Raw genomic sequence first — 95,497 nt, 5'->3', positions numbered from 1 at the left:
CGCCCGCAGCTCCGCCGCCGTCAATTCCTTCCGCGTGACCTCGATTGCCATTCGATCCTCCCTGCCGTCGGAACAAGAGAATCAGAATCTGAACGCTTTGGGAATCCCCTCAGAGTCAGAAACAATGGCCGTTGGTATCAGCGCATCAGTGGTCTTCCTCGAGACCTCGAAAGCAGTGGGAATGGCGGCCAGCACAAAGGCCTCACCGTCAGCCGTCAGAGACACATCCAGCCGCCGCAGATCGCTGGTGGAGGCTTGGGTTTGCACAAAGCCCTTCTTGCGCGGCCGGGTGACGACGCCTTTGGTGGTGGCGGCATCCATCGCCACCAAGCGGCCCAAGTGGTTTTGCGACATCACGCCTAGCTGGTGTAGTTTCACCAAAGTGGCGAACTGGGTGGGGGTTACGTCTGACAGGGCGGCTGCTAAAATTTCCAAGTGACGCTGCTTGGCAAGCCGCAGCAGGTAGCCGATTTGATCTTCCAGCACATAGGCGTTTTGGTCAGCTTCAGCCATCTGGTGTTCTGTTCAGCTCAACGCTGCGTCTCTACTGTGCTGGGTCATTTTCAGACACCGCTTCTGATGCATAACCGGAGTGCGGCGGGCGGTTTAGGGTCTGGACGCGGCTGTTGCAGGGCAGCTTCAGGCAGGTTGTCGGCAATGTCCAACTGAACGTGTCGGAGGGGCCAAGGAAAAAGGTTCGGCGGTTGTCGATTTGGCTCTGTGCCTGCGGTTTTGTACGCGACGGGTTCGTGCCGCGCACAGCCAGTAAAGCGGCTTTGGCGCGGGGATCGGCGAGGAGTCTGTTGGCGACGGTTGTGGTCAGTAGAGCGATGGGGGAGCAGGCTGGTGGTAGCCTTGCACCGGGGCGATAAGGCGAATGTCGCGGCCGCAGGCGGCGGCCTTGATCATGAAGGCGTCACCGCGCAGCACGAAACGGCCTTCGGTTAGGACGAAGTGGCTGAAGTGGCGGGAAGTGGGGGTGAGGGTGCCGGATTCGCCGGGGTTCAGGACGATTTTTCCGAAGGCTTTGAGTTCTCGCAAGGCGGGGTTTAGCGGGCGGGTGTAGACTTGGGCGATCTCTTTTCCCGTTCTGGCACCGATGTTGGTGCGGCTGATTTCGGCAGAGATAGAACCTGTTTTGTTGATTTTTCCTCGGTGGTAAGATCAGCGGAGGTTATGTCGGCCATGCGGCGATGATTTCTGCGGTGGTGGCCAGTTCGACTTGGTTTGGCAGGCGGCGGGCGATGATGTTGAGTGTGGCATCGTGGGCGGCTTGGTCGGAGCTGGTGACGGCATCGCTGGCGAGGATGACGCGCAAGCCGAGGTCTACGGCGGTGAGCAGGCTGGCGTAGACGCAGGCATCGGTTTCCGCACCGGAGAGGATCAGGGTGTCTGTCTGATTTAGGCGGGGTTGGACGGCTGGGAAGATCGAATAGGTGGTTTTGTCGAAGATTTGGGAGGGGTGGGCGATTTGCTTGAGCGGTTGGATGAGGTCGAGGATTGCGGGGTCTAGGCCTGTGATCTGCGGGTAGGATTGGTAGAGATTTTGCCAGCGGCCCGTTGATGCTTCGGGGTGCTGTGGGGTGATGAAGCGGGAGTAAAAGGTATTCGCGGCGGTGGTTTGGCAGAGGGTTAGCACGTTGGGCAGAATGTCGGCGATGCTGGCCACATGCCAACCGCGCGGCTCGGCGAACAGGCGTTGCAGATCGATGACGATGTGTTTGGTGTGGGGCGAAATGGGTGCAAGCATCAGTCTTGCACGGGGATCGAATGGGCGGGGGACCAGTGCAGGGTGATGGTTTCACCTTCGCGCATCAGGGTGCCGTCTCGGTTGGCTTGAAACAGTTTCAGGCGCGTGCCGTCGGGGGTTTGCAGCAGGTAGGATAGGGCGGGGCCAGCGTAGATGACGGTGAGGATCTTTGCGGCGATTTGGTTGGTGGCACCGTCGTGCGGGGCAGGGGACATTTTTTCGGGACGGATGGCGAGGGTGGGTTTTTGACGGTTTGCTGGGAGGGGGGCGGTGGTTTGGATGGCGGTGCCATCGGGCAGGCGGACGGCACCAGATTCAACGACTCCGGTCAGGAAGTTGCTGTCACCGAGGAATTCGGCGGCGAAGCGGGTTTGCGGGTTCTCATAAATTTCCTCGGGCGCGCCGGATTGCACGATGCGGCCTTTGTCTAGGATGGCGATACGGTCGGATAGGGTGAGGGCTTCTTCTTGATCGTGCGTCACGAAGATGGTGGTGAGGCCGGTTTGGCTTTGGATGCGCAGCAACTCAACCTGCATTTTTTGGCGCAGGCGGCGGTCTAGGGCGGAGAGGGGTTCATCGAGCAACAGGACCGAGGGTTTGATCACCATAGCGCGGGCGAGGGCGACGCGTTGTTGTTGGCCGCCGGATAGGTTTTTCGGCATCCGGTCGCCGAAATCGGCGAGGTGGACCATGTCTAGGGCTTCGGCGACGGCTTTCGGGGCCTCTGCACCCCTTATACCACGGAGTTCCAGACCGAAAGCGACGTTGCTGGCGACGGTCATGTGGGGAAACAAAGCGTAGGATTGGAACATGATGCCGATGTTGCGGCCCCAGACCGGGATGCCGGTAACGTCTTTTTCGCCGATTGTCACCCCGCCTTGGTCGGGGGTCACAAAACCCGCGATGATGCGCAGCAGGGTGGTTTTGCCGGAACCTGACGGGCCGAGAAGGCTGGTGAAAGTGCCTTGCGGGAACACCGCGTCGATGTCGCGCAACACGGGGACGGTGCCGAAGCTTTTGGCGACGTTCTGGACGGATACGGTTGTCACTTGGTAGCTCCGGGTTTGGCGAAACGGGCGAAGATCAGGATCACGGTCATCGAACCGAGCAAAAGCAGGGTCGGATGGCGTTGATCTCGGGCGTGAAGCCCTTGCGGATCGCGGAATAGATCTGCACCGGCAGGGTGGTATAACCGGGCGAGGACAGGAAATACGAGATCACGAACTGATCCAGCGAGACGGCGAAGGCGAACAAAGCCGCGCCGAGGATCGAGGGGAACAGCAGCGGCAATGTGATCGCGAAAAATGCGTGGATCGGGGTGGAGCCGAGCGACATGGCCGCCTCCTCTAAGTCAGCGCGAACGGATTTCATGCCAGTGCCGACGACGAGGACAACATAGGGCACGGCGAGGGCGACGTGGCCGATGATCAGCGCGTGCATGCCGCGCCCGATGCCGGTTCAGAAGAAAAAGATCAGCATGCGGTGCCGGTGATCAGCCACGGAATCGCGATGGGGGGTAGCAGGAGGAGTTGCAGCAGACTGCGGCCCCGGAATGTGCGGCGGGATAGCGCCAATGCGGCGAGGGTGCCGATGGCGGTGATCACGGCGAGGACGATGGAGTTGAAGCCGGACGTCAGCAGCTCGGTGTTGGTCGACAGCGCCGAATACCAGCGGGTCGAGAATTTGAACGGGAGTTCGTACAACTCGGATTCATTGAAGCCCATCGCCATAAGCACGAAGATTGGGGTATAGAGGAAGATCAGGATCATCCCCAGGAAGACTTGGCCTAAGCGGGTCATGCGGTGCCTCCGGTGCCACGACGCAATATGCCGGAGAAGGTGGCGAAGATCGCCAGTGTGACGGCGAGAAGGGTGAAGGACAAGGATGCGCCAAGCGGCCAGTTGAAAGCTTGCGTGAATTGGTCCTCGATCACTGTGCCCATGGTGACGCCGACTTTGCCGCCCAAGATGCGGGGTTCCATGAAGGAACCGATCACGGGGACGAAGGTAAGGACAGCGCCGGAGATCAAGCCGGGGGCGGCGAGCGGGATCAGGATTTTGGTCAGGATCACCCACCAGCGCGCGCCAAGGCTTTGTGCGGCCCCGATAATCGCGTCGTCAATGGTGACGAGGGCGATGTAACAGGTGATGATCCTATAGGGCAGGTAGCCGTGGACAAGGCCGATCACGATGGCCTCGCGGCTATACAGAATGGCGATGGAGCCTGCGGTGGGGGCGATCCAGTGCCAGAGGTTGTCGAGAAAACCGTTCTCGCGCAGCACCATCGTCCATGAGAACACGCGGACAAGTCCGTTGGTCCAGAACGGCAGCAGGATCAGGATCAGCAGGGTTTCACGGCGCGCGCCCGTGGTGCAGCGCACGAGGGCGAGGGCGGCGAGGAAGCCAAGCACGGCGCAGGTGAGGGTAGTCCACAGGCCCATCAGCAGCGTGTTGGCGGCAATTTTGACCAGGTAGGGCTGGTCGATGAAGGCGCGGTAGTGGCGCAGGGTGAACTCGATTGGGGCCTTGCCCATTGGGGTTTTGTTCATGAAACTGAACAGGAACATCGTCAGCAGGGGCAGGAAATCAGCTAAGCTCAGCCAGCCGTATGCGGGCAGCAACAGGGCGGTGGTGGACACCCATTGCGGCAAGATGCGCGCCCCTTTCAGGGCGCGCTGTGGGGTTGCCTTACTCGGCATAGAAGGCTTTCACCTCTTGCCACAGGTTGTTGAAAGCCTCGCGGCGTTCGTCCGGCATTGCCGACATGACGTTTTTGCTGACCATATATTCGGGTTTATGGACCTGCGCGGAAAGGTCGTCGGCAGGCAGAGTGGCAAGGGCCTTTGAGTTGGCGGAAGCGGGTGCGCCGACTTTGGTGGCCCATTCGATGTAGAATTTCGGATCAATCATCCAGTTGATGAAGGCGGCGGCACCTTCGGGGTTCGGTGCGCCGGTTGCTACGGCAAGGCCGTCAACCCAGACGATTGCGCCCTCGGTTGGGACGATGAAATTGACCGGCAGTTTGGAATTGCGTTTGGAGCGGACAGCGCTGCCGGACCAGAACACCGAGACGTCAAATTCGTTGGCGGCGAAGGATTTGTTCCATTAGTCTTCGGAGGACCACAGCATCTTTACGTTGGATTTCAGCGATTTGAGGGCTTCGGTGATGGCGGGCAGATCGGTGGGATCGTTGATGTCTTGCCCGGTCATCAAAGCGCCCATCGCGACGGCGATCATCGCATCGTCGTCCATCGCAAAGCGGCCAGCATAGGCGGGAGCAGCGAGGTCTTTGTAGCTGGCGAGGGTTATGCCTTCGCGCGCGGCGATCGAGGTCATGCCCCAGACCCACGGCACCGCATAGCCTTTGCCGTCGATGGTGAAGTTCGGGTTGGCCAGGGGGTCGGGGCTGACATCGGCGGCGTTGGGGGCCGTAGAGAGATCCGCAGGCGCGATCAGGCCTTCGGTGGCGGCAGTTGACACACGGGCCGAGTTCAGCAGGACCACATCATAAGCGCCCGGATTCGTGCGCATTTTGGTCAGGCTTTCGGCCTCGGACGAGAAATAGTCGTGGACAACTTCGATGCCGGTGGCTTTCTGGAACGCTTCCAGCGACCAAGCCTCATCGGTGCCGTAGCCTTTCCAGTTCAGCACGGTGATTTTGCTACCCGCCGCGCGGGCGGGCAAGGCGGTGGATGCGCCTACGGCAGTAAGGGCCACCGACAGCAGCCGCAGCGTGTCGCGTCTTGAGAAATGCGACATGTCAGACCTCCGTTAAGCCCGATTTCTGGGCCGTTGTTATGGTGAACCGTCGGTGGGCTGACGGCAAGCTGGCTTGGGGCGCGGAGGGCGTTGCTGTGCCTCCGGCGAATGCTGGTTTTCGATGGTTTGGTTGGTTTTTCGCCTGGTTCACCCCACCACCGTATCGCTCTTGGGATGGCGATTATTAGGTTGTGCGCATGTCATTATTTGGTCACGAACTGCTGTCAATTTTTTTTATGGGATTTGGAAGCGCTGATTTAGTTCGGAAATATCACGTCGAGTTTTGCGCCTAGATCTGCGGGGGTGATGTCAAAGGCGAAACCGCCTGCGATTGGGATTACGCGAATCATCTTGCCGTTGAGGTGGGCGAGCAGCGGGGCTTCAGGTGTTTGGCGGAAGAGGGTCAGTCGGCCTGCGTTTGTGATGCGGTGCAGGGTGGCCGAGATGCGGCTGGGGTGCAGGTGTAGGTTTGTCAGGGTGCCGGGGAAGGTGAAGGAGAGGGCAGGCTTGTTGTTTACTGTGACGGTGAGGGTGGCGTCGTCTACCGCGACCGATAGCGGGCCGAAGCGGGAGGCCATTGGGCCGCATTGGGTGGTTTCGCCGCTGTTGGTCAGGGTCAGGCCCGCCCATGGGTCGAGGTCGATCAGTTCCGAGATAGCCATCAGAGGCAGCAATCCGGCCCAAATGTAGAACGGGTCGGTGTCGCCTTGATCCATCGCCTCGCCTGTGGTGGCGTTGTAGTTTTCGGCGGCGATGCGGTGTGTGCGCCAGTTTTGTAGAAAAAGATTTAGGCTCTGTTCGGCCAAGAGGCTGGCTTCCGGATAATGACCGGTACGGCGCAGGGCGCGCCAGACGAGGTAGTTGACGTTCGGCCAGATCCGGCCGCGCCAGTAGACGTTATCGAGATACGCAGGGTCGTCTCGGGTGGCATTGGGCAGGGAGTATTTGCCAGCAAAGGTTTTGGGGTCTGCGAGTTGGCGGAGCAGGTGGGCGGTTTGTTCGGGCGTGGCTGCGTTGCACAGCAGGGGGTAGAAGCTGGTCGGCGACAGCGAGCGGACGAAAGTGCCGTGGCGTTGGCGGTTGGCGAAGATTTGGCGGGATTCGTCCCAGAGATGGGTTTGGATCTGGGCGCGGTGGGTCGTGGCTTGGGTTTCGAATTCGACGGCTTCATCGACGCGGCCTAGGACGTTGGCGATCAGGCTGAGCATTTCGGCATCCAGGGCTATCACGCAGTTCAGGCCAAGATCCCAGGTTGAGAGGCTGCGGGTTTCGGGGTTGTAGTTCGCCTCGTCATGGGTTGCGGAGTTGTCCATACCGGTTTCATTGCGCGCGCCAAACGCGGTGCCTTTATACAGGGCCTCGCCCACGTCGGAGGTGCCGCAGGAAATCAGGCTGGTGCCATCGGGGTCGCGCATCTGCCGCCACCAGCGTTGGTTGCGGGCCATGGCGGGGAAGCATTGCTCTAGAATCGAACGCTCGCCGGAGCGTTGGTAGAGTTGCCATGCGATCAGACTCCCCAAGGGCGGTTGGCTGCGGTCTACCCATGTGTCGCGTGAGGTGGAGATACAGGCGAAATTGCCTTGCGGGGTGGTGGCGGAGAGGGCTGTGGCGAGGTTTTCGCGGGCGAGTTCAGTGTCGAACAGGCCCGCCAGCAGGGCGGCGTAGGTTTGGTCGTTGTGCCAAACCGCAAAGGTGCCAAGGTTCCAGATGCGGGTGGCGGCGGTGTAGGGGCGGTTGTTGGTTGCATCCCAGATGGTGTTCCAGCCGACGATATCGCGGATGGCGGACAGGGATTCGGTGTGAGGGGTGGTGGCGTCGGGGGCGTGCTGGTGAGCGTTGAGTGCGGCTTTGGCGGCGGCGATGGCAAGGGGGGCGCTGTCAGCTGCTGCGGCGGCATAGGTGCCAGAGCGCATCATTTCCAGGTTGAAGCGGAGGACTAAGACGGAGGCGGATGTAGCGCGGCTGTCGCGGCTGAAATAGCCGTTTTGTGCGTAATCGGCACAGAGCGCCTCTAGGGATTCGTGGCCTGTGACTTGCACGGGCGGGTGTTCGGTGGCGATGGCGGTGAAGCGGTCGCCGGATTGCAGTAGGGTGATGTTTTGGGCGGGGTCGAAGCTGGCTATGGTACCGTCTTCGGCGGAAATCGCGATATTCACCCAGAAGCGCAGGCCCCATTCGGCACTGGTTTGGGCGGACCATGTGGTGCGGAAGGCGAAGGGATGCGGTTTGGTGGTGGCGAAGGCGAGGGTGGTGCCTGCAAGGTCGGCTTCGAACTCGATCAGGCTGCCGTCGATGCTGTGGCGGCCAAGGCGCAGGGTGTCTGTGCGGGGTTCCAGCTTGATGCATTGGCGCAGGCGTGAGGAATACAGCAGTGGAGTGACGCGGATGCCGAGGGGGAGGAACACCATCTCGCCGGGGCGGTCGGACCATGAGTTCTAGGCGCGGGCCGTGGAGACTGTGGTGTGTTTCAGCATGGCGTTCCCCTTGATTCGCGGCAGTTCCAGGGGCGTTTCATCTTACCTTATGCATAAGTTTTTGACCCTGAATGGCTTTCCCATCTGGGAGACGCTTGTGCTATTTGATTGAGATCACACAATATGTTGTGGTTGGTGCCGCGTTTATGGGGCTTTCGTCAGGTGCCAGATCAAATTCACCCGGCTTCAGTGGCCAGAACCAGCGCTGGGCTCGGGTTGATGCTCTACCGTGGGGATGCGCCAAGCGGGGGGGTGTTGCGGTGCGATGGCTGGTGATCGCGCCGATGCCGGGCAGGATGCCGAATTGGATGGATACAAGGATGGTTTTGCCGGGGGTGTGCTGGGCTTTATCCTCAAAACGAAGTCAGCGCAGAAGCCTTTTTCGATCATGCCGGTGTCAAGGTTGCGCTGACGGGTGGTGTTGCCGGTGCCAAAGCAGAACGCCAGTTCGGCGGGCATGTTGCCGAGGCTGGAGAGCATGGCGATCATGCGCAGGATGCCCAAGGGTTGCACGCCAGAGCCTGCGGGGGCATCGGTGCCAAGGATGATGCGGTCGATACTTGAGTTCGCGGGCGGTGTTCAGGGTCAGCAGGGTGGCGCGCTCGTTGCCGTTGTGGACGATCTCTAGCCGCTTTGGGCAGCTTTCGCAGATGCAGATGATTTGATCGTCGGGCAAAGCGGAATGGCCGCCGTTGATATGGCCGATTACGTCGGTGCCGGTTTCTAAGACCATATCGGCGTCGATCAAGCCCGATCCTGGGATAGACGGCCCACCGGTTTGGATGGTGCTTTGGATGCCATATTTGCGCGCGCAATCGACCATTTGCTTGGCGGTTTTGCCGTCTTTGACGGTGCCGCGGCCAACCTCGCCCAGCAATTTGACGCCTACATCGGCGAGGTCTTTGAAGTCTTGCTCGACCATGCCATGCTCGATCACCGGCGCGCTTGCCATGACTTTGACGCCAGAGCGACGGAAGTTTTCATGCCAACGCTGGGCGGCGATCGCCATTGCCTTAAGGCCTATGATGTCGCGCGGGCGGCCGGGCATGTGGACCTCTCCTGCAGAGATTAAAGTCGTGACGCCGCCGTGCAGGGTCGAGTCGATTCAGTGCAATTGTTGCTGGCGGGGGGTGTAGTCGCCGATCACCGGATGCACATGGCTGTCGATCAGGCCGGGCGTCAGGGTGGCACCGTTGGCGTGGACCAGGGTGGTGGCGTGTTCGGTGTCAAGATCAGCCTCATTGCCCCAAGCGGTGATCTTGCCATTTTCGGAGATCAGGCAATCGGCGTCGAGAATGGGTTGCTGCATCCGGCCAGACAGCATCAGGCCGATGTTGCGGATCACCAGTTTTGTGGGTTGGTTGGACATTTTGGCCCCCTAGTTTATTCGTCAGCTAACATGCTTATTGCCTGGAGCAAGGGGGCTGATTTGTTGATGGATGTGACTGATTTGGCAGGGTTAGAGTCGATTGCCGATGTGCGTGGGCCGAGGGAATATCGGCTGGAGGCGGTGGTTGAGATGGTGACTCGGCTGCTTTGCGATCTGGTGCAGCAGGGGGTTCGGGCGGTGTTGGGGTGGCGATGCGCAGGCTGGATGGGCTGGCGAAGGTCGAGGGGCGCGATGGATATTGGGCAGGGGTCCAATAGCGTGATCGCGCAGATTCTTGCCACGGCTTTGGGTGCGGATGTGCGGGATTTGGCGCTGGTGGGGCCGGATACCGATGTGACGCCGGATGCGGGGAAGACCTCGGCCCCGCGGCAGACGTTTGTCAGCGGCAATGCGGCGTGGCTGGCGGGGGTTTCGCTGCGGGCGATGATCCTTGAGCGGTGCAATGCGGCGGTGGATGCGGTGTTGCGGTTTGGTCGGGGCGTGGTGGAGGTGGCGGACGGCGCGGGGGTGCATCGGCTGGAACTGGCCGATTTGGCCCCGGACGGTGAGGGCTATGTGCTGCGGGCCGAAGAACGCTATGATCCGCCGACGCTGCCGCTGGATGCCAATGGGCAGGGCGCGCCCTATGCGCAGTTTGGCTATGCGGCGCATTTGGTGGTGGTGGAGGTGGATCTGAAGCTGGGTTTGGTCAAGCCGCTGCGGTTTGTGGCGGCGCATGATGTCGGTCGCGCGATCAATCCGCTGCTGGTGGAAGGGCAAGTGCAGGGCGGAATTGCGCAGGGTTTGGGGATGGCGCTGCCCGAGGAATATCTGCCGGGACGCACGGAAAACCTGCATGGTTATCTGATCCCGACCATCGGGGATGTGCCGCCGATTGAGACGTTGATCATCGAGGAGGCCAACGCACACGGGCCTTATGGGGCAACGGGGTTGGGCGAGCATGTGCTGATCCCGACAGCGCCCGCGATACTGAATGCGATCCGCCATGCGACGGGGGTGGCTGTGACCCGAGTTCCTGCGACACCTTCACGGGTGCGGGCGGCGTTGAGGGAGGCTGGTTATGAAGGACGCTGTGAGCCCGGAAAAGATCCGCTGCGATGCCTGCCCGGTGATGTGCTACATCGCCGATGGCCGCGCGGGGGCGTGTGATCGGTATGCCAATCATGCCGGGGTTTTGGTGCGGTGGGACCCATTGGCCGTGCTGAAAGTGGGGGCTGTTGCGGTGCCGTTTCTGGAGGGGCAGCCGGACGATTGGGATGGCGATGTGATCAAGGGCAATCGGCCCTTTATCACGGCGGTCGGGGTGGGGACGACTTATCCCGACTATAGACCTGCGCCGCTTATTGTCAGCCAAGAGGTTGAGGGCGTGGATATGGTCACTGTCGTGACCGAGGGGATTTTCAGCTATTGCGGCGTCAAGGTGAAGATCGACACCGACTGGCACATCGGGGCTGAGCGGGCTTATGTGCGGGTGGACGGCGAGGCGATTGGGCATGTGATGACGGGGGAATATGGCATCGTCGATGCTGTCGCTGGGCGGGGTTTTGCATCTGACGGGGGGCGAAGAAGGAAGGCCGGGTGACCTGTGACGCGCTGATGCGGCTGTGCAATCGCGAGGCGGTTGAGGTTTCGATTGACGACGGGGCGACGGTGTTTTTGCAGGCGGGGCAGGCGCGGATGATCAATGGGGTGCCGGAGAAGTTGATGCGGGTCGGCTGTGGATCGGCCACGATTGGGATGTTTGCGAAACAGTGGGTTGGGCATGTTGATGAGCTGGTGGTGGTGGATGACCATATCACCGGGGTTTTGTCAGAGCATCAAGCCGGGAAGCTGCTGGATGTGCCGCCTACGGGAATCAAGATGAAGGGGCGCTGATCAACCCCGGGGCGGTATTTTCAGGTGGCGCATCCGGGGACGGGCTGGGGTGGCACGGATGTCGATGATCCGCTGACGATTTTGAATGCGTTTGATGCGAAGGTGGCTTGGCCGGGGTTGCGGATGCTGATGGTGTCTACGACGGGCGAGCAGTGGGCGTATTATGAGTTGGATGAGGGGCTGGTGCCTAGGGCGCTGGAGGCTCCGCGGTGATGCGGGCCTCGGCCGAGCGGATTGCCGAGAATTGCGAACCTTCGATGTGTTCGGTGCTGTTTATGGGTGGCGCGGGCGGGTCTTTGCGGGCGGGGGTGACGACCAATCCGGTGCGGCTGACGCAATCGGTCAAGGCTGCTTTGACGCGGGTGTCTTGTGGTGGGGCGTCTGTCTCTGTTTGGTCGGGGGCGGGATTACGGTGATGGCGGATGTGATGGCGATGCCTGCCAATTCGTTTGGCTATGTGCCGACTTCGGCATTGGTTGCGCCGTTTGAGTTCACGTTGCGGCTGTCGGATTACGCGGCTTTGGGCGGGCATTTGGACCATGTGCAGCCTGTCGAGGCGGTGATGGGATCGGCGGTGCGGCGGTGCGGCGGTGCGGCGGGTAGAGCCGGGGGAAGGGCGCGATCCGCAGGATGCGCGGCTGTTGCCAGATGGGCGGCGGCTGCATTTGCAGCATGGGCCGATTGATCTGATCATCGGGGCAGAGGGCGCGCGTGAGGTGGCGTTTGCGGCGGCGCGGGTGCGGTTTGAGACTTTGTTGAAGGAGTAGGTGGCGGAATTGCCGCTGTTGAGGCGTGCGGTTGGAGATGTACCTACGGGCGCCGTGGCGCGGCGGATGGTATCTGCTGTGCGGCCTCATGGCGCGCGGTTTCGGATCTCGGTGGCCGGGCTGGATGGTGCCGATTTGGGGCGGATTGATGTAGGCTTTGCCGACACCGCGCGGGGTGTGGCGACAAGTGGTTGGGGTGGGCGGAGTTTCTCATTGAGGATTGCGGATGCAGTGACAGTGTTGGCGCGGTCAGCGGCGGAAGCGGATGTGGCGGCGACGATGATTTGCAATGCGGTGGATTTGCCGGGGCATGTGGCCTTTGGGCGTGCGCCTGCTGACAGCTTGCAGCCGGAGAGTGATCTGGGCGTGCGGCTGGTCACAGTTTCAGTGGGAGCGTTGAGTTTGGGTGAAGTGGCCGAGGCATTGGCGCGCGGTGCGGCCGTGGCCGAGGATCTATGTGGGCGCGGGCTGGCTGTGTGGCTGCGCTGTTTTTGAAGGGGCAGGCCCGGATGGTCGGGCTGCCTGCGCTGACCTTAATTTCTGACGGGAGCCTGTGTGGTGCCTGACGTTATTATGCGATTGTGCGCAAAATCGCAACTGTGGTGGAGGAAATCTTCCATGAGGGTGGGCCAGTGTCGGCCACCCCGCCAAAGCGGGGGGCGATTATGGCGGTGATTTCGAACCCGTTTGCGGGGCGGTATGTCGAGGATCTGTAGCCCTTTATGCAGGATCTGAAGCCTTTGGGTCTGATGATGGCGCAGTGCTTGCTGGCGGCCTTGGGCGGCGATGCATCGGCGATTGAGGGTTACGGAAAGATTACTCTGGTGGGCAGCGCGGACGAGTTGGAACATGGCGCTTTGTGGCATGCGCCGGGCGGCTACGCGATGCGCGAGGTGTTGGGTGGCGCGAAGGCGATTGTGCCCTCGGCCAAGAAGGTGGGCGGTGTGGGCGCGCGGTGGGATGTGCCGATTACCCATGTAAACGCGGCCTATGTGCGCAGCCATTTTGACGCGATCGAGGTGGGGTTGAACGATGCGCCGCGGGCGGGCGAGATTATGGTGGCGGTGACGGATGGCGGGCGGTCCTTGGCGCGGGTGGGCGGGCTGACGCATGAGCCGTCGGAGGGGAAAGACGGGCTGCGGTAACGGGCTTGACTGGCGCAGCCGGGGGTTTCTCACCCCCGGACCCCCGTGGAGTATTTATGCCAATTTGAAAGTAACACTTAGCTGAATTTGATCGATTCGATTTTGCGGCGCGCGCTTGTGCTGCACAAAACGGCAGCTTGGCCATAGCGGCATTTGGCGTTAGGCAAGGGGATTGCTTGCGGAGGGTGCGGATGCTGACGGCTTATCATTTTGCGAACAAGCGGTTGGAGGTGCTGCCTGCGGGCACAGCGCTGGACCATGCCGAATGGATTGATCTGTTTGCTGCGACTTCGGAAGAAGAAGCGGCGGTGCGCGCGCTGGGTTTCGATGTGCCGACACTGACGGATATGGAAGAAATCGAAATCTCAAACCGTCTCTACCACGAGGATGAGATTGACTACCTGACCGTGGTTTTGCCGGGTGTGGATGCAGGTGGCGAGCAGGTGATGAGCCCGGTGTGCTTCGCGGTATCCAACGCGCGCTTGGTGACGGTGCGCCATCACACGCCGCGCCCGTTTGAGACCTATCCGGCGCGGGCTGGCAAGAGTTCTTTAGGCTGCTCGACGCCAGACCGGATTTTTCTGGGACTGATTGAGGAAGTGATCGGGCGGCTGGCGGATCATCTGGAAATCGCGGGCACGGGTTTGGATAAGGTGTCGCGTCAGACGTATCATCCGGGGGCAAAGGGGCATCAGCAAAAGGATCTGGAAAGCGCTTTGAGCAATCTGGGGGCCGAGGGCGAGCGGCTGGGTCGGGTGCGTCTTGGGCTTTTGACGCTGGGGCGGGCGCTGAATTATGTCGATCAGATGCTGGGGCATCGGTTGAACACGGAAGGGCTGGGCTTGGTGCTGAAGGGGCAGTTGCGCGATATTGAGGCGCTGGAGGTTCACGCGGACTTTCTGTCATCCCGGCTGGGCCTGATGTCGGATGCGACGATGGGGCGGATTAACCTTGCGCAGAACACCACGGTGCGGATCGTGTCGGTGGTTGCCGTGCTGTTCAGCCCGCCGACGCTGATCGCCAGCCTGTATGGGATGAACTTTGATTTCATGCCGGAACTGGCGTGGAAACTAGGCTATCCGATGGCTTTGGTGGTGATGGTGGGGTCGGCGGTGCTGACCTATGCGTTTTTCCGCTGGAAGGGTTGGCTTTAGCAGATATTGCCCGGTTGCTAAAGCGAAGCGCGGTCTAGCGGTCTGAGAACTTGGCGGCGCGCTTTTCGAGGAAGGCGGCCATGCCTTCTTTCTGATCGTCGGTGGCGAACATGGCGTGGAACAGGCGGCGTTCGTGCAGCAGGCCTTCGTGCAGGGTGGATTCGTGGGCGCGGTTGACGGATTCCTTGGCAGCGCGAACCGAGATGGCGGATTTTGCGGCGATTTTGGCGGCGGTTTTCAGGGCTTCGTCGATCAGATCAGCGGCGGGGATGATACGGCTGACAAGGCCCGCGCGCTCTGCCTCGGCGGCGTCCATCATGCGGCCTGTCAGGTGCATTTCCATCGCTTTGGCTTTGCCCACGGCGCGGGTCAGGCGTTGGGTGCCGCCCATGCCTGCGATGATGCCGAGGTTGATCTCGGGCTGGCCGAATTTGGCGGTGTCGGCGGCGAGGATGAAATCGCACATCATCGCTAATTCACAGCCGCCCCCCAAAGCGAAGCCTGCGACGGCGGCGATGATCGGTTTGCGGATACGCTGGATGGCCTCGGTTTCAGGGCCGAAAATGTCGCTGACGAAGGCTTGGGCAAAGGTTTTGCCTGCCATTTCGCGGATGTCAGCGCCTGCAGCGAAGGCTTTGTCCGATCCGGTTATGACGATGCAGCGGACGTTGTCGTCAGTGTCCATCGCTTGTAGCGCGGTGGCGAGTTCGGACATAAGCTGTTGATTAAGCGCGTTTAAGGCTTCGGGGCGGTTCAGGCGGATCAGGGCGACATGGCTTTGGATTTCGATGAGCAGGGTTTGGGGCATGTCGGTTCCTTAGATTTGGCAGCTGGGACAGTAAAAGGATGAGCGGCCCGATTGCACCATGCGGGCGATTGTGGCGGTGCAGCCGGGGGTTTGGCAAGGCTTGCCTTCACGGCCGTAGACGGCAAAGGCTTTTTGGAAATAGCCAAGCTCGCCATCGGTGCGGCGGTAGTCTTTCAGGCTGGAGCCGCCAGCTTCGATGGCCTCAGCCAAGACTTCACGGATGATCGGCACCAGCGCGGCTGCGTTTGCGATGCTGCCCGCGCGGGTGTTGGGTGCGATACGGGCGCGGTACAGCACTTCGCAAACGTAGATATTGCCGAGGCCTGCGACGAGGTGTTGGTCCAAGAGGGCGGATTTTATGGGCGTGTTACGGTTTTTCAGTTTGGCGGAAAGGTAGGATTCGTTGAAGGCGTTGCCCAAAGGTTCGGGGCCGATTTCGGATAGGAGGGGGTGCTGTTCGGCGGTGGCGGTGGGCAGCAAATCCATCGCGCCAAAGCGGCGGGCGTCGTTGAAGGTGACGCGGGCGCCACCTTCAAGGTGCAGCACAACGTGGTCGTGTTTCTCGGGGGCGGCATGATCGTAAAAGAAATCGCCCAAGGTGATGCCAGACACGAGCATTCGGCCTGACATGCCAAGGTGGATCAACAGAGTTTCGCCGGAGGACAGATCGGCAAGGATGTATTTGGAGCGGCGGCGCAGGGCGAGGACTCGTTTTCCGGTCAGGCGTTCGGCCATATTGGCGGGCAAAGGCCAGCGCAGATCGGGGCGGTTGACCTCGGCACGTTCAATCAGGCGGCCTTCCATTGCGGGCAGCAGGCCACGGCGGACGGTTTCGACTTCGGGTAACTCTGGCATGGAACCTCGGGTGACAGATCGGCGCATTGAGGCTTGCGCCGCGCGTGCCTATAAGGGGGGTGCAATCACAGGACGGCAAGAGATGAACGACAGCACCACGCATTTCGGCTATCAGACGGTGCCCGAGGCCGACAAGGCCGGGATGGTGCATGGCGTGTTCACGCGGGTTGCCAGCAAGTATGACATCATGAACGATTTGATGTCGGGCGGGATGCATCGGTTGTGGAAAGACGCCATGATGGATTGGCTGGCACCGCGGCCTGGTCAGCGGTTGCTGGATGTGGCGGGCGGCACTGGCGACGTGGCGTTTCGGTTCATGAAGCGGGCTGAGGGATCGACGGCGGTGGTCTGTGATCTGACGGAATCGATGCTGATCTCGGGGCGACAACGGGCCGAGGCCGATCAGATGGCGGCCCGGTTGGATTGGGTGGTGGGCGATGCGATGGCGCTGCCGTTTGCCGACAATTCGTTTGATGTTTACACGATTTCCTTTGGGATTCGGAATGTGACGCGGATTGGTGATGCTTTGAAGGAAGCGTTTCGCGTGCTGCGTCCCGGGGGGCGGCTGATGGTGTTGGAATTTTCGCGGATTCCCAATGACTTGGCGCAATGGGTCTATGATAAGTATAGCTTCAACGTGATCCCGGTGATGGGGCAGGTGGTGGCGGGGGATCGCGACAGCTACCAGTATCTGGTCGAGTCGATCCGCAAATTCCCGGAGCAAGAGGCATTTGCATCGATGATCCGCAGCGCTGGGTTCGATCAGGTAAAATACCGCAATCTGACGATGGGGATTGCAGCACTGCATTCGGGCTGGAAGCTGTGAGGGGACCGCATAATATCTGGCGGCTAATCCGCACCGGGGCGACGTTTGAGCGTACCGGGGCGATGGCGGTGGCGCTGGAAGCAATGCAGGTGCCGCCGCGTCTGCGGTTTGCCGCAAGGATGCTGGGCTGGCCATTTAAGTGGCTGGGGTTGCAGGGTGATTTGGCTTTACCGCCAGTGACGCGGGCGCTGACGGCTTTGGGCCCTGCCTATATCAAGTTCGGTCAGATTTTATCGACACGGCCCGATATTGTCGGTGAAGAACTGGCTTTGCAGTTGAAATATCTGCAAGATCAGCTGCCACCCTTCCCGACCGCTGTGGCTAAGGCGATGGTGGCGGAAGAATTGCGGTTGCCGGTGGATGAAGTGTTTTCCAGCTTTTCCGAACCCGTCGCGGCGGCATCCATCGCGCAGGTGCATCGCGCCACTTTGCGCAGCAATGGCCAGGATGTGGCGGTAAAAGTGCTGCGTCCGGGAATTGAACGGGCATTCCGCCGTGACATCGACGCGTTTTACTTTGCGGCACGCGCGATTGAATTTGTCTCACCAGCCTCGCGCCGTTTGCGGCCCCTGGACGTGATCACGCATTTCGAAGGCGTGGTGTTGGGTGAGTTGGATCTGCGGTTGGAATCCTCGGCGGCTTCGGAATTTGCCGATAACACCAAAAATGACGCCGGGTTTCAGGTGCCGAAAGTGGTGTGGGATCTGTCGGGCCGTTCGGTGATGACGCTGGACTGGGCGGAGGGGATCAACCTTGCGGATAACGCGGCGATTGATGCGGCGGGTCTGGATCGCAGGGCTTTGGGCGCGCGGGTGCTGCAACTGTTTTTGTCCCACGCTTTGCGCGACGGATTTTTCCACGGCGACATGCATCAGGGCAATCTGAAAGTGGCGGCAAATGGCAATCTGATCGCATATGATTTTGGCATCATGGGGCGGATTGATGAATATACCCGCCGGGTCTATGCCGAGATACTGATGGGCTTCATTGGCCGCGATTATCGCCGGGTGGCCGAGGTGCATTTTGAGGCGGGCTATGTGCCGCCCGACCGCGACATTGACGAATTCGCCCGTGCCCTGCGCGCGGTGGGCGAGCCGATTTTCGGGCTGGAAGCCACGCGGGTGTCGATGGCGCGGCTGCTGTCCTATCTCTTTGAAGTGACAGAGAGATTTGGCATGGAAACCCGCACCGAGCTGATCTTGTTGCAGCGCACGATGGTGGTGGTGGAAGGTGTCGCCCGCAGCTTGGATCCCAATATCAACATCTGGCAAGTCGCAAAGCCGGTGGTGGAAACATATGTCAGCCGCAATGTCGGGCCTTTGGCTTTGCTGCGTGATCTGGCACAAACGGCGCGGGTGTTGGCGCGGTTTGGGCCACGTTTGCCGCGCCTGGTGGAGGCAGCTTTGATCGCGCAGGCCGAAAGCCCGCCAGTGCTGAAAACCCGACCCCGGTTGTTCGCGTTGCGGCTGGTTCTGGCGGGGTTCGTGGTGTTCGCGTTGGGGATTTGGCTGGGGCAGATTCTGTAGCTAAAGTGCGTCAGGTTTAGAGTGAAACGAAAATCGCGACCTCTCGCAGAGGCTCGGATGCATTTTTCGATAGGCGTGGTTCAGTCAAAAGCTAACACGCACTAAGGCACGCGCAGGGCGGTGATTTCTGTGGCGTTTACCTCTACCCCGCCCGCTAAGACCAGCGTTGGGCCATTGGCCCCGCCGCGCGCTTCCAAGATTTTTGCGTAGGATTCGACGGCTGTGGCATCGCCCAACGGCTGCGCGCCGCTATAGCTTTCCAAGCTTAGCGCATAAATGCCGTTCGGCAGTGGATTTCCGGCGGCATCTGCGCCAAGCCACTGATAGGTGCCGCCCTCTCGCGAGACATCTTCGCGAGAGACCACCTGATCTTGCGCATTTTTCACCACCAGAACCGCGCGATCTGCGTGGGTTTTGGGTTGATAGCTGATGGTGACGGGTTCATCTCCCAAGTAAACCGGGGCGGCTGAGCGCGCCTCTTGCCCGACCCAAGCCGCCAACTGCGCCATGCCCAGAACACCGAACTGGCTGGTCAGCCCTTCGAGCAGTTGGTTGGTTTTGGTCTGCTGCTCGACCCCGGAAAAGGTCGCCAGTTGCACCGCATAGTCTGCCGAATCAATCGGCTTTGTCGGGTCTTGGTTCTTCATCTGCGTCGTCATCATCTTTAGAAACGTATCAAAATCTGCCGAAACAGCGGCTTTTGAGGGCGCTCTGCTGGCTGCAGTTTGGGCGGTGGTGAGGGCGGAGGTTTCCATCGGATGCTCCTTTCAAGAGCTTTTCGAGATAGGTTGTCTTCAGGGGGTCGCTTTTCAAACGCAATGCGAAAAGCTTTAGAGGCGCAGGTTAAGCCCCTGCCCAGTTGGTGCGACAGCGGCGGTAGAAGGCGGTCGTGGCATGGGGGGGGCTTCGACGAAGTCTGCGTCGAACACTGCGACAAGCTCGGGTGGCGGCGGGGGGGATCTTTGGTGCTGACCCCATTGGCCGAAGTTGAGCGAGGCTTGCGTAAACCCAGATTGACGGAATTCTTGCAGCAACTGATCAGAGTGCCGCCGCAGCAAATCAAGGGTTTCCGGGCGCTCGGCGCTGAGCAGGATGCGGACGGTCTCGCCGTGCTGTAGGATCTGAAACCTGACATGACCGAGTTTCTCGGGCTGCAGCAGCACATCAACGCCGCCGGTTTTCGCGGCGGCGGTGTGGTGGAAGAGTTGTGCCGGGACGGCAGTGGCAAGGGCGGGCGGCATGGCCTGTGGTTGCACTGTCTGATGTGGTGGATTCGGCTGCGCTGACGCCGGGGTTGCCTGCTGGTTGACCTGATCGGGGGTGGGCTGGAGCGTGGCCTGATCTGGCGGTGCTGCGGGCAGATTAAGGGGTATGGCGGCATCGGCTGTTGGTTTGGGCGTAATGGCTGGGGATAACTGCGCCGAAGTTGGTGCAACTGGGTGTTGGGCTGGCGCGGGGTCAGCCTTGGGGGGTTGCGGAGCAGGGCTGTCGGCGGCTTGCGGAATCGGGGCCACATTCGCAGGCGGGCTTGGCGGAACAAATAACTTGAGATCAATGCTATCGGGCGCAGGCGACGGGGTTGCAGAGCTGGGATAATCCGCTGTTGCGGGCGCGGCATCAATCCTGCTGTGAATAGGTGCGATGTTTGGTTTGGCGTGGTCCCCCATCGGCACTGCGACTTGAAGGCGGGTTTGCCATGCGGATTCTGCGGGGGAGATGCTTGGCTTTTGCTCTGGCAATGGGGATTGCGGGGCGTCTTGGGTGTGGTCCCCCGAGGTTTGATCTGGCTGGGTTTGAACGGGCAAAACGTGCAGGGGAAACGCCTGAGGCGGCGGGTCGTTTGGTTCGGCGCAAAGGGGGGCGAGCGTCATCGCAGCGTGGTTTGTGCGGGCGGCTTTGTCGCTGCGCTGGTCGGCCGTTTGAGCCGGGATGCGGAGTTCTGCGGCAGGGATTTGTGGAGCCAAGACTGCGTTTGCGACACTGGTCTTCGCGATGATCCCTGCCGGGGCGGCTATTGAGCTGCGTGCGAGGGCGCTGGCGTTTTGGGATGTTGGCGTCAGGGTAGGGATGGGTGCGGGATCGTTGATGAAGCGGGTGATGGCCACGGCAGGGCCGATGTCGCGTGGCTTTTCAGGGGGTGTGATCGGAAGCGAAGCTTTGCCGGTCGCAAGCGGCAATTCTGGTTTTGGGATGCTGGTAGCCGGGATTTCTACAGCCCCGAAACTTACAGGCTGGGGTTGATTCTTTGGTGTCAGAACCAAGGGCACAGTGGTGAAGATGGGCGTCGTCTGCGGGACCGTCGACGCCGAGGCAAGCGCGGATGGGCTTGCCTCTGTTGGATATGCGGCGGCTGGATTGGGGATCGAAATTGGCGGAGCCGGTAGAATCGGTTCCGCCGCCTCCATTTTCGTCGCCACAATCGGTTGGGTTTGCAAAATTGGCTGGGCGGGCATGACCATTCCGGCCGCAAGGCAGGATTCGGCGCTGACGGCTGCAGCGGGTGGGCTTGGGTTGTCTTCCTGCGCCGCAAGCGCGGCGCGAAAGGCCGGAGCATCCGAACGATCCTCGGTAGGGCCGCGCGAACCCAAAGCCAGAATGTGTAAACCTTGATGGATTATCGGAATCATCTTTCACCGACCTCTGCCGCTCTGGGTCCCTTTATTCCGCCGATTGGTTACCACCTGTTTACCGCCATCGCCGATACTAAGAAAAATCCGAACGATCAGGAGCTTTTGATGCAGATTTCTTCTACCCTGCCCACGCCACCCTTGCGCAGGTCTACCGATGACAATCCGATGATGGTGCAGGCCAAAGCGCTAGAGGCCAGCTTTCTGTCAGAAATGCTGGGATATGCGGCGGTTGGCAAAACCCCGGAAAGTTTTGGCGGTGGCATTGGCGAAGATCAGTTTGGATCTTTCCTGCGCGATGAACAGGCCCGGCAGATGGTAGAAAAGGGCGGCATCGGGCTTGCCGAACAGTTGTTTCACGCGATGACGAAAGGACAAGATCATGCAGGCTGAGATGCAGATTGAAAGCTTGATGGACGCAATGCACGCGGCGATTCTGGCGGCGGATTATGATGCGTTGGGTCAGCTTTCGCCTGCGTTGGATGCGGCTTTGGCCGAGCTGCCGCAGCATCTGGAGGAAAAGGCGCTGCGGCGACTGCGATGCAAAGCCGAGCGCAACGCCACCAGCGCGTGCGCGGCGGCCAAGGGCGTGCGCGCTGCCATTCAACGCATGAAGGATGTGCGGCAAATTGCAAGCGGGCTGGTGACGTATGACGAGAACGGTCAACGCTCGGGGCCGAGCGGTCAGCGCGAATTGTCGCAGCGGTTGTGAAGGTTTGCTTCAAATCTGCCGCATATGGTCGGGCGGCATTAGAGCTCTGTTAGAACTTCTGGCTGTTTATTCAATCTGCATCCCACGACGGGGTGGCGCATCTGGAACAGGCTTCGATCTGAAACGGGCTCTGGGTGCAGCGGGTAGAATGCCAAACCAGCCATCGCAAGATGGCGCACAATGCCGGGCGCAAAGCGCAGGCAGATCGCGAAGGAACAGACAATGTCGTCCATTTTGACCAATAATAGTGCCATGGTTGCGCTTCAGACCATGAAAAGCATCAACCACAATATGAACAAAACCCAGTCGGAGATTTCGACGGGCAAATCGGTGGCCAACGCCAAAGACAACGCCGCGGTCTGGGCGATTTCAAAGGTGATGGAATCCGACGTTGAAGGCTTTAAGGGTATCTCTGACAGTCTAAACCTTGGCTCGTCGACGCTGACCGTGGCGCGCGAAGCCTCGGAAACCGTGACAGGTCTGCTGACCCAGATCAAAGGCAAGATCGTGTCGGCGCAGGGCAGCAACGTTGATCGTACCAAGATCCAGACCGATATTGATGCGCTGACAGGCCAGATCAATTCGGTGGTGGGGGCGGCGCAGTTCAACGGGCTGAACCTGATCAACGGCTCGCAAACGTCGATTGATGTGCTGTCCTCGTTGGATCGCAGCGGGACGGGTGTGACATCTTCGTCGATCACGGTGAACGCGCAAAACCTGTCGACGGGGGCCTATACCGCCAATGATGTGTTCGGGGCCAGCACGGGGGGCACGGTTTCGACCGATGCGGATACCTTTGTGCTGAAGCTGGACAAAGCAGGCGGCACCGATGACATCACTATCCAAGACGGGACGACCGCTTGGGCCGCGGGCGATAAGGTCAGCATGCGGATTGGCGACAAGACTGCATCCTACACCATTTCGGGCAATGATGTGACCAGCGGTGCCAATGCCATCGCCGATCTGGTGGCGGTGGGTATGAAAAACGCCATCGACGTGCTGGGGGTTTCCGGCCTGACGGTGGATTACGATTCGGCCAATCCGGGGCAGTTGGCATTCACCAATGCGGGGACCAAAGACCTTTCGGTCAGCGGGCAGTTCAAGAACGCCACCTCGGGCGGGCTGGGTGCGTTGTCGTCGATTGATGTCACGACATCTTCTGGTGCGGCGACGGCTCTGGGCAGTATTGAGGCGATGGTGCAAACCTCGATTGATGCGGCCTCGGAATTTGGTTCGTCGCAAAAGCGGATCGAAATTCAGAGCGACTTTGTCGGCAAACTGTCGGATGCGCTGAAATCGGGCATCGGCACGCTGGTTGATGCCGATATGGAAGAAACCTCGGCGCGGTTGCAGGCGCTGCAGGTGCAACAACAGCTGGCGACGCAATCTTTGTCGATTGCCAACCAGCAGCCGCAGAACATTCTGGCTTTGTTCCGTTGATAGAGGCGGCCGGGGCGATCATCCCCCGGCCCCGTTCTCTGACCCTCAGATTTCCAGGAAGGAAAGCCGGTGACAGCCCATTTTACGGCGGCACGCTCGGTCTATGCACGGCCCGAAGCTCCGCAAAAAACCCCACGCTCTCTTGAATATGATCTTTTGGCCCGGATCACCAAACGCCTGACCCAAGCGGCAGCGTTGCGGCGGCAGGATTATCCCGGCCTGATCGCCGCTTTGGATGAAAACCTGCGGCTTTGGTCAACCTTGGCCGCTGATGTCGCCGATACCGGCAACAGCCTGCCGTCGAAGCTGCGCGCACAGCTGTTTTATCTTTATGAATTCACCAATCTGCACAGCCGTGCGGTGCGCGCCGACAAAGGCTCGGTTGAGGTGTTGGTAGATATCAACACCGCAGTGATGCGGGGCCTGCGTGGTGATGGGGGCGGGCAATGAGTGGCCTTGTCCTGAAACTTGGCCCGCATGAGCGGGTGCTGATCAATGGCGCGGTGGTTGAAAACGGCGAGAAACGCTCGCGGCTGGCGATTATGACGCCGAACGCCAATATCCTGCGGCTGCGTGATGCGATCCACCCCGAACAGGCTGGCACGCCGGTGCGGCGGGTGTGCTATCTGGCGCAACTGGTGCTATCGGGGGATACGCCAGCGAAGGATGCGCGGCTGCCCTTGTTGCGCGGGATTGAGCAGCTTAGTCAGGTCTTGGTTGACCATGACAGCCGCTTGTTGCTTGCACAGGCCACGGCGGCGGTGTTGGAGGATCAGCATTATCAGGCGCTTAAGGCGTTACGCGGCCTACTGCCCCGCGAAGAACGCCTGTTCGCGGCCCATGCTTCATGAGCTATACCCCAGTCATCCCCTTAAGTGGCTATGCTGGCTGGGCGTATCTAAAGCGCACGATGGCGCCGCAGACCAAGGCGTTTAATTCTGCGCCAGAAGTCAAAAGTGATGAAGCGTATTTTCGCGCGAATATCGCCAAGATTAAGACGGCGGCGCAACTGGTCGATGATCGGCGTCTGCTGAAAGTGGCCTTGGGGGCATTTGGGCTGGAGAAAGATCTAGAGAATAAGTTTTTCATCCAGAAAGTACTGCAAGATGGCACGCTGAAAACCGGAACCTTGGCCAATAAACTGGCGGATAAGCAGTATCAGAAACTGTCGCAGGCGTTTGGTTTTGGCGATTACGCGGTGCGCAGCACGCAGATTTCAAACTTTGCCGATAGTATCATCTCGGCCTACCAAGCGCGGCAGTTTGAAGCGGCGGTTGGCGAACGGAACGACGATCTACGGCTGGCGTTGAATGCGCAGCGCGAATTGCCGAAACTTGCCGCGAAAACCAGCAGCTCTGACAATACCAAATGGTTCACCATTCTTGGCAACGCGCCGCTGCGCAGCGTGTTTGAAAAGGCGCTGGGCCTGCCGACCAGCATCGGCACGCTGGATTTGGATCGGCAGTTGGCGGCGTTCAAAGCCAAGGCCAAAGCGCAACTGGGCACCGATGCGATTGCCGATTTTACCGATCCGGCCAAGGTGGAGGGGCTGATGCGGCGGTTCCTAGTGCGGTCTGAGGCGCAGACATTTGCGCAATCGGGCAGCGGCAGTGCGGCGCTGTCAATCATGCAGCAGATTTCCAGAAACGCTAGGTCGCGGTATACTTAACCCCCATCGCCAGGGCGAGGCGGGCGAAACTGCCGGGGATACCTTCCAGCGGGGCGGTTTCGGCGAGGAAGCCATCCAAGTTCGGCCAAACCTTGATCGCCGCATCGACCAGCGGATCGGAGCCCTTGGCGTAAAGCCCGGCCTGAATCATCATCTCGGCCCGGTCCCATGCGCCGAGAAGCTGGCGGGCTTGGGCGATCAGCGCGTTTTCAGCCTCTGATGCCGCTTCGGGCAGGCTGCGCGAGACGGAGCGCAGCAGGTCGATGGCTGGATAGCGGCCACGCTCGGCGATTTTGCGATCCATCACCACATGGCCATCCAGCACGCCGCGCAAGATATCGGCGATCGTTTCCTCCATATCCGACCCTGCCACCAGCACCGAAAACACCGCGGTGATGTCGCCCTCGCCCTCCGGCCCCGGCCCGGCGCGTTCGGCGAGCGACATTATCGCCTGCGCCACGGAAGGCGGATAGCCGCGCAGGGCTGCGGACTCACCCGACGCCAAAGCCACCTCACGATGCGCCTCGGCAAAGCGGGTGATCGAATCGGCGAGATACAGCACATGCAGGCCTTGGGCGCGAAAATGCTCGGCCACCGACATCGCGGCCATAGCACAACGCTGCCGCGCCAGCGCCGATTGATCCGAGGTTGCCGTCACCAGAACCGAGCGTTTCATGCCCTCGGACCCCAACACCCGCTCGACAAATTCGCGCAGCTCTCGGCCCCGTTCGCCGACCAGAGCAAGCACCACCACATCGGCATCCACCCCGCGCGCGAATTTCGCCAACAGTGAGGATTTCCCCACGCCCGACCCGGCGAAAAGCCCGATCCGTTGGCCACGCACTAAAGGTAGAAGCGTGTCGAAGATGGCGACGCCTGTGGATAGACGTTCGCCAAGCCGACGACGTTGGGCCGCGGCAGGAGCCTGCGCGCGCAAAGGTCGTTCAATCGCACCGCGAAACAATGGGCGGCCATCCATCGGGCGACCGTAAGGGTCAACGATCCGACCGATCCAACTGTCATCGGGGGCAAGGCCGGCTGCACCCAGAAGTTCAACCTTGGCATCCATCGCGAGGCCATCGGGGAGGCCTTCGGTCAGCACGATGACGCCTTGGGCGGAAAGGTTAAGCACTTCACCGCCCAGATGGCCATCGATCAAAACCCGGTCGCCTTGCCGCGCGCATCGCTCCAGCCCCGTTACCCGGACGATGCCGCGCGCCACCTCGGCCACACGGCCCAACGGCTTTGCCACAGCCACCGTCGCGATTTGTGCGCGCAAACCGTCAAAAACTTGGTCCATCAGATTCCCTCTTTGTTCGTGCTTACCCTTTCTAAAGGAATCACCGTTAAGCCTTGGTGAAGCGATCAAGGGAGAATCCCGATGTTTGAAAAACTTCAACTGACCAGTATGGCCAATGCGATGGCAGAACGCGCCGGAGCCCGCATGGGGGTGACGGCGCAGAATATCGCCAATGCGGATACGCCCGGATATAAGGCGATGGACCTGCCGTCGTTTGCCGAGACCTATCAGGATAGCAGTCCTGCGATGCGCGCGACGCGGGCGGGGCATCTGACCGCCGATAATCAAGCAGCCGAGCCGATTTTGCGCCGGGCCAAAGGCGGGGGCGCGCCCAATGGCAACACGGTTTCGCTGGAACAGGAAATGGTGAAGACCGCCACGATCCGGCAGGATCATGACATGGCTCTGGCGATCTATCGCAATACGTCCGAGATCATTCGCGCCAGCCTAGGGCGGGCACGATAGATGAGCGATTTTTCCACATCTTTAAGTTTCGCCGCCTCTGGAATGGAGGCTCAGGCGCAGCGGCTGCGGCATGTTTCGGAAAACATCGCCAATGCTGACACCCCCGGATACCACCGAAAACTGGTGGGCTTTCGGGAAGCTATGGACAGCGGTCTGGTTGAAACCACGCCGGTCCATCTGGATCAAAGCCCGCTTACCAGCGTGTACGATCCAGGCAATCCGCTTGCGGATGCCAGCGGTCACTATGATGGATCGAACGTCGATCTGGTGATCGAAATCGCTGACGCGCGCGAAGCGCAGCGCAGCTACGACGCAAACCTCAAACTGTTCGATCAGGCGCGACAAATGACGCAGAGCCTGTTCGAACTCTTGCGCAGATAGGAGATCCAGAATGGATATCAGAACCTCACTTGCCGCCCAATCCTATGCTCAGGCACGTTCCGCAGCCGCCCCAGAACCAAGCGCGGAAGGGGCCGAGGCTACGATTGGGCGGATGGTTGGCAGCTTTGCCGACACTTTGGCACAGGGCGAACAAACCGCCCGCGCGGCAATGACCGGCAATGCTGACCCCCATGCTTTGGTGCAGGCCTTGGCAAGCTCGCAACTGGCGGTCGAGACTGTGGCCACCGTGCGCGACAAGGTGGTCGAAGCCTATCAGGAAATCCTGAGGATGCCGGTATGACGGACCAGACGATTTACGACATTTTGCGTCAGGGCCTTTGGACAGCCGTGCTGATGTCGGCCCCGATGCTGGCGGTGGCTTTGGTCGCGGGTGTCGTGATCGGATTGTTTCAGGCCCTGACCTCGATCCAGGAAAACACCCTGACCTTTGTGCCAAAAGTCGGCGCAATGCTGGTGGTGTTCTGGGCGTCGATGAGCTTCATGACCGCGACCCTCGTGGCATTCTTTCAGGATCGCATCATTCCGATGATTTCCGGGGGCTGAGATGGACGCAGCAAGTTACACGGCGCTCACACGGCAATCAGGGCTGATGCGGGAAATGCAAGTGGTGGCAAACAATATTGCCAATATATCCACCACAGGATTTCGCAGGGAAGGCGTTGTTTTTGAAGAGTATATCAAGGGAATTGACGACGGCCCTTCACTGTCTATGGCAACAGGCGATGCCCGGGTTGTCGACCTGAGCCAAGCCGGGGTGGCGCAGACGGGCGGCACTTTCGACATGGCGATCCAGGGGGAAGGCTTCTTTCAAGTACAAAGCCCGGATGGCCCAAGGCTGACGCGTGCGGGCAGTTTCACGCCCTCAGCCACCGGGGAGTTGGTGACGAATGATGGTTACCCGCTGTTGGATGAGGGTGGCACGGCTGTGGTCATACCGCCAGGGTTGGGCAAAGTTGCGATTGCGCAGGATGGCTCGGTCTCGGCGGATGGGGCACCACTGGCGAAGATCGGGCTTTGGCAACCGGGCGATCCGCTGAGCTTGCAACACCAATCGGGCACATTGTTTTCGGCGGATTCCATGCAGCCCGCGACGGGCGGGGTGATCATGCAGGGCTTTCTCGAAGACAGCAATGTGCAGCCTGTGCAGGAAATTGCTCGGATGATTGAGGTCCAGCGTGCTTACGAGTTGGGCCAAAGCTTTATGGATCAGGAAGACAAACGGATGCGCGGCGTGATTGACACGTTGGGCCGATAGGAGATCACGATGAATGCCCTACAAATCGCAGCCACAGGGATGAGCGCCCAACAAATGCGGGTTGATGTGGTGGCCAACAATTTGGCGAACATGTCAACCACTGGATATAATCCTCGCAGGGCAGACTTTGCCGATCTGCATTATCAACAACTTGCCCGCCCCGGTACGGTTTCGGCACAAGATGGCTCGGTGTTGCCAACCGGTGTTCAGATGGGTCTGGGGGTGCGGCCCTCCTCGGTTTCGGTGGTGCTGGGCCAAGGCACTTTGACACCAACAGGTGGCGATCTCGACGTAGCGATTGAGGGCAAGGGCTATATGGAGATCACCCTGCCAACTGGCGGTACGGCCTATACGCGCGATGGGGCCCTGAAACGCACGGCGGATGGATTGATTGTCACCAATGACGGTTTTCAGGTTTCGCCAGGTATTACCATTCCGTCGGATGCGCGCGATATCAGCATCAATGCCAATGGCGAAGTCTATGCCAGCTTCAGCAACCAGGTACAGCCACAGCTTTTGGGACAGTTGAGCATGGTTGGTTTCACAAATGACAAGGGGCTGGAAGCAATCGGCTCGGACCTGTTCGTCGAAAGCCCGGCCTCGGGGCCCGCCAATATCAGCACGCCGGGATTGGATGGCTTGGGCACAGTGCGACAAAGCTATCTGGAGGAAAGCACGGTGGATTCGGTGCGCGAAGTGACCGAGCTGATCAAAGCGCAGCGCGGCTATGAGTTGAACGCCAAGGTCATCACCGCTGCCGACCAGATGCTGTCTGCCACGACGCAGATGCGCTGATGTGGCGGTTTCTATTGATTTTGCTTGCGTTTCCGGCACTGGCTGACAGCGTTGTTGCCACCCGCACCATACGCGCCCACAGCCTGCTGTCGGCGGAGGATATGACTCTGGTGGCAATGGATATTCCGCAAGCGCTGACCGATACAACCGCCGCGATTGGCCAAGAAACCCGCGTCGCGATCTATGCGGGAAAGCCGATTCTACTTGAGCAAATCGGCCCCAGCGCAATCATCGAGCGCAATCAGATCGTGCCGCTGTCCTATAGCGCGGGGGGCTTAAGCATTCTGACCGAAGGTCGCGCGCTGGTACGCGGCGGGGTCGGCGAAACCATCGAAGTGATGAATTTGACCTCGCGCACCAAGGTTGCGGGCCTGATTGGCCCGGACGGCGTACTGCGTGTCGGCCCCTCTTTCTGACGGAGTTATCATGCGCCTTATGCTTATGTCCCTGATCCTATTGACCGCCTGTGGCCGCTTGGAGCAGGTCGGCCGCGCGCCCGATTTCACCCCATTGGAGGGCAGCTACCAACACCACGCGATGTATTCGACACCCTTGCCGGAAAACGCGCCGCAGAACGGGCCGACGGATGCGTCGTCGCTGTGGCAGGCGGGCAGCGGTTCGCTGTTTGGCGACCGCCGTGCCGCGCGCACCGGCGATATTCTGACCGTGGTGATTGAGATCAATGACAGCGCCGAGATCAAGAATGCCTCGGGCCGCAGCCGCGCCGGGTCGGAGAAAATGGCTGTACCGTCGCTGTTTGGCGTGCCGGAATCGGTCAATCCCGATTTGCCGGATGGGGCCAGTTTGGACGATGCGGTGAATACCTCGTCTTCGTCGAGCTATAAGGGCGATGGATCGGTCAAGCGCAACGAAAAGCTAACGCTACGGGTGGCCGCGACTGTGGTTGAACAACTGCCCAATGGCGTGTTGCGGATTGAGGGCCAGCAAGAGGTGCGAGTGAACTTTGAGATGCGGGTTTTGCTGGTGACGGGCTATGTGCGCCCGGTGGATATCTCACGCCAGAACGAGATTACTTACGACAAGATCGCCGGGGAGCAGATTTCTTACGGCGGGCGTGGGCAAATAACCGATGTGCAGCAGCCCCGTTATGGTCAGCAAGTCGCCGACGTCCTTTTGCCGTTCTGAGGTAGAACATGATCCGCAAACTTATTCCTGTTCTACTGGGCCTGATTGGCCTTGGCATCGGTGTTGGTGCGGGGATTTTCCTGCGTCCCACGCCGCCCCCCCCCGATTTTACAGGATGCTGCGCATGTTGGTGCAGCCGAAGGCGAGGGCGCATCGGCGGAAGCTGGAAAAGCCGAACATGCCGATGCGCGGCCCAAGGATGAGACGGCTGAGGGTGGCCCGGAATATGTCAAACTGACCAACCAGTTCGTGATCCCGGTGGTGGAGCAAGGCAGGGTCGTCTCGATGGTGATCTTGGCGCTGACGCTGGAGGTTGGCGCGGGCACTACCGAAGCCATCTACGCCCGCGAACCCAAGCTACGCGATGCCCTCCTGCAAGTGCTGTTTGATCACGCCAATTCCGGCGGCTTCAATGGCTCGTTTACCGATGGCGCGAATCTGGTGTTGCTGCGCAAGGCTCTGCTAGAGGCTGCACAGACGGTGATCGGGCCGAATGTCTTGGATGTGCTGATCAGCGACATCGCGCGGCAGGACAGCTAATCTTCCTTTGGTTTGAACGCAGCAAGCTTGGTGGCAAGTCCGCCAAGCGCTTGCTTTTTGCCGAATGCCTCGCGGGCATGGTCGCGGGCTTCCATCCAGGTGACGGTCTGGCGGGCAAGCAGCATGTTCAACTCAGCCCGCCGGGCATCGGCCCAACGTTGATAGTTCAGCGCCGCCAGAGCGCCAGCGATCTCTGAAATCTGCTCGGCCAGGGGTTGCGGCGCCATCAACCCGGCCAGTTGCGCCTCGCTTTCCAGCTTTGCCCGCGCGGCTGCCTGTAACACTGCCAAACGGCTGTCCAATAGCAGGTTTGCAAGCTGCCCCAGCTTGGTGAGTTGCTGTTTCTGCCTCATTTCACATAGACTTTCCGGCGTTTGCGCATGGCTTCGGCAAAGCGAATGGCAGCGGCGACGGCGCGGTAATGCTCTGGGCGGATCTGCTGGCCGATCTCGACCGTCGCATAGATCGCGCGCGCGGTGGGCGGATCGGATTGCAGCGGCACCCCCGCCTCGGCGGCGCGGGCACGCATGCGGGCTGCGACCTCATCGACACCTTTGGCGACGCAAATGGGTGCTGCGCGACCCTTACGGCTCCATTGCAGCGCCACCGCGTAATGCGTCGGGTTCACCACCACGACATCGGCTTTGGCCACGTTTTGCAGCATCCGGTTGGTGGCAATCTCTTGCCCACGCTGGCGGCGTTGTTGTCTGACATGCGGGTCGCCCTCGGAATCCTTCATCTCATCCATCAAGTCTTTGCGCGACATCCGATTGCGGCGCAGATGTTGCATCCGCTGCCACATGTAATCAACACCGCCGAACACAGTGGTGGTGATCACCACCAAGACCATGAAATGCAGCAATAATCTTAGCATCAGCGCCACGCTTTGCGCGGGCTGTAACGCCAGACTGGCCAGAATATCCACCGCATTGTTGGACAGCTGCACGCCCAAAATCAGCGCGACAGTCAGCAGTTTTGCAAAGCTTTTGCCAAATTCGAACAGCCCGTCACGGCCAAATTTCTGCCGCGCCGTGGCCAGTGGTGAGATGCGCGACCATTTCACGGCCAGCTTTTCTGGGGCAAAATGCACGGCGCGCTGGGCGAAAAGCACCAGCGCCACCGCCAGCATCGGCACCACAAACACTGGCAGCGCGGCTGTGACAAAGCCTGCGGCCATGCCTGCGACTGGGGCAGGGGCGCGGCCAAACAGCAGGGGCGCCAGCCGGTCGGGCTGATCCAGCAAAACCAAACCAATCTGGCCAAAGTGCTGCAACAGGCTGCCACCACTGACCAGCCCGACCAAGACAAACCCGGCATAGGCGGCGGCGGTGCTCAGATCGGCAGATTTTGGGATTTCACCGCGCTTGCGGGCGTCTTCCAGCCGTTTTTGAGAGGGTTCGTGCGACTTGTCATCATCGTCTTCGCTCATGGCAAAGCCTGAAACGGGGCAGCGAGAAAACCATGCAGCGATTGCGCCCAGAGCGCCAATGCCAAGGGAACCGACAGCACCATCAGCACCAAACCGCCCGCCGTCAGGGCAGGCGCGCCGATCATCGACACCATCAGCGCGGGCATCGCGCGGTTGATGATGCCCAAGGCGATATTGTACAGCAATGCGGCGATGGTGAAGGGAGCGGCCAGACAAAAAGCCAGCGAAAACATATGGCTGATCTGCGACAGCCCCCAATGCGCCGCATCTTCCGCACCGGGCAGCTGGCCCGCAGGCAGGATCTGGTAGGACAGGATCAGCAGCTCGGCCGCCCGCACATGCAGCCCGGTCGCGACCGCGATGGCGAGCCCTGCCATTACGAGCAGGTTGCCGATAGCAGGCTGTGGCTCGGGTCCGGCATCGCCGAACATCTGAGACAAAGTGGTCGCCTGCGCCGCTATCGCGCCCGCTGTTTGCAGCGCTAGGATGAACAGGCGCAAGCCCACGCCCAGCATCAGGCCGATGACCACCTCGATCAGCAAGGGCAGGACGCCAGCCTTAGCCGGATCTGGCGCAATTTGCAGGGCCGGGGCCACCACTGCCGTAAACGCCAGCGCCAGCACCAGCCGCACCCGTTGCGGCACGACTTGTTCGCCAAAGGCCGGCAGCAAGGACATCGCAGAGCCGACCCGCATGAAAACCAGAAGCCCAAGCCAGAGAAAATTCGCGCCGATCCCGGTCAGCGCGTTCATCTGTGTGATCAAATCATTCATGGCGGCACGATTCCGACCATGGCGGGCCGCGCCTCCATGCCGATTTCCTCGTAGGAAAGCACTGCGGCAGACAGGCCTTTTGCTGCCAAAACCGTGCGCAGAAACCGCCGCCGCAGGGTGGACGTGACAAGTGCGGGGTAAACACCAGCCTCGGCAGCGCGGTTCAGCCGTTCGGCGATGGCATTGGCCAGACGGCTGAACTGATCGGGCGGCAGGGCCACGTCGCGCTGGCCGCGATCGCCCTCAATTTGATACGAGGTGAAGGTTTTCTCCCAGTCTGGGGCGAGTTGGATCAGTGGGATGGTGCCATCTTCGCGCTTCAGCTCGGCCACAAGCTGGAATCCTAAGCGTTGCCGCACATGCTCGCAAATCGCCTCTGGCAGGCCAAGGCTGCGCGACTCGGCAATGGCCTCTAGGATCAGCGGTAGATTGCGAATCGACACGCGTTCTTCCAACAGCAGCCGCAACACTGTGAGCAACAGATCAACCGGAACTTTGTCAGGCACCAATTCGTCCAGCAGACGACGATTGGCCTCGCTGCGCGCTGTATCAGAAAGCATCGCAAATTCATCCAGCAGCCGACGCAAGCCGCGCAAAGACAGCAGGCGCGCGAGATTGCCCCGGATCACTTCCAGCAGATGCGTGGCCAGCACCTCTGCCGCCGAGACGACGGTCAGGCCCGCAAGCGCGGCTTCTTCCTGATTGTCCGGCCTGATCCAGCGTGCGGGGGCACCATAGACCGGCTCCCGTACATCTTGTCCTGGGGGGGCGATTACCCCATCTGCAAGCAAAACCAAGACCCTATCGGGCATCAGGCGATCATGCACGCGTTCCACCCCCTGCAGACGAATCCGGTAGCTGCCGGGCGCAAGGCTGGCCTCGTCGGTCAACCTTATCTCGGGCAGGATCAGGCCAAAGGCTGAGGCGACATGGGTGCGCATATTGGAGATCCGCACATCAAGGCCTGTGGCGGGGTCGAGCACCATACCCACCAAATTTGGGGCAAATTCGATGTGAATTTCATCGAAATCCAGCACGTCGCCGATGGATTTGCGCTTTGGTGCCACAATCTCTGGCACGGGCAAAATGGCGGCACGTTGGGCTTTGCGAAACATTGCCCAAGCGCCCCACCCCATCAGGGCAGCACCGTTCATGAACGGCAAAAACGGCATGCCAGGCACCAAAGCGAACAAAGCCATCAATACGGCAACCGTGCCCAAAGCGCCAGGATAGCGGCCAAGCTGGGCAAAGAACGACACATCGGCGGCACCCTTGGCCCCGCCGCGCGACAGCAGAAATGCTGCTGCAACCGAGATGATCACCGCCGGGATTTGGCTGACCAAGCCATCACCCACCGTCAAAATGGCATATGTCTCAAAGGCTTGACCAATCGGCATCCCGTGCATCACGGTGCCCATCACCAGACCCATCACGATGTTCAACCCGGTGATCAGCAGGCCCGCCACCGCATCGCCTTTGACAAACTTCGACGCGCCGTCGAGCGAGCCGAAAAACGTCGTCTCGGCCAGTTCCATCTCGCGCCGTCGTTTCGCTTCGGCGTGGTCGATGGCACCAGCGGCCATGTCTGCATCAATTGCCAACTGCTTGCCGGGCATGCCATCCAGCGCAAACCGCGCGCCAACCTCGGCCATCCGGCCTGCGCCTTTGGTGATGACCACAAAGTTGACGATCAGCAACACGCAGAAAATCACCAAGCCCAACAACAGGTTGCCACCCATGATGAACTCGGCGAATCCCTGAATCACATGGCCTGCAGCATCGGTGCCGGTGTGACCTTGACCGATGATCAGCTTGGTAGAGGAGATGTTCAACGATAGCCGTAGCATCAATGACGCCAGCAGAATGGTCGGGAAGGCAGAGAAATCCAACGGCCGTTCGATGAACAGGGTTACCGTCAGCATCAGAATTGCCAAGGCAAAGGACAAAGCGAGGCCCAGATCCAGCACCCAAGCGGGCATCGGCAGCACCATCATCATGATGACGGCCATCAGCGCCAGCGCCAGCCAGATCGTCGGTTGGTAAAATGACGCGGCCGTCAGTTGGAACTTTGGCATGTTATGGCAGCGCCGCGAACAGGGGCGTGACACCTTCGGTCAGCGGCACCAGCGAGGCCGCAGAGCCGCGCGCACCCGCCTGAAGCAACGGAAAGCGGTTTATGCGGGGCGCGGGTGCTGCCGCAGCGATCAAACCTTCTGCGGCGGGGGGGACGTCACCCGTTGCACGCAAATCATTCAGGGCGGCCTCGACCTTGGCCAAATAGGCCTGAGCCTGATCGGGGCTGCGTGAATGATAGGCGGCAACGGCTTCGGGCCAGCCACCTTCGGATTGAAACAAGCTGGTCAGAAACGTTGCGGCATAGGCGGCGTTGGTTTCTGGGTCAAACATATCTTCAAGCGAGCCGAAATTCTTGCTATGCCAATGCAGGTTGATCTGAAAACACCCCGCATCGAAATTTGCCTTACCTTGCGTCAGCAGATCATTTGCATAACTGATCGCCTGATCGGCATTGTCAAACCAATGGCCTTGGCCGCCCTGGTTGATCGTCCACGGCCAAGGCTGCATTTCCCCATCCGCACGGCGTCCGGTTTCCACCCGGCTGATCGCCATCAGCAGCTCTAGCGGTACGTCGCTGTTTTGGGCGGCATGTTGTGCGGCGAGATCACAAACATCGGTATCAGAGCGGCTGTGCGCAGAGCCGCACAGCAAGAGCGTCAGCACTGCTATGGCGAGACCGCCGCGAAGTTGCGATGAACGGGGCCGATTTGGCATGGGTTTCACCCGAATGATCCGTCACGTTTTGTGCCGGCGATAGGGCCACGTTAGGGACAGAATCTTCACAAACCGTAACCAAAAGCGCTGATTTTGAATTAAGGGGCCGCGACTTGCGTCAATAACGCGTCTATGGCATCGCGCGTGGTTGCGCTGCGTTCGACCAGTTGTTTGCCAACGGCAAGCGGCCCTTTGTCGACAGCCGCACCGGCATCTGGACTCGGTGCGGGGCTTAGCTCATTGGCCAGATGCTTCCACGGATCGGCGCCACGGACGCCCGTGTCCGCCCAATTTTCCGCAATGCTCAGCGCGCGCTGTTCGGCCGCAGAATCCCCCGACTGTGCGTAGATCTGTGCGGCCGCCGCTTCGTCACCCAGTTGCTGCATTGCCAGTGCGCGCAATTTTAGCGCGTCTGGCGTGTATTGGCCGGTCAACGCCCGCAACGCTGCGCGTCCATCGTGCCGTTGCAGCTGAATCGTCGCCAATAGAAGCGGGTCGACCCGCGATTCGTCGCGCAGCCACTGCAGCGCGCTGTCTGCCATGCCCAAATGTAACAATCGCCCGGCAAGCTTTGCCGCAGTTTCCGGTGTCAGCTTTGGCTCTGGCGCAGAGGAAACCAAGACGGCATGTGCCAGCACAGCGTCATCCGTCCCCAAAAGCGAGAGGATGCGCCAAAGTTTCGGCTCGGCTTCGGGCGCATCCGGCAACAAAGCAAAGGCAGCCTCGATGTCGCCCGAGGCGGCTTTTGCCAACAACAGCGCGCGGATGGCAGCCGGGGCTGTGGCTGATCCGGTTTGTTCTTGCGCCACAGCCTCAAGCGCCACGACCATATCGGGCGCAATCGGCAGGTCTTGGGCAATGCGGGCCTCGACCAATGCCACCAAAGCCGTCGCCGTGCCGGGGCCGGGATCGGCGACCATTTGTTGCAACGTCACCTCGGCTGCCGCAGCATCGCCTTGGCGCATCTCGATTCTGGCCGTCAGAAGTGCGGCATCCGGTCCCGGCCCGCCCGGAGCCCGCAGGATCGCGTCCCGCACGCGGGTTGCTGCGTCATTGGCCCCGATTGCCATGAAGCGATCCGCCAAAACCGGGCCCAGATCACGGCGCAAGCCGATGGGCAGGGCGGAGAAGGCCAGAAAAGCAGCGTTGGTGTTGGCACGTTGGCTCGCGTCCAGCTTGGGCTGGGCGAGGATGGCCCAGAGTGCCGCAGGGCTATCGCAAGCTTCTTGGCCTATGAAGGCAGAACCTAGATCGGGACGGCCATCCACCAGCCGTGCCATGCTTTGCCACAGCGGCTTGTCGGGCAGATCCATCGGGAAAGCCTGCATCAACTGCTGTGCCTCAGCGCCAAAACCGACGAAAAGATGGAACTGGACCGCGCGTTGCAGCACTGCGGGGTCTGCTTTGTCAAATTCGGCAATCAAGCCCTCACTTGATTTGGCGATTTGCGCAAACACTGGGCTGTCATCACCCCAACTTGCCACATCCAGCCTGTCAGCTTCGACGCAAGCTTGGCCCTGCGCGCCGATCTTGTCGTGATCAGGCAGACCATTTGACATGGATACACTTGGCAATTCGCCCAAGCCGACTCGGACAGGTCCGATAGCTTCTCCCGCTGCTGCGGGATGCACCGTCTGATCGGAATGCAATTCTGCCATGTCGACCACGCCTTGAGCCGCGCCTCGGCTCAGCTGGTGCAGCAAAGAATCGCGCAGCGGCTGCAAAGCTGGATCACTGTTGGGCAAGGCGGTAAACGGGCGCGCGTTTGTGGCTTTCGGCTGGCCGGTTTGCAACTGCGCCAAGGCCTGAAGCGTCCAGTCGTAGCGAGCGGTTGTAATGTCAGGGCGCACAGGCTCGGTGTTAGCTTCGAGTTGTGCTGTTTGCGCCAGCGGCTCCTCAAACGACGAGCCCTTGGGCGGCCTGCCATCGCGCAGATCAATCACCATGATGCCGGGGCGAAATTCAAACGGAATCGCGTAGCAAGCGCAGGCGATGGCAAGGTTCAGAGCCCCGCTGTTGGGATCGGTCGAAATCCCGGCGAGGCGGCTTTTCCCGATCACTTTGAATGTCTCTGTCAGATCATAGCTGGGCGACTTATTTGCGATCCGCAACGCGTAGCCGTCTTCTGTTCTGCCAACCTGCCAATCCACCGGGCCGTCATACTCCAGCACCAAGCGGGTAAAGCCGTCGTGCTCACCGGATTTGACCAGAACGGGCGCGGCTGCGGCCATCGTCGTGAAGGCAAGCCAGATCGCGAAAACCAGCCGGATCATGCGGCCCCCTGCTTCAAAGCCCGCAAAGATTCCTCAACCGCTGCGAAGCTGGGGCGGACGTGATGCGGGGTATTTTGGCGGCCGACTTCGATGCAAATATTCGGGGCATGGCGATGCAGATTGGCCACCAGCACCTCTCGCACAAGCTGATAGAAATGGCCGTCATCCTCTGTCACCGTTTTCACCCGTGCAGCGAAGGGGCCCATCAAGCCATAGGCCAGAAACACCCCCAGAAAAGTGCCGACCAAGGCAGAGCCGATCATTTCGCCCAGAATTTCAGGCGGCTGGTCCAATGACCCCATCGTCTTGATCACCCCCAGAACCGCAGCCACAATGCCAAGCGCGGGTAGGGCGTCGGCCATGGATTGCAGCGCGTGGCTGGAGTGCATGGCATGGGCCAACGCGGCCTCAACCCGTTTGTCGAGCACTTCTTCAACCTGATGCGGGTCGTCGTAATTCATTGAAGCTGCGCGAAAGGTATCGGCAATCAAATCCACCGTTTCGTGATCTTTCTGGATTTTTAGATATTTGCCGAAAATGGTCGATTCCTGCGGGTTTTCGATATGCTCCTCCAACCCCACCGGATTGGCGCGGGCGATGCGGATCAACTCGAACAACAGGCACAGCAAGTCACGGAAATCATTGGGTTTCCATTTTGGCCCTTTGAAAACTTTGCCGACATCTTTCGCGGTTTTCTTGACCGCCGCGAGATCGTTTGACACCAGAAAAGATCCCAGCGCCGCCCCGCCGATCATGATCATCTCAAACGGCAGCGCCTCCATAATCGGGGCAAGGTGGCCGCCGTGGATGACAAAGCCGCCAAACACCATCACGAGGATGACGACGATACCAATAATGCCGAACATCGCTGACCCTACCCAATTTCCTACGCGCAGCATGGCAGAGCCGGGTTAAGAAACCCTGACTCTAGTTCTTCGGCGCCATCGCATTGCGCCCGGCAATCAACACGGAAATTGCATAGACTTTTGCCGGAGCCATCCCAGACATCACCGCCGCCGCCGCACCCGGGGTCATCCGACCGAGGAAGCCTGCAGCAAATTCTGGTGCCATTTCGCCAAACAGTTTGGCGGCATCAGCGGGCTTCATAGCCTCATATACGGCGGTCAATCGGGTCAGATCGGCCTCTGCGGCACCATCGGCAATCTGCAAGGTTTTCTTCAGGCTTGTCTCGGCGGCAGTCATTTCATCCATCCGGGCCTTGATCGCGGCCTCGGCCAGTGCCAGCGCCGCCATCCGATCCGCTAAGGCGGTTTCGCGCGCGGTGACCTGAGCTTCGCGCGCGCTCAACGCTTCGGCCAAGGCGAGGGGCGTTGTGGGGCAGGATTGTGGATCGGTGGCAGGCACATCTGTTGCAGCCACAGAGTTTGCCAGCGCCGAGCCCACGCCAGACCCTACGCGCAAGGCACCAGAGGCTGCGAGAAACAGCGTCAGAATCACCAAAGTGCCGCGACCACTGCGCGGGCGGGGCTTTGTCATTCCGCCACCTCCATATCCGTTCGCGCCACCCGCCTGCGCACGAAGCGCAGATTCCGGGCGGCCTCGGCTGGTTCAGCCTCAACATTGGCGGAGGGGGCCGCAGGATCAGGCAGACCATGCAGAGATGCGACCAGCAATTCCAATCTCCCGGCCACAGATTCGGCACGATTGGTGAGAGCTTTCAGCCCATCCGCCGAGCCATGCGCCGCCGAGCGCGCCTGTTCCAGCGCGCGTGTCATGTCATCGACCTGCGCTGACAGCACCGCAATCGCGCCGCCCATGCCAGTTTCCAGCGTAGTGAATGTCTTCAACCTGCCCGACAGTACATAGCAATAAATCGCCGCCCCGAAAGAGCCCGCCGCCATCAAAATATCCGCGATCAGCACCATTTGGTTTTCCTTCAGTTTAGCACAAATTCGGTGATAAGAAGATCGCGCACCCGACCATCGCCGGTGACAATCTGAATCCGGCGCAACAATTGTGCGCGCATCCGCACCAGTGCAGCAGAATCGTCAAATTCGGCCGGATCAATGGCTCGTAAGTAGCCGTTCATCACATCGATGATACGCGGCAGCAGGGTGGTGACCTCTGCCGCATGACTGCCTGCGACCTCTAACTGCGAGGTGAAGCGCAGATGCCTGCCATCTTCGCCGGGGCCGATCGAGACGATCACCGATTCAACCGGAACAAAACTGATATCGGGCAAGGGGTTGGGTTCAGCGGCACCTTCTGCATATCCCGCTCCCCCAGCTAGAATTAAGCCTGACCAAGTGGCGTAAAATCCTGCCCCACCCAGCAGAAAAGCCAGCGTAAGCCCGATCAGCAAAGGCTTTTTCGACTTTTTTTTCGGTGCCGCATCCTGCGGCTGTTCAGCTTCGGCCACTTGGCCCTCCGTCTTTGCTTGCAGACCAAACATAGACCCAAGCTCACTAACCGATTGTTAAGGCCAATCCGTCAAAGCTGGTTTCATCGGGCAGAACCCCCACCGGAGAGCGACCGTGCAGAACCTGTTGCAAATTTGGCAGAACCTTGATGGCCGCAAACGTCTTGTTGTTTTGGGCGCGACCTTGGCGATGTTCTTGGCCGTTATGATGATGTCGCGGATAGCAGGGACGCCGGGAATGTCTTTGCTTTATGCTGGGTTGGATAGTTCGGCGGCTGGCGATGTAATCATCGCGCTGGATCAAAAGGGGGTGACCTACGAGGTGCGCGGTCAGGCGATTTACGTCGATGAGGGCCAACGCGATGCGCTGCGCATGACTTTGGCGGCGGAAGGTCTGCCTGCGAATTCTGGCACTGGATATGAATTGCTTGATTCGCTGTCCGGCTTTGGTACCACCGCGCAAATGTTTGATGCGGCCTATTGGCGGGCGAAAGAGGGCGAACTTTCGCGGACGATTATGTCAAATCCGCAAATTCGCACAGCGCGGGTGCATATTGCCCAAGCGCCATCGCAGCCGTTTCAGCGCGATGTAAAACCCAGTGCCAGCGTGACGATCACCTCGGTTGGCGGCAACCTGCCCGCTGTGCAGGCCAAAGCGTTGCGGCATCTGATTGCGGCTTCGATGCCGGGGATGGTGCCGGATGAGGTTGCGGTGATTGATTCTGTCGCCGGATTGATCGCCTCGGACGCTGATCAGACCGCCCCTAGCCTCGCCGCTGACAGCAAGGCGGCTGAGATCAAGCAGAATGTCGAACGCCTGCTGTCGGCGCGGGTCGGGCCGGGAAAGGCGGTGGTTGAGGTGGCGGTGGACGTGGTCACCGATGCCGAACAGATCACCGAGCGTAGTTTTGATCCGCAAAGCCGCGTGGCGATTTCCACCGACAACACCCAGCAATCTGGATCTAACACGCAGCCCGGCGGCGATGTGACGGTGGCCTCAAATCTGCCTGCCAACCAAGCGTCGGCGGGGGGCAATGGCAAAAGTGAGAACTCCGAAACCCGCGAGAAGGTGAATTACGAGGTGTCCGAGACCAATCGCCAGTTGGTGAAGGCACCCGGTGCGGTGCGCAAGATTTCGGTGGCGGTTCTGGTGGATGGTGTGCCGGTGACGGCGGCGGATGGCACGGTCAGCCTGCAGCCGCGCCCCGAGGAAGAACTGGGGGTTTTGCGTGAACTTGTCAGCTCTGCCGCAGGTCTTGATACAACGCGCGGCGATGTTCTGACGTTGAAATCTCTGGCGTTTGAGCCTTTGCCGCAGCTGGGCGATGTGGCTGCGGCCAGTATGTTTTCCTTTGGCGAGATCAATCTGATGACGCTGATCCAGACCGCCGTGCTGGCTTTGGTGGCGCTGATCCTGGGGCTGTTCGTGATCCGCCCGGTGCTGACCTCTGCCACCCGCAGGCAGGCTCTGCCCGTCCCGATGCCGACGCTGGCGTTGCCCGGAGTGGCCAACTTTGACGGCCAACGTGTGCTGACAGGCGAGATCGACGATGGCACCGATCTGCCGCCGCTGTCTGTCGTCTCTGGTGTGCCGGGATCGGATGTGGCGAAAGACCCGATGAGCCGTCTGCGTCAGTTGATTGAAGAGCGCCAATCCGAATCCGTCGAAATTCTGCGCGGCTGGATGGAAGTTGAGGAGGAGGTGCGCTGATGGCGTTGCGATTAGAAATGTTCGAGACAGAGCAAACCGCAAATGGCGGCAAGACGGTTGTGCTCGACGCTATGCATCTAGAGGAAACCAAGCTTGCCGCCTACGAGTCCGGCTATAGCGCAGGATGGGAGGATGCGGCTGCCGCGCAATCCAGCGACCAGACCCGCGTGCAGGCCGATCTGGCGCGTAATTTGCAAGGGTTGTCCTTCACCTTTCACGAGGCTCGCCAGCACGTCTTGCTCGCCCTTCAACCCTTGATGAGCGAGATGGTCGGGCAGCTTTTGCCGGCGCTTGCCCGCGAAACGCTATCGCAAGTGGTGCTGGAGGCATTGATGCCGATGGCTGAAAAGCTGGTGGATACGCCAATCACAATGGTTCTGAACCCGACCGCGCGCGTAGCGGTCGAGGCATTGCTGGAGCAAGCCACCGGCCTGCCGCTGATCGTGACGGAAGAACCCAGTCTCAGCGAGGGGCAAGTATATTTGAAATTTGGCGGTACCGAAACGCAGATCAATCTTGATCGCGCAACCGCTGAAATCACCGCCGCCGTGCGCAGTTTCTTTGACATTCCAGAGCAGGAGAAAAAATATGGATGAACTGTCAGATGGCAATCCGTTTGGCCAAGTGCCGATTGAGGTCACCATCTCGGTTGGAAAGGCTCGCCCGCTGGTGCGCGATTTGCTGCGGCTGTCACGCGACGCGGTGCTGGCGCTGGATCGACGCGTGGATGATCCGGTCGAGCTTTACGTCGGCGATCGGCTGATCGCCCGCGGTGAGCTGCAAGAGTTGGAGGGCGACAGTTCCGGCCAACTCGCGGTGCGGCTAACCGAAGTGGTGAACCTGCGGGGCGGGCTATGATGCAACGCGCAGGTCTGGCGCTGGCGATCGTGCTGATGTGCGCGGCCCCGGCGCTGGCGCAGGGATTGTCGATTGATTTTGGCGATAGCAGTTCGCTCTCCACCCGGTCGGTGCAGTTGCTGGTGGTGATGACGGTGCTAAGCCTCGTGCCGGGTCTGGCGGTGATGATCACCTGCTTTCCCTTCATTGTCACCGTGTTGTCGATCCTGCGCCAAGCCATTGGGCTGCAACAAGCGCCGCCGAATATGCTGATCGTCAGCCTTGCGCTGTTTCTAACGTGGTTCGTGATGGATCCGGTGTTCACTGAGGCCTGGGTGAAAGGGATCGAGCCGTTGAATGCGGGCAGCATCGACATCCAGCAGGCGATTCCGCTCATTCTTGCCCCGTTTCGCGGCTTTATGGCGCATCGGTTGGATGGCGATACCTTTGCCGCGCTGCAAAATCTGCGGCCCAATATGGCGCAGGTTTTGCCGGTGGACGCGCCGCTGTCGCTGCTGGTGCCCTCGTTCATCCTGTCGGAAACTCAGCGCGCCTTTGAGATCGGTTTTCTGATCTTCCTGCCGTTCCTGATCATCGATCTTGTTGTCGCCGCAGTGCTGATGTCTATGGGCATGATGATGGTACCGCCTGCGGTGGTGTCGCTGCCCTTCAAGCTGGCGTTCTTCGTCGTCGCGGATGGCTGGAGCCTTGTGTCCAGCGCTTTGGTGCGAAGTTATTTTTGACCGGATGTGAACCGAAAAAGGCGGCAATCTGCCGTTTCAGTTGACCACGAACTCGGCGTGGAGCGCCCCGGCCGCATTGATGCTTTTCAGAATGTCGATCATGTCATGCGGCGCTACCCCCAGCGCGTTCAACCCTGCCACCACCTCGGACAGATTGGTTCCGCCGGAAACCTCGGCTAACCCTGTGCCGGGTGCGTTTTGGATATCGACAGATGTGCGCGGCAGTACGATGGTTTTGCCTTCCGCAAAGGGGTTCGGCTGCGACACCATTGGGGTTTCATCAATCCGCAGCGTGAGGTTACCCTGCGCCACCGCGACCCGGCTGATCCGCACGTCTTCGCCCATCACGATGGTGCCCGAGCGTTGATCGACGACAACCCGCGCTTTCGTTTCAGGCTCTACCAGAATATTCTCCACCCGGCTTACCAGATGCGCAGGCGAGCGCCCGTTGGTTTGCAACAGCACCGTGCCCGCATCCAACATCTCGGCCGAGCCTCTGCCCATTTTGGCGTTGATCGCGGATTCAATGCGCTCGGCTGTTGTGAAATCAGGTTCGCGCAGCGCCAGCCGCATCGACTCCAGCTGGGTGAAGTCAAACTCCACCTCACGTTCGACCCGGCCACCAGAGGGGATCATTCCGGCAGTTGGCACACCCTGCACCACTTTCGCCGCTTGGCCATCCGCCGAGATCCCGCCCGCAATGATCGCACCCTGCGCCACCGCATAGATCTGACCATCCGCGCCGTTCAGCGGCGTCATGATCAGCGTGCCGCCGAGCAGACTTTTCGCATCACCGATCGCAGAAACCGTGACATCAATCTGCCCGCCCGCCCGCGCAAACGGCGGTAAAGCTGCAGTCACGAACACAGCTGCGACGTTCTTGGGTTGATACTGCTCGCCCGTGACATTGACGCCCAACCGTTCCAGCAGATTTGACATAATCTCTTCAGTGAAGGGCGCATTGCGCAAACCATCCCCTGTGCCATTCAGGCCCACGACCAGCCCATAGCCGACCAGATCGTTGGAGCGTACGCCGTCAAATTCCACCAGATCCTTAATGCGGATCGGGCCAGACCAAGCCGCACTTGACAGCAGGCTGACCATGACGGCGCAGAGAAGCTTTCTCATCTTAAGTAATCCAGCAGGCTGAGGCGCGAAAGTCGCGCGGTGAGGGCGTAGATCTTTTCCAACTGCGCCTGAGTTTCATCCAGATTTATGGCCGTTTCATAAGGATCGGCTTCGGTGATGTTGTTGCGCGCGATCTGCAAAGCCGAGGTTTCATTGGAATTGCGGATCGCTGCTGCGTCGATACGCGCTTCAACCAAACCAAGCCGCGCCGCCACATTGGTACGGTCGGTTTTGTTCTCCAACAGGCTGAGCGCTGCACGGCGGGCTAGGTCCTGCCGCCCCGTGCTTTGCCCAACCAAAACGCCACGATTAAGCAAAGCTGCCAGTGCCAGACCCTTAATAGTGTCGCGCAATGCGGGATCTTTGGCGGTGACGTCGATGCGGACTTCCTCACCTGACGCAATCGTCAATCCGGCCAGTGCATCGCCACCTTGGTAGGCGACAGCGTCATAACCGGTGGGGCTTGCAAACCAGTTGCTCACCGCCGTTTCGACATCTTGCGCGCTGAAAGCGCCAGCAACGGCGGCTGTCAGGGCAGAAAGCAGTGTGTCAGAATCTACTGAAGCAGCCCCGGTCGTCGCCTGTCCTGCAAACAGGCTGCGATCCCCAAAACGGGTGTTCAGCACAGACAAAGCCGTTTGCAGGGTCTGCTCGGCATCCTTGCCCGCAGCGTCAATCAGCGCCGCTGTCCCCCCCGTTGATGTCGAAATCAAAGAGTTACTCAGGTTTCCAGCCAGATTATCGACAGTGCCAAGCGCTGTTTGCATCGCCCCCGCAAACAGCCCCGCTTCAGAAGTCACTATACCATAGCCTTTCAACCTGCCCAACGAGACGTCGATCCCCGAAATCGGCCCAAGATCGCCCGAGACCCGTGCCGTCGTGTCGCTGATCCTGCCCATCGCTGCCTCATTGGTCAGCCGTTGCAGGTTTTGCTTTAGATCAACGGTATGCCGCCGCAGCATGAAAGATCTGGCCATATCGCCTAGGGAAATCGCGCTCATTGCTTACATCTCCAGCAGTTTCTGCATCATATCGCCGATGGTGGAAATCACCTTGGCGTTGGCGGCATAGGCTTGTTCAATCACCAGCAGAGATTGCATTTCCTGATCAGTATCAACGCCTTGCTCTAATTCCATCGTGCTGAGCGTATCCAACCTTGCCGCAGAATAGCTGGCCTCATTCTCTGCGCTGACCCGCGCACTGGCGACACCCGAGACCATATCCGCCACCAAGGTGGCAAAGCTGCGCGCGCCAGTCATGAAGCCGCCAGAGACGGGGGTGCGGGGTGTAGTCAGCGCAGTTTGCAGGTCTTTCAGCAGTTGACTGTTGCCCGCAGCGCCCGGTGCGGTGGCGCCCAGACCATCGCGCAACCGCCAAAGCGCGCCGCCCTGTGCCGGATCTGCGGCGGCATTAACGGTCAGGCGCTGCGCGAGACCGATCTCATTGCTAACATTGAAAGCGGCACCACCATCGGTGAAAAGTCCCGCTATGCCCGTGGCTCGCGTGCTGTCTAGCCCACTGGCGGCAAACCGCTCTATTAGATCGCGAGCGCTGGCATCGAGTTTCGCCTGCGCTTGCGGTGCCAGATCATCGCGAATGGCGAATTGTGCGGCCAAAGTGCCGCCGGAAATCGGGCCATCCTCGGCTGTGGTCGAGATCGCCTTACCGTTCAGCGTCAACCCCGACAGCGCACCGCTGGCTTGGGTCATCGCCGCGACCACCACGCCCACCGGAGTGAAGCTCAGTTGCGTAGGCAGCCCGTCCAACACAACCGCGCCGCCGGTGGTAAACAGCGCGATTTCGCCCTTTTCGCGCGGCACTTCGCGCAGAGGAATGATCTTGGCGACGCTGTCAATCGCCTGGTGGCGCTGGTCAATCAGCACCGAATTGTCGCGGCTAGAGCCAGACGTCGCCCGGATTTGACCGTTCAGATCGGCGATCCGGGCCAAAGCCGTATTCACCTGCGTGACTTGGCTTTCGATTTGATCATCGGCATCAGAGCGCGCCTGTTGAATATCGCTGCCCGCCCCCGCTAAATGACTGGCCAAAGTTTTGGCCGATTCCAGCACTTTTGACAACCGCACCTCGGATTCCGGACGAGAGCTGGCTTCCAGCAGCGCTGTGTCGAAATCGCTGATCCGGCTGCCCAAAGAGCTGGCGTTGTCAACCGTTCCAAGCACCAACTCGAGCCGCTTCAGGAATGTTGCGGTGGCGTCGCGCCCACCGCTACCCGCCTGTGCCAAACGGCGATCACCCAGCAAAATCGGATCGCCGCGCCGCACCACACCGGTCACGCTGACGCCCTGACCCGAGCCGCCAATGGTGCGTGCGCTCAGTTGCAATTCGCGCCGACCGTAGCCTTCTGTCATCGCATTGGCGATGTTCGACGAGACGACTTCTGCCGCGCGTGCTGCCGCGTTCAGTCCGGAAAGCGCCGAGGAAAGGCCGGATGTGATCGACATTCAAGCCTCCTATCGTTTGATATTGGTGGTTTCTTGCAGCATCTCATCGGCGGTCTGAATGATCTTGGCGTTGGAGGAATAGGCGCGTTGGGTTTGGATCAGTTGCGTCAGTTCCGCCGCCACATCGGTTGAGGATTCCTCGCGAGAAAAGCCCACCACTGTGCCCGTTGGCCCATCGCCTGCGTTCCAGAGATAGAACGGGCCAGAGGCCGCTGAGATCTGATAGGTCTGATTGTTCATCGCCATCAGCCCATTCGGGTTCGGCACGTCCACGACCGGAATCCGGTAAATCCGCCGGGTGAAGCCCTGATCATAAATCGCGTAAAGATCGCCCTGCTCGTCAATCTCAACCGAGGTTAAACTGGCGACCGGAGAGCCGTTTTTGCTGATCGAGACCGGGGCGAAGCTGCTGGACAGCTGTGTCATCCCGTTCGGTTGGCCCAACTCACCCACGTTCAAGGCAATGGTACCGCCCGCCACCGCAAGCGGAATTGTGCCATTTGCCGCGTCGTAGGCCCCGCCCGACACCGCCGTCACCGAAGCCAACGTACCGCCCGCCGCCTGTGACGGATCAAAGGTCAGCGTATACTCGCCAATCACAGTCCCACCCGAAGCGCTGTCGCGCACCGTCATCGTCCAAGTGTTCGAGGCTCCGGTGGTGGGCACCGTCGGGGTAAAGCTGAAATCCAGCGATTCCGAGGTACCAAGATTGCCGAAGTACTCCACGGTCAGATCATGCGGATCGCCCGATGCGCCGGCAATGCTGGCGGAGGCGGGCAGATTCACGCCCAGTGTCATCTCTGACGTAGGGTTGCCGATGTATTGGTTGGCGTTGATCCTCACGGGTTCCAGTGCCGCCATTGTATCGCGCGGAAAGGTGTTCAGGCTGCCATCCGGGTTTGCTGGCCAACCCATCAGCACCAACCCGGTTTCGGTACGCAACACCCCATCGGCATCGGGGCGAAACGAGCCAGTTGTCACCAGTGAAATCGGATAGGTGCTGTCGGTGCTGTCCAGAGATCCTGCATCCGTCACCGGCAGAAAACCCCGACCATCAATCGCCAGATCGGTGGCATTGGCAGTCGAAATCAGCGGCCCGCGTTCATCAATCAACCGCATATTCGAGGCCCGCACTCCGCCCGCCGAATAGCTGGACTGCGCACTGCCATTCAGCACAACCGAATGAAAATCCGTTTCGGCTCGTTTGTAGCCATAGGTCGACGAATTCGCGATGTTGTCGGCAATCGTCGCAAGTCGGTTGGCATTGGCGTTCAGCCCCGCCACCCCCGCGTTCATGGATGAGGAAATCGTCATGGAAAGCGCCTTTCTGCAGCCTCGACCTTTTGTCAGATCGAACCTGCCTGATGCGCCTTAAGATCGCCCTAACAGTTCAAATTTTACGCATCTCATCGGTCCTTGCGCAGCAGAATAATCTCCAAACGGTTGTTGCGGATCGCTGTTGGGTCTTGCGTGGCGGGCTTGCGGTCCGCATGGCCACTTATCCGCGCCATCCGGGCGCTGGCAATGCCGTCGCTTTCCAGCAAGGCCCGCATCGCCTGCGCGCGTGCGGTTGAAAGATCCCAAGCGGGGTTGTCTTTCAAGGTGATCGGCAAGGTGCGCAGATGGCCGTTCACTGCGATTTTGTTTTCTGCCAACCCCAGTACTTCGGCGATTAATCCGGCGATCTTGCGAGTCTCCCCCGTGGGTTCTGCCGTGTCATCCACGAACAACGGTGCATCCGGAAGATCAAATATTTCAACCACTAAGCCCTCATCTGTGACCTTAGTCACCACATGCCGCAGCATCCGCTGCATAGTCATGCTTTCGCCGCCCTGCGCCATCAGGGTCTGCGCGATCTGTGCCATCCGGCCCTGCTCTGCCGCCGCCTCTGCATCCTTCTCGGCCGAACCAGATTCGCCGCGCGCCTCGTTGCTTTCGGTCGGCTGCGCAAGGCTGGCCCCGGCGCCATTCTGAGCAAGCGCCTCCTCGGAAAACGTCGAATCGCCGCCGAACATGCTATCGCCACCACCGGAAACCCGGCTGATCGCGATCGTCGGACTGAAATAATCCGCAATTCCTTTACGTTGTTTTTCCGTTGTCGCGTTTAGCAGCCACATCAGCATGAAGAAGGCCATCATGGCCGTCACAAAGTCAGCATAGGCCACTTTCCACGCCCCACCGTGGTGACCGCTGGCTTTGATAATCTTCTTCCGCTTGATGATGACTGGCGCGGCATTTGATTGCCCGGCCATCACACACCCATGTTTCACACCCACGGTCAGGTATAGCCGAACAGGCTTTACCAAGGCTTAAGCGATTGGATTTTAGCTATTTCCAAAAGCTGAGCGACGCATCGCTTGGTCATCCTCTGCGCTCAAATATCCTGATGGGGTTTGGGGGTGCAAAACCACCAAGGTCAGCCCGGCAAAGCTACCGCTCTCGCAAAGCCTCGTTCGATTTATATAAAGGCTTGGTCAGATAGGTCAGAATCGTCTTGCCGCCCGTTTCCAACTCCACATCCGCCTGCATGCCGGGCTTGATCTCCAGCCCCTTCTGCCGCGCGGTGAACTTGCTTTGATCGACGAAAAGCATCACCTTGTAATGCGGATCGCCGTTCGGATCACGCGAGCGTTCGTCCTTGAACGTATCGGCCGAGATGAACACCACCTTGGCCTTCAGCGAGCCGTAAATCGTATAATCATAGGCCGACAGCTTCACAGTCGCGTCCAAGCCTTCGCGCACCGAGGCAATGTCGCGCGGCTTCACCCCCGCCTCGATGAACAAAGCGTCGTCGAGAGGAATGATCTGCAAAATCTCCTCACCTGGCTTGACCACGCCGCCAATCGTGGTGATCGACAGCTTGTTCACGACCCCCTTCATTGGCGCCACCAGCACGGTGCGTGACAACTGGTCCTGCGCCAATTTCAGCTTTTGCCGCAGCCCAGCGAGGTCACTTTCAGTCTTGGCATAGTCGGTCGCCCGCCCCATTTTAGTCGTGGTACGCGCTTCTGACAGCTTGTTCTGCGCCTCCGAATTATCCCGCCGCGCCCGCGTCACTTCGATCAGAGGCGCGATGTCTTGTTGGTACATTTTCTCCAGCAGTTCCGCCTCTTTGGAGGTCTGCTCCAGTACCGCTTGCGCGCCAGCCACCCGCGCGTCATATTCACTCAACCGCGCCGTCAGCAGGGCCTTTTCCGAGGCCACCACATCCGGCACCCTCTGCGCAAATCTCTCCGGCACATCAAATCCCGGCGCGTCGTTCATCTCGGCCTCCAGCCGCAGGCGCCGGATTTCCAGCGTGGCGATTTCATCCGACAACTCATCCACCGCCGCCTGATATTGCGTACCATACAGCCGCGCGAGGGTCTGCCCTGGTTCGACCACATCACCCTCGGCGACGTTCAATTCTGCCAGAATCCCGCCCTCAAGGTTCTGGATGATCTGGGGCCTGCTGGACGATACCACCTCGCCCTGTGCCCGCACGATCTCATCGACCCAAGCCACCGAGGCCCAAGCCACGAATACCGCCATCACCACGACAATCATCCAGATCGTGCGGCTGGGGCCACGGGTTTTCTCGGCGAAACTTTCGTCATAGGTGGCAAGGCTCATGGTTTCGCCCCTCCGACTTGCATGGTGAAATTCTTTTTTACCGTGGTGATGCTGCCAATCGCCACGCCCGCCGCCGGGGCAGGGGCCTGCACGGCCACACCGCCGCCATTCAGATGCGCCAGCACAGCTTCGCGCGGACCATCGACCACCAGCCGCCCATTTTGCATGATCACCACGCGGTTGGTTAGCTGCAAAATCGGCACCCGGTGGGTGGCAATGATCGCAGTGCGGCCGTCTAGCCATGTCTTCAACCGAGAAACCAGCGTCGTCTCCAACGTCTGATCCAGCGCCGCCGTTGGTTCATCCAAAATCGCAACACGCGGGTTTTGCAGCCACATCCGCGCCCAGCCTATGCTTTGACGCTGACCGACCGATAGGCCCTCGCCCATCTCGCGGATCTCCAGATCAAGCCCGCGGGGATGGCTGCGCACGAACGGGCCAAGCCCTGCAAAATCCAGCGCATCGAACAAGCGGTCGTCGTCCCGCTCTAGCTGCGACATGTTCAAATTGTCGCGCAAAGTTCCGGCAAACAGCCGCACTTCCTGCCCCAAATAGCCAACCCCACGCCGCAAGTCGCGCGGATGCACTTGGTTCAGGTCAACCCCATCAATCAAAACCCTGCCAGCCGAAGGCTCATAAAGTCCCGCCAGCACCCGCAGCAGCGTCGATTTGCCCGAACCATTCGTGCCCAAAACCGCAATGTGCTGCCCTGCCGGGATCGAAAGACCGTTGATCTCGACCGTGGCCGCCGCTTTCGAATCATAACGGAACTCGACATTGCGCAACTCAAACGCACCGACCAGCTTGTCACGGCGCAAATAATGTCTCCCGGCTTCCTCGGCCTGATTGGACTGTGCAATCGTATCCAACCCGTCCAAAGCCGATTTCACATTGGTCCACTTTGACATTGTCGACGACAAAGAAGCCAATGGCCCCAAGGTGCGCCCGGTCAGAATGCCAATCGCAATGATCGTGCCTACGGTAAAATCGCCTGCGAACACCAGATAGGCCCCTGCCACCACGGCCAAAACATAGGTCGCCTGCTGCACCCCTTGCGCCCAATAGCCCAGCATCGCCGTCAGATGCCGCTGGTCGGAGGATTTCACCGCCGAAAGCGTTGAAAGCTCCGCCCAAATCCGCTTGATCCGATCTTCCCCGCGCTGGGTGGTGACGGTTTCGGCCTCAAAGATTGCCTCGTAAAGCAACCGGGCCGCACGGGTTGAGGCACCTTGCGTGGCTGCCGTCAACGCCACCATGCGCTTTTGAAACAGGAAGCCCGGCAGTACCATCAGCACGCCGCCGATGATCAAAATCCACACCAGATTACCGCCGATAGACGCCACAAGTGCGAGGAAAATCAGGATAAACGGCAAATCCGCCATCGTGCCGATCGTGGTCGCGGTGAAGAACTCCCGCACCGAGGAAAACTCGCGCATGGCCGAGAACAAGGCCGAAGGGCTGCGCTGCCCCGGCCCGTGCTTCATCCCAAGCAGCTTGTCCATCAGCCGCGCTTGCACCGACAACTCAATCCGCTTGCCCGTGGTATCCATCAACCCAGACCGCGCCAGCTTCAAAGCCGCTTCCAGCACAATCGCCAACATTGCGCCCAGTGCCAGCACCCACAGGGTCGGTTCCGACTGATACGGGATCACCCGGTCATAAACCTGCATCGAGAACAGCGATACCGCGACCGCCAACAGGTTCGCCACCAGCGACCCCGCCGCCACCTCACCCAACTGCCGCTTAAAGCGGGGAAATTCACCCCAGAACCAATGCGGGGTCTTCGCGGCTTCGACATGCCGCGTCTCAAGCTCTTTCACGGAGGTGCGAACCCGCAAAATCCGCCCCGCATAGACCTGCGCGAAATCCTCATGCGGCACCTCGGCGCGCTTATTATCGACGGTGGTGTCGTAAACCTCGACACCGTCCGAAGTCTCCCCCAGCACCAAAACGATCTGGCCCGAGGTCATTTCCGCTAAAGCGGGCCAGTGCGCATCCCCCGGCGCGGCCAGAGCATCCACCTGCGCCGCAACGCCACAACTGCGCAACGCCCGTGCGACCTCTGGCAACCCCAACTGCCCCGCATCAGAGGCCAGTTGAATCTGCTCGACCACATCAGATACTGCCAGATCAACCCCGCACAGCCCCGCATAGACCGAGGTCAGTTGCGCCCGACTTTGCGCCCGCGCGTTGTGCCGACCCTGCGGCACCCGCGTGTCAGCACGCGTCCGTGCAGCAATATCCCCAGCCGCAGCCACGCAGCCCGCATTGACATCAAAGGCCACAACCCGGTCATTCACATCCGTGCCCCATCTACCAACACGCCACGATCACGGGCAATTTCCAGATCAATCAGCGCCATGTCATAGCTCAGCGAGGCTTGATCGCGCTGCAACCGCGCATAGGCGTCGTATTGGCCAACCAACTCCAGCAGAGTCCGTCGCCCGACCTTGTATTGCTGGGTGAACAGATCAAGGTTCGCCGCCGTCTGCTTCAGCACCTCATCGCCCTGCGCGCGACGAGAGACCAAATTGGCCTTCTGCTGCTGCAACGAGACAATACGGCGATTGGCGGTTTCGGCGGCTTCAGCCGTTTGACGATCCACCACATCGCCGGTCTGCTGCAACGCCGCGATAGTGTCCTTCGTACCCGGATTGAACAGCCCCGCGCCATTCAGCCGCACGCCGGGATTGATGCCGCCATCATCCAGACCCGCCGTCGCCGAAAGGCCAAACTTCAAACCCGCCAGTTGCATCTGCGCCTGCGCAAGCGCCCGCGCGCCTTCACCCCGCGCTTTGACCACCGCCAAAGGCTCGGCAGCGGATTGGTCCAGATCGGGCAGGCTATCCAAGCCGCTGATCCCGCCCAAAGGTTGCCCGGACAAAGCCGCCAGTTGCGCCATCTGGCTGGATTCGGCCTGCAGGTCCACCGCCACCGTCGCCTGCATTTCGGCGACACGTTGGTTCAAAACCTGCTGTTCTGATCCATCCGACAGGCCGCCCGCTACGCGCTTGCCCATAATCCCGTTGAATTCCTGCAAACGGCCCGCCGCCGCCTGCGCCACAACCGCCTGCGCCCGCGCCCGCTGGGCATTGACGTAATACGACAGCCCCTCAAACACCCGCTGGTTCATCGCGGTGGTCAGGCTGACCGCCGCCACCTCGACATCGGCCGAGGCAAACGCCCGTTCCGCCTTGCGCCGCCCGTTATCGAACAAAGCCTGTTCCAGCAGCAAACTTGCCGCCAAACCGCCCAAATTGGTCAGGTTCACCGAAGGCCCAATCGAGGGTAGCCAGTTTTTCGACTGCGCATTGGCTTTCAGGCGCGCCACGCGCAACGCGGCGTCTGCCGCGCCAGCACTGGCATTGATCACTGCATCGGACACCTGCGCATAAGCGCCTCCCGGCGGTAAAACCGAGCGTCGCCCCTGTAAGTTTCCGATCAGACCCGTGCCCGCAGGTTGCCCCAAGGCACCCGCCGCACTCGGTCCGGCCTGTTCATGCGTTTTAAGCATCGAAGGTGCCTTCGCCCCCCCCATGCAGCCCGCAAGCAGAGCAAGCCCTACCAGCGCCTGAACGAGGTATTTAACCCCGTTCCCGTTCTTGCAGTTCTTGGGCATCGCCCGTTTTCCTGATCAAACAGCAGTATTGACGTGGATATCATCGTCAACCAACACCGAAGCCCCACTGCTGCCCAGCGTGTAAAGCGTGTAGCTCTCGCCATTCACCACCTGATGCGCGCCAACGACCGCGCCCGTGATGTTGACGTGATCATCCGCATCGCCCCGGATCGCCATCTGGTGATCCGCTCCGGTCAGACTGTTGATCTGCGCCTCGTTCAGCGACAGCGTCGCTTTCGAAGAGGTCAGATCAATGGTGCCGAAATCAAAGCCTTGGAGTCCATCACGGTTCAGATCCACCGCCACGTCTGTGGTTGAGCGCAGATAGAGCGTGCTTTGTTCATTGCCCGCCGCATCGGTGTCATTGATCACCAGATAACTGCCATCGGCCACCGGCGCGGTAAACAGCGCCCAATGGCTTGGCACAATGGTGCCGTTCACGTCTATGTCCTGATCAATGCCGGGCCCAATCGAGTGAATGTCGGTTGCCGCACCCGTCGCCGCGACCGCATGATAGGTCAGCGGATCAGGCGAAGCTGCTGTTGCGATGCCAGAGATCAAGTTGCCCGAACCCGAGTCATTGGTGATCCACGGATCAGCAGGCATCAGGGCATCATAGTGGAAGCTGTCGGTGTAGCTGGCGGTGTTGCCCGCACGATCCGTCGCTGTCACTGTGACCGTGGTGTTGCCTTCGCCCAAAGGCAATGATGAGGCCGGGAAAGTCGCACTCCACAACCCATCCGAGCCGACAGAAGCCGCCACTTCCGAGCCATTGGCCAGATGCAGAACCAATGTCGAGAATGGCTCCGACGTGCCTGTCAGCGTCAAGCCCGCCGCACGTTCAGCCGCGTTCAGAATATCGTCGCCCGCGATCGCCTCAACATGGCTGAAGTTGCGCACAATGGTATCCACCGAAACCTGTTCGGTCAGGGTCGAGACGTTGCCAACGTGATCCGTCGCCACCGCCGTCAGTGTCACCGAATTCTCGCCTGCAGGGATTTCGTCTGCCGGAATGGTCAAGCTCCAGCTGCCATCGGCTGCGACAGTGGCCGCGTGTTGCGCGCCGCCGCCAAACTTCAGCATCACGGTCGATCCCGCTTCCACATGGCCGGTCACCGTCAAACCAGTGGTGGCCTCCACTGCGTTCAGGATCGTATCTGCCCCGGTCGACAGGGTGGCGCGGTCAAACGGCACCACTTCGGTATCTACATTCACCTCATGGCTGGTCGTCGCCGTATTGCCAAAGCTGTCGGTCGCCGTAGCCGTCGCGGTCGAGCTATAAGATCCCGCCGTCACTGATCCGACCGGATAGGTCACCGACCACACCCCGCTCGAATTCGCCACCGTGGTCAGCGTCGTGCCATTCCACGCCACCGAAATCGATGCCCCCGCCTGTGCTGTGCCGTTCAGCACCACGCCCGCCGCAGCCTCGCTTGCGTTCACCATGCCATCGCCTCCCGGCGTGCCGGTGAAAGTGATCGAGGTTTGGGTATCCACAGCGAACGTATGGCTCGAGGTCGAGGTGTTGCCGTGGGTATCCGTTGAAGTCGCGGTAATCACCTGATTATATTCACCAGCGGGCAGAGTACCCGTCGGGTAGGTCGTGGTCCAATGCCCGTCCGTGCCCACCACAACCGTCTTCGTCACGCCATTTAGCGTTACATCCAGCGCAGCGCCCGCAATCGAGGTGCCCGTTACCACCAACCCGGTCGAATTCTCGACAAAGTTCACTTTGTCGTCACCCGTGACCGCATCAAAGTTGATCGGGTTCGGCAGGGTATCGACCACCAGAACATCGTTCCAGGTCGTGCTGTTGCCCGCGGCATCAGTGGCTTTCACCACAACCGGAATTTCATACTCACCCGGATCAACTTCCGTCGTCGGGAAGGTCACTGTCCAATGGCCAGTGTTGTCAACCGTGGTCGTCTGCGTATGGCCATTGAGCAAAACGTCGATCTTCGCACCTGGCTCGCTGGTGCCGGCGATCACCACGCCATTCACATAATCGACGCCATTTTCAACATGGTTCACCGATTTGGTGCCCTCGGTCACGGCCATTGCAGGCGGGGTTGTGTCAGGGGTGCCACCGCCACCACCGCCACCGGTGATCACCGCGATCGCGCCAGCCCCGGCTGCAATCGCGCCAAAACCGCCCAAACCCAGCAGGCCCGGCACGAACGGTGCCATCCCGGCAGGTTCGTTCGACACCATCGCCACATCCGAGATGCTATCCGCTTTGGTAAAGCGCATATCGTCGAGCGGGCTCCATTTATCCCAGCCGCTGACCGGGCCATAATCCGCCGCCAGCACGCCACCCTGACCCTCGTGGACGATCACCTCGGTGATCTCGCCATCTGAGGACAGATAGAGATGGTTCACGTCCCCTGCGTTTTCGGCGAAATAGTTGCTCAGCAAGATGCTGCGGTCATCCGACAGCTTGACCAGCAAATCGCCGCCCTGCTGCTCATAGCCCACCACGCTTGCGCGGGAGAGGTTCAGCGAAACGCTATCGCCCGAACCGACCTGAATGACGTTGCCTTGGCTGTCGCCTGCGAAACTGCCATGCTGCGCACTGCCCGCAACACTGCGGACAGCGAAATCAATCGCTTTTTCCATATTACTACTCCGCCTCAAAAAAACCCAGACTTTACTGTCCGGCGTGTTATTCGCCTCACTTTCGGAGGCTGATTAAAAAAACGAATATATATCTTTCGATACTATTTCTAGTGCGTAGACCAAGCGTGATCGGTTTTTGCCGGACTTCCCCCCCCATTTCGCCACATTTGCGGCTTTCTCGCTACAGATGATCTTCTTTTGTGCAGCCATCGCGCTGATGCTATTCCACTCCAATCTCCCATTGGTTGCATTTGCGAAACAATCGACCCGGCCTCACGTGAAGCTTTCCAGCTATCCCCCTTTACCTGTCAGCCTTTTCGGTCTTTTGATCAGACATGGCAGGCCAAACCGAAACCCTCACCAATAAGATCCTGTCGTGGATCGACACAGGCCGCCTCAACCCCGGCGATGTGATTGATGAGGCCGAACTGGTTACCGAGTTTGCCGTCTCGCGCACCCCCGTTCGCGAAGCCATCCTGCAACTCGAAGCCATGGGCCTTGTGCGTCGCCTGCCGCGCAAGGGGGCCACGGTGTTCCGCCCGAGCCTTGAGGAATTCTTGGCCATCCTTGAAGTTCACGCCAAACTTGAAGGCCAAGCCGCAGGCCTCGCCGCCCGCCGTTTGTCGGTGTCTTGGGCCACGGCGCTGGAAGCCGCCGTGCAAGCCTGTGAGACGTTCTCGACTGAACAAGGTGACGCCAACCCCGACGCCTATTACCAGCTGAACCTGCGCTTTCACGAATGTGTGGCGCTGGCCGCAGGCAACCCGTTCTTGACCGAGATGATCAAAACCAACGCCCGCAAACTCTTGGCCTATTACCGCGCCCGCTACCGCTATGCCGGGGCCATCGCAAGCTCTGCCACTGAGCACCGCGCCATCGCCACCCTGATCTTCGCCCGCGATGCCGCCGGGGCCGAGACCCTGATGCACCGCCACGTCCAATTCGATCAGATCACCGCCATGGACCTGCTCGCGGCCTTGTCTTGAACCGCCGCCTATCGGCCCTTTCAGGCCTCTGCGCTACAAGGCGAGAAGCGCCCGCAAGAGAGCGCCGAGCGTGCCTTATGTCCCCAACCGCTGCAACAATCGCACATAAGCCGCTTGGCCCAACCGGAACGCCTCCAACCGAAAGAATTCATTCGGCGCGTGTAAATTCTCATCGTCATGCGAAAAGCCAAACATCACCGCATGCACCCCCAACACCTCTAACAAGGTTGTCATCACCGGAATAGATCCGCCCAACCGCGTGCGATACGGCGCTTTGCCATAAACCTCCTCCAGCACCTGCGCCGCGATGCCCGTCGCATTATGCCCCGATGGCATCAAGAACGGCCCCGCCCCGCCTTGCCCCGGCTCCAGTTCAGCCGTCACTCCGGTAGGACAATGCGCTTGCAAATGCGCCGCGAGTGCCGCCAAAATCTTTGCCGGATTCTGGGCCGCCACCAATCGACAGGTGATCTTCGCCCGTGCCTCGGCCGGATGCACGGTTTTTGAGCCAATCCCCTGCCATCCACTGGTCAGCCCGTTCACATCCAGCGTTGGCCGCGCCCATAGCCGTTCGCGTGTCGTATATCCGGGCTCGCCAAACACCGCAGGCGCTCCGGTTTCCGCCAGATACGCACCTTCTTCATAAGGTATCCGCGCAATCACCGCCCGGTCCGCCTCGGTCAGCGGCACGACATCGTCATAAAACCCTTCGACCGTCACCAAGCCGCCCGCCGACTTCATCGAGGCCAACAGATGCGCCAAAGCCATTGCCGGATTGGCAATCCCGCCGCCATGCAGGCCCGAGTGTTGATCCGACCGTGGCCCCCGCACCACGATCTCGGCCTTCACCAACCCCTTCAACGCCTCAACAATCTGCGGCTGATCCGGCGCATATTGCAGCCCATCCGCCGAGAAAATCATATCCGCTGTCAACAGTTCCGCGTTCGCCGCAACAAAAGGCGGCAAATCAGGCGAGCCGATCTCCTCCTGCCCCTCAAAGAAAAACTTCACATTCACCGGCAGACGCCCAGCAGTTTTCAGCAGCGCCTCCACCGCCAAGATCGGCACCAACATGCCGCCCTTGTCATCTGAAGCCCCGCGCCCCCAGACCCTGCCATTCCGCACCTCGGGTTCAAAGGGCGGGCTGTCCCACAGATCAAACGGCTCGGCAGGCTGCACATCGAAATGCCCATAGATCAGGATCGTCGGCTTATCGCCCCCCGCGTGCAGCCAATGTCCGCAGACCACCGGATGCCCATCTGTCGGCAACACCTCTGCCGCCTCAACCCCTGCCGCCGTCAACCGCTGCGCCACCCATTCCGCAGCGCGCACCACATCCGGGATATTCTCGGGCTTGGCTGACACGGATCGAATCCGCACAAATGCCAGCAATTCCTGCACAAACCGCGCCTGCTCCGAGTCCAGATACTGCTGCCAAGCCATCGACATCTCCTGCCATTGCACCCAAAGGCTAGACCATCTCCAACCGCCAAGCAAACCCCCGCTGTGGCAGGATTTTCCTTTGCCGTTGACAGAATCCGCACCCACCGATACCGATTGTGAAAACGTTTTCACAAGCAGGATCACGCTATGACCCCCGCCCGCCTCAACCGCTTGTTTGCGCCCTCGGGCAACTGCTTTGACGTCGCCATCGACCACGGCATGTTCAACGAGGCATCTTTCCTCGGCGGCATCGAAAATATGACAAAATCCATCCAAACTGTCGCAGCCGCTGCCCCTGATGCCATCCAGCTCCCCCCCGGTACCGCGAAAATCCTGCAAGCCATTCCCGGCAAGAACCGCCCCGCTTTGGTTTTGCGTACCGACATCGCCAATGTTTACGGCACCCCGCTGCCGCGCACGCTTTACTCTGAAGTCATCGACCGCCCGGTGGAACAAGGCCTCGTCCTCGACGCCGCTTGCGTTGTGGTCAACCTTCTGTTGCTGCCCAATCAGCCCGAACTCTATCGCGACTGCGTGCGCAACGTGAACGCCCTAAAACGCGAATGTGAAATCTACGGCATGCCGCTGATGGTCGAACCGCTCGTGATGCAAGATAATGCCAAGGGCGGCTACATGGTCGATGGCGACATCTCGAAAATCCTGCCCCTCGTCCGTCAAGCTGCGGAACTCGGCGCCGATATCATCAAAGCCGACCCCTGCACCGATGTGTCTGAATACCACCGCGTCATCGAAATCGCCCAAGGCATCCCGGTTCTGGTGCGGGGTGGGGGTCGCGTGTCTGACGCCGAAATCCTCGCCCGCACGCACGAGTTGATGCAACAAGGCGCGCGCGGTATCGTCTATGGCCGCAATGTCGTGCAACACGCCAACCCCGGCGGCATGACCCGCGCGTTGATGGCGATTGTGCATGACAAAGCCAGCGCCGCCGACGCTGCCAAGCATCTGGCCTGACGCCATGAAAGAAATCCGCTTCGGTATCATCGGTTGTGGCCTGATGGGCCGCGAATTTGCCTCTGCCGCCGCACGCTGGCTACACCTAAGCAACCCCAAAGCCAAACCCCGCATCGTCGCGGTCTGCGACACCAACCCCGGCCTGATGGATTGGTTCGCTACCCACCTTGGGCCGATCCAAACCACCACCGACTATCACGACCTGCTGAAAAACCCTGAGGTTGATGCCGTCTACTGCGCCGTCCCCCATGTGTTGCACGAACAGATGTATCCCGACATTCTGAACGCCGGAAAACACCTGTTCGGCGAAAAGCCATTCGGCATGGACCGCGCCCAAAATCGCGCGATCATGGCCGCCGTCAACGACCACCCCGAACTCACCGTGCGCTGCTCGTCGGAAATGCCGTTCTACCCCGGCGCACAAAAGGTGATCGACTTCGTGAAATCTGGTGCGGTTGGGGAAATCCTCGAAGTCGAAGCCAGCTTTCTGCATTCCTCTGACATCAACCCCGATAAAGTGATCAACTGGAAGCGCATGAAGGATGTGAACGGCGAATACGGCTGTATGGGCGACCTTGGCATGCACGTGTTGCACGTTCCTCTGCGCCTCGGCTGGCGGCCCGATACTGTGCAGGCCAGCCTAGTGAAACGCGTCAGCCAGCGCCCCGACGGCAAAGGCAACCTCGTGCCGTGCGAGACATGGGATAACGCCAACATCACCGCCCGCGTCCCCACTGCTTACGGCAATTTCCCCATGGTACTAAAGACATGGCGCATCGCACCGGGCGAAGCCAACACTTGGTCGCTCCGCGTGCTTGGCATGAAGGGCAGCGCCTTTTTCACGACCAAATCCCCCCGGCAGTGGCAGTTCATGCACTACCAAAACGGCGGCACCCAGACTTGGGCGACCGAAGACCTTGGCTACACGCCGCTGTTCCCCGGCATCACCGGCGGCATCTTTGAATTCGGCTTTACTGACGCCATACAGCAAATGTGGGCCGCCTATATGGATGAACTGGCAGGCGGTGACGCCGCAGGCTTTCCCTGCGCTCACCCGTCCGAGGCCGCTGCCCACCACGCCATCCTCACCGCCGCCCTGACTGCTGGAAAAGATAACCGCACTGTCAGCGTGGAATATGCATGATTTCGCTCACCCAAAAAAACGGCATCGCCTGCGCTGGTAACTGGATCATCGATATCGTCCACAGCATCGACACTTGGCCGCAGAAAAGCGATCTCGTCCGCATCCAGCACGAAGCCATAGGAGTGGGTGGCGGAGCCGCCAACGTGATCCTAGACCTCGCCGCCTTTCAAGCCGACCTGCCACTCTATGCCGTGGGCCTGATCGGGACAGACACCCATGCCGAAATATGCCTCGCCGCCTGCGCCGCCGCCAAAGTCGACACGCGCTGGCTAAAGCAAACCCCGCATCATCCGACGGCCCATACCCAAGTGATGAACGTCCCCGGCGACAGCCGTACGTTTTTCTACCATCCCGGCGCGAACGACGCCCTCAACGAAGCCGATATCCCCATCGGATCCATCGCCGCGCAAAACACGAAAATCTTCTATCTCGGCTACCCAAACCTGCTGGCAACTCTCGATAAAGTAGAACCCAGCGGCGAAACCCCCGCCGCCCGCATCCTTGCCCGCGCCCAATCCGCAGGCATGATCACCTGTGTTGATCTGGTCTCATCCGCCACTTCCGACTTTGCCGCCACCGTCAAAGCCACCCTGCCGCACACCGATTACCTATTCCTGAATGAAATCGAAGCCGCCCGCGCCACCAACCGAGCGGACATCGCCCCCGACGACCGCGCCCGCCTGCTGGAAGCCGCCACGGTCCTGCAAGCGCAAGGCGCGAAAACCGTCATTCTGCACACAGGAACCCTCGCGCTTTGGCTCGATCAAACCGCGTTCTGGTCCAGTCCAGAGCCCATAAATCCCGCTGAAATCCTCAGCCCTGTGGGTGCCGGAGACGCGTTCTGCGCAGGCATCATCTACGCCATTCACGAAGGCTGGACCGCCGAGCAAGCCCTTCACCTTGGCCACCGCGCCGCCGCTGCCGCATTAAAAAGCGTCACGGCCAGCGGAGGCATCCCGCCGCTGGCCGCGCTTATCTAGTCGCTCACCAGGCATCCGCTCAGATGTAGTGGTTCCACAGGTTCTCCAACCGTTCCTGACGGCCCGAGCGCGGCTGCGGGTTGATGTTGTTCGCAATCACCGCATCCGCGATCACTTCCAGCGGTTGCGTCAGCATCGCTTTAGCCCCTTCACGCTCCCACCCGGCATAGCGCGCGCGCCGTGCCGCTTCCAAAGTGTCATCCTCCAGCAGATACGCCGCCGCCTTCAAGGCCCGCGCGCAGGTGTCCATGCCGCCGACATGGGCGAGGATCAGATCTTCCGGGTCCAGCGATTGCCGCCGCACTTTGGCGTCAAAGTTGGTGCCGCCGGTGGTATAACCGCCCGCGCGCAGGATCTCATAGAACGCCACGGCTTTTTCGGCGTGGTTGTTCGGGAACTGGTCGGTGTCCCAGCCGGATTGGTAATCGTTGCGGTTCATGTCGATCGAGCCAAAGATCCCCAAGGCCGCAGCGGTGGCGATCTCATGTTCAAACGAGTGCCCGGCCAAGATCGCATGGCCCTGCTCGATGTTGACTTGAACCTCTTTCTCCAGCCCGAAATCCTTCAGGAAGCCGTAGACCGTCGCCACATCGTAGTCATACTGGTGCTTCGAAGGCTCTTGCGGCTTCGGCTCGATCAGGATCGCGCCCTTGTAGCCGATTTTGTGCTTATACTCGACGACCGATTGCAGGAAGCGGCCAGCATGCGCGCGTTCGGCTTTCAGATCGGTGTTGAGCAAAGTTTCGTAGCCCTCACGCCCGCCCCACAGCACATAGTTCGCGCCGCCAAGTTTATGGGTGGCATCGAGACAGGATTTCACCGTGGCCGCAGCGTAGGCGTAGACTTCCGGGTCGGGGTTGGTGGCAGCCCCCGACATCCAGCGCTTGTGGCTGAACATATTGGCGGTGCCCCAGAGCAGCTTGGCCTTGTGAGAGGCTTGCTTTTCGCCAAGGTAATCAACGATTTCCTCAAGGTTGCGCAGGCTTTCGGCAAAGGTCGCGCCCTCGGGCCGCGCATCGGCATCGTGGAAGGCGTAGAACGGCGTGCCCAAGATATCGAACATCTCAAACGCCACATCGGCCTTTAGTTTCGCCAGCGCCATGGTGTCGCCGAACCACGGGCGATCAAAGGTTTGCCCGCCAAACGGGTCGCCACCGGGCCACGCAAAGCTGTGCCAATAGGCGACGGCAAAGCGCAGATGGTCTTCCATCCGCTTGCCCAGCAGCACCTCATCGGGGTCGTAATGCCGGAAGGCGAACTCGTTGGTCGAGCCTTCACCCTCATATTTAATCGCGGGGATATTCTTGAAAAAATCGGTCATGCGAGGCTCCTTATAGCGGTTTGGGCAGCGCGATAACGGGCGTGGCCCGCATCGAAGGCATCTTTAAGGGCAGGGTCGGGCAGGATTTCCCGCGCGATTTGCGGAAGGGTGGCGATTTCGGCACCAGCACCTGTGGCGGCCATCAGGCCAAGGCGGGCGGCACCAAAGGCACCACCGAAATCGCCAGCCACAGGCAAGCTGACCGGGCAATCGAGTGCCGTCGCAATCGCGCGCAGCCAGTAGTCAGAGCGCGTCCCCCCCCCCACCGCCAGCAAATGCTCTAACTTCGTCCCCGTCGCAGCCAAAGCGTCGCGGCAATCCCGGAAGGCAAAGGTCACGCCTTCAAGCACCGCGCGGGTGCCCGCTTGACGGTCGGTGGCATGCTCCAACCCGGTGAACGCCCCCCGGATAGAAGCGCTATTCAACGGCGTGCGCTCGCCGCCCAGATACGGCAGGAACACGGTTTTGCTGGGGGCTTGTAACGGGCCTAGTTCGCCCGTCAAGGTGGCGGCATCGGTGCCGACCAGCTTGGAATACCAGTTCAAAGCGTCGGTTGCGGCCAGAACCACGCCCATCTGGTGCCAAGTGTTCGGCAAAGCGTGGCAGAAGGTATGCACCGCCGTTGCTGGGTCGGGCTGGTAGCCATCATTGGCGGCAAACAGCACGCCAGAAGTGCCCAAAGATACAAACGCTTCGCCCGCGCGCACCACACCGACCCCAACGCCCGAGGCCGCGTTATCACCGCCGCCCCCGGCCACAACCACGCCCGCAGGCATACCGAACCGGATGGCCAACGCAGCCCGAAGTACCCCCGAAACCTCCGAGCCTTCGACCAAACGCGGCATCTGCGCGCGGGACAGCCCGGTATCGGCCAGCAACACATCCGACCAATCGCGCTTGCCCGTATCCAGCCAAGCGGTGCCAGCGGCATCCGACATCTCAGACACATGCTCGCCTGTCAGCCACAGCCGCAGATAATCCTTTGGCAGCAGCACTTTCGCCACTTTGTCCCACAGGGCAGGCTCATGCTTGCGCAGCCAGTCAAGCTTTGGCGCGGTAAAACCTGGAAACACGATATTGCCTGACAGGTTGCGGAACTCTGGTCGCGCATCCAAAGCCGACGCCTCAGCAAAACTGCGGGTGTCGTTCCACAGAATGCAGGGCCGCAGCACCTCGTCGGCGCTGTCCAGCAAGGTCGCACCATGCATATGGCCGGAAAGCCCAATGCCCTTTACTGCCCCCAAGCCAGACGCGGCCAGCTTGCCCAGCACCAGTTCCGCCGCTGCGATCCATGAGGCTGGGACCTGCTCTGACCACCCCTCTGTCGGACGCTCTACCGTCAAAGGCGCGGTTGCCTCTGCCAGCACGCGCTGGCCCTCATCCATCAAGATGCCCTTCAGCCCCGAGGTGCCCAGATCGAGCCCGATATACATATGTGTCCCCTCCAGAACCGATCGCATCCAGCACTATTAGCGCTAACATGCCAGTTGTGAAAACGTTTACGCTATGCCGTTTCATCCTTCAACAGCAGGAATAAAGCCAAAGCGGTTAGAATGACACCGCCCAGCACATTTATCGGCGGTGCTGCGCGGCCAAGCGCGATTTCCCACAGGATCACCCAGCTTGGCACCAAATAGGTATAGGCCATCACCTTGGCCGAAGGCAGTCGCAGCGTGGCAAATTGCAGCAAAACAAAGGTCATCGCAGAGGCCGCGACCGATACATAAACCAAACAAATCCATACGATAGCGGGCAGGGCGGCCCAATCGGTCGCCAGCACATCGCGCCAACCCCACAGGCACAGAATCACAAAGCCTGCCAGCATCATGCCGAAGGTGAACACCAATGCAGGCTCACCTCGGTTCAGCTTGCGCACCATCGGTGCATAAAGCGCATGTGCAATGCAGCCGAAGAAATAGATCACCTCGCCGCGCCCCACCTCAAACCGCGCCAACGCGGCAAGATCACCGCCAAAGATCACCCACAGCGCGCCCAGCGCGCCAATCGCCAAGGCCAGAGCCATCCGCAGCGTGGTGATCTGCCCCAGCAGCAGCCAGCCAAACCCCGCGGCCATCAACGGTGTCAGGGTGAACACCGCCGCCGTCGGCACGGCTTCAGCCGTCTGCAATCCCCAGAACATCAGCACGAAATAACATGCCAGCAACCCGCCCAGCACCACATAGCGCCACGGTGCCGCCCATGTCTTACGCGGCACCCCCACGGTCAGAAATGCCGCCAGCCCCACCAAAGCCCCCGCCAAAGCAAACCGTGCCACCGTCAGGGCCGAGGGTGAGACATGCGGGGCCGCCATTGCCCCCAGACAAAAGCTGCCTGCGACAAGTGCCGAAAACGCCAGCATCGCAACATGGCCGCGCTGCGGTTGGTCTAACCCTGCCCAAAGCCTCACCGCTATAGCCTCAACCACTGCACCAGGTTGCTGCCGATTGCCGCAAACAGTTCAGGAAGCTTTGGACCTTCAGCGTGCGATGCAAATCCACATGGGTCACGATCCAGAGCGGCGAGTCCCACTCTGGGATCGGGGCCATTACCTCGACCAGATCGGGATCCAACCGCGCCTCATGTGCGCGCATAAAGCCTAAGCCCATCCCCGCCTTGACCGCCGCTTCTGAAGCCGCAGGTTCATTGACGCGGAAGGTCAGACGATCTTGCGACACCCGTTCCCGCAGCCAGCGATAGAACGGCGCGCGGTTGTCAGGGTTATCGACGCCAACAAAGCGGTGCAGCATCAGTTCGGCTTCGCTGTTCGGCAGACCGTGCCGCGCCACATAGGCTTTCGAGCCATAAAGTCCGATCTGCATCTTCACCAAGGGCAGCGCGACGTTATCGGGTTCCTGCGGTGTAGCTCCCGCGCGGATCGCCACATGCGCTTCGCCATAATCCAAGCGGTACAGCCGCATATCGGTCAGAAACCGGATCACCACCGCCGGATGCGCCTCTTGGAAGGTCGCAAAAACCGGGGCCAACAAATGTGCAATCCCGGTGATCGAGGTCACCACCAACTCTCCGGCCACGGTTTCGCCCTGACCCTTGATCCGGCTGGCCAACTGACCAAACTGATCCTCGGTGGTCTGCGCCACCGACAACAAATCCCGCCCGGATTCCGTCGGAGTATAGCCACGCGCATGGCGCTGAAACAGCTTCGCCCCCAGCCGCTTTTCCAGACTGTCGATATGGCGGATCACCGTGGCATGATGCACCCCCATCACCTCGGCAGCCCCTGAAACCGTGCCTATCCGCGCCACCTGAAACGCCGTCCTGATCTCGTCCCAGTTATCCATCTAGCAGATCCCCTGTGCATTTGCGCACATAAATCAGCAAAGGCCGCCAATAAAGCAAGAGATTTGTCGGCTTGGACATAAGGCTTGCCCGTAAGACGGATGCTAAGGTCAGGATGTTCAAGCCACCAGAGACCACCATGAAGCTTGTTTGCTCATTGCCGGATCGCTAGGTGCCGCGCGCCAGCCCCGTGCTGATGGGCATTGGTGTCGCCGTTGCCATGCTGCCGATCTCGGTGATCTGGTTGGCCAAGGCCCGCCACTGCCGTTATCTGCAATATTCCGCTTGGCGTCAGATGCGCAAACCGCCGTGCAGCAGATCAACACGTGGTTAAATCAAAAGGCCGGGCTAAACCGAAAGCCGGGCAGACCAAAAAGCACCCGAAAAACGCTGATCCCTTAGGCCCGCTTGACTCCCGCCCCGCAACCGCGTACCCCCCGTCCCAATTCCCCGGAGGCAACCGCTTCCGGTCCTTTGGCTTTAGCCGGGATCGCCACCTGTCAGCGCGTTGCGCCCACAGGTGCTGTTCCGCATTGGCCTTGGGGAACCCGCAGTAGTGCCCCATATAGGGGTTTTGGTCTAGGAGAGCGCGATGTTTGAAAGCCTGTCAGAACGCCTTGGTGGCGTGTTCGACCGCTTGACCAAAGCCGGCGCGCTGTCCGAGGCTGACGTTGACACCGCCCTGCGTGAAGTCCGCACTGCTTTGCTCGATGCCGACGTGTCGCTGGAGGTGGCGCGCAACTTCGTCAAAGCCGTCAAAGTTCGCGCCATTGGTCAAGCCGTCACCAAATCGATCACCCCCGGCCAGCAGGTCGTCAAGATCGTGCATGACGAGTTGGTGCGGGTGCTGGCGGGTGATGATGAACCCGAAGCACTGAAAATCGACAACCCGCCGTCCGCCATCCTGATGGTTGGTCTGCAAGGCTCGGGCAAAACCACCACCACCGCCAAGCTGGCGAAACGTTTGAAAGAACGCAACGGCAAGCGCGTCTTGCTGGCGTCTTTGGACACCAACCGCCCCGCCGCTATGGAGCAGTTGGCGATCCTCGCAGCACAAGTTGGCGTTGACAGCCTGCCGATCGTAAAAGGCGAATCCGCCGTTCAGATCGCTAAGCGCGCCAAAACTCAAGCCGCGATGGGCGGTTATGACGTGGTGTTCTTTGACACCGCTGGCCGTCTGCACATCGATGAAGTGTTGATGGCGGAAATCCAAGCGGTGCGCGATATCGCCCAGCCACGCGAAACCCTGTTGGTCGTCGATGGTCTGACCGGGCAAGATGCGGTCAACGTGGCGTCGGAATTTGACGCCAAAGTCGGCATCTCGGGCGTCGTCCTCACCCGTATGGACGGCGACGGTCGCGGTGGTGCCGCGCTGTCGATGCGCGCTGTCACCGGCAAGCCGATCCGCTTCGTCGGTCTTGGCGAAAAGATGGACGCGCTGGAAACCTTCGAGGCTGAGCGTGTCGCAGGCCGCATACTTGGCATGGGCGACATTGTGGCCTTGGTCGAAAAGGCCCGCGAAACCTTTGAAGCTGAACAAGCCGAGCGTATGGCACGCCGTTTCGCCAAGGGTCTGTTCAACATGAACGACCTGAAATCGCAGCTTGAACAGATGCAGAAAATGGGCGGCATGCAGGGCCTGATGGGCATGATGCCGGGCATGGGTGGCATGGCCAAGAAAGCCGAAGCCGCTGGTTTCAATGATAAAATGCTTGTGCATCAGATCGCCTTGGTCAATTCGATGACCAAGAAAGAGCGCGCCAACCCCGATCTGCTGGCCGCCAGCCGCAAAAAGCGCATCGCCGCAGGCGCTGGGCTTGAGGTTTCCGAAGTGAACAAACTTCTGAAACAGCATAAGCAAATGGCTGATATGATGAAGAAAATGGGCAAGGGTGGCGCGATGAAAAACGCCATTAAGCAGATGATCGGTGCCAAGGGCGGGATGCCCGATATGGCCAACATGTCGCCCGAAGCCATGGCCGAAGCCGCCAAAGGCATGAAACAGGGACTAGGCATGGGTGGGGGCTTCCCCGGCATGCCGCGCGGCCTAAGCCTGCCCTCGTCGCTCTCGGGGTTGATGAAGAAGAAATGATCACCCGCCCGCAGCATATCGCTCATGCCACAGCGCCGGTCATCCAGACCGAGCGTTTGCGCCTGCGTATGCCGCGCTATGAAGATTTTGCGCATCGTCAAGCCTTTTACGCGTCGGATCGTGCAATCTGGGAAGGTGGGCCTTTTGCCGCCGAACAGGCGTGGCGGATTTTCGCCTCCGAAGTTGCACAATGGCCCTTGATGGGTTTTGGTCCTTTCTCGATGGAAGATCCCCTAACCGAGGAATATCTCGGCGAAGTCGGTATTTATCAGCCCGTAGGCTATCCCGAACCCGAACTCGGCTGGTATGTCGAGGGTCATGCCGAAGGCAAAGGTCTTGCAGCGGAAGGTGCCCGCGCCGTGATGGCTTGGGCGCGTGACACCTTTGGATGGGATCATATCGACAACTATATTGCTCCCGGCAACGCGCGTTCTATCGCTTTGGCTTTGCGCTTGGGCGGCACCTTGGTTGATGGCCCCGGCGTGAACCCCACTGATGTTGTGATCCGCCACCATCTACGGGCTGCACTATGATCGAGTTGTTGGGAATACCCGTGATTGAAACTGAACGCCTCCGCCTGCGCGGGCCAAAGCTTGCGGATTTCGACATTTGGGCCGACTGTGCTGCATCCGAACGGTCGCGCTTCATTGGTGGTCCGATGGATCGTGGCTTGGCATGGCGCAGCTTTTGCCACCTGACGGGGCATTGGGTGCATCGTGGCTTTTCCACATTCATTTTTGCCGACAAAGCCACTGATTCACCCTATGGCATGGCGGGTCCATGGTTTCCCGAGGGCTGGCCAGAACCGGAAATCGGCTGGACTGTTTGGGCCACGCAGGCCGAGGGCAAAGGCTATGCCTATGAGGCAGCGCGTGCAGCACGCGCTTGGGCCTATGCCAGTTTGGGCTGGCAAACGGCGATCAGCCTGATCATGCCAAATAATTTGCGCAGCCAAGCCCTTGCCGGGCGCATGGATTGCAGTCGTGACGGTGATTTCCTCCATGCCACGTATGGCGCGATGCAAGTCTGGCGTCACCCTTCACCGGAGCAGCTACAATGACCGACGTCACCGCCATCGCCGCCGAGCTGTTGAAAGACCACCGCGAATCTATTGACCGTCTCGATGCGATCCTCGTCTACACCCTCGCCGAACGCTTCAAGCGCACCCAAGCCGTGGGCCGCCTGAAAGCCGAACATGATCTTCCCGCCTCTGATCCTACGCGCGAAGCCCGCCAGATCGAACGGTTGGAGTGGCTTTCGAAAGAAGCCGAACTCGACCCCGAATTTGCCAAAAAATTCCTGACCTTCATCATCTCGGAAGTCATCAGGCATCACGAACAACTGCAGAAATAACCGCACAACCGCGGTTCCAACCAAACCTAAGGAGACTACACCATGTCCATGAAAATTCGCCTCGCCCGCGGTGGTTCTAAAAAGCGCCCGCACTATTCGATCGTTGCCACTGACAGCCGCAACCCGCGCGATGGCCGCTTCCTGGAAAAGCTGGGCACCTATAACCCGCTGCTGGCCAAAGACAGCGAAGAGCGCGTGAAAATGAATATGGAGCGCGTGCAATACTGGCTGAGCCAAGGCGCACAGCCAACCGACCGTATCGCGCGTATGCTGGAAGCTGCTGGCGTGCTGGCGAAAAAGGTCCGCTCGAACCCGAAATCGGCCGTGCCCGGCAAACGTATGACCGAGCTGACCAAGAAGAAAGCCGCGCGCACCGAAGCACCGGCAGCTGCTGAATAATCAGCTTGCTGATCCCTGAAAACTGCGGCTCCCTTCCGGGTGCCGCATCCTAGCATTGGAGAGTCTCATGCCCAACCCAGACCATATCTGCGTCGGCGCCATCGCAGGCTCTTTCGGCGTGCAAGGCGAAGTGCGGTTGAAAAGCTTCTGTACCGCCCCTGAATCCATCGCCACCTACGGCCCGCTGTTCAGCGAAGACGGCCAAACCACCTATAAAATCAAACTGACCCGCCCCGTCGCAGGTGGTCTTGGCGCGCGCGTCACGGGCGTGGAAACCAAGGAACAAGCTGATGCCCTGAAAGGCGTAAGTCTATATGTCGACAAGAAAAAACTTCCGCACCTGCCCGATGATGAATTCTACCACGCCGATCTGATCGGCCTTGCCGCGTTTGACACTGGCGGCAAAGATCTCGGCCGCGTGCAAGCCGTTCATAACCACGGCGCGGGCGATCTGTTGGAAATCGCAGGTCCTGGCCTGAAATCCGGGCTGCTGTTGCCCTTCACGCTCAAGGTCGTCCCCACGGTAGACCTCACCGCTGGCCGCATCATCGTCGATCCACCGGAAGGGCTTGAATAAAGACCGCTTTAGGGCAGATGCCAAGGGGCCAGACCAAAAACTGGGGCTAGACTAAGATCCGCCGCCACGCCACGCTGCGCAGGGCTGCAAGAGGACGTGATGCACAACCGTATGCCATGGCTGATGGGCGCAACCGCCCTCCTGTACCTAGGGCCGTTGATGGCTGGCTTGGGCGGCTATGGTTGGCCCTTGGTGCCGGTCTTCACGTTGCTGTTTCTGCTATGGCAATTCATCATTCGCCCGCAAAACTGGCCGCGACAATTCCACGACTGGACGCAGTATCAAGCATGGGCCACTCTATGCAGCAATGCCGCCATCCAGCTGCTGTTCGTAACCCTGCTGTTCGGCGTGGGCCGGGGCATCGGCGGCGCTTTGGGCTTCATCCCGCCCTATTCCGAAATGCTGCCCGTTGCGATTTCTTTCCTGTCGATCCCTCTGGCCCGGATGATTTGGGATCCGTGGAAGATTAATGAAATCAATGGCTTTCTGGATCACGCCATTGATCAAATCGCCCATCCCGGCAATCCGGTGGAACGCAGCGAGTTGAACACCGCGCGCCGCATGATCGCTCCCTTGGCCGATCTGCCCGATGACACCACCCCCGCCACCGTGGCCCAACACCTGCTGGCGCTGTCCGCCCATGCCGAGCCTGCGTTTATCCGCACCGCTTTGTTTGAACGCGCCCGTGCAGGTTCCGCCCAAGCCGAAATCATTGCCATGATCCTGCACAGCACCGATCCAGCCCTGATCGTTCAGGTGCCCGGCGACGGCCCAACGCTCGCGCTGGCTTTGCTGCCGGATGACCCCGAACTGATCAGCCTGTTTGCCACCCGTCTCAGGGATGCCATGGCACAAGACCCGGATATCTGGGGCAAATCCCCCAGTGCTGATCTGCTGGCCGAGTGGCTGGCGAAACACCTCAATTCTGCCGCCGAAACCCCATTGCGCGATTTGATCGCCGCAACGAACGCCGCCCAACCCGCGGATGGTTTGGCCTAGCCGGGGTGCCCGCGACAGGCTAAAAGCCAATATGACCGATACACACGACACGCCCGCCAATGACACCCCACCCAGCAAATCGCATGGCCGCATCTCGATCCGCGCCAGTTTGAAGCCGCGCGATCTGATGGAGGAGCCTTTGCACGTCAAAGACGCATGGCGCGCCAAAGTCATCACCCTGATGCCAGATGCTTTCCCCGGCATTTTGGGCATTTCGCTGACCGGCAAGGCGCTGGATTTGGGCCTCTGGGCGCTGGATGTGATCAACCTGCGCAGCTTCGGGCAGGGCAAACACCTGAACGTCGATGACACTCCGGCAGGCGGTGGCGCAGGCATGGTGCTGCGCGCCGATGTGCTGGATGCGGCTTTGACCGATGCGGCTCAATACACGCCGCGCGACCGCAATCGCTGGCCGGTGATCTACCTTAGCCCACGCGGCAAACCGTTCAACCAAGCCATGGCCCGCCGCTTCGCGGCCTGCGATGGCGTGACCCTGCTCTGTGGCCGCTTTGAAGGCGTCGACCAGCGCCTGCTCGATCATCACGACATCGAAGAAGTTAGCCTTGGCGATTTTGTGCTGACAGGCGGCGAAATTGCAGCATCCGCCCTGATCGACGCCACCGTGCGCCTGCTGCCGAAAGTGCTTGGAAATCATGAATCTACGGTCGAGGAATCCTTCTCCGACGGCCTGCTGGAACACCCGCAATACACCCGCCCCGCAATCTGGAACGATCTGCCGATCCCCGAAGTGCTACAATCCGGCAACCACGCCGCCATCGCCAAATGGCGCCAAGCGCAGGCCGAGGAAATCACCAAAACAAGGCGGCCTGATCTGTGGCAAGCTTATCTGCGCCGGAAGGCCTGAGAAATCAGCGGAACGCTCCGCGGGGAGTATAGCAAAAAGAGCAAACCTGAAGGTCATCCTCTGCGCTTAAATATCCCCGCCGAAAGCACCTAGATTTCCGCACGCCAACCGTTAACAAATCCTCAATAACCCTATGCTAACCTATTGATTTTACATGCCCGCTACCCTTGTCCCCGCGTGGACACCCAAGGCCTCTTGACCCATCCCCCTACAAACCCTATACGCCCTTAGTCCGGGGTCAAAAGCCCATCGGGCCCGATTCTTTTGGCCGCAATGCTTGCCTTCTTCCGCAAGTTTGGCCCGAAATTCGGAATTCAAAAGCAAGCCGCATCTCTGGCGGGGTCACATCTGTGGCGACCCGATCGAAGACCAGAAGCTCTACGGCTGCATCACGTCGGGGAAAACCCTGCAAACAAAGGAACTGCGATGAATTTGATCGCCATCATTGAAGCCGAGCAGATCGCTGCGCTCGGCAAGAAAATTCCGGATTTCAAAGCCGGTGATACCGTGAAAGTCGGCTACAAAGTGACCGAAGGCACCCGCTCGCGCGTGCAGAACTATGAAGGCGTCTGCATCGCTCGTAAGGGCGGCTCGACCATTTCGGCTTCGTTCACCGTCCGCAAAATCTCGTTCGGCGAAGGTGTGGAGCGTGTGTTCCCGCTGTATTCGACCAACATCGACAGCATCGAAGTGGTCCGCCGTGGCCGCGTGCGTCGCGCCAAGCTGTATTACCTGCGCGATCGTCGCGGCAAATCGGCCCGGATCGTCGAAGACACCAACTACAAACCCAAAGCCGAGTAAGGAGCAGAGCGATGAAAGACGGAATTCACCCCGACTATCACACCATCACCGTCAAAATGACCGATGGCACCCTGTTCCAAGCCAAAACCACTTGGGGCAAAGAAGGCGACCAGATGGCGCTGGACATCGACCCGCTGGCACATCCGGCCTGGACCGGTGGCTCGGCCAAACTGATGGACACCGGCGGCCGCGTGTCGAAGTTCAAGAACAAATACGCCGGTCTGGGTTTCTGATCCAACACCGCTGCAAGATTAGGGCGTCTCTGCGGAGGCGCCCTTTCTCATTGCGGCCCGCGACTCCACTTCTCGCTTCCCCTTTCCGCCGCTATCCGTATAGGAAGCCTGATAGACCAAAGGGGACACGCGGCATGGCGCATATCATCGTTGTCGGCAATGAAAAGGGCGGTTCGGGCAAATCGACCACCTGTATGCATGTCGCAACCGCTTTGTGCCGGATGGGGCACCGGGTCGGCGCGCTTGACCTCGATCTGCGCCAGAAGTCCTTTGGCCGCTATGTTGAGAACCGCCGCGCTTTTATGGCCCGCGCCAATCTTGACCTGCCCACCCCCGATTACCGTGATCTGCCCGAGATTGAACCCGGATCACTGGCGCAGGGCGAGAACGCTTTTGATGCGCGACTGTCGGCAGCGGTTGCACAACTGGAAGCGGTTTCAGATTTCATCCTGATCGATTGTCCCGGCAGCCATACGCGGCTTTCCCAAGTTGCACATAGCCTTGCCGATACGCTGATCACCCCGCTGAACGACAGCTTTATCGACTTTGATCTCCTGGCGCGCGTCGATGCGGAAACCGGAAAAGTCAAAGGCCCGTCAATCTATTCTGAAATGGTGTGGAACGCGCGGCAACTTCGCGCGCAGGCGGGCCTGAGGCCCATCGACTGGATTGTGTTGCGCAATCGCTTGGGCGCGCAGCAGATGCACAATAAGAAGAAGGTGGGGGCGGCTTTGGAGGAACTTTCCAAGCGCATCGGCTTCCGCGTCTCGCCCGGTTTTTCCGAGCGGGTGATCTTTCGCGAACTGTTCCCGCGCGGCCTGACCCTGCTGGATCTCAAGGATACCGGGGTGGATCAGCTGAACCTGTCTAACATCGCAGCTCGGCAAGAACTGCGCGACCTGATGAAAGAGCTTAAGCTTCCTGGGGTGACAGTCTCGTTCTGAACAGCATGGGCTGGGCTTCGCGGCGCGCCTCACGCATGCGAGTGCGTTCCAACCGCATCTCAAACAGGTCTGGGCCGGCTTCGACCTTGCGGGTGAACAGGGCAAAGCTGCTAAACAGGCCAAACCTGGCGAACAGGCCGTATCCGAACTTCATGGCGATCTCCTGTGGCGTGCATTTTGATGAGCCCAATCTGGAGTTGAATCGCGGCTAGAAAATGTCCGACTGGCGTTAGTTTCTGGCCATTTTTACAGTGGTTGAAGCTGAGGGCTTCTGTTTCGACTTTGGCCGACCCCGGTTTAGAAGTGCCATGAACGTCAGATCACGCTACGAAAGCCACAGCATTTCCGTCGAGTTGCAGCGCTTCACAAGAGAGCGGTCTCAGGTATTCCAACGCACAACGAAAGCATTAGCTCTGCGTTTCGGTCCCGGTATCCTCTTCCGCCAATTCGTCCTCTAAGAACCGCTCGAAGGCGTCCAGATCAATCGGCTCAAATTGCCCAAACCCTTGCATCCAGACCGACGCATTGCGCATCGCATCCGGCTCCAGCTTGCACCAGATCACCCGCCCGCGCCTTTCACGGCTGATCAAGCCTGCCTCGGCCAGTATGCCAAGATGCTTGGAAATCGCGGTCAGGCTCATTTGAAATGGCTGGGCCACATCAGTGACGGCCATGTCATCTTCTAGCAACATCGCCAAAATCGTCCGCCGCGTTGGGTCGGCGAGGGCGGAGAACACACTGTCAAGATTGGCGGCCATGGTGCGACTATCACAATACCTCACAGGATCGTCAACCAGATGGTTGAATATACAACGCGGTGACTTGGCAGGAAAATCGTAGGGTGGGTTTCCAACCCACCGTCAGAACGATCAATAATATCAATCCCTTAACGGCAGATTTCCCCGCTTGACTCGCAACGCCCCAATCCGTAGGTATCGCTCAATCTTCTGGAGGCTTTGCCGTGGTATCCGACGCAGATCGTGAGCGCCTAGCCGCCCTCGAAAAGCGGATCGAAACCGCCAAAGCTGCAGCCGCGCCCCGCCGCTCTGCGCAAGAGGATAACCATCGTCAGGCCCAGCTGGCATGGCGCATGGTGATAGAACTTGTGGCCGGTCTTCTGATCGGTTTCGGCATCGGATATGGTCTGGATACCTTGTTTGGGACCATGCCGATATTTCTTGTGCTGTTCGTGTTGGCAGGGTTTGCGGCAGGGGTGAAAACCATGCTGCGCTCGGCAAAAGAGATGCAGGACAAAGCGACCGCTGCGGCGGTTGACCCGCGACAAAACGCCACTAACGTGGCCGACGATGAAGAGGAAGACTGACGTGGCAGCCGAAGCGCAAGAAGGTGGTTTGTCGTTCCATCCGCTCCAGCAGTTTGAAGTTCATCCGCTGTTTGGCGATGGCCCGATTCACTGGTATACCATCACCAACGCAACAGTTTGGCTGTTGTTGGCCGCTGTAGCAGTGGTGATTTTCTTCGTTGTTGGCTCGGCTGGTCGTAAGCTGATCCCGTCGCGGATGCAGTCGATTGGCGAGATGGGCTATGACTTCGTGCACAACATGGTCGTCGATGTAACGGGCGAAGATGGCGCGAAGTATTTCCCGATTGTGATGACCCTGTTCCTAACTATTGTGTTTTCCAACCTATTGGGCCTGCTGCCGGGTTCGTTTTCGCCGACGTCGCACATTGCGGTCACTGCAGTGCTGGGTATTGGCGTGTTCCTATTTGTTACCCTGCTGGGCTTCTGGAAACACGGCTTCCATTTCCTCGGTCTGTTCTGGATGAAAGATGCACCGTTGGCGTTGCGTCCGATAATTGCGGTGATCGAGATGATCTCTTACTTCGTTCGACCTGTCAGCCACTCTATTCGTCTTGCTGGCAATGTCATGGCAGGACACGCTGTCATGAAAGTATTCGCAGCCTTCGCACCGATGATCCTGGTTTCGGGGATCGGTGTGTTGGTAACCCCGGCTTCAATTCTCGCGATTACAGCCATCTATGCGCTAGAGGTCCTTGTCGCCGTTATCCAAGCCTACGTCTTTACCATGTTGACCTGTGTGTACCTGAAAGATGCCCTGCATCCCGGGCACTGACCTAGGCCAACCAGAAACCTAACCTATTCCATCCTAAGGAGAATATCATGGAACTCGCAGCAGCAGCAGCATTGGGCAAATTCATCGGCGCAGGTATCGCGGCTTTCGGAACGGGCGTTGCAGCAATAGGTGTTGGCAACGTTGCCGCCAACTTCCTGGCTGGCGCTCTGCGCAACCCTTCGGCAGCTGGCTCGCAAACTGCGACCCTGTTCATCGGTCTGGCCTTCGCAGAAGCTTTGGGGATATTCTCGTTCCTTGTCGCTCTGCTGTTGATGTTCGCAGTCTGATCTGACGCTCGCATCCTTACGGTCAGGGGTGCCGCCATCGCGCGGTGCCCTTGAACTTCAAAAAGGGTCCGACGGAGGGCAAAATGGCGACCACGACCACGACCACTGAAGCCGCAACGGAAGTTGCGCACGGGGCCGCTAAGGCAGGAATGCCGCAGCTGGATCCGACACATTTCGCAAACCAGATCTTCTGGCTTGTGGTCACCTTGCTGGTGATCTTCTTCGTGCTGAAGTTGGTGGCCTTGCCACGTATTGCTGGCACTTTGGCAATCCGGCGCGGCACTATCATCAACGATCTTGCGGCAGCCGAAGAGCTGAAGCAAAAGGTTTTTGCGGCCGAGCAAGCCTACAACGACGCGCTGGTTTCGGCCCGTGCTGAGGCAGGTAAGATCGTCACTGCGGCGAAGGCAGACATTCAGGCTGACCTGAATAAAGCCATTGCGAAAGCTGATGCTCAGATCGCGGCGAAAGCCACAGAATCGGCGGGCCGGATTGATGAGATCCGGGCTGGCGCACAAGCGGCCATCTCGGAAGTGGCAAAAGACACCGCTAAAGAACTGGTGTCGGCTTTGGGCGGCACGGCCGATGCTCGGTCGATCACGGCGGCAGTCACTGCTCGGCTGAAAGGGTAACGCGATGAAAAAGGTCTTTTACATCATTGCCTTGCTTGGCATTGTAGCGGTTCTGACCGGCAATAACCACGGCGAGCCTTTGGTTAGTCTGCGCAACACCAACTTTGTGGTGCTGATCGCTTTCCTTATCTTCGTCGGTATCCTGCTGTACACCGGGGTTCCGGCAAAGCTGGCCACTGCGCTTGATGCTCGGGCAACCCGCATCAAGACCGAGTTGGACGAGGCGCGCGCACTGCGTGACGAAGCCAAAGCGCTGCTGGGGTCTTACGATGCCAAGCACAAGGAAGTTCTAGAGCAATCTGCGCGCATCATTGCTTCGGCTAAGGAAGAGGCTCAGGCTGCTGCGGCACAAGCCAAGGCTGATCTGAAAGACTCGATCGCGCGCCGTCTGGCAGCTGCAGATGAGCAGATCGCGTCGGCAGAAGCGTCAGCCCTGCGCCAAATCCGCGAAAGCGCGATTTCGGTTGCGGTGGCTGCTGCTGGCGAAGTTCTGGCCAAACAGGCCACGGCACAAACCGCTGCGGCTTCGATTGATGCGGCGATTGCCACGGTCGACGCGAAGTTCCACTAAGCATTTGGAAATATTTGAAGAGGCCCGGTGTTCGCACCGGGCCTCTTCATTTCTACAGACCTATTTCGATTGCTCGTGCTGCAAGCGTTGACGGGCAATCGCCTCGTTTCGGTTGGCCTTGATCTGATCGGCCATCGCAGCCTCAACAAAACCAAGATGTGTCGTCACCGCCTCGCGCGCTGCCGCCGGGTCGCGTGCCTGAATGGCGGTATTGATCGCGCGGTGCTGATCCAACAGATGATCACGGGTCAGCCGATTCTTGAACATCACTTGGCGGTTGTAGAACACCCCTTGCCGCAGCAGATCATACATCGACCGCATCATATGCAGCATCACCACGTTATGGCTGGCCTCGATGATCGCCATGTGGAAATTCGCGTCCAGCTCGGCTTCATCCGAAGGGTCGCGCTTGGTATGCGCTGCCTCCATCTTGGCGAAGATCGCCGCAATCACCGCCAGATCGGTATCGGACCCCAGCCGTGCGGCACGCTCTGCCGCCAGCCCCTCCATATCGCGGCGGAAGTCGAGGTAGTCGAACACTGCTTCTTCATGCGCGGAAAACAACCCGACGAGGGCAGGTGAGAAGGCTGATCCCAACACTTCGGCCACAAAAATTCCAGCATTGGGGCGACTTGATAGCAACCCCCGTGCCTGCAAATCCGCCACGGCTTCCCGCAAACTCGGCCGCGAGACGCCCATACGCTCCGATAGCTCACGCTCGGACGGTAGACGCTCACCGGGGCGCAAGATGCCACGCAGAATCAACAGTTCAATTTGCTGAACCACCGATTGCGATAGTTTTTCCGCGTCGATTTTGAGGAAGGGCATGAGGGGCTCCGGCTGATTGGTGTGAATATATGACCAATCGCGGTGTCTCGCAAATGCCAAAGGGCCGAGGTTTCCCCCAGCCCTTTGAGCGATGATTGTAAGCTTAACGAGTCGGGCGAATGATGATTTCCACGCGACGGTTTTGCGCGCGCCCTGATGCCGACAGGTTCGAGGCAATCGGCTGATCCTCGCCACGGCCATAGGCGGCGACGCGGCCAGCAGGCACACCAGAGCCGATCAGCACGTTGGCCACGGCCGAAGCACGGCGTTGCGACAGGTCCTGGTTGTAGGCCGCCGAAGCGGTGTTGTCGGTGTGACCAATCACTTCGATGGTAGAGTTCGGGTAGCGGTTCAGCGACGAAGCCACGGCGCGCAAATCTGAGGTCAGGTCCGGGCGCAGCGTCGCACTGTCGCTGGCGAACAGCACGTCCTGTGGCATGTTCACAACCAGATACTGACCGTTGTTGGTGACCGAGACGTTGGACGACAGCGAACCGCGTAGGTCAGCCGCTTGCGCATCCAAGCTGGAGCCAATCGCGCCGCCGACCGCTGCACCCAGCGCGCCGCCAACAACAGCTTTTGCCAAGGCATTGTCGCCCTTGCTGGTGCCGCCCGCGACAGCGCCCAACAGGCCGCCAACGATTGCGCCGTTTTTCGCGCGGGCGTTCGGGTCGTTCGGATAAGCATCAGGGTTGACGCAGGCGGTCAGCGCCAACAGCGCGACGGTGGAAATGATAACGGGGGACTTGAACTTCATAGCTGCCTCTAATCTGCTGGGTGGGCCGCTTCGGCCTCGAACATAGATATACATTAACGCGGATCGGGAGGCATGGTTCCCACACAGGATTGGCAATTTATCGCGCAGCAGTGAAAGAATGGGATAAGGCCTCAATCACACCCTCGCATCCTCGCGCGCGGATTCCCATGCGAGGATCGCGCGTTTGACGGGCAGCCCCCAGTGATACCCACCCAAGCCGCCCGATTTACGCAGGGCACGGTGGCAGGGCACCAGAAAGCTGATTGGATTGCGCCCAACAGCCGTACCCACCGCGCGCTGCGCTGTCGGGTGGCCAACAGCCCCCGCCAGTTCAGAATAGGTGGTGACATGGCCGGACGGCACCTGCAACAAAGCCTCCCAGACCTTCAGTTGAAACGGCGCGCCGATCAGGTGCAACCGGGCGGTGCGCCCCGCCATGGCCGCGTTGAGCAGCGGCGCAATGCTTTGATCCTCGATATAGCTCGCCTGCGGCCAGCGGGCCGTCAGATCATTCATCGACCAATCACGGCCAAATTCCTCGGTAAATCCAAGCCCGCAGATGCCGCGATCCGTGGCCATCACCAAAGCCTCGCCAAACGTCGTCGGAAAATAGCCCCAGCGGATCAGTAGGCCCGCGCCGCCGGTAGCATAATCGCCGGGGCTCATTGCCTCCCACGTCAGGAACAGATCATGCAGGCGCCCCCCCCCAGAAAGGCCTGCCGCATGGGCGGTTTCCAACACTGTAAAGCGGTCGGCCAGCAGACGGCGGGCATGGTCCAGCGTCAGGTATTGCTGGTAACGCTTGGGACTGACGCCGACCCATTGCGAAAAGGTGCGCTGAAAATGCGCGGCACTCATGCCCATCTGGGCGGCGAGATCATCAAGGCTTTGGCCGGGGCCTCCCGCGTCAACAATCTTCAAAGCGCGGGCGATGACGGCGTAGTGATAGCTGGATTGATCGGTCATAACGGTCTCCTTACGCACAAGATAAGGGCACGGGTGCGGTTTCGCGACCCGATTCCTGCTCTTAGGCTTGCCCGGTTGGGCGGCATCGGGCATATCAGGCCTATGACACGCCAGCTTGATTACGCCGCCATGCAGCGCATTTTCACCCGGTTCCAAGCCTTGGAGGCCGAGCCAAAGGGGGAATTGGAGCATACCAACGCCTTTACCCTGGTCGTAGCCGTGGCCCTGTCGGCACAGGCGACCGATGTGGGGGTGAACAAGGCTACCCGAAAGCTGTTTGCCATTGCTGACACGCCCGCCAAAATGCTGGCTTTAGGCGAAGACGGCGTGATCGAACATATCAAGACCATTGGGCTGTATCGCACCAAAGCGAAGAACGTGATCAAGCTTTCGCAGCTGTTGATTGATAACTTCGGCGGCGAGGTGCCCTCCAGCCGCGCCGCGCTGGTGTCGTTGCCGGGGGTAGGGCGTAAGACTGCCAATGTGGTGCTGAACATGTGGTTCGGCCAGCCCTCGCAGGCGGTGGACACGCATATTTTCCGGTTGGGCAACCGATCTGGGATAGCACCCGGTAAGGATGAAACGGCGGTCGAGCGGGCGATTGAAGACAACGTGCCCGCCGAATTTCAACGCCACGCCCATCACTGGCTAATCCTGCACGGACGATATATCTGCATCGCGCGCAAACCCAAATGCGGCATCTGCCCGATTGCTGATGACTGCCTGTTCGAGGAAAAGACCCAATGAAACGCTATCAGGTTGTCGGCATCGGCAATGCGATCGTCGATGTATTCGCGCAGGCGGATGACAGCTTCCTTGAGATGATGGGCATCGAAAAGGGTATCATGCAGCTGGTCGAGCGCGAGCGTGGCGAGCTTTTGTATGCGGCGATGGCCGGGCGGGTGCAGGCTCCGGGTGGGTCGGTGGCGAACACGCTGGCGGGTCTTGGCAATCTGGGGCTGACCACGGCATTCATTGGCCGGGTGCATGATGATACGTTGGGGCGGTTTTATGCCACTTCGATGGCGGAAGGCGGCACCGATTTCGTCAACGCCCCGGTGGTTGGGGGGGAATTGCCGACCTCGCGCTCGATGATCTTCGTGGCCCCGGATGGGGAGCGGTCGATGAATACCTATCTGGGGATTTCCTCGGAACTCGGGCCAGATGATGTCTCGGATGAGGTGGCAGGCCAAGCGGCGGTGCTGTTTCTTGAAGGCTATCTTTACGACAAGCCGAAGGGGATGCAGGCGTTTGAGCGGGCGGCGAAGCTGTGTCAGGCGGCGGGGGGGCAGGCGGGGATTGCGCTGTCGGACCCGTTCTGTGTGGACAGGCATCGCGGCGAGTTTCGGCGGTTGGTCAAGGATCTGGATTATGTGATCGGGAACGAGCATGAGTGGTCCAGCCTGTATCAGACCGATCTGGACGACGCGTTGAAGCAGGCGGCGGGGGATTCGGGGCTGGTGGTTTGCACGCGGTCTGGCGATGAGGTGATCGTCATTCGGGGTGAGGAGCGGGCCGTGGTTCCGGTGCGGCGGGTGGTGCCTGTCGATGCGACCGGGGCGGGGGATCAGTTCGCGGCGGGGTTCTTGTATGGGATCGCGACGGGGCGGTCTTTGGAAGTTGCGGGCCGGATGGGTTGCGTGGCGGCCGCCGAGGTGATCGGGCATTTTGGGGCGCGACCGGAGGCAAATTTGGCGGATTTGTTCGCGGGTGAGGGGCTGATTTAGGGAGGTCCCAACTCGGGACCAAATTTATGATATACTTATCAATGGGTTGATGGGGTCAATTTAAGGTTTTGTTAGCTTTTGCACCCTGTCTGACCTAAAGTGCTCCGCAGGGAGTATTTGGGCCAAGATGACGCTGTGAAGGCTTCGTTTTGGGCCTGATATTCAAGAGGGCTTGAGGTTTTCGCTGTGGGTTGCGGGATGCTGCGGATTCGGGCATGACCGGCGTTACACTGTTGGATATGAGGCGACACTATGGATTACGGCAAATCGGGCAATCCCAAGGGCGAAAAAAACGTCCCCAAGCACCATGTTGGCAAGGGCCTCGGCGCTGAGAAATCAGCGACAGGCGGCAAGGCCAGCAAAGAAGAACTGGTCGCACGGATGAAGGCGGCTGCGGCGGAAAAGGCGGCTGAGGCGAAATGAAGAAGGACGGCTGTCCTTTTTTGACTGAAGCTTTTCAGGTAAATTTCCAGCCCGGAATCGGGGCGCTTTAGCGCAGCAGGGCCGCGCCCGACCGCTCCCTCGGGCGGGCGCTTTGAGCTGTACCGCTTAGAAATTCTGTGGGATTGGGTACGCGATACATCGCCTAGAATGGCTGTTGCGTGACCACCCGGCGGCCGAGATCTGCCCTCTGTGTGGTGGGGTCGAAGGGCGTTTTACCGCACCGCCTCTAACCCCGCATCCTTCAGGGTGCAGTCTTTGATCGTATCCGACCCGCAGCGGCGTGGTTCCAAGTCTTTGGTCAGGCAAATCCGCAGTTCTTGAATCATGCCTTGGGTGCAGGTGACGGTCATCTGATCGCGGGCGATCTGGGGATTGGACTCGAAGAAGGCATCTTCGATCACCGAAGCCGGAACCCGCAGGTCTGCGGTGATTTTGGCGAATATTGGCGGGATTGTGATGGCCTTGTAGGCTTTGCGCATGGTGGCATAGTAGGATTTGGCCGACAGGCCCGAGCAGCGGCCATGTTTTTTCCATTCGTAGAACGCAAGGCCCGCACCGCCCATGATGTCGGCCATTTGGGCGGAATCGCTGCGGTTGGGGTCGTTTTGCACGGTACGGCAGTCGGAGGGATAGCCATTCTCGTATTGCGGCCATAACCCGTGCAGGGTCCATGTCAGGCCGCGCCCGGCGTCGCATTGCGGGTCGCTCTGGTCATCGCCTGTGAGGGCGCACCAGTTGGAAGACCAGCCCAGCGACATGACGTAATAGTCGAAATCGCCTGCTTTCTCGCCTTGAGCCTGCGCCATTGCGGCGTAACAAATCGCCGCGATCACCAAGGTCAGTTGACGCATTACCACTTTCCCTTTGTCAAAAACCGCAGTATATGGGCGAAGATTTCCCTGAAAACGAAAACTTCGCGGCCCCGGCCGCAGCCGTTTTCCCGGCTCGGGGAAGATTTGTAAAGCCCCGCCCGTTTGCGGGCGTAAGCTGAGGAGATTTCCGATGTCGAAGCCTTTGATGTCCAAAGCGACCGCCGTTTGGCTGGTGGACCACACCACGCTGACCTTCCGTCAGGTGGCAGAGTTCTGCGGGATGCATGAATTGGAAGTGCAGGGCATTGCCGATGGCGATGTGGCGACCGGGGTGAAGGGGTTCGATCCGGTTGGCAACAACCAGTTGGACGCGATTGAGATTGAGCGGGGCCAGAAGGATCCGCTGTATAAGCTGAAGCTGAAGTTTAACGCCTCGGCTGTTGGTGAAGAAAAACGTCGTGGGCCGCGCTATACGCCACTGTCCAAGCGTCAGGACCGTCCGGCGTCGATCCTGTGGCTGGTCAAGTTCCACCCGGAACTGTCGGATGGCGCGATTGGCAAGCTGGTCGGCACCACCAAGCCGACGATTGCCGCGATCCGCGAGCGGACGCATTGGAACATCAACAACATCACCGCGATTGATCCGGTGGCGTTGGGGCTGTGCAAGCAATCTGAATTGGATACGGCCGTGCAGGCAGCGGTACGCAAGAAGGCGGCTGAAGGCTCGGTGATGACGGATGATGAGCGGCGCAAGCTGGTGTCGACCGAACAATCTTTGGGGATGGCGCCTGAGGCGAAGATGCCTTCGGGTCTGGCGCAATTCACCCGTGAGGAGCAGGAAGAAAAGCCTGCCGATTTCTCGGATGCCGACAGCTTCTTCAACTTGCCGCATGGCGATGATGATGACGAGGATGAAGACGACGATGTGCGTCGTTGATCTTTAAGTGATGAAAAACCCCGGTCCTTGTGGCCGGGGTTTTTGTTTGTGCTGTCGTTTGGATGGGCTGCGCTTACCAAGCCTTGGCGGCTGTCTTCGCTTAAGAAGCGAGCACAGCCGCGAGGAGCGACTGGTTAATGCGCCATCAGCACCGGGATTTCGGCGCGTTCCAGCATGTAGCGGGTGGTGCCGCCCAAGATCGCTTCGCGCAGCCGTGAATGGCCGTAGGCCCCCATCACCAGCATATCGGCGTTTTGGTCGATGGCGTGGCGGGTCAGCACATCGCAGGTTTGCGGCAGCGTGCGGGCGAGCACGGAAACCTCGGCGTGGACGCCGTGGCGGGTCAAAAGCTGGCAGAGCATGCCACCGGGATCAGAGCGTTCCTCGCCTTGCGTCGGCGGGTCGATCACCGTGATGTTGACGCTGTCGGCACATTTCAGGAACGGCAGCGCGCGCCGGGCGGCGACCATGGCCTCGGCGCTTTGGTTCCAGGCGAGAACGATGCGTTTAGGCTGGGTGTATTTGCCGAGGCCCGTGGCGGGCAGCACCAGAACGGGGGCCTTGCCGTCAAACAAAGCGGCCTCGACCACGGCTTCGGCGTCAGGGCTGGCACCGGGGCCGTAAGGGCGCGGCTGCACCACGAGATCGGCGAAGCGGGCACGGCTGGAGACGAGGTCGGTCAGTGCGCCAAGCTGGGTGATCACGGTTTCCACACTAAAGCGCAGATCAGGGCCTTCGGCGGCGAGGGCGGCGCGGGCCTCTAGTTCCAGCGCTTTGGCGTCAGTCTCGGCGCGGTCAATGCCGACTTGCATCAGGACAGCCCCGGTGCCGATGTAGGAATAGCCCATCTGGGTGCGATCGACGCCCAGCACCAACACGTCGAGATGAGCGTCCTGCGCGCGGGCCAGACGGGCGGCTGCGCTGATCGCCAGTTTGGCATCGGCAGGGTTGCTCAGCACGGTCAGAATCGTTTTGTAGTCCATCACACGGTCTCCCCCTTGGGTGGTGTCATGATGCAACTATGCCTCGCGGCACGGTGCACCGCTTTGACCTCGATCAACTTAAGATGGGGGTTTGTTGATATGGATCAAGGCCCGCCCCGGCCCGGGCTGCCAGAAGCGACGCAGTTAAAAGCGTTGGCCGTGGTCTGAGTCGGGCTCTGAGAGCAGGATAAAGCAGCGGACCGGACCAAAGTCGAAGGGACGCAAAATGTGGGATTACGTTAAACTGATCGTGCTTGGCACGATCGCGGTTCTGGCCGCGATCGCGGCCAATTTCGCGCATGATCTGCCGTATATGGTGAACGCAATCGTCGTCATGATCGCCGCTTCTCTCACCTTCCTGTGGGAGATCCGGCATGTGGGCGAGGTGCGGCTGCATCCGGCGAATGAATATATGGACGGCGTGGTGCGCGCCGGGGTGATTGCGACGACGTTCTGGGGCGTGGTGGGGTTTCTGGTTGGCGTGGTGATCGCGTTCCAGCTGGCGTTTCCGGCGCTGAACCTGGGCAATATCACCGATGGCGTGCTGAACTTTGGTCGTCTGCGTCCGCTGCACACCTCTGCGGTGATCTTTGCCTTTGGTGGTAATGCGCTGATCATGAGCTCGTTCTACATCGTGCAGCGTACCAGTGGGGTGCGACTTTGGGGCGGCAATCTGGGCTGGTTCGTGTTCTGGGGCTGGCAGTTGATGATCGTGCTGGCGGCGACCTCTTATGTCACCGGGGGCACGCAGGGCAAGGAATATGCCGAGACGGTCTGGTATATCGACATCTGGCTCACGATTGTCTGGGTTGCCTTTCTGTTGGTGTTCATGGGAACGCTGTGGAGGCGCCGCGAACCGCATATCTATGTTGCCAACTGGTTCTTGCTGTCGATGATCATCACCGTGGCGATGCTGCATCTGGTCAACAACATGGCCATTCCCGTCAGTATCCTGTCGTCGCAATCGGTCCCGGTGTTCTCGGGCGTGCAAGATGCGATGACGCAGTGGTGGTATGGTCATAACGCAGTGGGTTTCTTTTTGACCGCAGGCTTTCTGGGCATGATGTATTACTTCGTGCCGAAGCAGGCCGAGCGTCCGGTCTATAGCTACAAGCTGTCGATCATCCACTTTTGGGCGCTGATCTTTCTGTATATCTGGGCCGGTCCGCACCATTTGCATTATACCGCTTTGCCAGAATGGGCAGGCACCTTGGGCATGGTGTTCTCGATCATCCTGTGGATGCCAAGCTGGGGCGGTATGATCAACGGGCTGATGACGCTTTCGGGCGCATGGGACAAGCTGCGCACCGATCCGATCATTCGGATGATGGTGGTTTCCATCGGCTTCTACGGCATGAGCACGTTTGAAGGCCCGATGATGTCAATTAAGGCCGTCAACAGCCTGTCGCACTATACCGACTGGACCATCGGTCACGTTCATTCCGGTGCCTTGGGCTGGAACGGCATGATCACCTTTGGCGCGCTTTATTTCCTGACGCCGCGCTTGTGGAACCGTGAAAGCCTTTACAGCCTGAAACTGGTGTCTTGGCACTTCTGGTTGGCGACGATTGGGATCGTGCTTTACGCAAGTTCGATGTGGGTGACCGGGATCATGGAGGGCCTGATGTGGCGTGAGGTGGACGCCAATGGTTTCCTTGTGAATGCTTTCGCCGACACGGTGGCCGCTAAATTCCCAATGTATGTGGTGCGGGGCTTGGGCGGCGGCATGTTCCTGACCGGAGCGCTGATCATGGCCTTTAACCTGTGGATGACGGTGCGCGCGCAGCCTGCAAGGGCTGTGATCAACGCGAACAACGCCGTTCCCGCTGAATAACCGGAGGGCATAGATATGGCTTTTCTCGACAAACACAAAAAGATTGAGACCCATGCGACGTTGCTGCTGGTGCTCAGCCTGTTGGTGGTCAGCATCGGCGGCATCGTAGAGATCGCACCGCTGTTCTACCTGCAGAACACCATTGAAAAAGTGGAAGGGGTGCGCCCCTACACGCCGTTAGAACTGGCGGGGCGGGATATTTATATCCGCGAGGGCTGCTACAACTGCCACAGCCAGATGATCCGCCCGATGCGCGATGAGGTGGAGCGGTACGGCCATTATTCTCTGGCCGCCGAGTCGATGTATGACCATCCGTTCCAATGGGGCAGCAAGCGCACCGGGCCGGATTTGGCGCGGGTGGGTGGCAAGTACTCGGACGCTTGGCATGTTGATCACTTGATGGACCCACAGGCGGTGGTGCCGGAATCTGTGATGCCGAAGTACAGCTTCCTGTTGGATGCCGAGATCGATGGCAAGTATATCGGCGATATCATGGCGACACATCGGATGGTGGGCGTGCCTTACACCGATGATGAGATGACCAACGCCAAGGCCGATTTCGCAGCACAAGCCGATCCGAACGCCGATACGTCTGGGATTGAGGCGCGCTACGGCAAGGTGACGGTCGCAAACTTCGATGGTCAGCCACAGTTGACCGAGATGGATGCGTTGGTGGCCTATTTGCAGGTGTTGGGCACGATGGTCGATTTCTCGACCTTCATTCCCGACCCGAAACGCTAGGAGGACGCGATGGAACTTTATAGTCTCTTGCGCGAATTCGCGGACAGTTGGGTGCTGTTGTTCCTGACGCTGTTCTTTCTGGGGGTATGTGTCTGGGCTTGGCGTCCGGGCTCTCGCAAGACCCACGAAGATATCGCCAATTCGATCTTCCGCCATGATCAGAAACCTGCGGCCCCCGCGCCGCAAACCGAGGAGGCGTAAACCATGTGCGCCAAACAAGTGAAGCAGACCCCGCGTGAGGTGCCGACGACGGGCCATGTTTGGGATGGGATTCAGGAATACGACAACCCGATGCCGCGGTGGTGGCTGTGGGTGCTGTATCTGACGATCATCTGGGGGATTGGCTATACGATTGCCTATCCGGCGTGGCCGCTGATTTCGGGCCATACGCAGGGGGTGATCGGATCAAACCAGCGGGCGGATGTCGAGGCCGATATCAAGCGGTTTGACGACGCCAACGCCGGGGTCAAGGCCAAGCTGGTGGCGGCGGATTTGGCGACTATTCCGGCCAATGACGAGTTGAAAACCTTTGCGGTGTCGGCCGGGGCGTCTTTGTTCAAGAACAACTGCGCGCAGTGCCACGGATCGGGGGCGGCGGGGGTTCAGGGTAAGGGCTATCCAAACCTGCTCGACAATGATTGGCTGTGGGGCGGTGATATGACGGCGATCCACGCCACGATTACCCATGGCATTCGCAACACCACGGACGAGGACGCACGGTTGTCGCAAATGCCGGCCTTTGGGGTGGATGGAATTCTGGAGAAGCCGCAGATCGACCAGGTGGTGCAATATGTGCTGCAAATCTCGGGTCAGGATCATGACGCCGCGCTGGCAACCGCGGGGACCACGGTGTTTGCCGAGAATTGCGTGGCCTGTCACGGTGAGGATGGCAAGGGCATGCGTGACTTTGGCGCGCCGAACCTGACGGATGCGATCTGGCTTTACGGTGGTTCTGTGGCAACGCTGACTGAGACCGTCACGAAAGCGCGCTACGGTGTGATGCCGGCTTGGACGGGGAAGCTGTCTGAGGATGAAATCCGGGCGGTGGCGACCTATGTGCATAGTCTGGGTGGCGGCGAGTAAAGCGGCTTATCTGCTGAAAAAACCGCCCTCGGTTCGCGCCGGGGGCGGCTTTGTTTTAGGCGGAGCGTTGAGCAGCCCTAACCGTCGCCGGGGGTTCTGCTGCGGCCTTGCCAGAAATACTTATCGTTCCAGCGGCGCTGTGCGACCAGCTTTTCGCGGCTGGTGCGGTGGTCGATCTGTTGGCCGCTGGCAAGATCGGTGCGGCTGGCGCGTGGCTGAAGAAGACGGGCGCGCGGATGGGGGTGACTCTTGCCGCGACCAGCCCCCAAATCCGCGCGTTGGAGGCCCATTTGGGGCTGGCTTTGGTCGAACGCGGCGGTTGCGGTTGCTGCACGAGGATGGGATTTTGCGACCATCCTTGCAGGTGTTTTGCGATTGGATGCCGCAGCAGGCAGCGACTGGGCGCGGCTAAAACGTCGCAGGCTGAAGCTGTATTTCGGATGCGGGATTGATTCAGGTCAAGGTTGGGCCGGGCCTAGGGGCGCATAGAGGGTGCAGCCGCAGCTACCGGAGAGTTCCGTGACCAGTCCCGATACCCAGCCACCCAGTCTCTATGCCGCCCGTGAGCCGATCTTTCCACGCCGGGTCAAAGGCACCTTTCGCACGCTGAAATGGTGGTTGCTGGGGCTGATGCTGGGGATTTATTACGTCACACCGTGGCTGCGCTGGGATCGTGGGCCAAGCCTGCCGGATCAGGCCGTGTTGGTCGATATTGCCAACCGCCGTTTCTTTTTCTTCATGATCGAGATTTGGCCCTACGAGTTCTACTTCGTTGCTGGGTTGCTGATTATGGCGGGGCTGGGGTTGTTCCTATTCACCAGTGCTGCGGGGCGGGTTTGGTGTGGCTATGCTTGCCCGCAGACGGTGTGGACAGATCTTTTTATTCTGGTGGAGCGCTGGATAGAGGGCGACCGCAACGCGCGGCTGCGCTTGCATCGGCAGAATTGGAACCTTGAAAAGCTGCGCAAGCGGCTGGTGAAGTGGAGTGTTTGGCTGCTGATTGGTTTGGCGACGGGCGGGGCTTGGGTGTTCTATTTCACCGACGCGCCGACCTTGTTGCAAAACCTGATTCATGGCACCGCGCATCCGGTTGCATACACGACGATGGCGATCTTGACCGCAACGACCTTTGTATTCGGCGGCTTCGCGCGGGAACAGATTTGCATCTATGCCTGCCCCTGGCCGCGGATTCAGGCGGCGATGGTGGATGAAGATACACTGACCATTGGCTACCGAGATTGGCGGGGGGAACCGCGGGGTAAAGCCAATGTCGAAGGCAATGGCGATTGCATCGACTGCATGGCGTGCGTCAACGTCTGCCCGATGGGGATTGATATTCGCGACGGTCAGCAGATGGCCTGCATCACCTGCGGTCTGTGCATTGATGCCTGCAATGACACGATGGCGAAGATCGGCAAGCCATTGAATCTGATCAGTTATATGGCTTTGACGGATGAGGTCCGCGAACGTGCGGGTCAACCGGCGAAGTCGGTCTGGAGCCATGTGTTCCGGCCCCGGACGATGATGTATAGCGTGCTTTGGGCGGGGGTCGGCGTGGCGCTGGTGGTGGCCTTGTTTCTGCGGGCGTCGATTGATGTCAGCGTCACCCCGGTGCGCAATCCGATGTTTGTGACGCTGTCGGATGGCTCGATCCGCAACACCTATGATCTGCGGCTGCGAAATAAGCATGGCGAAGACCGTTGGTTCACCTTTGCCGCGACCTCGGATGCCGGGTTTCTGCTGACGTTGGATGGCGCGCCGGGGTTGAAGGTTCTGGTGCCCGCCAATGCCACCAAGACTCAGCGGTTGTTTGTGACGGCTCCGGCCCATTCGCTGGGGGCGGAGGCTGCACGCACCGATCTGCGGTTCTGGATTCAGGATTTGGGGACCGAGGCCGCGCCTGGCAATGATCGGGTGCATCATGACACCGTGTTCAACGGAAAGGGCGAGTAAGATGGCCAAAGCTGGGGGGCGCGAGATCAAGGGTTGGCATGTGCTGGCCTTCACGGTGGCGGCGTTTGGCGTGATCATCGCGGTCAATCTGCTGATGGCCTACAAGGCGATCAGCACATTTCCGGGGTTGGAGGTGGAGAATTCTTATGTCGCAAGCCAGACGTTTGACGCGGATCGACGGGCGCAGGAAGCGTTGGGTTGGACGGTTGCGCCCGGTTATGATGGCGCGAAGGGCGAGTTGATACTGGCCTTTACCGATGCTGCGGGCAAGCCTGTGGTGGTCGAAGGGTTGGATGTTCTGCTGGGCCGGGTGACCGAAGCGCGCGAGGATTCGACGCCTCGGTTTGTCTATGAGGGCGGGGTTTATGTGGCAAAAGCAGCGCTGCATCCCGGGAAATGGATGCTGCATGTCACCGCGCATTCGGGCGATGGCGTGCTGTTTCAGCAACGGCTGAACCTGTTTGTGAAAGGCTAGGCGATGAGCGTGGTCGAGTTCGAGCAGGGCGGGATGGCGGCTTGTCCGGCCTGTGTTGTGGTGCCTTTGGCGCAACAGCAGGCGCAGCTGGCGGCGCGCGGGCGGCTGATGTTGTCGCTGCCGTCGGCGCATTGCGCGGCGTGTATCTCGACGGTGGAGAGTGCGTTGGCAGCGGTGCCGGGGGTGGACTCGTCTCGGGTTAACCTGACGATGAAGCGGGTGTCGGTGGATGCGGGTTCAGAAGTGACAGCCCAGGCACTGGTCGCGGCGCTGGCGGGCGTGGGATTTGAGGCGCATGAGCTGGATGCGGGGCTGCTGAGTGCCACCGAGACGGATCGGCAGGGGCGGGAATTGCTGATGCGGCTGGGGGTGGCGTTCTTTTCAATGATGAACGTGATGCTGCTGTCGGTGGCGGTGTGGTCGGGGGCTGAAGGGGCGACTCGCGACATGTTCCACTGGATTTCGGCGATGATTGCGGTGCCGACGGTGATTTTTTGCGGCCAGCCGTTCTTTCGTTCGGCTTGGGCGGGGGTCAGGGTCGGGCGATTGGGAATGGATTTCCCGATCTCGCTGGCCTTGGTGCTGGCCTCGTCGATTTCGTTGTTTGAAACGATCAAATCCGGCCATCACGCTTATTTTGATGCGGCGGTGATGCTGTGCTTTTTCCTGCTGCTCGGGCGCTATCTGGATCATCGCACGCGGGCGGTGGCGCGCTCGGCTGCCGAGGAATTAGCGGCGTTGGAGGTGCCTCGTGCCTATGTTCTGGTGGACGGGGCCGAGGTGGTGCGGGTGATTTCCGAAGTGGCGGTCGGCGATCTGGTGCGGGTGCGTCCGGGCGGGCGGATGCCGGTTGACGGGGTGGTGGAAGGTGGCGCGTCGGAGGTGGATCGCAGTTTGCTGACGGGGGAGAGCCTGCCAGTGTTTGTGGGGCCGGGGATGCTGGTGGCGGCGGGCGAGGTGAATTTGACCGGGCCTTTGGTGCTGCGGGTGACGGCGGCGGGGCGGGATTCGAGCCTGCACCGGATGGCGGATTTGGTCGCGGTCGCGGAAAGTGCGAAGACGAAATACACGACGCTGGCCGAAAGGGCGGCGCGGTTTTACTCGCCCTTGGTGCATATCCTGTCGTTCAGCGCCTTTGGCTATTGGATGTGGGCGACCGGGGGCGATCTGCGCTATGCGATCAATATCTCGGCGGCGGTGTTGATCATCACCTGCCCCTGTGCGCTGGGCCTTGCAGTGCCTGCGGTGGTGACGGCGGCGAGTGGTAAGCTGTTCCGCAAGGGGTTGTTGCTGAAACATGGCACGGCGTTGGAGCGTTTGGCGCAGGTGGATTGCGTGGTGTTTGATAAGACCGGGACGCTGACGATGGGCGCGCCGGAGGTGGTGGGGATTGACGTGCATCCGGCTTGGGTGCTGGCGGTGGCGGCGGGGTTGGCTGTGGGATCATCGCATCCTTTGGCGCAGGCTTTGGCTGCGGCGGCGCGGGGGCAGGGCGTCGTCGCGGCCGAGGTTACTGATCTGCGCGAGGTGCCGGGGTACGGTGTGGAGGGCGTTTGGCAGGGCAAGCCCGTACGGCTTGGCCGGGCCGATTGGTGCGGGGCCAAGCCGCTGGAGCTGACGGCGACTTATCTGAATGTAGGGGGCGTGCATCATGCGTTTGCGTTCGCGGACCGTTTGCGTCCCGGTGCAGAGGCTGCGATTGCGTCCCTGATGGCGCAGGGCATGCGGATCAAGCTGATCTCGGGGGATGTGCCGGGGGCGGTGGGCGCGTTGGCGGCACGGTTGGGGATTGCGGATTGGGTGGCGGGGGCATTGCCCGCCGAGAAGGTGGCGCTGGTGCGGGCTTTGACGGCCGAGGGGCGGCGCGTGCTGATGGTGGGGGATGGGCTGAACGACACGGCAGCGCTGGCCGCCGCACATGTGTCGATCTCGCCCGCGACGGCGCTGGATGCGGCGCGCACGGCTTCGGATATCGTGCTGCTTGGGCAGGATATGGCGCCGATTGGTGATGCGGTGCGGATTGCGCGGCAGGCGACGCGGCGGATGCTGGAGAATTTTGGGATTTCTGCCGCGTATAACGTGATTGCCGTGCCTTTGGCACTGATGGGGGCGGCCACACCTTTGGCTGCGGCCTTGGCGATGTCTTTGTCGTCGATTACCGTGTCGCTCAATGCCATGCGTTTGAAATAGCGGGAGGCTGAGGTCATGGAAATCCTGTCGATCCTGATTCCGGTGTCCTTGCTGCTGGGGGGGGGGGGTTGCTGGCGTTTATCTGGGCGATGAAAACCAAGCAATTTGACGATCCTTCGGGGGATGCCAATCGGATTTTGATGAAGGATTGGGACGACAAACCGAAGCAGTAAGCCGAATTCCGCGCGGAATTCGTGCACGATTTTGGCGGCGAAAATCGGTTAGGCGCGACCTGAAGTTGCCGACAGGCTGAGGGGTTCGATACCCATGCCGCGCAGGGCGCCTGCCCATTTGGAGGCGTCATTTTCGGCGAAGATCAGCGCTTCGGACGGCACTACCGTCAGCCAGTCATTGCGGGTGATTTCAGCCTCTAGCTGGCCCGGACCCCAGCCGGAATATCCCAGCGCCAGCAGAGCTTTGTCGGGGCCATGGCCTTGTGCCATCGCCTCCAGCACATCCAGCGTCGCGGTCATGCCAAAGCCGCCTTCGATCTTCAACGTCGCCGGACCGCCGATGTAATCGGGAGAGTGCAGCACGAAACCGCGCCCGCGTTCGACTGGGCCGCCAAAATGCACGGCGATCTTGCGGCTTTCGTCACCCAGCGGGATTTTCAGATGTTCGAGCAGGCCAGAAAACGACATATCGGTCAGGGTTTTGTTGATGATCAGACCCATGGCACCTTCCGGTGTGTGGGCGCAGACCAAGATCACCGCATGTTCAAAC

At 60.0% G+C, this 95,497-nt stretch carries 106 protein-coding genes and 5 pseudogenes (1 of these 111 only partly in view); 61 read left to right on the top strand and 50 right to left on the bottom strand.

What is annotated here, in order from left to right:
• Positions 1 to 81 precede the first annotated feature (81 nt).
• The 11 genes and pseudogenes from Q7V03_RS07510 to Q7V03_RS23815 form a co-directional block, all read right to left on the bottom strand.
• Positions 82 to 513, bottom strand: a complete 432-nt coding sequence (locus Q7V03_RS07510) for a MarR family winged helix-turn-helix transcriptional regulator (protein WP_304924979.1) — start codon at positions 511 to 513, stop codon at positions 82 to 84.
• Positions 514 to 819: 306 nt separating this feature from the next.
• On the bottom strand, positions 820 to 1,077 hold the full coding sequence (locus Q7V03_RS07505; protein ID WP_370651087.1) for a fibronectin type III-like domain-contianing protein: 258 nt from the start codon (positions 1,075 to 1,077) through the stop codon (positions 820 to 822).
• 97 nt (positions 1,078 to 1,174) lie between these two features.
• A complete protein-coding gene (locus tag Q7V03_RS07500; protein ID WP_304924977.1) occupies positions 1,175 to 1,750 on the bottom strand; it encodes an isochorismatase family cysteine hydrolase in 576 nt (191 codons plus the stop codon).
• The gene (locus Q7V03_RS07495) at positions 1,750 to 2,799 is read right to left on the bottom strand and encodes an ABC transporter ATP-binding protein (RefSeq protein WP_304924976.1); all 1,050 of its coding nucleotides are present in this window, start codon (positions 2,797 to 2,799) and stop codon (positions 1,750 to 1,752) included. Before Q7V03_RS07495 ends, Q7V03_RS07500 begins: the two co-directional genes overlap by 1 nt.
• Positions 2,800 to 2,845: 46 nt before the next feature.
• Positions 2,846 to 3,190 carry an ABC transporter permease gene (locus Q7V03_RS07490; RefSeq protein WP_304924975.1) on the bottom strand — a complete coding sequence of 115 codons (345 nt, stop codon included), beginning with the start codon at positions 3,188 to 3,190 and terminating at the stop codon, positions 2,846 to 2,848.
• A gap of 32 nt (positions 3,191 to 3,222) precedes the next feature.
• Positions 3,223 to 3,549 carry an ABC transporter permease gene (locus Q7V03_RS07485; RefSeq protein WP_304924974.1) on the bottom strand — a complete coding sequence of 109 codons (327 nt, stop codon included), beginning with the start codon at positions 3,547 to 3,549 and terminating at the stop codon, positions 3,223 to 3,225.
• Complete coding sequence (locus Q7V03_RS07480; RefSeq protein WP_304924973.1) at positions 3,546 to 4,448, bottom strand: ABC transporter permease; 903 nt, start codon at positions 4,446 to 4,448, stop codon at positions 3,546 to 3,548. The genes Q7V03_RS07485 and Q7V03_RS07480 overlap by 4 nt, the downstream gene beginning before the upstream one ends.
• A pseudogene (locus Q7V03_RS07475) lies at positions 4,438 to 5,508 on the bottom strand (PotD/PotF family extracellular solute-binding protein). Before Q7V03_RS07475 ends, Q7V03_RS07480 begins: the two are co-directional and overlap by 11 nt.
• Positions 5,509 to 5,765: 257 nt before the next feature.
• Complete coding sequence (locus tag Q7V03_RS07470) at positions 5,766 to 7,913, bottom strand: trehalase family glycosidase (protein WP_304924972.1); 2,148 nt, start codon at positions 7,911 to 7,913, stop codon at positions 5,766 to 5,768.
• A gap of 466 nt (positions 7,914 to 8,379) precedes the next feature.
• Positions 8,380 to 9,030, bottom strand: coding sequence for a hypothetical protein (locus Q7V03_RS23820; protein ID WP_370651085.1), 651 nt, complete (start codon positions 9,028 to 9,030; stop codon positions 8,380 to 8,382).
• Between the two features lie 57 nt (positions 9,031 to 9,087).
• Entirely contained in the window at positions 9,088 to 9,351 is a 264-nt protein-coding gene (locus Q7V03_RS23815; protein WP_370651084.1) for a hypothetical protein, read from the bottom strand.
• A 243-nt stretch (positions 9,352 to 9,594) separates the two neighbouring features.
• Here Q7V03_RS23815 and Q7V03_RS07460 point away from each other — a divergent pair.
• The 5 genes and pseudogenes from Q7V03_RS07460 to Q7V03_RS07440 all read left to right on the top strand — a co-directional run.
• Positions 9,595 to 10,431 (top strand): annotated as a pseudogene (locus tag Q7V03_RS07460) (xanthine dehydrogenase family protein molybdopterin-binding subunit); the annotation flags it as partial.
• Between the two features lies 1 nt (position 10,432).
• Positions 10,433 to 11,932: pseudogene (locus Q7V03_RS07455) on the top strand (6-hydroxynicotinate reductase).
• 148 nt (positions 11,933 to 12,080) lie between these two features.
• Positions 12,081 to 12,509: a hypothetical protein gene (locus Q7V03_RS07450; protein WP_304924971.1), complete on the top strand. Its 429-nt coding sequence runs from the start codon at positions 12,081 to 12,083 to the stop codon at positions 12,507 to 12,509.
• Positions 12,510 to 12,592: 83 nt separating this feature from the next.
• A pseudogene (locus tag Q7V03_RS07445) lies at positions 12,593 to 13,159 on the top strand (amino acid synthesis family protein).
• A gap of 191 nt (positions 13,160 to 13,350) precedes the next feature.
• Entirely contained in the window at positions 13,351 to 14,313 is a 963-nt protein-coding gene (locus Q7V03_RS07440; protein WP_304924970.1) for a magnesium transporter CorA family protein, read from the top strand.
• Positions 14,314 to 14,347: 34 nt separating this feature from the next.
• Here Q7V03_RS07440 and Q7V03_RS07435 read toward each other — a convergent pair whose 3' ends face one another.
• Complete coding sequence (locus Q7V03_RS07435; RefSeq protein ID WP_304924969.1) at positions 14,348 to 15,121, bottom strand: enoyl-CoA hydratase; 774 nt, start codon at positions 15,119 to 15,121, stop codon at positions 14,348 to 14,350.
• A 9-nt stretch (positions 15,122 to 15,130) separates the two neighbouring features.
• Positions 15,131 to 15,976, bottom strand: a complete 846-nt coding sequence (gene mutM / locus Q7V03_RS07430; RefSeq protein WP_304924968.1) for a bifunctional DNA-formamidopyrimidine glycosylase/DNA-(apurinic or apyrimidinic site) lyase — start codon at positions 15,974 to 15,976, stop codon at positions 15,131 to 15,133.
• 82 nt (positions 15,977 to 16,058) lie between these two features.
• Between mutM and ubiE the strand changes: the two genes are divergently transcribed.
• Both ubiE and ubiB read left to right on the top strand, forming a co-directional pair.
• A complete protein-coding gene (gene ubiE, locus Q7V03_RS07425) occupies positions 16,059 to 16,802 on the top strand; it encodes a bifunctional demethylmenaquinone methyltransferase/2-methoxy-6-polyprenyl-1,4-benzoquinol methylase UbiE (protein WP_304924967.1) in 744 nt (247 codons plus the stop codon).
• On the top strand, positions 16,799 to 18,328 hold the full coding sequence (gene ubiB / locus Q7V03_RS07420; RefSeq protein ID WP_304924966.1) for a 2-polyprenylphenol 6-hydroxylase: 1,530 nt from the start codon (positions 16,799 to 16,801) through the stop codon (positions 18,326 to 18,328). Before ubiE ends, ubiB begins: the two co-directional genes overlap by 4 nt.
• A gap of 101 nt (positions 18,329 to 18,429) precedes the next feature.
• Here ubiB and Q7V03_RS07415 read toward each other — a convergent pair whose 3' ends face one another.
• Both Q7V03_RS07415 and Q7V03_RS23810 read right to left on the bottom strand, forming a co-directional pair.
• A complete protein-coding gene (locus Q7V03_RS07415; RefSeq protein WP_304924965.1) occupies positions 18,430 to 19,083 on the bottom strand; it encodes a flagellar hook capping FlgD N-terminal domain-containing protein in 654 nt (217 codons plus the stop codon).
• 75 nt (positions 19,084 to 19,158) lie between these two features.
• Entirely contained in the window at positions 19,159 to 19,491 is a 333-nt protein-coding gene (locus tag Q7V03_RS23810) for a flagellar hook-length control protein FliK (RefSeq protein WP_370651086.1), read from the bottom strand.
• On the opposite strand from Q7V03_RS23810, the gene Q7V03_RS07405 reads away from it, so the two are divergent.
• The 4 genes from Q7V03_RS07405 (at position 19,462) to Q7V03_RS07390 (ending at position 21,667) form a co-directional block, all read left to right on the top strand.
• Positions 19,462 to 19,614, top strand: coding sequence for a hypothetical protein (locus tag Q7V03_RS07405; RefSeq protein WP_304924963.1), 153 nt, complete (start codon positions 19,462 to 19,464; stop codon positions 19,612 to 19,614). The two genes, Q7V03_RS23810 and Q7V03_RS07405, sit on opposite strands and share 30 nt — an antisense overlap.
• Positions 19,615 to 20,257: 643 nt before the next feature.
• Complete coding sequence (locus tag Q7V03_RS07400) at positions 20,258 to 20,569, top strand: hypothetical protein (protein WP_304924962.1); 312 nt, start codon at positions 20,258 to 20,260, stop codon at positions 20,567 to 20,569.
• Between the two features lie 494 nt (positions 20,570 to 21,063).
• Complete coding sequence (locus Q7V03_RS07395; RefSeq protein ID WP_304924961.1) at positions 21,064 to 21,348, top strand: rod-binding protein; 285 nt, start codon at positions 21,064 to 21,066, stop codon at positions 21,346 to 21,348.
• Complete coding sequence (locus Q7V03_RS07390; RefSeq protein WP_304924960.1) at positions 21,338 to 21,667, top strand: hypothetical protein; 330 nt, start codon at positions 21,338 to 21,340, stop codon at positions 21,665 to 21,667. The genes Q7V03_RS07395 and Q7V03_RS07390 overlap by 11 nt, the downstream gene beginning before the upstream one ends.
• A gap of 38 nt (positions 21,668 to 21,705) precedes the next feature.
• Here Q7V03_RS07390 and Q7V03_RS07385 read toward each other — a convergent pair whose 3' ends face one another.
• Positions 21,706 to 21,921 (bottom strand): hypothetical protein, encoded by a 216-nt coding sequence (locus Q7V03_RS07385; RefSeq protein WP_304924985.1) that lies wholly within the window; start codon positions 21,919 to 21,921, stop codon positions 21,706 to 21,708.
• Between Q7V03_RS07385 and Q7V03_RS07380 the strand changes: the two genes are divergently transcribed.
• The 4 genes from Q7V03_RS07380 to Q7V03_RS07365 all read left to right on the top strand — a co-directional run bounded on the left by Q7V03_RS07380 (position 21,890) and on the right by Q7V03_RS07365 (position 24,776).
• A complete protein-coding gene (locus tag Q7V03_RS07380; protein WP_304924959.1) occupies positions 21,890 to 23,107 on the top strand; it encodes a flagellin in 1,218 nt (405 codons plus the stop codon). The two genes, Q7V03_RS07385 and Q7V03_RS07380, sit on opposite strands and share 32 nt — an antisense overlap.
• A gap of 69 nt (positions 23,108 to 23,176) precedes the next feature.
• A complete protein-coding gene (flaF, locus tag Q7V03_RS07375; protein ID WP_304924958.1) occupies positions 23,177 to 23,557 on the top strand; it encodes a flagellar biosynthesis regulator FlaF in 381 nt (126 codons plus the stop codon).
• Positions 23,554 to 23,958 (top strand): flagellar biosynthesis repressor FlbT, encoded by a 405-nt coding sequence (gene flbT / locus Q7V03_RS07370; protein ID WP_304924957.1) that lies wholly within the window; start codon positions 23,554 to 23,556, stop codon positions 23,956 to 23,958. The genes flaF and flbT overlap by 4 nt, the downstream gene beginning before the upstream one ends.
• Positions 23,955 to 24,776 carry a DUF1217 domain-containing protein gene (locus Q7V03_RS07365; RefSeq protein ID WP_304924956.1) on the top strand — a complete coding sequence of 274 codons (822 nt, stop codon included), beginning with the start codon at positions 23,955 to 23,957 and terminating at the stop codon, positions 24,774 to 24,776. Before flbT ends, Q7V03_RS07365 begins: the two co-directional genes overlap by 4 nt.
• Here the strand turns inward: Q7V03_RS07365 and Q7V03_RS07360 are convergent.
• Positions 24,757 to 26,076: a FliI/YscN family ATPase gene (locus Q7V03_RS07360; RefSeq protein WP_304924955.1), complete on the bottom strand. Its 1,320-nt coding sequence runs from the start codon at positions 26,074 to 26,076 to the stop codon at positions 24,757 to 24,759. The two genes, Q7V03_RS07365 and Q7V03_RS07360, sit on opposite strands and share 20 nt — an antisense overlap.
• 81 nt (positions 26,077 to 26,157) lie before the next feature.
• Here Q7V03_RS07360 and Q7V03_RS07355 point away from each other — a divergent pair, with 81 nt between their 5' ends.
• Genes Q7V03_RS07355 through Q7V03_RS07315 form a run of 9 tightly spaced genes read left to right on the top strand, consistent with a single transcriptional unit; the run spans position 26,158 to position 30,679 of the window.
• Positions 26,158 to 26,541, top strand: coding sequence for a FlgB family protein (locus Q7V03_RS07355; protein ID WP_304924954.1), 384 nt, complete (start codon positions 26,158 to 26,160; stop codon positions 26,539 to 26,541).
• Positions 26,542 to 26,922 carry a flagellar basal body rod protein FlgC gene (gene flgC / locus Q7V03_RS07350; RefSeq protein ID WP_304924953.1) on the top strand — a complete coding sequence of 127 codons (381 nt, stop codon included), beginning with the start codon at positions 26,542 to 26,544 and terminating at the stop codon, positions 26,920 to 26,922.
• A 10-nt stretch (positions 26,923 to 26,932) separates the two neighbouring features.
• Positions 26,933 to 27,223 (top strand): flagellar hook-basal body complex protein FliE, encoded by a 291-nt coding sequence (fliE, locus tag Q7V03_RS07345; RefSeq protein WP_304924952.1) that lies wholly within the window; start codon positions 26,933 to 26,935, stop codon positions 27,221 to 27,223.
• On the top strand, positions 27,220 to 27,486 hold the full coding sequence (locus tag Q7V03_RS07340; RefSeq protein WP_304924951.1) for a flagellar biosynthetic protein FliQ: 267 nt from the start codon (positions 27,220 to 27,222) through the stop codon (positions 27,484 to 27,486). The genes fliE and Q7V03_RS07340 overlap by 4 nt, the downstream gene beginning before the upstream one ends.
• A 1-nt stretch (position 27,487) precedes the next feature.
• Positions 27,488 to 28,198, top strand: a complete 711-nt coding sequence (locus tag Q7V03_RS07335; RefSeq protein ID WP_304924950.1) for a flagellar hook-basal body complex protein — start codon at positions 27,488 to 27,490, stop codon at positions 28,196 to 28,198.
• A 9-nt stretch (positions 28,199 to 28,207) separates the two neighbouring features.
• Positions 28,208 to 28,993 carry a flagellar basal-body rod protein FlgG gene (flgG, locus tag Q7V03_RS07330; RefSeq protein WP_304924949.1) on the top strand — a complete coding sequence of 262 codons (786 nt, stop codon included), beginning with the start codon at positions 28,208 to 28,210 and terminating at the stop codon, positions 28,991 to 28,993.
• Positions 28,993 to 29,409 (top strand): flagellar basal body P-ring formation chaperone FlgA, encoded by a 417-nt coding sequence (gene flgA, locus Q7V03_RS07325; RefSeq protein ID WP_304924948.1) that lies wholly within the window; start codon positions 28,993 to 28,995, stop codon positions 29,407 to 29,409. Before flgG ends, flgA begins: the two co-directional genes overlap by 1 nt.
• A gap of 10 nt (positions 29,410 to 29,419) precedes the next feature.
• A complete protein-coding gene (gene flgH / locus Q7V03_RS07320; protein WP_304924947.1) occupies positions 29,420 to 30,139 on the top strand; it encodes a flagellar basal body L-ring protein FlgH in 720 nt (239 codons plus the stop codon).
• A gap of 45 nt (positions 30,140 to 30,184) precedes the next feature.
• Positions 30,185 to 30,679, top strand: a complete 495-nt coding sequence (locus Q7V03_RS07315) for a flagellar basal body-associated FliL family protein (protein WP_304924946.1) — start codon at positions 30,185 to 30,187, stop codon at positions 30,677 to 30,679.
• Here the strand turns inward: Q7V03_RS07315 and Q7V03_RS07310 are convergent.
• The 10 genes from Q7V03_RS07310 to fliL all read right to left on the bottom strand — a co-directional run bounded on the left by Q7V03_RS07310 (position 30,676) and on the right by fliL (position 40,324).
• The gene (locus Q7V03_RS07310) at positions 30,676 to 31,032 is read right to left on the bottom strand and encodes a hypothetical protein (protein ID WP_304924945.1); all 357 of its coding nucleotides are present in this window, start codon (positions 31,030 to 31,032) and stop codon (positions 30,676 to 30,678) included. The genes Q7V03_RS07315 and Q7V03_RS07310 overlap by 4 nt on opposite strands.
• Positions 31,029 to 32,108, bottom strand: a complete 1,080-nt coding sequence (gene flhB, locus Q7V03_RS07305; RefSeq protein ID WP_304924944.1) for a flagellar type III secretion system protein FlhB — start codon at positions 32,106 to 32,108, stop codon at positions 31,029 to 31,031. Before flhB ends, Q7V03_RS07310 begins: the two co-directional genes overlap by 4 nt.
• Positions 32,105 to 32,881 (bottom strand): flagellar biosynthetic protein FliR, encoded by a 777-nt coding sequence (locus Q7V03_RS07300; RefSeq protein WP_304924943.1) that lies wholly within the window; start codon positions 32,879 to 32,881, stop codon positions 32,105 to 32,107. The genes flhB and Q7V03_RS07300 overlap by 4 nt, the downstream gene beginning before the upstream one ends.
• Positions 32,878 to 34,956 carry a flagellar biosynthesis protein FlhA gene (flhA, locus tag Q7V03_RS07295; RefSeq protein ID WP_304924942.1) on the bottom strand — a complete coding sequence of 693 codons (2,079 nt, stop codon included), beginning with the start codon at positions 34,954 to 34,956 and terminating at the stop codon, positions 32,878 to 32,880. The genes Q7V03_RS07300 and flhA overlap by 4 nt, the downstream gene beginning before the upstream one ends.
• A 1-nt stretch (position 34,957) precedes the next feature.
• Complete coding sequence (locus tag Q7V03_RS07290; protein WP_304924941.1) at positions 34,958 to 35,671, bottom strand: lytic transglycosylase domain-containing protein; 714 nt, start codon at positions 35,669 to 35,671, stop codon at positions 34,958 to 34,960.
• Positions 35,672 to 35,769: 98 nt separating this feature from the next.
• A complete protein-coding gene (locus Q7V03_RS07285; RefSeq protein ID WP_304924940.1) occupies positions 35,770 to 37,944 on the bottom strand; it encodes a hypothetical protein in 2,175 nt (724 codons plus the stop codon).
• Positions 37,941 to 38,810: a flagellar motor stator protein MotA gene (gene motA, locus Q7V03_RS07280; protein ID WP_304924939.1), complete on the bottom strand. Its 870-nt coding sequence runs from the start codon at positions 38,808 to 38,810 to the stop codon at positions 37,941 to 37,943. The genes Q7V03_RS07285 and motA overlap by 4 nt, the downstream gene beginning before the upstream one ends.
• A gap of 61 nt (positions 38,811 to 38,871) precedes the next feature.
• Entirely contained in the window at positions 38,872 to 39,441 is a 570-nt protein-coding gene (locus tag Q7V03_RS07275; RefSeq protein ID WP_304924938.1) for a MotE family protein, read from the bottom strand.
• Positions 39,438 to 39,830 carry a DUF6468 domain-containing protein gene (locus Q7V03_RS07270; RefSeq protein ID WP_304924937.1) on the bottom strand — a complete coding sequence of 131 codons (393 nt, stop codon included), beginning with the start codon at positions 39,828 to 39,830 and terminating at the stop codon, positions 39,438 to 39,440. The genes Q7V03_RS07275 and Q7V03_RS07270 overlap by 4 nt, the downstream gene beginning before the upstream one ends.
• Positions 39,831 to 39,841: 11 nt before the next feature.
• Positions 39,842 to 40,324, bottom strand: coding sequence for a flagellar basal body-associated protein FliL (gene fliL / locus Q7V03_RS07265; RefSeq protein ID WP_304924936.1), 483 nt, complete (start codon positions 40,322 to 40,324; stop codon positions 39,842 to 39,844).
• Positions 40,325 to 40,439: 115 nt separating this feature from the next.
• On the opposite strand from fliL, the gene fliF reads away from it, so the two are divergent.
• From fliF to fliP, 4 genes are read left to right on the top strand one after another with little or no spacing between them, the layout of a single operon-like run.
• Complete coding sequence (gene fliF, locus Q7V03_RS07260; protein ID WP_304924935.1) at positions 40,440 to 42,035, top strand: flagellar basal-body MS-ring/collar protein FliF; 1,596 nt, start codon at positions 40,440 to 40,442, stop codon at positions 42,033 to 42,035.
• Positions 42,035 to 42,631: a flagellar biosynthesis protein gene (locus tag Q7V03_RS07255; protein ID WP_304924934.1), complete on the top strand. Its 597-nt coding sequence runs from the start codon at positions 42,035 to 42,037 to the stop codon at positions 42,629 to 42,631. The genes fliF and Q7V03_RS07255 overlap by 1 nt, the downstream gene beginning before the upstream one ends.
• Complete coding sequence (locus Q7V03_RS07250; protein WP_304924933.1) at positions 42,624 to 42,893, top strand: FliM/FliN family flagellar motor switch protein; 270 nt, start codon at positions 42,624 to 42,626, stop codon at positions 42,891 to 42,893. Before Q7V03_RS07255 ends, Q7V03_RS07250 begins: the two co-directional genes overlap by 8 nt.
• Positions 42,893 to 43,615, top strand: coding sequence for a flagellar type III secretion system pore protein FliP (fliP, locus tag Q7V03_RS07245; protein WP_304924984.1), 723 nt, complete (start codon positions 42,893 to 42,895; stop codon positions 43,613 to 43,615). The genes Q7V03_RS07250 and fliP overlap by 1 nt, the downstream gene beginning before the upstream one ends.
• Positions 43,616 to 43,651: 36 nt before the next feature.
• Here the strand turns inward: fliP and Q7V03_RS07240 are convergent, their stop codons facing one another.
• The 9 genes from Q7V03_RS07240 to Q7V03_RS07200 form a co-directional block, all read right to left on the bottom strand.
• On the bottom strand, positions 43,652 to 44,719 hold the full coding sequence (locus tag Q7V03_RS07240; RefSeq protein ID WP_304924983.1) for a flagellar basal body P-ring protein FlgI: 1,068 nt from the start codon (positions 44,717 to 44,719) through the stop codon (positions 43,652 to 43,654).
• A 20-nt stretch (positions 44,720 to 44,739) separates the two neighbouring features.
• On the bottom strand, positions 44,740 to 45,744 hold the full coding sequence (locus Q7V03_RS07235) for a flagellin (protein ID WP_304924932.1): 1,005 nt from the start codon (positions 45,742 to 45,744) through the stop codon (positions 44,740 to 44,742).
• A gap of 3 nt (positions 45,745 to 45,747) precedes the next feature.
• Complete coding sequence (flgK, locus tag Q7V03_RS07230) at positions 45,748 to 47,205, bottom strand: flagellar hook-associated protein FlgK (protein WP_304924931.1); 1,458 nt, start codon at positions 47,203 to 47,205, stop codon at positions 45,748 to 45,750.
• Between the two features lie 9 nt (positions 47,206 to 47,214).
• Positions 47,215 to 48,519: a flagellar hook protein FlgE gene (locus tag Q7V03_RS07225; protein WP_304924930.1), complete on the bottom strand. Its 1,305-nt coding sequence runs from the start codon at positions 48,517 to 48,519 to the stop codon at positions 47,215 to 47,217.
• A gap of 92 nt (positions 48,520 to 48,611) precedes the next feature.
• A complete protein-coding gene (locus tag Q7V03_RS07220; RefSeq protein ID WP_304924929.1) occupies positions 48,612 to 49,457 on the bottom strand; it encodes a flagellar motor protein MotB in 846 nt (281 codons plus the stop codon).
• Positions 49,458 to 49,635: 178 nt separating this feature from the next.
• Entirely contained in the window at positions 49,636 to 50,817 is a 1,182-nt protein-coding gene (locus Q7V03_RS07215; protein WP_304924928.1) for an HlyD family efflux transporter periplasmic adaptor subunit, read from the bottom strand.
• On the bottom strand, positions 50,814 to 53,117 hold the full coding sequence (locus tag Q7V03_RS07210; RefSeq protein WP_304924927.1) for an ATP-binding cassette domain-containing protein: 2,304 nt from the start codon (positions 53,115 to 53,117) through the stop codon (positions 50,814 to 50,816). The genes Q7V03_RS07215 and Q7V03_RS07210 overlap by 4 nt, the downstream gene beginning before the upstream one ends.
• Positions 53,114 to 54,331 carry a TolC family protein gene (locus Q7V03_RS07205; protein WP_304924926.1) on the bottom strand — a complete coding sequence of 406 codons (1,218 nt, stop codon included), beginning with the start codon at positions 54,329 to 54,331 and terminating at the stop codon, positions 53,114 to 53,116. The genes Q7V03_RS07210 and Q7V03_RS07205 overlap by 4 nt, the downstream gene beginning before the upstream one ends.
• Before the next feature lie 120 nt (positions 54,332 to 54,451).
• A complete protein-coding gene (locus tag Q7V03_RS07200) occupies positions 54,452 to 57,052 on the bottom strand; it encodes an Ig-like domain-containing protein (protein WP_304924925.1) in 2,601 nt (866 codons plus the stop codon).
• Between the two features lie 335 nt (positions 57,053 to 57,387).
• On the opposite strand from Q7V03_RS07200, the gene Q7V03_RS07195 reads away from it, so the two are divergent.
• Complete coding sequence (locus Q7V03_RS07195; RefSeq protein ID WP_304924924.1) at positions 57,388 to 58,038, top strand: GntR family transcriptional regulator; 651 nt, start codon at positions 57,388 to 57,390, stop codon at positions 58,036 to 58,038.
• Positions 58,039 to 58,113: 75 nt separating this feature from the next.
• On the opposite strand, the gene Q7V03_RS07190 is transcribed toward Q7V03_RS07195, so the two are convergent.
• Positions 58,114 to 59,481 (bottom strand): dipeptidase, encoded by a 1,368-nt coding sequence (locus Q7V03_RS07190; RefSeq protein ID WP_304924923.1) that lies wholly within the window; start codon positions 59,479 to 59,481, stop codon positions 58,114 to 58,116.
• Positions 59,482 to 59,628: 147 nt separating this feature from the next.
• Between Q7V03_RS07190 and Q7V03_RS07185 the strand changes: the two genes are divergently transcribed.
• Genes Q7V03_RS07185 through Q7V03_RS07175 form a run of 3 tightly spaced genes read left to right on the top strand, consistent with a single transcriptional unit; the run spans position 59,629 to position 62,577 of the window.
• Positions 59,629 to 60,453: a class I fructose-bisphosphate aldolase gene (locus tag Q7V03_RS07185; protein WP_304924922.1), complete on the top strand. Its 825-nt coding sequence runs from the start codon at positions 59,629 to 59,631 to the stop codon at positions 60,451 to 60,453.
• Entirely contained in the window at positions 60,410 to 61,597 is a 1,188-nt protein-coding gene (locus Q7V03_RS07180) for a Gfo/Idh/MocA family protein (RefSeq protein WP_304924921.1), read from the top strand. Before Q7V03_RS07185 ends, Q7V03_RS07180 begins: the two co-directional genes overlap by 44 nt.
• Positions 61,594 to 62,577 (top strand): carbohydrate kinase family protein, encoded by a 984-nt coding sequence (locus Q7V03_RS07175; RefSeq protein WP_304924920.1) that lies wholly within the window; start codon positions 61,594 to 61,596, stop codon positions 62,575 to 62,577. The genes Q7V03_RS07180 and Q7V03_RS07175 overlap by 4 nt, the downstream gene beginning before the upstream one ends.
• A gap of 19 nt (positions 62,578 to 62,596) precedes the next feature.
• Here Q7V03_RS07175 and xylA read toward each other — a convergent pair whose 3' ends face one another.
• The 4 genes from xylA to Q7V03_RS07155 form a co-directional block, all read right to left on the bottom strand.
• A complete protein-coding gene (xylA, locus tag Q7V03_RS07170; RefSeq protein ID WP_304924919.1) occupies positions 62,597 to 63,898 on the bottom strand; it encodes a xylose isomerase in 1,302 nt (433 codons plus the stop codon).
• On the bottom strand, positions 63,895 to 65,331 hold the full coding sequence (gene xylB / locus Q7V03_RS07165; RefSeq protein ID WP_304924918.1) for a xylulokinase: 1,437 nt from the start codon (positions 65,329 to 65,331) through the stop codon (positions 63,895 to 63,897). The genes xylA and xylB overlap by 4 nt, the downstream gene beginning before the upstream one ends.
• A gap of 71 nt (positions 65,332 to 65,402) precedes the next feature.
• The gene (locus Q7V03_RS07160) at positions 65,403 to 66,305 is read right to left on the bottom strand and encodes a DMT family transporter (RefSeq protein WP_304924917.1); all 903 of its coding nucleotides are present in this window, start codon (positions 66,303 to 66,305) and stop codon (positions 65,403 to 65,405) included.
• Between the two features lie 10 nt (positions 66,306 to 66,315).
• Positions 66,316 to 67,197: a LysR family transcriptional regulator gene (locus Q7V03_RS07155; RefSeq protein WP_304924916.1), complete on the bottom strand. Its 882-nt coding sequence runs from the start codon at positions 67,195 to 67,197 to the stop codon at positions 66,316 to 66,318.
• Positions 67,198 to 67,367: 170 nt separating this feature from the next.
• Between Q7V03_RS07155 and Q7V03_RS07150 the strand changes: the two genes are divergently transcribed.
• The 12 genes from Q7V03_RS07150 to Q7V03_RS07095 all read left to right on the top strand — a co-directional run bounded on the left by Q7V03_RS07150 (position 67,368) and on the right by Q7V03_RS07095 (position 75,458).
• Positions 67,368 to 67,529: a hypothetical protein gene (locus Q7V03_RS07150; RefSeq protein WP_304924915.1), complete on the top strand. Its 162-nt coding sequence runs from the start codon at positions 67,368 to 67,370 to the stop codon at positions 67,527 to 67,529.
• Positions 67,530 to 67,787: 258 nt separating this feature from the next.
• Positions 67,788 to 69,287, top strand: a complete 1,500-nt coding sequence (gene ffh, locus Q7V03_RS07145; protein ID WP_304924914.1) for a signal recognition particle protein — start codon at positions 67,788 to 67,790, stop codon at positions 69,285 to 69,287.
• Complete coding sequence (locus tag Q7V03_RS07140) at positions 69,284 to 69,820, top strand: GNAT family N-acetyltransferase (RefSeq protein WP_304924913.1); 537 nt, start codon at positions 69,284 to 69,286, stop codon at positions 69,818 to 69,820. The genes ffh and Q7V03_RS07140 overlap by 4 nt, the downstream gene beginning before the upstream one ends.
• Positions 69,817 to 70,347 carry a GNAT family N-acetyltransferase gene (locus Q7V03_RS07135; protein ID WP_304924912.1) on the top strand — a complete coding sequence of 177 codons (531 nt, stop codon included), beginning with the start codon at positions 69,817 to 69,819 and terminating at the stop codon, positions 70,345 to 70,347. Before Q7V03_RS07140 ends, Q7V03_RS07135 begins: the two co-directional genes overlap by 4 nt.
• Positions 70,344 to 70,640, top strand: a complete 297-nt coding sequence (locus Q7V03_RS07130; RefSeq protein ID WP_304924911.1) for a chorismate mutase — start codon at positions 70,344 to 70,346, stop codon at positions 70,638 to 70,640. The genes Q7V03_RS07135 and Q7V03_RS07130 overlap by 4 nt, the downstream gene beginning before the upstream one ends.
• Positions 70,641 to 70,682: 42 nt before the next feature.
• Positions 70,683 to 71,039 carry a 30S ribosomal protein S16 gene (gene rpsP, locus Q7V03_RS07125; protein ID WP_304924910.1) on the top strand — a complete coding sequence of 119 codons (357 nt, stop codon included), beginning with the start codon at positions 70,683 to 70,685 and terminating at the stop codon, positions 71,037 to 71,039.
• A gap of 67 nt (positions 71,040 to 71,106) precedes the next feature.
• Positions 71,107 to 71,616: a ribosome maturation factor RimM gene (gene rimM / locus Q7V03_RS07120; protein WP_304924909.1), complete on the top strand. Its 510-nt coding sequence runs from the start codon at positions 71,107 to 71,109 to the stop codon at positions 71,614 to 71,616.
• A 99-nt stretch (positions 71,617 to 71,715) separates the two neighbouring features.
• A complete protein-coding gene (locus Q7V03_RS07115) occupies positions 71,716 to 72,615 on the top strand; it encodes a hypothetical protein (RefSeq protein WP_304924908.1) in 900 nt (299 codons plus the stop codon).
• A gap of 31 nt (positions 72,616 to 72,646) precedes the next feature.
• A complete protein-coding gene (gene trmD, locus Q7V03_RS07110; protein ID WP_304924907.1) occupies positions 72,647 to 73,480 on the top strand; it encodes a tRNA (guanosine(37)-N1)-methyltransferase TrmD in 834 nt (277 codons plus the stop codon).
• Positions 73,481 to 73,906: 426 nt separating this feature from the next.
• The gene (gene rplS, locus Q7V03_RS07105) at positions 73,907 to 74,281 is read left to right on the top strand and encodes a 50S ribosomal protein L19 (RefSeq protein ID WP_304924906.1); all 375 of its coding nucleotides are present in this window, start codon (positions 73,907 to 73,909) and stop codon (positions 74,279 to 74,281) included.
• Positions 74,282 to 74,292: 11 nt separating this feature from the next.
• Complete coding sequence (gene rpmE, locus Q7V03_RS07100) at positions 74,293 to 74,514, top strand: 50S ribosomal protein L31 (RefSeq protein ID WP_054005494.1); 222 nt, start codon at positions 74,293 to 74,295, stop codon at positions 74,512 to 74,514.
• A 134-nt stretch (positions 74,515 to 74,648) separates the two neighbouring features.
• Positions 74,649 to 75,458, top strand: a complete 810-nt coding sequence (locus Q7V03_RS07095) for a division plane positioning ATPase MipZ (RefSeq protein ID WP_304924905.1) — start codon at positions 74,649 to 74,651, stop codon at positions 75,456 to 75,458.
• On the opposite strand, the gene Q7V03_RS07090 is transcribed toward Q7V03_RS07095, so the two are convergent.
• Positions 75,427 to 75,612: a hypothetical protein gene (locus Q7V03_RS07090; protein ID WP_304924904.1), complete on the bottom strand. Its 186-nt coding sequence runs from the start codon at positions 75,610 to 75,612 to the stop codon at positions 75,427 to 75,429. The genes Q7V03_RS07095 and Q7V03_RS07090 overlap by 32 nt on opposite strands.
• Positions 75,613 to 75,865: 253 nt before the next feature.
• Positions 75,866 to 76,216, bottom strand: coding sequence for a metalloregulator ArsR/SmtB family transcription factor (locus Q7V03_RS07085; RefSeq protein ID WP_304924903.1), 351 nt, complete (start codon positions 76,214 to 76,216; stop codon positions 75,866 to 75,868).
• A 203-nt stretch (positions 76,217 to 76,419) separates the two neighbouring features.
• On the opposite strand from Q7V03_RS07085, the gene Q7V03_RS07080 reads away from it, so the two are divergent.
• The 5 genes from Q7V03_RS07080 to Q7V03_RS07060 all read left to right on the top strand — a co-directional run bounded on the left by Q7V03_RS07080 (position 76,420) and on the right by Q7V03_RS07060 (position 79,044).
• Positions 76,420 to 76,782: an AtpZ/AtpI family protein gene (locus tag Q7V03_RS07080; protein ID WP_304924902.1), complete on the top strand. Its 363-nt coding sequence runs from the start codon at positions 76,420 to 76,422 to the stop codon at positions 76,780 to 76,782.
• 1 nt (position 76,783) lies between these two features.
• Positions 76,784 to 77,554 carry a F0F1 ATP synthase subunit A gene (locus Q7V03_RS07075; RefSeq protein WP_370651083.1) on the top strand — a complete coding sequence of 257 codons (771 nt, stop codon included), beginning with the start codon at positions 76,784 to 76,786 and terminating at the stop codon, positions 77,552 to 77,554.
• 47 nt (positions 77,555 to 77,601) lie between these two features.
• Entirely contained in the window at positions 77,602 to 77,841 is a 240-nt protein-coding gene (locus tag Q7V03_RS07070; protein ID WP_304924900.1) for a F0F1 ATP synthase subunit C, read from the top strand.
• Positions 77,842 to 77,924: 83 nt separating this feature from the next.
• Positions 77,925 to 78,473 (top strand): F0F1 ATP synthase subunit B', encoded by a 549-nt coding sequence (locus Q7V03_RS07065; protein ID WP_304924899.1) that lies wholly within the window; start codon positions 77,925 to 77,927, stop codon positions 78,471 to 78,473.
• 4 nt (positions 78,474 to 78,477) lie between these two features.
• Entirely contained in the window at positions 78,478 to 79,044 is a 567-nt protein-coding gene (locus Q7V03_RS07060) for an ATP F0F1 synthase subunit B (RefSeq protein ID WP_304924898.1), read from the top strand.
• Positions 79,045 to 79,104: 60 nt separating this feature from the next.
• Here Q7V03_RS07060 and Q7V03_RS07055 read toward each other — a convergent pair whose 3' ends face one another.
• The 3 genes from Q7V03_RS07055 to Q7V03_RS07045 form a co-directional block, all read right to left on the bottom strand.
• Positions 79,105 to 79,872 carry a FadR/GntR family transcriptional regulator gene (locus Q7V03_RS07055; RefSeq protein WP_304924897.1) on the bottom strand — a complete coding sequence of 256 codons (768 nt, stop codon included), beginning with the start codon at positions 79,870 to 79,872 and terminating at the stop codon, positions 79,105 to 79,107.
• A 103-nt stretch (positions 79,873 to 79,975) separates the two neighbouring features.
• On the bottom strand, positions 79,976 to 80,629 hold the full coding sequence (locus tag Q7V03_RS07050; RefSeq protein WP_304924896.1) for an OmpA family protein: 654 nt from the start codon (positions 80,627 to 80,629) through the stop codon (positions 79,976 to 79,978).
• A 135-nt stretch (positions 80,630 to 80,764) separates the two neighbouring features.
• Complete coding sequence (locus Q7V03_RS07045) at positions 80,765 to 81,595, bottom strand: methylated-DNA--[protein]-cysteine S-methyltransferase (protein ID WP_304924895.1); 831 nt, start codon at positions 81,593 to 81,595, stop codon at positions 80,765 to 80,767.
• A 102-nt stretch (positions 81,596 to 81,697) separates the two neighbouring features.
• On the opposite strand from Q7V03_RS07045, the gene nth reads away from it, so the two are divergent.
• The 3 genes from nth (at position 81,698) to Q7V03_RS07030 (ending at position 83,745) form a co-directional block, all read left to right on the top strand.
• Positions 81,698 to 82,342: an endonuclease III gene (nth, locus tag Q7V03_RS07040; RefSeq protein WP_304924894.1), complete on the top strand. Its 645-nt coding sequence runs from the start codon at positions 81,698 to 81,700 to the stop codon at positions 82,340 to 82,342.
• Positions 82,339 to 83,322, top strand: coding sequence for an adenosine kinase (locus Q7V03_RS07035; RefSeq protein WP_304924893.1), 984 nt, complete (start codon positions 82,339 to 82,341; stop codon positions 83,320 to 83,322). The genes nth and Q7V03_RS07035 overlap by 4 nt, the downstream gene beginning before the upstream one ends.
• Before the next feature lie 252 nt (positions 83,323 to 83,574).
• A complete protein-coding gene (locus tag Q7V03_RS07030) occupies positions 83,575 to 83,745 on the top strand; it encodes a hypothetical protein (RefSeq protein ID WP_304924892.1) in 171 nt (56 codons plus the stop codon).
• Positions 83,746 to 83,978: 233 nt separating this feature from the next.
• Here the strand turns inward: Q7V03_RS07030 and Q7V03_RS07025 are convergent, their stop codons facing one another.
• Positions 83,979 to 84,617, bottom strand: coding sequence for a ribonuclease T2 (locus tag Q7V03_RS07025; protein WP_304924891.1), 639 nt, complete (start codon positions 84,615 to 84,617; stop codon positions 83,979 to 83,981).
• Positions 84,618 to 84,768: 151 nt separating this feature from the next.
• Here Q7V03_RS07025 and Q7V03_RS07020 point away from each other — a divergent pair, with 151 nt between their 5' ends.
• A complete protein-coding gene (locus Q7V03_RS07020) occupies positions 84,769 to 85,515 on the top strand; it encodes a DUF1013 domain-containing protein (protein ID WP_304924890.1) in 747 nt (248 codons plus the stop codon).
• 134 nt (positions 85,516 to 85,649) lie between these two features.
• Here the strand turns inward: Q7V03_RS07020 and Q7V03_RS07015 are convergent, their stop codons facing one another.
• On the bottom strand, positions 85,650 to 86,498 hold the full coding sequence (locus Q7V03_RS07015) for a universal stress protein (protein WP_304924889.1): 849 nt from the start codon (positions 86,496 to 86,498) through the stop codon (positions 85,650 to 85,652).
• 226 nt (positions 86,499 to 86,724) lie between these two features.
• Between Q7V03_RS07015 and ccoN the strand changes: the two genes are divergently transcribed.
• From ccoN to ccoP, 4 genes are read left to right on the top strand one after another with little or no spacing between them, the layout of a single operon-like run.
• Positions 86,725 to 88,332 (top strand): cytochrome-c oxidase, cbb3-type subunit I, encoded by a 1,608-nt coding sequence (gene ccoN, locus Q7V03_RS07010; RefSeq protein WP_304924888.1) that lies wholly within the window; start codon positions 86,725 to 86,727, stop codon positions 88,330 to 88,332.
• A 15-nt stretch (positions 88,333 to 88,347) separates the two neighbouring features.
• On the top strand, positions 88,348 to 89,073 hold the full coding sequence (ccoO, locus tag Q7V03_RS07005; protein WP_304924887.1) for a cytochrome-c oxidase, cbb3-type subunit II: 726 nt from the start codon (positions 88,348 to 88,350) through the stop codon (positions 89,071 to 89,073).
• A gap of 9 nt (positions 89,074 to 89,082) precedes the next feature.
• Positions 89,083 to 89,274 (top strand): cbb3-type cytochrome c oxidase subunit 3, encoded by a 192-nt coding sequence (locus Q7V03_RS07000; RefSeq protein WP_304924886.1) that lies wholly within the window; start codon positions 89,083 to 89,085, stop codon positions 89,272 to 89,274.
• Positions 89,275 to 89,277: 3 nt separating this feature from the next.
• Entirely contained in the window at positions 89,278 to 90,156 is an 879-nt protein-coding gene (ccoP, locus tag Q7V03_RS06995; protein WP_304924885.1) for a cytochrome-c oxidase, cbb3-type subunit III, read from the top strand.
• Between the two features lie 77 nt (positions 90,157 to 90,233).
• On the opposite strand, the gene Q7V03_RS06990 is transcribed toward ccoP, so the two are convergent.
• The gene (locus Q7V03_RS06990) at positions 90,234 to 90,446 is read right to left on the bottom strand and encodes a hypothetical protein (protein WP_304924884.1); all 213 of its coding nucleotides are present in this window, start codon (positions 90,444 to 90,446) and stop codon (positions 90,234 to 90,236) included.
• Positions 90,447 to 90,675: 229 nt separating this feature from the next.
• Here Q7V03_RS06990 and ccoG point away from each other — a divergent pair, with 229 nt between their 5' ends.
• From ccoG to ccoS, 4 genes and pseudogenes are all read left to right on the top strand, one after another.
• Positions 90,676 to 92,109 carry a cytochrome c oxidase accessory protein CcoG gene (ccoG, locus tag Q7V03_RS06985; RefSeq protein ID WP_304924883.1) on the top strand — a complete coding sequence of 478 codons (1,434 nt, stop codon included), beginning with the start codon at positions 90,676 to 90,678 and terminating at the stop codon, positions 92,107 to 92,109.
• 1 nt (position 92,110) lies between these two features.
• Complete coding sequence (locus Q7V03_RS06980; RefSeq protein WP_304924882.1) at positions 92,111 to 92,584, top strand: FixH family protein; 474 nt, start codon at positions 92,111 to 92,113, stop codon at positions 92,582 to 92,584.
• Positions 92,585 to 92,587: 3 nt separating this feature from the next.
• Positions 92,588 to 94,774: a heavy metal translocating P-type ATPase gene (locus Q7V03_RS06975; protein WP_304924881.1), complete on the top strand. Its 2,187-nt coding sequence runs from the start codon at positions 92,588 to 92,590 to the stop codon at positions 94,772 to 94,774.
• 15 nt (positions 94,775 to 94,789) lie between these two features.
• Positions 94,790 to 94,947: pseudogene (gene ccoS / locus Q7V03_RS06970) on the top strand (cbb3-type cytochrome oxidase assembly protein CcoS).
• A gap of 48 nt (positions 94,948 to 94,995) precedes the next feature.
• Here the strand turns inward: ccoS and Q7V03_RS06965 are convergent.
• Positions 94,996 to 95,497, bottom strand: partial view of a YqgE/AlgH family protein gene (locus Q7V03_RS06965; protein ID WP_304924880.1) — the 3' portion only. It continues 53 nt past the right edge of the window; the window shows 502 of its 555 coding nt (coding positions 54–555); the start codon falls outside the window, past its right edge; it ends in the stop codon at positions 94,996 to 94,998.

Source organism: Cypionkella sp., assembly GCF_030652235.1.
Taxonomy (GTDB): domain Bacteria; phylum Pseudomonadota; class Alphaproteobacteria; order Rhodobacterales; family Rhodobacteraceae; genus Cypionkella.
This window is presented reverse-complemented; position numbering and strand designations above follow the sequence as displayed.

Coding starts and splice junctions, on each gene's coding strand:
- Q7V03_RS07130 (WP_304924911.1), top strand. CDS start 70,344: ATGACCGACGTCACCGCCATCGCCGCCGAGCTGTTGAAAGACCACCGC.
- rplS (WP_304924906.1), top strand. CDS start 73,907: ATGAATTTGATCGCCATCATTGAAGCCGAGCAGATCGCTGCGCTCGGC.
- Q7V03_RS07095 (WP_304924905.1), top strand. CDS start 74,649: ATGGCGCATATCATCGTTGTCGGCAATGAAAAGGGCGGTTCGGGCAAA.
- Q7V03_RS07050 (WP_304924896.1), bottom strand. CDS start 80,629: ATGAAGTTCAAGTCCCCCGTTATCATTTCCACCGTCGCGCTGTTGGCG.
- Q7V03_RS07390 (WP_304924960.1), top strand. CDS start 21,338: ATGCAGGCTGAGATGCAGATTGAAAGCTTGATGGACGCAATGCACGCG.
- Q7V03_RS07220 (WP_304924929.1), bottom strand. CDS start 49,457: ATGGCCGGGCAATCAAATGCCGCGCCAGTCATCATCAAGCGGAAGAAG.
- mutM (WP_304924968.1), bottom strand. CDS start 15,976: ATGCCAGAGTTACCCGAAGTCGAAACCGTCCGCCGTGGCCTGCTGCCC.
- Q7V03_RS07025 (WP_304924891.1), bottom strand. CDS start 84,617: ATGCGTCAACTGACCTTGGTGATCGCGGCGATTTGTTACGCCGCAATG.
- Q7V03_RS06975 (WP_304924881.1), top strand. CDS start 92,588: ATGAGCGTGGTCGAGTTCGAGCAGGGCGGGATGGCGGCTTGTCCGGCC.
- Q7V03_RS07480 (WP_304924973.1), bottom strand. CDS start 4,448: ATGCCGAGTAAGGCAACCCCACAGCGCGCCCTGAAAGGGGCGCGCATC.
- Q7V03_RS07155 (WP_304924916.1), bottom strand. CDS start 67,197: ATGGATAACTGGGACGAGATCAGGACGGCGTTTCAGGTGGCGCGGATA.
- Q7V03_RS07205 (WP_304924926.1), bottom strand. CDS start 54,331: ATGCTTAAAACGCATGAACAGGCCGGACCGAGTGCGGCGGGTGCCTTG.
- Q7V03_RS07500 (WP_304924977.1), bottom strand. CDS start 1,750: ATGCTTGCACCCATTTCGCCCCACACCAAACACATCGTCATCGATCTG.
- Q7V03_RS07055 (WP_304924897.1), bottom strand. CDS start 79,872: ATGCCCTTCCTCAAAATCGACGCGGAAAAACTATCGCAATCGGTGGTT.
- Q7V03_RS07385 (WP_304924985.1), bottom strand. CDS start 21,921: ATGGCACTATTATTGGTCAAAATGGACGACATTGTCTGTTCCTTCGCG.
- Q7V03_RS07135 (WP_304924912.1), top strand. CDS start 69,817: ATGATCGAGTTGTTGGGAATACCCGTGATTGAAACTGAACGCCTCCGC.
- Q7V03_RS07190 (WP_304924923.1), bottom strand. CDS start 59,481: ATGGCTTGGCAGCAGTATCTGGACTCGGAGCAGGCGCGGTTTGTGCAG.
- Q7V03_RS07030 (WP_304924892.1), top strand. CDS start 83,575: ATGGATTACGGCAAATCGGGCAATCCCAAGGGCGAAAAAAACGTCCCC.
- ccoN (WP_304924888.1), top strand. CDS start 86,725: ATGTGGGATTACGTTAAACTGATCGTGCTTGGCACGATCGCGGTTCTG.
- Q7V03_RS07400 (WP_304924962.1), top strand. CDS start 20,258: ATGCGGAGTTCTGCGGCAGGGATTTGTGGAGCCAAGACTGCGTTTGCG.
- Q7V03_RS06990 (WP_304924884.1), bottom strand. CDS start 90,446: ATGGGCCTCCAACGCGCGGATTTGGGGGCTGGTCGCGGCAAGAGTCAC.
- Q7V03_RS07000 (WP_304924886.1), top strand. CDS start 89,083: ATGGAACTTTATAGTCTCTTGCGCGAATTCGCGGACAGTTGGGTGCTG.
- Q7V03_RS07200 (WP_304924925.1), bottom strand. CDS start 57,052: ATGGAAAAAGCGATTGATTTCGCTGTCCGCAGTGTTGCGGGCAGTGCG.
- Q7V03_RS07195 (WP_304924924.1), top strand. CDS start 57,388: ATGGCAGGCCAAACCGAAACCCTCACCAATAAGATCCTGTCGTGGATC.
- motA (WP_304924939.1), bottom strand. CDS start 38,810: ATGTTCGGCATTATTGGTATCGTCGTCATCCTCGTGATGGTGTTTGGC.
- Q7V03_RS07180 (WP_304924921.1), top strand. CDS start 60,410: ATGACAAAGCCAGCGCCGCCGACGCTGCCAAGCATCTGGCCTGACGCC.
- Q7V03_RS07365 (WP_304924956.1), top strand. CDS start 23,955: ATGAGCTATACCCCAGTCATCCCCTTAAGTGGCTATGCTGGCTGGGCG.
- ccoO (WP_304924887.1), top strand. CDS start 88,348: ATGGCTTTTCTCGACAAACACAAAAAGATTGAGACCCATGCGACGTTG.
- nth (WP_304924894.1), top strand. CDS start 81,698: ATGACACGCCAGCTTGATTACGCCGCCATGCAGCGCATTTTCACCCGG.
- flgH (WP_304924947.1), top strand. CDS start 29,420: ATGCGCCTTATGCTTATGTCCCTGATCCTATTGACCGCCTGTGGCCGC.
- Q7V03_RS07235 (WP_304924932.1), bottom strand. CDS start 45,744: ATGAGCGCGATTTCCCTAGGCGATATGGCCAGATCTTTCATGCTGCGG.
- rpsP (WP_304924910.1), top strand. CDS start 70,683: ATGTCCATGAAAATTCGCCTCGCCCGCGGTGGTTCTAAAAAGCGCCCG.
- Q7V03_RS07035 (WP_304924893.1), top strand. CDS start 82,339: ATGAAACGCTATCAGGTTGTCGGCATCGGCAATGCGATCGTCGATGTA.
- ffh (WP_304924914.1), top strand. CDS start 67,788: ATGTTTGAAAGCCTGTCAGAACGCCTTGGTGGCGTGTTCGACCGCTTG.
- Q7V03_RS07065 (WP_304924899.1), top strand. CDS start 77,925: ATGGCGACCACGACCACGACCACTGAAGCCGCAACGGAAGTTGCGCAC.
- Q7V03_RS07115 (WP_304924908.1), top strand. CDS start 71,716: ATGCACAACCGTATGCCATGGCTGATGGGCGCAACCGCCCTCCTGTAC.
- Q7V03_RS07270 (WP_304924937.1), bottom strand. CDS start 39,830: ATGGTGCTGATCGCGGATATTTTGATGGCGGCGGGCTCTTTCGGGGCG.
- xylA (WP_304924919.1), bottom strand. CDS start 63,898: ATGACCGATTTTTTCAAGAATATCCCCGCGATTAAATATGAGGGTGAA.
- Q7V03_RS07240 (WP_304924983.1), bottom strand. CDS start 44,719: ATGGTCAGCCTGCTGTCAAGTGCGGCTTGGTCTGGCCCGATCCGCATT.
- flgK (WP_304924931.1), bottom strand. CDS start 47,205: ATGTCGATCACATCCGGCCTTTCCTCGGCGCTTTCCGGACTGAACGCG.
- rpmE (WP_054005494.1), top strand. CDS start 74,293: ATGAAAGACGGAATTCACCCCGACTATCACACCATCACCGTCAAAATG.
- Q7V03_RS07300 (WP_304924943.1), bottom strand. CDS start 32,881: ATGAATGATTTGATCACACAGATGAACGCGCTGACCGGGATCGGCGCG.
- Q7V03_RS23815 (WP_370651084.1), bottom strand. CDS start 9,351: ATGTCCAACCAACCCACAAAACTGGTGATCCGCAACATCGGCCTGATG.
- Q7V03_RS07380 (WP_304924959.1), top strand. CDS start 21,890: ATGTCGTCCATTTTGACCAATAATAGTGCCATGGTTGCGCTTCAGACC.
- rimM (WP_304924909.1), top strand. CDS start 71,107: ATGCCCAACCCAGACCATATCTGCGTCGGCGCCATCGCAGGCTCTTTC.
- Q7V03_RS07015 (WP_304924889.1), bottom strand. CDS start 86,498: ATGGACTACAAAACGATTCTGACCGTGCTGAGCAACCCTGCCGATGCC.
- Q7V03_RS07405 (WP_304924963.1), top strand. CDS start 19,462: ATGACCGAGTTTCTCGGGCTGCAGCAGCACATCAACGCCGCCGGTTTT.
- Q7V03_RS07225 (WP_304924930.1), bottom strand. CDS start 48,519: ATGACGATTTCCTCATCCATGAACGCGGGGGTGGCGGGGCTGAACGCC.
- Q7V03_RS07335 (WP_304924950.1), top strand. CDS start 27,488: ATGGACGCAGCAAGTTACACGGCGCTCACACGGCAATCAGGGCTGATG.
- Q7V03_RS07290 (WP_304924941.1), bottom strand. CDS start 35,671: ATGCCAAATCGGCCCCGTTCATCGCAACTTCGCGGCGGTCTCGCCATA.
- Q7V03_RS07255 (WP_304924934.1), top strand. CDS start 42,035: ATGGCGTTGCGATTAGAAATGTTCGAGACAGAGCAAACCGCAAATGGC.
- Q7V03_RS07175 (WP_304924920.1), top strand. CDS start 61,594: ATGATTTCGCTCACCCAAAAAAACGGCATCGCCTGCGCTGGTAACTGG.
- Q7V03_RS07285 (WP_304924940.1), bottom strand. CDS start 37,944: ATGATCCGGCTGGTTTTCGCGATCTGGCTTGCCTTCACGACGATGGCC.
- Q7V03_RS07435 (WP_304924969.1), bottom strand. CDS start 15,121: ATGCCCCAAACCCTGCTCATCGAAATCCAAAGCCATGTCGCCCTGATC.
- Q7V03_RS07510 (WP_304924979.1), bottom strand. CDS start 513: ATGGCTGAAGCTGACCAAAACGCCTATGTGCTGGAAGATCAAATCGGC.
- flgC (WP_304924953.1), top strand. CDS start 26,542: ATGAGCGATTTTTCCACATCTTTAAGTTTCGCCGCCTCTGGAATGGAG.
- flgA (WP_304924948.1), top strand. CDS start 28,993: ATGTGGCGGTTTCTATTGATTTTGCTTGCGTTTCCGGCACTGGCTGAC.
- Q7V03_RS07395 (WP_304924961.1), top strand. CDS start 21,064: ATGCAGATTTCTTCTACCCTGCCCACGCCACCCTTGCGCAGGTCTACC.
- Q7V03_RS07310 (WP_304924945.1), bottom strand. CDS start 31,032: ATGAGGCAGAAACAGCAACTCACCAAGCTGGGGCAGCTTGCAAACCTG.
- Q7V03_RS07340 (WP_304924951.1), top strand. CDS start 27,220: ATGACGGACCAGACGATTTACGACATTTTGCGTCAGGGCCTTTGGACA.
- fliP (WP_304924984.1), top strand. CDS start 42,893: ATGCAACGCGCAGGTCTGGCGCTGGCGATCGTGCTGATGTGCGCGGCC.
- ubiE (WP_304924967.1), top strand. CDS start 16,059: ATGAACGACAGCACCACGCATTTCGGCTATCAGACGGTGCCCGAGGCC.
- flgG (WP_304924949.1), top strand. CDS start 28,208: ATGAATGCCCTACAAATCGCAGCCACAGGGATGAGCGCCCAACAAATG.
- Q7V03_RS07140 (WP_304924913.1), top strand. CDS start 69,284: ATGATCACCCGCCCGCAGCATATCGCTCATGCCACAGCGCCGGTCATC.
- Q7V03_RS07085 (WP_304924903.1), bottom strand. CDS start 76,216: ATGGCCGCCAATCTTGACAGTGTGTTCTCCGCCCTCGCCGACCCAACG.
- Q7V03_RS07415 (WP_304924965.1), bottom strand. CDS start 19,083: ATGGAAACCTCCGCCCTCACCACCGCCCAAACTGCAGCCAGCAGAGCG.
- ccoP (WP_304924885.1), top strand. CDS start 89,278: ATGTGCGCCAAACAAGTGAAGCAGACCCCGCGTGAGGTGCCGACGACG.
- Q7V03_RS07215 (WP_304924928.1), bottom strand. CDS start 50,817: ATGAGCCTTGCCACCTATGACGAAAGTTTCGCCGAGAAAACCCGTGGC.
- Q7V03_RS23820 (WP_370651085.1), bottom strand. CDS start 9,030: ATGCCCGGCCGCCCGCGCGACATCATAGGCCTTAAGGCAATGGCGATC.
- Q7V03_RS07355 (WP_304924954.1), top strand. CDS start 26,158: ATGTTTGAAAAACTTCAACTGACCAGTATGGCCAATGCGATGGCAGAA.
- Q7V03_RS07275 (WP_304924938.1), bottom strand. CDS start 39,441: ATGACAAAGCCCCGCCCGCGCAGTGGTCGCGGCACTTTGGTGATTCTG.
- Q7V03_RS07090 (WP_304924904.1), bottom strand. CDS start 75,612: ATGAAGTTCGGATACGGCCTGTTCGCCAGGTTTGGCCTGTTTAGCAGC.
- Q7V03_RS07020 (WP_304924890.1), top strand. CDS start 84,769: ATGTCGAAGCCTTTGATGTCCAAAGCGACCGCCGTTTGGCTGGTGGAC.
- fliE (WP_304924952.1), top strand. CDS start 26,933: ATGGATATCAGAACCTCACTTGCCGCCCAATCCTATGCTCAGGCACGT.
- flhB (WP_304924944.1), bottom strand. CDS start 32,108: ATGAGCGAAGACGATGATGACAAGTCGCACGAACCCTCTCAAAAACGG.
- Q7V03_RS07360 (WP_304924955.1), bottom strand. CDS start 26,076: ATGGACCAAGTTTTTGACGGTTTGCGCGCACAAATCGCGACGGTGGCT.
- Q7V03_RS07450 (WP_304924971.1), top strand. CDS start 12,081: ATGGTATCTGCTGTGCGGCCTCATGGCGCGCGGTTTCGGATCTCGGTG.
- Q7V03_RS07440 (WP_304924970.1), top strand. CDS start 13,351: ATGCTGACGGCTTATCATTTTGCGAACAAGCGGTTGGAGGTGCTGCCT.
- trmD (WP_304924907.1), top strand. CDS start 72,647: ATGACCGATACACACGACACGCCCGCCAATGACACCCCACCCAGCAAA.
- Q7V03_RS07045 (WP_304924895.1), bottom strand. CDS start 81,595: ATGACCGATCAATCCAGCTATCACTACGCCGTCATCGCCCGCGCTTTG.
- flhA (WP_304924942.1), bottom strand. CDS start 34,956: ATGCCAAAGTTCCAACTGACGGCCGCGTCATTTTACCAACCGACGATC.
- Q7V03_RS07070 (WP_304924900.1), top strand. CDS start 77,602: ATGGAACTCGCAGCAGCAGCAGCATTGGGCAAATTCATCGGCGCAGGT.
- flbT (WP_304924957.1), top strand. CDS start 23,554: ATGAGTGGCCTTGTCCTGAAACTTGGCCCGCATGAGCGGGTGCTGATC.
- Q7V03_RS06980 (WP_304924882.1), top strand. CDS start 92,111: ATGGCCAAAGCTGGGGGGCGCGAGATCAAGGGTTGGCATGTGCTGGCC.
- Q7V03_RS07485 (WP_304924974.1), bottom strand. CDS start 3,549: ATGACCCGCTTAGGCCAAGTCTTCCTGGGGATGATCCTGATCTTCCTC.
- Q7V03_RS07250 (WP_304924933.1), top strand. CDS start 42,624: ATGGATGAACTGTCAGATGGCAATCCGTTTGGCCAAGTGCCGATTGAG.
- Q7V03_RS07490 (WP_304924975.1), bottom strand. CDS start 3,190: ATGCACGCGCTGATCATCGGCCACGTCGCCCTCGCCGTGCCCTATGTT.
- xylB (WP_304924918.1), bottom strand. CDS start 65,331: ATGTATATCGGGCTCGATCTGGGCACCTCGGGGCTGAAGGGCATCTTG.
- Q7V03_RS07185 (WP_304924922.1), top strand. CDS start 59,629: ATGACCCCCGCCCGCCTCAACCGCTTGTTTGCGCCCTCGGGCAACTGC.
- Q7V03_RS07060 (WP_304924898.1), top strand. CDS start 78,478: ATGAAAAAGGTCTTTTACATCATTGCCTTGCTTGGCATTGTAGCGGTT.